We start from the raw sequence: 112459 nt of genomic DNA, 5'->3' as shown, positions 1-112459 counted from the left end.
TCTCGTTAAAAGCCCATACAGGCGTTACGCCATGCGGCTTTGCACGAGATGGCAAGGTTTCTGCTTTAGCGGCTATGACAGATGCACCAAACACTATCGATGCGGAAGCGAAGCGGTGAGCGCTTCGTAGGGCAGGCAAGGGTGGCGGCGAACCGTTTTAGAGCGGTGCGACGTTACAAAGCCACAGACTGCGCTTAGACTTGAGACGGGGTTCGTTCCTGGGGCAAGTCCATTTTTCGGGAGAAGTTTATGAAACTAGTCACCGCCATCATCAAGCCGTTCAAGCTCGACGACGTTCGCGAGTCGTTGTCCGAGATCGGCGTTCAGGGCATCACCGTCACCGAGGTCAAGGGTTTCGGTCGCCAGAAGGGGCATACGGAGCTGTATCGCGGGGCCGAGTATGTGGTCGATTTTCTGCCAAAGGTGAAGATCGATGTTGCCATTGCCGATGACCAGCTCGACCGTGTCATTGAGGCCATCACCAAGGCAGCCAACACCGGCAAGATCGGTGACGGCAAGATTTTCGTTGTGAATCTGGAACAAGCCATTCGTATCAGGACCGGCGAAACCGATACCGACGCTATTTAAAAACACCGTACTCCATACCCCCCCAAAGCCCCAGGAGAACATCATGACTCTGCGCAAGTACGCAGGGCTAGGAGCCCTTTTGTCCCTCGCTATGCCGGGCCTTGCCATGGCTCAGGAAGCAGCGGCGGAGCCGACGTTAAATAGCGGCGATACGGCGTGGATGCTGGTGTCTACAGCACTCGTGCTTTTCATGACTATTCCGGGCCTAGCGCTGTTTTATGGCGGCATGGTTCGCGCCAAGAATATCCTGTCGGTCATGATGCAATGCTTCGCCATTACCGGGCTGATCAGCATTCTCTGGATGATCTACGGTTACAGCCTTGCCTTTGATACGACTGGCATGGAGAAGGGTGTAACCAACCTTAATTCCTTTATTGGCGGCTTCGGCAAGGCTTTCCTGAGTTCCATCACCCATGATGGACTGACAGGTCCGGCCGCGCTGTTCCCTGAAAGCATTTTCGTCACCTTCCAGATGACCTTTGCGATCATCACCCCGGCTCTGATTGTGGGTGCATTCGCCGAACGCATGAAGTTCTCTGCCATGCTGGTCTTTACCGGCGCCTGGTTTACGCTGGTCTATGCGCCGATCGCACATATGGTCTGGAGCGGTGACGGTGGCCTGATGTGGGACTGGGGCGTACTGGATTTCGCAGGCGGCACCGTGGTTCACATCAACGCCGGTATTGCCGGTCTCGTGGCTGCTCTGGTACTGGGCAAGCGTAAAGGCTATCCAACGACGCCAATGGCTCCCCATAACCTGGGCTATACCCTGATGGGCGCTGCCATGCTGTGGATCGGCTGGTTTGGTTTCAACGCAGGCTCCGCTTTAGCCGCCAATGGTACGGCAGGTATGGCCATGCTGGTTACGCAGATTGCCACCGCCTCTGCAGCTCTCGCCTGGATGTTTGCCGAATGGGTCACTCATGGTAAGCCAAGCGCCCTGGGTATTGCCTCGGGTGTGGTAGCCGGTCTGGTCGCTATCACGCCAGCCGCCGGTACGGTTGGCCCGATGGGTGCGCTGATTATTGGTGCAGTCGCTGGCGTGATCTGCTTCTTCTGCGCCACCAGCCTCAAGCGCAAGCTAGGCTATGACGACTCCCTGGACGCCTTTGGCGTGCATGGCGTTGGCGGTATCGTAGGCGCACTGCTGACCGGTATCTTCGCGGCGCCTGCCCTGGGCGGCTTTGGTGCCGTGACCGATATCGGCGGCCAGCTATGGATCCAGCTCAAGGGTGTTCTGTTCACGCTGGTGTACACCGGCATCCTGACCTTTGTCATTTTGAAAGTGATCGATATGGTCATGGGCTTGCGTGTCAGTGATGAGGAAGAAGCTGTCGGTCTGGACCTGACGCTACACAACGAGCGCGGTTACAATATGTAATAGCGAACCAACCACCGTTGGTCGGCAAAAAGAGCGCCCTTGGGCGCTCTTTTCGTGTGTGGCGAATAAAGTCATTTTTCGTGCGCTGCTGCCCGGAACACCCGCGCGCCAGCCCGGTCTGAACGTCAACTTTAAAGAGCCTCTTTGTTTTTTTTGAAGCCGCGCTAGAATGCGCGCCCAGCACGCCTAGGAGTCCACCATGTGGCATCAGCGACAGATCACGCTGCGCGCCCGCAACCGTGGATTTCATCTCATCACGGATGAGGTGGAGTCAGCGTTGCCCGAGCTGGAAAGTTGTCAGATCGGGCTGCTCAACCTGTGGCTGCAGCACACGTCGGCCTCGTTGACGATCAACGAGAATGCCGACAGTGCGGTGCGTCGTGATTTCGAGCGGTTCTTCAACCGTCTCGTGCCGCAGGACGTGCCGGGTTACGAACATGATTATGAAGGGCCGGACGATCTACCGGCGCACTTCAAAAGCAGCCTTCTGGGCTGCAGTCTGACCATTCCTGTGCAAGCCGGAAGGCTGGCGCTAGGGACGTGGCAGGGGATTTACCTGGGTGAGCACCGCGACCATGGTGGCGCTCGTCGGATAGTGGCTACCTTGCAAGGTATGCCAGCATGAATTTTTCTTGAGCAGCCACGTCAAACTCGCGGCTGGTCAGTAACTAACCTGGTTTTCGAGGGTTTTTTATGAGTGATGAAGAGCTGGAACAGGACGACCTGGAGTCCACTGACGATGACGATACCGAGGACTTTGCTGCTTCGGCAGACGAGCCTGACGTAGAAGTCGACGATAGTGCTGAAGCGGAACCTGCTGCAGGCAAAGGGAAGAAGAAAAAAGAAGCTGAGCCCGAGGAGTTGCCCTCCATCGAGGCCAAGCAGAAGGAGCGTGATGCGCTCGCCAGAGCCATGGAGGAATTCCTGGCCCGTGGTGGCAAAGTGCAGGAGATTGACGCAAATGTCGTTGCTGACCCGCCTAAAAAGCCGGACAGCAAATACGGCAGCCGCCCGATATGATTTAAAAACCCGTCTCTATGGCGGGTTTTTTATATCTGGCGAATTTTGGTGTGAGGATTATCCTGTGCGGCCCATCTGCAGGAAGACCCCATACCAATGACCTCGACTCCGACTTCTCAGGCGCGCTGGCAGAGCCTGCTTGACCTTGCTTCCAGCGCCATCATCCAGGAGCGCGCCCTGGAGCCTTGGCTGACCGAATCCATCCTGGAGCAGAAAGCGCTGGGGAGTGCTCTGGCCTTTCGTCTGAGCCGAACGCTTACTGTCGATGCGGTGCAGCGTCAGACGCTTGAAGAGCGCTTTGTGAGTGTGCAGCGTGAACACCCCGAGCTGGTTGAAAGCGCTTGGTCCGACCTTGAGGCTACCGTCACCCGTGACCCCGCCTTCGTTACCCTGCTGGAGGTCTTTCTGTTCTCCAAGGGGTTCTTGGCTATCCAGGCCTACCGTCTCGGGCACCGCCTCTGGCTCGACGGCCACCGTATGCTGCCGCTCTATATCCAGGCTCGCTGTAACGAGACGCTGGGCGTAGATATCCATCCGGCCAGCCGCATTGGGCAGGGCATCATGCTCGACCATGGTACGGGTATCGTGATCGGCGAGACGGCGGTGGTGGAGGACGATGTTTCCATTCTGCAGTCGGTCACGCTGGGCGGGACAGGCAAGGAGTGTGGTGACCGCCATCCAAAAGTACGGCGCGGTGTAATGATTGGCGCTGGGGCGAAGATCCTGGGCAATATCGAAATCGGCGAAGGTGCGAAGGTAGGCGCGGGCAGTATCGTACTCAAGCCGGTCGCCCCGCATACCACAGTGGTTGGCAATCCGGCTCGACCGGTTGGCACTCCACGCCATGAGCAGCCTGCGCTGGTGATGGATCAGTCTTTCGACCAGGACTGATCCATCCCATAGCCTAGCTCCACCGTTCGAGAACGGCTGGCAGCTCGTTGAGGCTACGGATCTCGGCATCGGGTGTATTCTCACCCACCCACGGCTTGCCGGCAGGGTTGAACCAGATGGCTCGTATTCCGGCCTGCTGGGCACCCTGAATGTCGTCGATAGGGTTGTCGCCCACATGGACAGCAGCATCGGCAGTAACCCCAGCCCGGCGTAGCGCTTCGTTGAAGGGGTGCGGGTCGGGTTTGCCAATGCCCAGCTCTTCAGCACACAGGGCAAAGCGAAAGTAGTCGGCCAGGCCAATCTCATGAACATCGGCGTTGCCATTGGTCAACACGCCCAGGTCGTAGCGCAGCGACAACTGCTCCAGCGTCTCGTGCACGTCCTCGTATAGCGTGACCTGCTGGCGAGCCGCCAGATAGACAGCGAAACCGGCTTCGGCCAGCTGGCCGGCCTCCGGCTCTTCGTAGCCCGTATCCTGCAAGGCCCCATGAATAACACGGCGGCGCAGTTCGCTGACGCGGTGCCTGAGTCCGGGATCATGCTCCAGCAAGCGGTCCCTGATTTGCCACAGATGCTCGACCGGAACCGGGCCCAGCCGTGACGCATGGGTCTCCATCCAGGTTCTTAAAGCGGTTTCGGCGCTATGAATAACCGGGGCAATGTCCCATAGGGTGTCGTCGAGATCGAATGTAATCAGGCGGATAGTCATGTGGATTCTGTCTTTCGCTTGGCACGTGGATGGGCATCATCATAGACCTGTGCCAAGTGCTGAAAATCCAGATGGGTATAGATCTGAGTCGTGCCGATATCCGCATGGCCCAGCAATTCCTGCACCGCCCGCAGATCGCGTGAGGTTTCCAGCATGTGACTGGCAAAGCTGTGGCGCAGCATGTGCGGGTGCAGGTGTTGGCCCAGCTCGCGCACACCGGCCTCGCGGACGCGCAGCTGAATCGCCCGTGGCGTAAGCCGACGGCCGCTCTGGCCGATAAAGACAGCATCATCCTGAGCTGCCAGAGCACGTTGCGGCAACCAGCGCTCTATAGCCGCTCGCGCCTTGCTGCCCACCGGGACGATACGGCGCTTGTTACCTTTGCCGCGCACGCTGATCAATCCGTCCTTAAGGTCCAGATCAACGATATCCAATCCGACCAGTTCGGACAGACGCAGGCCGGACGAGTAAAAGAGTTCAAGCATCGCCTGGTCACGCAGGGCGATGAAATCATCCTCTACCGCGCCATCCAGAAGTTGGGTGGTACGGTCTACGTCGAGGTTTTTGGGCAGCTGCTTCTGGCCTTTGGGCGCACTGACGCCATTGGCGGGATCATGCTGGCAGATGCCTTCGCGGATAAGATATTGGTAAAAGCCCCGGATAGCCGAGAGCAGACGGGAAAGGCTGCGGCTGGACTGGCCTTTGCGGTGCAGCTGAACGATGAGCGCACGCAGCCGGCGGGCGTCAAGGTTGTTCCAGTCGGTGAGCTGTTCTTCGCGGCAGAATGCCAGGAGTTTCAGCAGGTCACGACGGTAGCCGTCAAGGGTATGGACCGACACCTGACGCTCGCTGCGTAGGTGTTGGCAGTAAGCGTCGAGGCGTTCTTCCATGTCAGCGTACCGAGCGAAGAGGAGTGGGAAAGCGCAGCAGGGCGCGAGACAACACTTCGGCAACATGGGTTAGAAACACCGTGCCTAGTGAGCTCTTGTAATGCTGTGGGTCGGGGCTGCCAATGGCGAGTACGCCATGCATGCCTTGGTGAATCAAGGGCGCAACCGCGGCCGATCCAACCTCGTCCTGCGCGGCTTCGCCAAATAGGAACTTCAGCTCATGTGAGCGCAACGCCCCGCTGACCGCCTTACCGCCCGATAGCAGTCCGCCAATACACTGATGCGCCTCGGCGCTGGTCACGCTGCGACCTACCGGCAAGGGCGATTCGTGGAACAGAATCAGCCCGACATAAGGCACCTTGAACTCATGGCGCAAGCTGTCTTCGACGGTGCTGATCACATCTTCCAAGGTGTTGGCATCCATGAGGTCAAGCACGAGACGGCGGGTTTTATCAAACAACCGGTCATTATCACGGGCCACATCCATCAGATGTGCCAGCCGATGGCGCATTTCGACGTTGCGATCCCGCAGCAGACCCAGCTGGCGCTCCACGAGGGAGACCGCCGTGCCGCGCTGGTGTGGAATGCGCATCTCGGCGAGCAGGTCTTCGCGGTCCGCAAAGAAGTCCGGATGCTGTTCCAGCCAGGCTGCAACCTGGTCGGCATCAAGCGGTGGCGTTTGGTCAGTCATAAACGTACTTGGCCTTCGTATACACGGACGGCGGGTCCGGTCATGAGTACCGGCTTGCCGGGACCGGCCCATTCGATATCGAGCAGGCCGCCGGGCAACTCGATCTGTACGGGCGAATTTAGCCAACCCTGGCGAATACCTGCAACCACGGCCGCACAGGCGCCCGTCCCGCAGGCTTGGGTTTCTCCGGCACCGCGCTCCCAGACGCGCAGGCGCGCCCGGTGTTCATCGATGATCTGAAGAAAGCCGATATTGGCCCGGTTCGGAAAGCGGGGGTGATGCTCAAGTTTGGGGCCGAGCTCATGCACCGGTGCGGTATCGACATTATCGACCCGCAGCACGCCGTGGGGATTACCCATGGAGACTGCGGCAAGTTCGATGGTCCGACCCTCGACCTGTACCGGGTAGCTGATCGCCTCGCCTTCAGCTTCAAACGGAATCTGTTTCGGCTCAAGGCGCGGTGCGCCCATGTCGACCGTCACCTGATTGTCGTTGCGCAGCCGCAGCTCGATGATGCCGCCCTTGGTCTCGACCTTGATGACCTTCTTGACCGTCAGGCGCTTGTCGAAGACAAAGCGGGCAAAGCAGCGCGCACCATTGCCGCACTGCTCGACTTCCGACCCGTCGGAATTGAAAATCCGATAACGGAAATCGACATCCGGGTTACTTGGCGTTTCGACGATCAAGAGCTGGTCAAAGCCGACACCCGTATGCCGATCGCCCCATTGCCGGGCGTGCTTGGGCTGGATGTGCGCGTGCTGGCTGATCAGGTCAAGGACCATGAAGTCATTGCCAAGACCATGCATCTTGGTAAACCGCAATAGCATGAGAGATCACTCCGGCAGCCGGCTTTCGCCTGCATAGAGTTCCTCAACCGTCTCACGGCGGCGCACCTCGAAGGCCTGCTCGCCATCTACCAGCACCTCAGCCGCACGACCGCGACTGTTGTAATTCGAACTCATGGTAAAGCCATAAGCGCCTGCAGAGCAGATTGCCAGAAGATCACCTTCCGCCAGAACCAGATCGCGCCCCTTGGCCAGGAAATCACCGGTTTCGCAAATCGGGCCCACCAGATCATAGGTGCGGGTCTCACCGTCACGAGGCGTGACCGGTACGACATCCATCCAGGCGTCGTAGAGCGCCGGGCGAATCAGGTCGTTCATGGCTGCATCGATAATGGCGAAATCCTTGTGCTCGGTGTGCTTGAGGTATTCCACGCGGGAGAGCAGCACACCGGCATTGGCAACAATGAAGCGGCCCGGCTCGAAGACAAGTCCAAGGTTACGTCCGGCAATGCGCTCGCGGATGGCCTTGATGTAGTCACTCGCCAGCGGCGGCTGCTCGTCGCGGTAACGCACACCCAATCCGCCGCCCAGGTCCAGATGACGAATTGTGATGCCGCGCCCGGCCAGCCGGTCGACTAGCGCCAACAGACGATCCAGTGCATCAATGAAGGGTTCGAGCGTTGTGAGCTGGGAGCCGATATGGCAGTCCACCCCAACGATCTCAAGGTTTGGCAGCTCCGCCGCACGGGCATAGACAGCCTCGGCTTCGGCGATGTCGATACCAAACTTGTTTTCCTTGAGACCAGTAGAGATATACGGGTGCGTGCCAGCATCTACATCAGGGTTCACACGCAGCGAGACAGGCGCCTTGCAACCCATCTCGGCAGCGACTTCCTGCAGACGCTCAAGCTCGTTACGCGATTCGACGTTAAAGCAGTGCACGCCGACTTCCAGCGCACGGCGCATGTCATCGCGCGTCTTGCCAACGCCGGAAAACACCACCTTGCTGGCTTCGCCGCCGGCAGCCAGTACACGTTCGAGTTCGCCACGAGAGACGATGTCGAACCCTGCGCCCTGGCGGGCCAGAACGTTTAGCACGCCCAGGTTGGAGTTGGCCTTGACGGCAAAGCAGACAAGGTGGGGCAGCCCGGCCAGCGCATCGGTATAGGCACGATACTGGCCTTCGATGTGCGCCCGGGAATATACATAAGTGGGTGTGCCGAAACGCGCTGCAATAGCGCTCAGCGACACACCTTCCGCATGCAGACTACCTGCGCGGGAAGTAAATGACTCCATGAAAGGCTCCCTGATCAGAACGTGTCGTGGCGATGCTCGCGAGCCGCTTTTTGATCGTCTGGAAGATACAGGTCACCTTTTTGGCCGCAGCCTGCCAGCAGGCATGCGAAAGCAATTAGAGCAAGGGAAAGGCGCTTCATGGCGAATCCTTGAAAAGCATGATTGCCCCGGAGTATACCCGGCACCTGCCCCCTTGCCTATGTAACGGCGCGCAAGCTCGACGAGCCTTGCAGTATGGCTATCTTTGCGACTGGACGGGGCGCGGTCGGCGGGGTAACGTCGATGCTCTTTTCAATACCGATTCAAGGAACCCCATGAGCAGTCTGAGCGAAGCCCGCTTCCACGATCTTGTCGATACCACCCAGCAAGCGGTCGAAGACATCCTCGATGACAGCGATCTGGACCTGGATCTGGAAAACAGTGCCGGTGTTCTCACCATTCGCCTGGAAAATGGCAGTCAGGTCATCCTGAGCCGCCAGCCCCCGCTAAAACAGCTGTGGGTGGCCGCGCGTTCGGGCGGCTATCACTTTGACTATAACGAAGCGGGCAACCAGTGGATTTGCGACAGTACAAAGGAGCCGTTGGGCGAGCTGTTGACCCGTGTTATTCGCGAGCAAACAGGCGATGAGCTCGATTTCAGCCAGCTCTAATTCGACTTTGCCGGGTGAGGACGCCGAGTTGGTTGCCTCACCCTGCGTTCGGCGCTGCTGCCTGAGCAGTCAGGATATCTGCCTGGGATGCGGTCGTACGCTGGACGAGATCCTGGCTTGGGGCGAAGCGTCGGCCGAGGAGCGTCGGGCCATCATTCTGGCGGCTCAGGCGCGTAGGGACCACCGATCCGCCACTAGCTGACCGGTGGTTCCGTCTGCCCTGATCCTTGTGTTACGGTCAGATCATCCGCAGCACAGCGCTGCATTCCCACTGCCGCCTGTGCGGCATCCGTTTCGGCATGCGACATGCCAGCTCACCCTTCGAAGCGCCGCCTGTAGCCGCTGCTGCATGCCCGTTTCCGACACCCAGCCGCCAAAGGAGGCATCATGCGCCAGATCGCTCAGCCCATCATCACGCAGACTGACTACCAGCAGCTCGACCGCCTGCTCGATAGCCTTGAAGAGTTCGGCCCAGCCGCTGAAGCGCTCGAGGAGGAATTGGAGCGCGCCAAAGTCGTATCGCCCGACGAGGCAGAGGGCGTCGTGACCATGCATTCCCAGGTACATTGCCGCGAAGAGGGCAGTGGCAAGGAGTACCATTTGCGCTTGGTCTATCCCAGCGAAGCTCGGGAAGAAGGTACGGTATCAGTGCTGACGCCTGTGGGCAGCGCACTGCTGGGTCAAACTGTGGGGCAGCGTGTTGAGTGTGCAGCACCGGGTGGCAAAACGCTGCACCTGTCGCTGCTGGAGCTGGAGCCGACGGCCAAAGCGGTCGGCTCTTGATCAGACCGCTTCGAATGCTTGATTGAGCGCGTCTTCCAGCTCGGCCTTAAGTGTCAGGTACGCCAGAGTATGCGGGCGAGGCTCGCCAGGCAGATGCAGGAGATCCAGGTCCGTCAGGTAGCAGCGGTAACGCTCTCCGGTACGGCGGCGTGCCAGGATATGGCGCGCCACCTCTCGATAGAGCAAGGGGCCGTATTCCAGTTCGGAAAACTCACGATGATCGCAATACAGCGTTACCAGTCGACGGCCTGTTTTAGTGGCCGTGACAATAGCCTGAACGGCGTAGTACGGTACCGTTTCCAGCGGCAGATTGACCTGACGACGCTCTAAGTGCTGCGCTCGCTGAGGGGCTGGTGGCAAGACTTGAAAGTAGTGCATTTCTACCCGGGGAATTCGATCTGCCTCTATTGGCACCTGAGCGCTCTGTCTTCGATGGATGGAGTTCAGAAAGCGCTGTAGCGGCGCCAGCAACGTGTGCTCATCATGGAAGGGCAGGCGCTGTGACCACAGCGTATTGCGCTCATCCAGCACATAGACCCGCGCCGTCTCGCTTTCCTGGCGATAAAACACCTGAATGCTACCCATGCGCCCCAGCGGCAGGATCAGACCAAGCTCATCGCCTTCCAATGCATGAGGATCAAGGCTCAGAGGGGTCCATTCCTGTTGCAGAGCGGACAGATGCATCAGCAGGGAGTCTCGATCCGCCAGGGGGGTATGGTTCAACTTGCCATCGCGCCGATCCAGCATGTGGAAACGCTGCTGGATCTGTAGCAAGTAACGCGTCCTGTGCTCGCGCAGCATGGCTGTGCGGACCTCTTCGAACACCGCTTCTACGCGCTCCACGATCAGTGGTGCCCGGTTTCGACAAAAGCTGCGAATCGTCAGGCGAGGCAGCGGCTCACTTTCGGATGAAGGCAGACTATTGAAATAGGCGCACAGGCAGTCGAGCAGGGCATTGGCCCCTTCGAAGCGATTGACGTGTAGCTCATTCCAGCTGTTGAGCGTGATCTGATCCAGCGTCAGCACAAGGTTTTCACGCATGCCAGCATAGCCCAAGGCGTCAATACGGTCACTCGTGAGATAGACGTTGCGCTGGCTGTGCTGGTAAAGCGGATCGACGCCCACATTGATCAGCAGCAGCACCTCACGAGGTGCCGCCGGGCTTAGCAATACAGCTTCCGGCACGGTATCCGGGCGGTCTGTAAAGCTCTGCTGGAGGCTCTGGATCAGGTTGTTGAGCTCGAAAACGGTAAGGTCGCTTTCACCGCTATGCAGGGTGAGGCGCGTGGCATTGTCAATAATGCCGTTGTGGCGACACCAGGCAAGCAGTTCAGCCAGCTCCCAGGTGCGCTTGAGCGGTGAATGGGAGTGACACTCCTCTGTCGTCAGGTTGCCGCGATGCAGCGACCACGGGCGACGACGCTCGCCAAAGGGGCGCTCCTCCTGCACCAGGGTAACGAACTCCTCAGCCAGGTCTGGCGCAATGCCCGGGTTGATGAAGTCGATCTTGCCGGCCTTGCGCTCGAACGCTGCGTACAGGCGGCGGCCCAGGATATTCAGATCACGCGGGTTGAGATGACTTTCGACCTGTTGCTGCTGGGCAAACTGGGCTAAGAACCGGTAGCTGTGGGTAAGGGCATTGACCAGGATACGCCGCTCAGCGCTGACATCATCTACTTTCCAGCCCTGGCGCTCGTCCAGCTTGCGCAGCATGTGCTCATCCCAGCCCCAGGACTGCGTCAGCTTTTCCATCCGCAGACGCTGCCAGCTTTTGCGGCCCTGCCGGGGTGGGCGACTGAGGGGCTTGCCAACCTTGAGGTACAGGCAGCGGCGGACCAGTTCGAGTCGATCATGGTCGCCGCGCAAGAGCAGGTATTCTTCCAGACGCTGGTACGCCAGCATGTACGGGTCGACCCGATCGAGATCCGTAACGCCTGCATGGACCAGTTGCTTGAGGCGGCGGCTGAGCGTAATGGTGTGCGGATGCTCACACGCATATAGCTCGGTCACCATGAGCTTCAAAACCGATTTGTAGGGCGAGCCGATACCCTTGAACAATTGCCATAGGCCCGCACCGATGTATTCGCCCGCCGGAATATGGTCAATGTGGCCAAGGTCCAGCACCTCACGCGCCTTGATGAAGCGGTGGTTTAGCAGCCGTTGTGTGAAGCCTTCGTAATCGCTTTCCTCCTGTGCGACGGGTACCTGCCACCATAGCGGCGTGCGGCCGCCTAGCCAGATGGCGGTGCGGTAGAACTCGTCAAGCAGCAGGAAGTGCTGCGCCGTACCGCAATCGTCCGAAGTCAGAAGCCCCGGGCGCTGGCCCAGGCGAAATTGGTCAGCATCGATCAGAAAGATATGCAGCTCAGCATTGAGCGAAGCCGCCCAGGTTTCGAGCAACGCACACTTACGTTGCAGCTCGCTGAGCGCTTGTGCGCTCATGCCGGGTGCATGGCAGAGCCACATGTCCAGGTCGCTGCTGTCGGCCTGGGTCAGCGTGCCCAGGCTACCCATGAGGTAGAGGCCATGCAGCGGCTCGTCCCGGTGGGTACGGGCAGGCTTGTAGACAAAGGAGCGGGTCAGGCGGCGGGCCTCTGCCAATTGCTCGTCGGCAGGCTCGAAGCCAGTCAGGCCAGCCGGTGTGTTAGCCGATACATAGCCTGGTAACAGGGGATGATTGACGTGCAACAACAGCGGCAGCAGGGTCAACACAGGCTGCTGGCGGCTGGGCAAGCCTTCCAGGGCGCGAACGAGGCGACCGGTATTGATGGTCAGAAAGCGCGCACGTACCTGCTTAAGGGCTTTGCGATCGATGCCCTCGTCGTCATCCAGTTGAAGATCAGGGAAGCGGGTCATGACAGGTCCATAGCTAAGCCGCAAGCGTACCAGTCGTGCCCATAAAGTACGACTGGTTCACAGTGCGTTCGTCTCGCTGGGCGCTACCGCCTGTCCAAAACCACTGATCAGCAGCCCGCTCTGCGCTATTCGACGTCCGTGCCGGTTTCCGGCAAGTCTGGGAGTGCCCGCAACAATTGCTCGTAGCGGGCCGTGTCGAAGGGGCGATCTTCAATCATCATGGTTTCGATTTCATTGGCCAGCACGATAGCCATCATATGGATAATCTCTTCGCGCTCGTGGCCTACCAGGGTCAATTTGTTAAGGACGGCCTGGGTAAACGGCGGCTCTCCAGCCGCTAGCTGGTTCTCGATCGCCGAGATCAGATGTGATTCAACAAAGGATTCTTCGTTCTCATTATGGTCAGACATGGTATTGGTTCACTCAGGACAGTTAATGCCAGTCACTGGCAGATAATGGAGTTCAAGCAGCAATGATTACCTGCTACACCCTCGTTAACGGTATGTTAACCCCTAAGACCATCACACCCGATGAGCCTCTCCCCCAGGATGCCTTGTGGATCGATCTTTTATCGCCCACCGATGAAGAAGAGCAGTTCCTGGAAAAGAGCTTGGCCGTGAATATTCCGACTCGGGAAGAGATGGCTGAAATCGAGGAATCGTCCCGTCTGTACGAGAGTGAGCGCGCCTTGCACATGACTACGACGGTGGTCAGTGGCTTTAGCGAGCAGCAGCCGACGGGCTCGGTGCTCAACTTTGTCCTGACGCCTGACTGGCTCGTGACCGTGCGCTATGCCGAATTGTCGGCGTTTCATGCCTTTCGTACCAAGCTGAGCCAGCATCCGGGTTTGCATAAACGCAGCGATACGATCTTTATCTCGCTTCTCGACAGTCTCGTCGACCGGATCGCCGATATTCTGGAGTCGGTTCAGGCCCATCATAACCGGCTGGCCAACGCTATTTTCCGGGAGCCCAAGCCTGATGAGGAAGGCCCCAAGGAACCTAAGTCAGACCTGCAATCCATTTTGAAACAATTAGGACGCAGCAGCCTGTTGCTTGCCCGGTTGAGCGATAGCCTCTTGGGCATTAATCGATTGCTCAGCTACCTGCACCGAGCTGCCAGCGAATGGATCTGCCGTGAAGCCAAGGCTTGGATGAAAACGGTCGAGCGGGACTCCCGTTCACTGGGGGACTACCAGAACCGCATGAACAATGAGATCAGCTTTCTGCTGGATGCGACCCTGGGGCTGATCAATATCGAGCAGAACGGCATCATCAAGGTGTTCTCGATTGCTGCCGTTCTGTTTCTACCGCCCACCCTGGTAGGTACGGTGTACGGGATGAACTTTGAAAACATGCCCGAGTTGGGTTGGCACTTCGGCTACCCGCTCGCACTGGTAGGAATGGTGGTATCGGCCATCATTCCGTACGCCTGGTTCAAATTCCGCGGCTGGCTGTAGCGGGTCAGGCTGTCGTGCTCACAACTGATCCAGTGCTGCCGCTGGTAGCCTGGAGCAGCGCCGCATAGGCCTGTTGCAGCGAGGCGGTCACGCTGCTGATTTCCATCTGCGCCGCCTGTATCCGCAGCTGCTTTTCCTGTTCCGACGCATTACTGGCCTGTGCCTGCTGCAATTCTTTCTGCGCGCGTTGCAGCTGCTTTTCCAGATCCTTGATGGTCTTCTTCAGCTTTTCGAGCAGGGTATCAGCGTCACCGCTACTTTGGATCTTGCCACCGCTCGCAATTCCGCCTTCAAGCGTCAGGTCCTCGCTTTTTCCGCTTTTTTCAACGGAGGCGGTAGAGTCATCAGTGCCAGTAGGTTTTGCAGACAGCGAAGCGGTAGGTATAGGTTGAAACGCTACGTTCAGTGCAGAGGAGAGTCGATCGGTTATCGTGGTCATGGCATCCTGTCCGAAGGAAAGTGCGCCATGCCATCGGCCGGTCTTGAGAAAAATTAAATAAGAGTCGACGAGCGGCTGTTAGCCGTTATTCGCCGGTCGTATTGGCCTTATTGGCCAGCGTTTGCAGGTTTTGATTGATCTTGAAGATCACGATCAGCAATTCACACCAGATCCGCGTGCCGATAAGGCCGCCCACCAGCATGATGAGGCCGAGGATAAAACTCTGGGTAAACATGTAGCCCAGGCCGGCCAGGGTGGTCATGATCAGGCCCAGCCAGTACAGCAGGGTGATGATCTTCGGCGTAAGCATCGAGTCGAATGTCAGTAGATCCTTCATGGTAACGCTCCTTGAGTGCAGTCGGTTTCAAGACCGGGCGCGGAGCCTAACAGAGGAAGCTGCTCACGGCTATCCGTACAGGAGATGAAGCGAGACAGCCAGCACACCCAGGAATGCCCACACCACACTGAAAATGAGGGGTGAGCGCAGCGAAAAGAGCAGCGATTTACGATAGCGACTGCCGTTCAGGGGTTCGTTTCCTGCTCCGTAGAGCGGGGTCACACTTGAAACACAGGGCTCGTTCAGGCTGTCCAGTAATTCGCATTGCTTTCGATGCCAATGCTCAATCACCTCAAAGGCAGCTTTGATTCCAGGCCAGGCGTGAATTGAGGTAACCAAGCCTAGAAGCGCCAGCAGGGTAGGCACGCACAGCGTGAACTGATCACCCCATTGGCTATTGGTGTTACTCATCGATGAGGCGAACGCAATCATTAGAAAGGATTGCGAAGACAGGTAAGCGTTGGTCCGGTTGGACAGCATTGACGACTCGAACTGGATCTCCGCGCGGTAGAAATCAAGTTGCTCCCGAAGGTTGCCAAAGAGTGTATCCGCCTTGTCCGTACGGGGATGCGCGGCTCCCGTAGGGCTCATCATGTAAATCGCTCCTGTTCAGGGAAGGCTCCTTCTTTAGGGCTTATCAGGTCTTGCAGAGTTCCGGTTTGAGAGCGAAAGGCAAAGTCTTGTACAAGAAAAGCTTTCCACCGGCGCGTTAGGCGTCTACGGTTATCTGGCTTATCTGTCCAATGCCTTGGAGGCATGTCGAATGCTCAAGCTCTATGGGTTTCCAGTCAGCAACTATTACAACATGGTCAAGTTTGCGTTGCTTGAAAAGGGGCTGGAGTTCGAATCCGTCACGGTTTTCCCCAGCCAGGACGAGCAATTTCTCACCATCAGTCCGTGCGGCAAGGTGCCGGTGCTGGAGACCGAACATGGCTTTATCAGCGAAACCAGCGTAATTCTGGAATACATTGAGGAGACTCAGCCAGGAACGCCGCTGTTGCCCGCCGATCCCTTCGCACGCGCCCGAGTGCGAACACTTATGCGTGAGATCGAGCTGTATATCGAGCTACCGGCCCGTCAGTGTTATCCAGAGGTTTTCTTTGGTGCCAAAGTAAATGAGGCCATCAAGGAAAAGGCACAGCACGAACTCAGGTCGGGAATTGCTACGCTCAAGCGGCAGGGCTCGTTCTCGCCTTATGTGGCAGGCGATACCCTGACCCTGGCCGATATCTACTTTCTCTACAGCATTGACCTTGCCCGTGGTGTCGCCGAACAGTTGTTCAGTCTTGATCTGATGGCGGGTTTTCCTGCCGCTCAGGCACTGCTGGATCGCCTGAAGCAAAATGCGCATGTGCAGCAGCTCTATGAAGAGAAAGCTCAGTCCATGAGTAGCTTCTTGGCAATGGTCCGAAAGCGTCTCGAAAGCGCCTGATCGGGCGTTTTATCGATAAGCAGGGCACAACTCGCCTGGCATGATGGTCAATCCACCACTTAGCCATTGAGCAGCGAGGAGAGTGTCATGCGTATCGGATTTATCGGTTTAGGCGGAATGGGCAAGGGCATGGCCGGCAACCTGATCAAGGCCGGTCATGAGGTTCTGGTCTGGAATCGCTCGCAGGAGCCGGTTCAAGAGTTGGTAGGCCAGGGCGCCAAGGCTGCCAGTGAGCCCGCTGACGCGTTCGACGCGGAGGTAGTGGTTTCCATGCTGGCGGACGATGCCTCTACCCGCGCCGTCATTCTTGAAAGCGGGGCACTGGATAACGCACGGGCCGGTGTAATCCACCTCAGCATGGCCACGTTGTCAGTGGCCTTTGTGTCCGAGCTGATCGAGCATCATGCCAAGGTGGGCGTCGAGTACATCTCTGCGCCGGTCTTTGGACGCACCGATGTGGCGGTCGCTGGTAACCTGAATATTGTGGTAGCAGGTCCGCAGGCTGCGGTAAGCAAGGTACAGCCACTGTTGGATGTAATGGGCCAGACCACATGGCCATTAGGTGAGGACCCGCTACGGGCGAACATCGTCAAGATTGCAGGCAACTTCATGTTGGCAAGTGCTATCGAGACGATGGGAGAGGCGTCTGCCCTGACCAAGAGCTATGGCGTCGAACCGGCCGATCTGCTGAATATCCTGACCAATACCCTGTTTGCGGCACCGGCTTACAAAAACTACGGTGCGATGATTGCCGAACAGCGTTTTGAGCCTGCCGCCTTCAAGCTGACCCTTGGCCTGAAGGATGTAGGGTTGGCACTCAGTGCTGGGCAAGCGAAAAACGTACCGCTGCCGTTTGGCAGTGTACTGCGAGACAACCTGCTGGAAGCCGTAGCCCAGGGGGAGGGGCATCTGGACTGGTCCGCACTGGGCGGTCGTGCGCTCAAGCGCTCAGGGCAGGCGTGAGACTGACAGGGCGCCACAGTGCCTATGGCGCCCTGTATCCATTACCGGCTGGCGAGTAATGCCCGGCCGCGCTGAACGGCGGCGCGTACTTGCTCAGGTGCGGTGCCTCCAATGTGGTTACGGGCGTTGACCGAACCCTCCAGCGTCAGCACTTCGAAGACGTCCTGCTCGATCTGGTCGCTGAAGCGGCGCAGCTCGTCCAGGCTCATCTCGGCCAGATCCTTGCCGGAGTCCACCCCATACTTCACCGCATGGCCCACGATCTCGTGACAGTCGCGGAAGGGCAGGCCTTTACGCACCAGGTAGTCTGCAAGGTCAGTGGCCGTGGAGAAGCCGCGGCGGGCCGCTTCGCGCATGATCTCGCGCTTGGGCTTGATGGCCGGGATCATGTCGGCAAAGGCGCGCAGGGAATCACGCAGCGTGTCAGCTGCATCAAACAGCGGCTCTTTGTCTTCCTGGTTGTCCTTGTTGTAGGCCAGCGGCTGGCCCTTCATTAGCGTCAGCAGGCCCGTCAGAGCACCGAATACGCGGCCTGTTTTGCCACGTACCAGCTCCGGCACATCCGGGTTCTTCTTTTGCGGCATGATCGAGGAGCCGGTGCAGAAGCGGTCGGGCAGGTCGATGAACTGGAACTGAGCACTCGTCCACAGCACGAGCTCTTCGGAGAAGCGTGACAGGTGCATCATGGCCAGCGAGGCGGCTGAACAGAATTCGATGGCGAAGTCGCGATCGGACACGCCATCCAGCGAGTTGCCGCCCACCGCCTCGAAGCCCAGCAGCTCGCAGGTGATTTCACGCTGGATCGGGTAGGTCGTACCGGCCAGCGCAGCGCTACCCAATGGCATGCGATTCACGCGCTTGCGGCAGTCAACCAGGCGCTCAAAGTCGCGCGAAAGCATCTCGAACCAGGCCAGCAAATGATGCCCGAATGTCACAGGCTGTGCGGTCTGCAGGTGGGTGAAGCCGGGCATGATGGTGTCGGCTTCACGCTCGGCCTGCTCCAGCAGCCCCTGCTGCAAGCGGGTGATCTCTGCCAGGATCAGATCGATCTCGTCGCGCAGCCACAACCGAATATCTGTCGCGACTTGATCATTTCGGCTGCGTCCAGTGTGAAGTTTTTTGCCAGTGATGCCGATACGGTCAGTAAGACGGGCTTCAATGTTCATGTGCACGTCTTCGAGATCGACGCGCCATTCGAATTGGCCTGCCTCGATTTCGCGCTGGATCTGGTTCAGTCCGTCTGCAATGGCATCGCGTTCGGCATCCGTCAGTACGCCCACTTTGGCCAACATGGTGGCGTGAGCGATGGAGCCCATGATGTCGTGGCGGTACAGGCGCTTATCGAAGTCGACCGAAGCGGTAAAGCGTGCGACGAAGGCGTCGACGGGTTCGCTGAAGCGACCGCCCCAGGATTGATTGGTTTTTTCGTTGCTCATTAGTGGGCTCGCAAATGGCACTGAACGTGAATGGACGTAACGGGATGATAACAGCCTTGTGCAGGTGCAACGTGCACCACAGTTATCTCGTTAACTTTAAAACAACCTTGCCGTTCGTCGGATAGTAGTAAACACTTTGACCATGCCTATCAAATACCTGACTAAGCGCCGGCCTGCCCCGGTTGACGAGTTTTTTGTGCCGGAGCTATGCGAACCGGAGGCCCTGCTCGTCTTGATTGTGCTGGCAGAATTGCTGGTCCTGGTGCTTGTATTGGCCGACCCGCTGACTGGCTCTTTCAACTGGATACGGCTGGCGCTGGTATCGCTGTTCGTGCAATGGAATGTGCTGCTTTCTGCTGCTGTTCTGTGCCGCCTGCGGCCCTTTCTGGCCCGCCTGAAGCCTGCTTTGGCCGGTGGAATCTGCTGCGCCCTCGTCGTAGGGCTGACCCTTGCCTGCACCGCCGTGGCTGACTGGCTGGAGCTGGCTGGGCCCATGCAGCAGTCTGGCGAGGTCAGGCTTTATGAGCGCCATGCACTGATCGCACTGATCATGTCGGCCCTGATGCTGCGGTATTTCTACCTGCAAAGCCAATGGCGGCGCCAGCAACAGGCCGAACTCAAGGCCCGAATCGAGTCGCTGCAGGCCCGTATCCGCCCGCATTTCCTGTTCAACAGCCTGAACAGCATTGCCAGCCTGATTGCCATTGATGCCGACAAGGCCGAGCGTGCCGTGCTAGACCTGTCCAGCCTCTTTCGAGCCAGCCTGTCCAAGCCGGGAACCCGGGTGCGCTGGTCAGAAGAATTAGAACTGTCACGTCGCTACCTGGAGATCGAGAAGCTACGCTTGGGAGACCGTCTTAAGATCGATTGGCGCATTGATGGTGTACCGGATGATCTGCCGATCCCACAACTAACGCTGCAGCCGCTTCTTGAAAACGCCTTGATTTATGGGATTGCGCCGCGAATCGAGGGAGGATGTGTAGTGGTTGAGGCGACTTATGTCGCAGGAATATTCGAACTGTCGATGAGTAATCCATTCGATGAGCAGGCCGAGCAGCATCCTCGGCCACCAAAAGGTACAAAGCAGGCTTTAACTAATATCGAATCGCGACTAACGGCACTTTTCGGCCCGGGAGCGAGTCTCAAAATCGAACGCCGTGACCAACGGCACATAACCTGTCTTCGCTATCCATGCGAGCGACTCACGCAGGAAGCCTGAGCCTATGAACGTCCTAATCGTCGATGACGAACCGTTGGCGCGCGAGCGTCTGGCCCGTCTGGTTGGGCAACTAGACGGCTATAAAGTCTTGGAGCCCTCCGCCAGTAATGGCGAAGAAGCGTTAGCCCTGGTCGAAAACCTGAAGCCGGATATCGTATTGCTTGATATCCGTATGCCAGGTTTGGACGGGCTACAAGTAGCTGCCCGACTATGCGAGCGAGAAGCACCGCCTGCGGTTATTTTCGTAACCGCCCATGATGAATTTGCAGTCGAGGCCTTCAAGGTCAGCGCCGTGGGGTATCTGGTCAAACCAGTACGCCAGGAAGATCTTGAAGAGGCCTTGAAGAAAGCTGAGCGCCCTAACCGTGTTCAGCTGGCTGCCTTGACCAAGCCGCCGTCCAGCGGTGGTCCAGGGCCGCGCAGCCATATCAGCGCACGGACCCGCAAAGGTATTGAACTGATTCCGTTGGATGACGTGGTGTATTTCATTGCCGATCACAAATACGTGACCTTGCGTCACGGTAACGGTGAGGTCCTGCTGGACGAGCCGTTAAAGGCCTTGGAAGACGAGTTCGGTGATCGATTCGTCCGTATTCACCGTAATGCCCTGGTGGCGCGGGAGCGGATCGAGCGCTTGCAGCGTACGCCGCTGGGCCATTTCCAGCTGTACCTGAAAGGGCTCAATGGCGATGCGTTGACGGTCAGCCGACGACACGTAGCCGGAGTACGGCGCCTGATGCAGAACCTGTGACGCTCAGGGGCAAGACTTGCCGTTCTGTGCGCATGGCGCGTGAACGATTGGTCTTGCCTATCAGGCCGAAAGCGGCTTGCGGCAAGAGAGCCTGTTATCATTCCGGCCGTGTTTCAATCCCGGAATAGGCTCATGAACCGCGAGATTCGCATCGCCACGCGTCAAAGCGCGCTTGCCCTGTGGCAGGCCGAGTATGTAAAGGCCCGTCTGGAGGCAGCCCATCCTGGGTTGCACGTCAGCCTGTTGCCGATGACCAGTCGGGGCGACAAGCTGCTTGATGCGCCGCTGGCGAAGATTGGCGGCAAGGGTTTGTTCGTCAAGGAGTTGGAAACGGCATTGCTGGAAGGTGATGCTGATATTGCTGTGCACTCCATGAAGGATGTGCCAATGGAGTTTCCTGAAGGTCTTGGGCTCTATGCCATCTGCGAGCGTGAAGACGCGCGCGATGCGTTTGTTTCCAATACCTATAGCAGTCTGGCGGCGTTACCGGCTGGCAGTATTGTAGGAACGTCCAGCCTACGTCGACAGGCTCAGCTGCTGGCCCAGCGGCCGGATCTTGAGATCCGTTTCCTGCGGGGTAACGTCAATACGCGTCTCGCCAAGCTGGATGCAGGCGACTATCACGCCATTATTCTTGCAGCCGCTGGCCTGATTCGCCTGGGCTTTCAGGACCGTATCCGCGAATCCATCAGTGTTGAGGACAGCCTTCCGGCTGGCGGCCAAGGGGCGGTAGGCATTGAATGTCGAATGGATGATGCCGAGGTGCACGAGCTGCTCAAGCCACTTCATCACCTTGAAACCGAACAGCGGGTGATTGCCGAGCGTGCCATGAATCGTCATCTCAATGGTGGCTGCCAGGTGCCTATTGCCTGCTACGCCATCCGCGAAGGTGAAGAGCTTTGGCTGCGTGGTCTGGTCGGACAGCCAGACGGCACATTGCTGTTGAGGGCCGAGGCGCGTGGGTCGATTATCGATCCTTCTGCGTTAGGTATCCAAGTGGCCGATGAGCTGCTTGCCCAGGGTGCTGGCGATATCCTGCGTGCCGTTTATGACGAGGCTGGCCAGCCATGACAGCCTGGCGGCTGCTTCTGACTCGCCCTGCCGAAGAATGTGAACCCTTGGCCGCTGCGCTGGCCGAGCGGGGTATACACAGTGCCAGCCTGCCGCTATTGGCCATTGAGCCGCTGCCCGAAACACCGGAGCAGCGCTCCCTCATGCTTGACCTGGATCGTTACAAGGCCGTCATCGTGGTCAGCAAGCCGGCCGCCCGTATTGGTTTGGAGCGGCTGGACCAGTATTGGCCACAACCGCCCATAAACCAGACCTGGTTCGCTGTAGGCGCAGCCACTGCCGATATTCTTGAGGCCTATGGCCTATCGGTCATCACTCCTGTTCAGAGCGAAGATAGCGAGGGGGTTCTGGCCTTGCCGCAACTCGATGAGGCCTTGCAAGAGGCTGATCCTCGGGTGCTTATCCTGCGCGGTGAAGGCGGTAGGGAAACCATGGCCGAGACGCTACGTGAGCGTGGCGTGCAGGTTGATTACCTTGAGCTCTACCGGCGTGTAATGCCGGATTATCCACAAAATACCCTGACTGATTGCCTTGTAGCGGAACGCCTCAATGGCGTCATGGTCAGCAGTGGGCAGAGTTTCGCGCATCTGCGCACCCTGGCCGGCCTCGCGTGGCCAGTCTTGTGTACAGTGCCGCTGCTAGTGCCCAGCGAGCGTGTGGCCGAGCAGGCCCGCGCAGCCGGTATACAGCGTGTCATTACCTGTCATGGCGCCAGTACCGCAGCGGTGTTGGCGGCGCTTGAAGAGCATCATCCTTGAATAACGAATCAAAGGAAGGACTTGTGAGCGAAACAGTCACTCCCACTGACGGTGCCGTATCGGCATCTGGCGAGACGGTCAACGCGACGCCCCCACCTGCTCCGATTTCGGAAAAGCCACGCCGTGGCGGTACCGGACTGGCCCTGCTGGCCTTGTTGGTCGGCGCTGCCGGCCTGGCTGCCGGTGGTTGGAGCCTCTGGCAGACACGTACCCTGCATGAGCAGGATCGCGCCCAGATGACGCAGCTCGAGGACGCTCGCAGCCAGACGCGTCAGGTCGAGCAGCGTGAGCAGGCCCTGGCTGCGCAGCTGGAAAAGCTGCCCAATGCAGAAGACTTTGAAAATCGCCGCCGGTTGATAGGTCAGTTACAGGCCGATCAGCAGCATCTGGCTCAGCAGTTCACCGAAGTGGTTGGGCAAAGCCGACAGGTTTGGCGTCTGGCTGAAGCCGAGCATCTGATGCGTATGGCAACGTTGCGTCTGACAGCGCTGCAAGATGTTCCTAGCGCTCAGAACCTGCTCCAGGCCGTAGATGAGATTCTCAAGGCGCAGAATGATCCAGGCGCCTTTGCCGTGCGCCAGCAGCTGGCAAGCAGCCAACAGGCGCTGCGCCAATTGCCCGATCTGGATCAGACTGGCCTGTTTGTTCGCTTGTCTGCGTTACGCAGTGAGGTACAAACGCTGGAGCCCCTGCCGCCACGCTTTGTTCATCCTGAAGCCGATCAGCCTGGCGTTCAGGCCGACGAAGAAAGCACAAATCGCTTCATGCGAGCCTGGCAGCGCCTGCGCGAGCGCGTTTCCGGCTATTTCCGCATCGACTTTTCAGCAGACAAGCCCATCAAGCCTCTGCTGGCTGAAGAAAGCCTGGCTCAGGTCCGCCTGGCTATGAATCTGGCTCTTGAGCAGGCTCAATGGGGCGCGCTCAACGGCAACCAGGAGGTCTATCAACGTGCACTGACTCAGGCTCAGGGTGTTCTAGAGGCTCATTTCAACAGCCAGAACGCTGAAAGTCGTGCCATTCGTGATGCGTTAAGCGAGTTGGCTCAGAAGCCTGTGACGCTCAACCCGCCGGATCTCAGCCCGACACTGTCGGCTCTTCAGGCGTATATCGCCCGCCGCCAGCAACCTGAATCGAATACCTCTACCCAGCCTGCACCCCCGGCTGCGTCGCCTGCCCAGGAGGAGCAACTGTGAAACGACTGACTCTGCTGTTCCTATTTGCCGTACTGGTTGCCCTTGGGGTTGCCGTCATCATGGCGGATGAGCCCGGCTACGTACTGTTCTCCTATAACAGTTTTCGTTACGAGTCGAGCTTTTGGGGCTTCCTGGCCCTGGTCGTAGCGGCCGTGATCGCGCTGTACCTATTGCGGCTGGCCTTGTCGGCGCTTGGCGTATCAGGACGTGTGATCAATCCCTGGTCCCGTCATAACAAGCAGCGTCGTGTTGCCCAGGCAGCCCATCGGGGTCAGCTGGAGCTGGCTGAAGGTGACTGGCCCTCAGCGCTCAAGCACTTGAAAACCGCTGCAGAGAGCGATGCGCATCCGTTGACTCACTATCTGGGCGCCGCCAGGGCTGCCAACGAGATGGGCCAGTACCAGGAAAGCGATGCGCTTCTGCAAAAGGCCCGTGAACGTGAACCCCATGCTGATGTAGCCATTGGTCTGACCCAGGCTCAACTGCAGATCCATCGGATGCAGTACACCGAGGCGCTGGCAAGCCTTGCGCCTTTGCATGCAAAGCATCCCAAGCATCCTTATGTCCTCTCATTGATGCAGCGTCTGTACGTCACCCTGCGTGACTGGCCGGCATTGATCAGTCTGTTGCCAGAGCTGCGCAAGCAGCGCGTGTTGAGCGAGGCGGAGCTAAGCGACCTGGAGCGGCGTGCATGGCTGGCTTCACTGGACGAAGTTACACCGATAGGTGATGAAGCCCCTACGCAGGCAATAACGCGCCAGTGGCAGCAGGTGCCCAGCGCTCTTAAAAGCGATGTTGAAGTCGCCCAGGCCTATGCCGCCCGTCTGCATGAGCTGAACCGCGAAGACGATGCTGAAGAGGTGTTGCGTGCGGCCATCAAGCGTAACTATGACGATCGGCTGGTCCGCTTGTACGGACATATCAAGAGCCGTGATCCAGGCAAGCAATTGCAACTAGCCGAGGGCTGGTTACGTACCCACCCGAATGATCCTGTCCTGCTGCTGACGTTGGGCCGACTTTGCCAAATCAATCAGCTCTGGGGCAAGGCGCGGGATTATCTTGAGGCCAGCCTGAGCGCCCAACGCACGCCAGAGGCCTGCGGTGAATTGGCGCGCCTGTTGGCCCACCTGGGAGAGACCGATCGCAGCAACCAATTGCTGCTGGAAAGTACCGGTAATCGCCTAGCCACTCCTGCACTGCGGGCCTGAGGAGTATTCATGCAGGGTCTGGTGAGGTCTCCCGCTCCAGACCCTTTATCCTGCCTGCAGCACCTCTCGTCCTCTCAGGGGCGTATAAGCTGCTTTACTTTGCTTGAAAGGCTGCAACGCTTTCACTACCGTAGCGGCCTGTACTTCTTTTGGAGCCGTCCTGCTCGTGACTAGCCCGCGTTTTATTTTTTCGCTGATTGCTATTGCTTGCGCTGTGCTCATGGCTGCTGGCCTGTACCTTGAGCATGTTCTCGGCCTTGAACCGTGCCCACTCTGCATTGTGCAACGGATCTTTTTCATCATTGCAGGCATCCTGGCATTCATCGCTGCCCTGCATAACCCCGCTACACGTGGTCAACGCGTCTATGCGGCCCTGATCTTTCTGGCCTGCGCTCTGGGCGCGGCGACCGCCGGTCGGCAAGTATGGTTACAGACGCTTCCGGCTGACCAGCTGCCCGCCTGCCTGCCAAGCCTGGATTACATGATGCAGGCCTTGCCGTTCCAAGACGTGGTGCGCCTGGTATTACATGGCACTGCTGACTGCGCTGAAGTGAACTGGACACTGTTTGGCATGAGCGTGCCAGAGTGGAGCCTGCTGGCCTTTATCGGCTTTATCCTGCTCTCGATCTATCAATTCTTCCGCCGCTCCCGCGGTATTATTGTTCGCTAGCTGGAAGTGCCGTTTAGCAGGTCATAGGGGTTGCAGTTGATCACTGAACGGCACTACTCTCCAAAGACGGTGTCCGAACAGTCTCTGGTTGGATTAACCGGGTCGAACGCCTTACGACGAAAACCGTCGGGGCTATTGTTTTGCCGCTGAGGAAGAGTTCGTCATGCTTGAACGTTGCCGAAATGCACAAGAACGTTGGGGTGGGGTGCACCAGATGATTGATCGCTGGTTGCAGGAACGTCAAAAACTGGTAACGGCATATCAAGCCCTGCAGCTGGAGCCTCAGTTGGCTCCGATGGTAGACCGCTCAGGCCTTGAGCAGCTATGTGACTTGCTGGTGGACTACGTGTCCGCAGGGCACTTCGAAATCTATGAGCAACTGATGAATGAAGCAAAAGCCTTTGATGATCAGCGTGCCATGGAATTTGCCCACACTGTCTATCCGCGCCTGCAGGCCTTGACCGAGGCTGCCCTGAATTTCAATGACCGTTGCGACAATGGCGATTGCCATGAGCCGGCTCGCCTGTTGGTTGAGCTGCAGCAACTGGGCAAACTGCTGGATGAGCGCTTTGAGCTTGAGGATTGCCTGATCGAGGTATTGCACAACTCGCATCAGCTTCAGCCACTGGCTACCTCTGGCGTAGCCGCGTCTCAGCAGCCGGTATACTGATCGATACGCGCTGATACGTATGGAAAAACCCCGCCAATGCGGGGTTTTTTGTTTTTAAAGACTTAGCCAAACTCTGCTGGGTCCGGACCCAGGCGCTTGCCTTCATCCAGCCCGGCGATCTTTTGCATATCGTCACTGTCGAGGCTGAAATCGAAGATATCAACGTTTTCGCGGATACGTTCGGCGTTGGTGGACTTGGGAAATACGATCGAGCCTAATTCTATATGCCAGCGCAGAATGACTTGAGCAGGTGTTTTACCATGCTTTTTCGCCAGCTCCTGGAATAGCGGATGTTTAAGCAGCTCGCCGCCTTGGGCCAGTGGGCTCCAGGCTTCGGTCAGAATATTCTTCTGGCGGTTCACTTCACGCAGGGCATTCTGCTGCAAGAGCGGGTGAGCTTCGATCTGGTTTACCACTGGCGTAACACCGGTTTCCAGAATGATCTGCTCCAGATCTTCCTGGCGGAAGTTGGATACACCTACGGAGCGCACACGGCCTTCTTCACGCAAGCGCAGAAACGCTTTCCAAGTATCTAGAAACTTGCCGGCCTTGGGGCAGGGCCAGTGGATCAGGTAAAGGTCTACATAGTCCAGCTTGAGCTTGGACAGGCTCTCGTCAAAGGCCTTTAGGGTTTCATCAAATCCCTGACGCTCATTCCACAGCTTGGTTGTCACGAATAACTCGTTACGGTCGATGCCGGACTCAGCGATGCCCTGGCCTACGCCTTCCTCGTTGTTGTAGGCAGCTGCCGTATCGATGTGACGATAGCCCATTTCCAGGGCTGAGCGGATTAGCGTGGGCGCTTCTTCGTTCGGGGTTTTCCAGGTGCCCAGGCCGAACTGGGGGATATGATGGCCGTCGTTAAGTTGAAGGCTCGGAATCGAAGACATGTTTACTCCTGTGATGAGATGAAGGGAGTCGTACGTTGTTGACGCATTAAGAGTTACGACCTGAGGAGTAACCATTTCTATCCCGACGCGTTGTGAGTGGGCTTGGATGCGTTGGGTAAACGGGCCTCCAGTACCTGAGCCAGATAATCAATAAACACCTTGATACGCTGGAATGCGTGACGGGGTAGAGTTAGACCGCATAGGTATTGGCTCGGGCATTTTGTACTCTGATAGCAACGGCCTATCCGCGTTCGAAACCACCTTGGGAAGAGACCGGGCAATGCCCCGTTGATACGGGATACCGGCACTGGAGCGATCGAGGCATGGGCAAGGTCATTGCGGCAAAGAGTTGAAGAGCGCAGTGGCCCGCGTGACGGGTCGACTGTAAGGATAGGGTGGTTAGGGCCGCTCTGTGGCAATACCTGGCGCGTTCTATCCAAATAAAAAGCCCCGCATGGGCGGGGCTTTCAGGTCTGGCGCGATTTACGTTCGCTTGGGCAGTGTAAAGCTGAGCAGGAAAAGCGCTGCCGCCGAGACCACGATAGAGGGGCCAGCAGGCGTGTCCTGATACCACGACAGCGACAGACCCATGCACACCGCGATGATACCTAGCACACTGGCACCAAAGGCCATCTGCTCAGGGCTGCGCGCGTGACGCTGTGCGGCAGCGGCTGGGATGATGAGCAGTGAGGTAATCAACAGGACGCCAACGATCTTCATGGCGACTGCAATCACAATAGCAATGAGCAGCATCAGGGCCATGCGAATCGCCGTGACCGGCAGGCCCTCTACCTGAGCTAGCTCCTCGTGGACAGTAATCGCCAGAAGTGGCCGCCAGAGAATGGCCAGCGAAGCCAGCACGATCACGCTGCCGATCAGAATCCACCACAGGTCACTTTGGCTAACGGCAAGCAAGTCTCCAAAGAGATAGCTCATCAAGTCGATTCGCACGTCTTTCATGAACGACAAGGCCACCAGACCCAATGACAGGGTGCCGTGGGACATGATGCCCAGCAGGGTATCGGCAGCCAGACCCTGACGGCGCTGGAGCAATACCAGCAGCACGGCCAGAACCACGCACCCGACGGTAACCGCCAGCGTCGGGCTGACATCGAGTAGAAAGCCCATTGCTACACCAAGCAGTGCTGCATGGGAAAGGGTGTCGCCAAAATAGGCCATTCGTCGCCAGACCACAAACGAGCCTAGCGGCCCGGCGACAACCGCCAATGCAAGCCCGGCGAGCAAGGCGTAAAGAAGAAAATCAGCCATGCTTGCAATGTTCACCATGGACGTGGGGTTTCATCACGACGCCGCCATGCAGTTCGTGGGCATGGTCGTGGTGATGGTGATAAATCGCGAGGCTACGGGCATCCTGGCCGAACAGCTCGACGAAGGCCGGATCGCCACTGACCTGCTCGGGGTGGCCGGAGCAGCAGATATGATGGTTCAGGCAGACCACCTGATCGGTGGTACTCATGACCAAGTGCAGGTCATGGGAAACCATCAGCACGCCGCAGCCGTAGCGGTTACGCAGTTGAGTAATGAGCCTGTAAAGCTCTGCCTGTCCGCTTACGTCTACGCCCTGAACCGGCTCGTCGAGTACCAGCAGCTCCGGCTTGCGTAGAAGCGCACGGGCCAGCAGCACACGCTGCAGTTCGCCCCCAGAGATGGTTTGCAAGGGGCTATCAAGCAGGTGATCGGCGCCAACTTCTGCCAGGGCCTGGGCGGCACTGGTACGGGTTACGCCGGGAACCAGGCGCAGGAAGCGCACCACCGAGAGGGGCAAGGTAGCGTCCACATGCAGCTTTTGCGGCATATAGCCAACAGTGAGGCGCGGCTGGCGCCAGACACTTCCGGTATCCGGTTTTAGCAGGCCCAGTACGGTACGCACCAACGTAGTCTTACCGGCCCCGTTGGGGCCGATAAGCGTGACGATTTCACCACGCGTGAGGGTCAGGTTTACCTGATCAAGGATGTTCTGCCCGGAAAAGCGCACACCTACGTCGGACAGTTGAATCAGTGCATCGCTCATTGAGCGCCCTGGCAGGCAGAGCAGAGACCAACCACTTCGACCGTCTGGCCTTCAACCTGGAAGCCAACACTGCCAGCACCCGCCTGAATGGCGTCTTGAATACTCGCTTGCTCAAGCTCAATAGCCACATGACAGCCGCGACAGATCAGGAACTGACCCTGATGGGCATGTCCCGGGTGGTTGCAACCCACAAAGGCATTCAGAGAGGCGATGCGGTGAACCAGACCGTTTTCGAGCAGAAAATCCAGCGCGCGATAAACGGTAGGTGGTGCAGCGCGGCGGCCGTCCTGTTCGCTAAGGACCGCCAGGATGTCATAGGCCCCGAGCGGCTTATGGCTCTGCCAGACCAGTTCCAGCACGCGCCGACGCAGGTCGGTCAGGCGGACGCCAGACTGCGTACACAACGATTCAGCCTCACCCAGCGCCTGGGCAACGCAATGGGAATGGTCATGCGGGCGAGAAGCCAGAGGGATACTCGTCATTGAAATGAGCCGTTTATGAATAGGGACGTTATTATATTGCAAACGTACTGCTTTGAGACCCTTCCGTGATCCGATCCCTGATTGCCGGCGTTCTGTTCGGCCTGACTGCTTTTACAGCCTCGGCCCAGGCCGACGTTAACGTACTGACCAGTATAAAACCCCTGCAGTTGATTGCTGCGGCAGTGCAGGAGGGTGTGGGTAGCCCTGATGTATTGCTCCCCCCCGGCGCTTCTCCCCATAACTACGCCCTGCGGCCGTCCGACATACGGCGTATCCGTGATGCGCAACTGTTTTACTGGATAGGTCCGGACATGGAGGTGTTTCTCAAGGATGTCCTGCCTGGGCGGGACAAACCCAGCGTGGCTATACAGGAATTACCCGACCTGCACCTGCGTCGCTTCGTCAATTTCAGTGCCGAAGCGGGCCATGAGCACGATCATGGTCATGATCATGACGAAGCCTTCGAGCACGACCATGCCCATCGTCCAGGCTCCATTGATGCGCATTTATGGCTCTCGTTGAACAATGCACGTGTAATCGCTGCCAGGATGGCTGCCGATCTTTCGGCTCAGGACAGTGCGAATGCCGAACACTACAAGGCGAATCTGGCGGCATTCAACCAGCGGCTTGACCGACTCGATGGGCAGCTCAAGCAGGATTTGACGCCCTTGGCAGGTAAGCCATATTTCGTCTTCCACGAAGCATTCGATTATCTTGAGGAGGCTTATGGCCTTTCACACCGTGGCGTGTTTGCCATCAGCGGAGATGTCCAGCCAGGTGCACGTCATGTGGCCGCCATGCGCACCATGCTCAAGAACGCCGGATCGACTTGTGTCTTCACCGAGCCACCGCTGCGTCCGCGATTGGCTGATACGTTGAGCCAAGGCCTGCCCGTCACGCTGTCCGAGCTGGATCCGTTAGGTGCTGATGCACCCGTTAACGCATCAGGCTATGAAGCGCTGCTGACTAACCTGACCGGCAAGTTGACGGAGTGCCTGGGTAAGATCTAGTTGAATACGACCAGCACTTACCTGAAAACGACGTAAAGCGTCAGCTGGTATTTAAACTGGTATTCAAGTGGTATTAATGTCGGTCATCTGAGTCAGTGGAATGATCACGATGACCGACGCGCTTGCCCATGTCACTCTGGACCAGGAGCTGTCTACGCCGATCTATCTGCAGCTTGCCCAGCAGCTGGAGTCGGCGATTCATGCCGGGCGTTGGCGTGCGGAGGAGGCATTGCCTTCCGAGCGTGCTCTAAGTGATCGCCTCTCTATTTCCCGTGTCACTGCTCGCAAGGCTCTGGATGTCTTGCTTGCTCAAGGCTTGATCAGCCGCTCCCACGGCTCCGGCACGTTTATCACGCCACGGCTTGAGCAGCCATTGTCCCGCCTGTCGAGCTTTAGCGAAATGCTTCGTAGCAAGGGATTCACGCCCAGCTCGCAGTGGTTATCCCGAGAACTTTCTGAGCCGACGCCTGAAGAGGTCTTGCGGCTCGGCCTTTCCCCACGGGATCACGTCGCCCGGCTCAAGCGTCTGCGGCGTGCCGACGGAGTGGTCATGGCCATTGAACACAGCGCGCTCCCGGCGCGCTTCATGCCGGACCCGCAAGCTGTTGGCGATTCTCTCTATGCGTGGCTGGACGCAGAAAATCTATCGGTTGTCCGGGCGCTTCAGCACATCCAGGCGGTAAATGCATCACCTGAGATGGCTCATCTGGCTGGCCTTGAGCCCGGCACTGCGATGCTGCTCATGACCCGAATCAGTTATCTCGCGGATAACACGCCTATCGAGCTGACCGATACCTATTGCCGTAACGACTATTACGATTTTGTCGCCGAGCTTCGGCGTTGAGGAGGGACCATGCTTACGGGAAACATCCTCACCCCTGACGGTTGGCGCTACGGCCAGCTCCAGGTGGAAGACGGGCGCATTAGCTGCCTGGATGCAAGGCCCTGCAACCCTGCCGAGAATGAAGCCCCTTATCTACTGCCGGGCTTTATCGACTTGCATGTTCACGGCGGTGGCGGGGCGGATACCATGGAGGGCGGCACTGCTATCGAGACCATTGCCCGGACTCATCTTCGCTTTGGCACAACCAGCCTCCTGGCTACCACCATGACAGCGCCGCCAAGTGATATCGAGGCGGTATTGCGGGGCCTGGGCGAGCGAATCGAGGATCGTCCAGCAGGTGCAGCACGCGTGTTGGGCGTCCACCTTGAAGGCCCCTACATCAATGCAGGAAAACTGGGTGCACAACCCAACTTTGCCTGTACGGCAACGTTAGCCGAGCTGGATCACTACCTGTCGCTGGCGCCTATCAAGGTTGTCACCCTGGCGCCGGAGATTGCCAGCCATCGTGAAATCATCCAAGCACTGAGCCGGCGCGGCATACGGGTACAGATCGGTCACACGCTCGGTAGCTATGAGGACGGCGTGGCTGCGCTGGAGCATGGTGCGCACGGCTTCACGCATCTGTTCAACGCCATGACCGGTCTGCATCATCGTGAGCCGGGAATGGTAGGGGCTGCATTGGCCCATGCGCAGTATGCTGAATTGATTCCTGACCTGCTTCATGTCCACCCGGGTGCCATTCGCACAGCTCTGCGTGCAATTCCCTGTTTGTATTGCGTCACCGATTCCACCGCTGCCGCAGGTATGCCGGACGGTGAATACAAATTAGGGCGGCAACCCGTTACCAAGTGCCTGGGTGGTGTACGGCTGGCGGACGGAACCCTTGCCGGTAGCACCCTGACCATGGATCAAGCCTTGCGCAACCTTGTGCGGATTGGGCTCCCCCTGGAGGACGCGGCGCAGCGCCTGTCTCGTTATCCTGCCGAGTACCTGGGACTGACCGATCGAGGTCGGTTGTCTCCGGGTAGCTGGGCCGATGTGGTCTGCTTTGATCGCATGCTGAACCTTCAGTCCGTGCACGTCGAGGGAGAAGCCCATGACTTCACTCATGCATGAAGAAGCCCGTACGGCCTGCATTGCCGTGACTAACCAGTTGCGTGAGGCCGAGGAGGCTATCCAGTCCCTGGCCGAATCGTTGCGCCGCCAGCCGCCGCATCTTGCCGTAACCGTAGCACGGGGCAGCTCTGATCATGCCGCCACGTATTTCGCTTACTTGGCCATGCCACGGCTCGGCGTACCGGTTCTGTCACTTCCCATGTCGCTCATGACGTTGCGTCAGGCCTCGCTCAACGTGAGGGGCCAATTGGCCCTGGGCTTTTCGCAGTCGGGTAAAAGCCCTGATCTGGTCGACAGTATGGCGGCGTTAAGGGCTCAGGGCGCACGAACGGTAGCATTGGTAAACGTGGCTGAATCACCGCTCACGGCTGCCTGCGAACAGGTCATCCCCCTTAGCGCAGGCGCGGAGCGCAGCGTGGCGGCAACCAAGAGCTTTATCGCGACATTAAGTGCCGGTGCACGTCTGGTAGCCCACTGGCAGAACGATACGGCGCTGTTGGCGGCTGGACAACAACTGCCAGAGGACTTGCAGCGTGCCTGGGCGCTGGACTGGACACCTGCCATCGAGGTCTTGCAAAACGCACAGCGTTACATGGTCGTTGGGCGCGGGCTGGGCTTTGGAATAGCTCTAGAGGCGGCGCTCAAGTTCAAGGAAACCTCTGTACTGCAAGGCGAAGCTTTTAGCGGTGCCGAGATCAGGCATGGGCCGATGGCGCTCATCGAGAGCGGTTACCCACTGCTTGTTTTTGCCCCGCGCGGCCCTGAGCAGGCTGGCCTCCTGACACTGGCGCATGACATGAGACAGCGGGGGGCAACCGTTCTGCTGGCGGCGCCGGCCAATGTACCTGGGCATGACCTTGTATTGGCCGAAGCTGGGCATCCGGACCTTGACCCGCTTCTGGCTATCCAGACGTTTTACAAAATGGCTGCCGCGCTGGCTGAAGCACGGGGCCTGAATCCTGACGAACCTCGCCATTTGCAGAAAGAGACTTGTACCCGCTGACCCTTTGAGGATGCGCCATGTCCACTCGCGAACTGCTGCTTACTGCTCCCCTGGCCGGCCCGCTGCTGGCTCTCACGGATGTTCCAGACCCAGTATTCAGCGAGGGGCTGATGGGACCGGGCATTGCCATCGATCCGCTCGAAGGCCAGTTATTTGCGCCTTGTGCCGGTGAGGTCATACAGATCGCCCGGAGTGCCCATGCCATTACGCTTCGCCATGACGATGGGTATGAAGTGTTCATGCATGTGGGGCTCGATACGGTCCAGCTCAAAGGCCAGGGATTTCAACTGGACGTACATGAAGGTGACCGAGTCAGCGCCGGGCAACTGCTCCTGCGCTTTGATCTGGATACTGTCGCACAGGCAGCCCGTAGCCTGATTTCAATGATGACGGTCACCAATGCCGAGGGGCTGAGCATGAAAATGCTCACGACCCGGCAAGCGCGCGTAGGTGAGCCATTATTGATCCTGCAAGGTCAGACCCGCCTGGCGACAGACCCTGATTCCTCCCTCTCTGAGCCGCATGCAGAGGGCTCGGCCATGGTGGCGCATTCCGGGGGGTTGCATGCCCGTCCGGCTGCGCTGTTACGCGAGGCTGTGCAACCCTTTTCAGCGACCACGCACATCCTGCATAACCACCTTCGGGCCGATGCGGCAAGTCTGGTTAGCCTCCTGAAGTTGGGTGTAAAAGAGCAGCAGCGGGTCATGATCGAGTGTCGTGGACAGCAGGCCGTCCAGGCACTGGCAGCAGCCATCCAGGCCTTGGAGCATCCGGCCGCCCGCGTCAGAGCCGCGGCATCACTAGCACTGGTGCCAGCCTCCCTGTCGACCCCTCCAAAGCACGGCGAAGGTGTGATTCAAGGCATTTGCGCCTCGCCTGGTCTCGCCATGGGTCCACTCTGGAAACCGGAGGCGTTGACGCTACCGGCCGAGCGCCATAGCCGCCAAGGGGCTGCGGCTGAGCAGGCTGAGCTCGACAAGGCCTTGCAGGCTACAGGCGTATTGATTCAGCAACGTATCGATGAGGCGCAGCGCAGGGGACAAGACGCTGAGGCGGCTATTTTTACAGCGCATCTGGCGCTTTTGGATGATCCCGAACTCTTACAAGACAGCCAGCAGTACCTGAACGATGGTCTGACAGCTGCCCATGCCTGGCACGCTGCGCTTGAAAGGCAGTGTCAGATTCTGGCTGGCCTGGACAACCTCTTATTACGCGAGCGGATCAGCGACCTACGTGATGTACAGCGGCAGGTGTTACGCATCCTTTTGAATGTGCAACTCACGTTTGATCCTCCCCGCGGTGCGCTGGTAGCTGCTGACGACCTGAGCCCCTCTGAACTGACTAATTTGCTGGACGCACAGCCTGCCGGCCTCTGTCTGGCAGGAGGTGGGGCAACCTCGCACGTCTCTATCCTGGCGCGTGCGGCAGGGCTACCGTGCGTGGTGGCGCTGGGCGAATCACTCATGCACTTGGAGGTTAATGTCCCTCTGGTGCTGGACGCCTCAGCAGGACGGCTGGAAACTGCCCCAGATTCTGCACGACTCACAGCTGTCGAGTTGGAACTAAGGACGCAGGCCAAGCAACGGGAAAGGCTTCGACAGGCAGCACAGGATGCAGCCATCACCCGCGACGGCCAAACGATCGAGGTGGCTGCGAACGTCTCGCATCTGGCTGAGGCGAGGCGGGCACAGGCTGAAGGGGCCGATGGCATTGGCCTCTTGCGCACTGAGCTGTTGTTCATGGATCGCACCCAGGCACCGACACAACAGGAGCAGCGCTCCACATACCAGGCCATGCTGGAAGCCTTTCCTGACAGACCCGTTATCATTCGTACCCTGGATATTGGTGGAGACAAACCGGTCGACTATCTGTCCCTGACACCCGAGCCCAACCCTGCACTGGGCCTAAGGGGAATACGCCTGGGCTGGACACATCCGCAGCTCCTGGACGACCAACTCAAGGCGCTGCTACAGGTGCAGCCTGTTCAGCGCTGCCGTGTGCTGCTTCCAATGATCAGTGAAGTAGGCGAGCTCTTGCAGGTACGCCAGCGTATCCGTGATCTCGCTGCCGAGCTGAACGTACCACCGGCACTGGAGGTAGGTGTGATGATTGAGGTGCCTTCGGCTGCGCTACTGGCTGAGCAGCTGGCAGCCCATGCCGACTTTTTCTCTATTGGCACCAATGATCTGACGCAATACACCTTGGCGATGGACCGATGCCATAGCGATCTGGCCGCCCACATCGACGCCTTGCACCCTAGTGTACTGCGGCTGATTGCCCAGGCCTGCGCCGGTGCTCGCCGCCACGGCAAATGGGTTGGCGTTTGCGGTGATCTGGCAAGCGATTCCTTGGCCACGCCGGTACTGATCGGGCTGGGAATCAGTGAGCTCTCCGTGGGAGCGGCCCGAATTGGTGAGATCAAGGCACGGGTGCGTCAGCTTGAGGCTGCCCAGTGTCGGCAGGCCAGCGCCGCCTTATTGGATTTACCCAATGCTCAGGCTGTGCGAGCGCGCTGTGAGGCGCTATGGCCTGTGTTGTAAGCATCCATTTTCTTTTTTGCCCTTTGGCCCGCTCTGCCCCCTATAACAATACCTACGGAGGAGTGCCGCATGACTGTTCATGTATTTGATGGCGTTCAACGCCTGGGCCGTGCCCTGATGCTACCGATTGCAGTTCTGCCAGTAGCGGGGCTGTTATTACGGTTAGGTCAGCCTGACCTATTGGATATTGGCTTTATCGCTGCCGCGGGTAATGCCATCTTCGCCAATCTTGCATTGATTTTCGCCATCGGCGTGGCAGTCGGGTTCGCCCGGGACAGTAATGGGGTGGCGGGTCTGGCGGGGGCCATCGGGTATCTCGTGTTAACCGCCGTGCTCAAGCAGCTCGACGATAAAATCGATATGGGCGTGCTGGCAGGCATCTTGAGCGGACTTGTGGCTGGCGGACTCTACAACCGCTATCACGCAATCAGGCTACCGGAGTACCTCGCCTTTTTTGGCGGACGACGCTTTGTGCCCATCGTTACCGGCGTAGCCGGACTGGTGCTGGGTGGTCTTTTCTGGCTGGTCTGGCCGCCTATTCAGCATGCGATCGACCACGCTGGGCACTGGCTTATTGGCAGCGGGGTGGTAGGGGTGTTCGCCTATGGTGTGCTTAACCGCATCCTGATTATTACTGGGCTCCATCACATCCTTAATAACCTTGTCTGGTTCGTGTTTGGTGATTACACCAACGCACAGGGCATGCTCGTTCATGGCGATTTGAACCGCTATTTTGCAGGTGATCCTTCCGCCGGTATTTTTATGGCCGGTATGTTTCCTGTGATGATGTTCGGCCTTCCGGCTGCGTGCCTGGCCATGTACCGCTGCGCCAACCCTGAGCGGCGCAAACAGGTAGGCGGCATTCTGCTGTCCATGGCACTTACCGCGTTTCTGACCGGAGTAACCGAGCCTATCGAGTTTGCCTTTATGTTTCTGGCACCCCTGCTCTACGGCTTGCATGCGCTCCTGACAGGCGTTGCGATGGCCCTCATGTACCTGCTTAACGTACACCTGGGATTTACCTTTTCCGGTGGCGCGATCGACTATGCCCTGGGCTATGGCGTGTCAACGAATGGCTGGATGTTGATGCCAATTGGACTGGCCTACTTTGCCCTGTATTACGGCGTGTTCAGCTATTGCATCCGCCGTTTCGACCTTAAGACACCGGGCCGCGAGGTTGCTGAAAGCGCGGTATCGCCAGCCGCTGAAAGCGATGCCAGTCGGGCGCAAGCCTTTATCAGGGCCTTGGGCGGCGCTGGTAATCTACAGAGCGTAGATGCCTGCGCTACACGTCTGCGCCTGAATCTGATTGATCGCGGGAAAGCCAATGATGCCGAACTCAAACGGTTAGGGGCCCATGGTGTGATCAGACCAGGGCAGGGCGCTAGCGTGCAGGTAGTATTAGGCCCGCAGGCCGACTTGATTGCCGGGGAAATTCGCAATGCTTTGGAGGGCACCGACCATACGGCTCTTCTGGCGCAAGAGCCGTTGCCTGGGGCGAAGCCTGAAACGGTGTTTAGTGACCAACAGGTTGCTCAGTGGCAACATGCCTTAGGCGGTGCGGACAACCTCCAGCAGGTTGAGGCCGTAGCCTTTACCCGGTTACGCCTGCAATTAGGTGATGCCAGTCGAATCAATCGGGCGGAGCTTGAGCATCTGGGCTGCAGTGGCTTGGTACCGCTGGCTAATGGTGTATGGCACCTGCTGGTCGGCCCGCAAGCAGTGGGGCTGGCGGCCCGATTGAGTCGTTAATTGTCCCGACAGGGGCTTGGGTCTACCGAGCCCCTGGGTCATGAATTGCTAAAGCGACATGGGCAATGCCAGCGCAACCTGCTGGCGTTGGGCGAGTCGATGCTCGAATTCGGCAGGGTCGTGGATCAGTACATCCTGACCGGCAAACGCCTTGGCGGCGATCAGGCGGGACAGCCAGAAGCGTACGCAGGCAATCCGCAACATGATCGGCCAGAGTTCGACTTCAAGCGGCGTAAAGCGGCGCTTGGCGGCATAAGCGCTTAGCAGGGTTCTTGCTCGGTGCTCCTCAAGGGAGCCGTCATCCCGGGAGCACCAGTCGTTCACGGTGATCGCCAGATCGTAGAGCATCCAGCCGGAGCAGGCGTTGTAGAAGTCGATCACACCGGACAGGTGCGGACCGTCGAACATGACATTATCGCGAAACAGATCGGCGTGCAGGTTGGCGCTGGGAAGCCTAGGGTTTCGTTTCACTAGCGCATCGATTTCATCGAGCGCCTTGTGCAGCATGGCATTGGCCGCTTCCGGTAGCTCGGCTGCCAGCTGCGGGCCCTGCTCCAGCATCCAGGCAAGGCCTCGGTCACTTGGGCGCTCTATAATCTGGTCACGCGTTGCCAGGTGAATACCGGCAAGCAGCGAGCCGACCTCCTGGCAATGATGGGCGTTAGGTGAGCGCTCATGTTTGCCTGGCAGACGCGGCTGCAGGAGTGCCGGCTTGCCTTTGAGCATCCGTAGCCCATCACCCGCTTCGGTACGCAGTGCATAGGGCACAGGCAGGTCGGCTTCGTGCAGCACGTCTAAAAGCTGGATGAAGAACGGTAAGTCAGCGGCCGGGCCACGCTCGACCAATGTCAGAACGAACTCGCCACCCTCAAGGCTAACGAAATAATTGGTGTTCTCGGACCCTTCCGCAATACCGCGGAAATCACGTAGGCGGCCGAGGCCGTATGGGGCCAGGAAAGCTTCAAGTGTCGGACGATCAAGCGGCGTAAAGACAGACATGGGGTGAAGCTTTCCTCAAAGCGTCATGGACGGAGAACGGCCAGCAGGCCGAAAAACGGCGGGCAGTTTACCGCCTGCCGCCGTCTAAGGAACAGCCACCCATACTGACAGGGCCGAATAAAATCACCAGCGGAAGATTTCCCACTGGGGAATCAGCATGTCGGGCTGATCTGAGCGGATAAAATTACTGTCGCCATCGGCACGTACTAGAAAATACGGCTTGCCATGCTTGGGCGTAATCTTGATGGCATACAGAAATCCGTTCACCCGGTATTCCTGAATGGTCTTGTCGCCGTCGTGGCGGATCGTCACGTCCGGCTCCGGTGAGGGCGCTTCTTCCTGGGCCAGTGCAGGTGCAAGGGGAGCAGCGAAAAGACTGATCAGTAAAAGTCGTCTGAGCACACGCATGGTAACCTTGTCCTTTTGAATAGGTCAGAGGAAATTCTACCTCTGGACCTCGCGAAAAGGTTGATCTCGCTCATGAGCCAAGCGCCTCTCGTCCTGGTGGACGGTTCCTCCTACCTCTACCGTGCCTTCCATGCCTTGCCGCCCTTGATGACCTCGACCGGCAGGCCGACCGGCGCCGTGAAAGGCGTCCTTAACATGCTGCTGTCCTTACGCAGACAGTACCCGGACAGCCCCTTTGCCGTGGTCTTCGATGCCAAGGGCCCGACATTCCGGGATGAACTCTTCGCCGACTACAAGGCGCATCGGCCATCCATGCCGGACGATCTGCGCAGTCAGGTCGAACCCCTGCATGCCTGCATCCGAGCGCTGGGCCTGCCACTTCTCAATGTAGAAGGGGTGGAGGCAGATGATGTGATCGGCACCCTGGCTCGTAGCTGCGCGGCTGCCTCACGGCCGGTAGTGATTTCGACTGGCGACAAGGACATGGCGCAGCTGGTCTGCGAGCATGTCACGCTGGTCAACACCATGAGTGGAAGCGTGCTGGATATTGAGGGTGTAAAGGAAAAATTCGGTGTTGGCCCTGAGCACATCATCGATTTTCTGGCCCTCATGGGTGACAAGATCGATAACATTCCCGGCGTGCCCGGGATTGGTGAAAAGACGGCCTGTGGCCTGCTCAACGGCATTGGCGGTGGCCTGGATGTGCTCTATAGCAATCTGGACAAGGTAGCCACCCTACCGATTCGTGGTGCCAAGTCACTGGCCGCCAAGCTAGAGCAACACCGTGATCAGGCGTACCTCTCCTATCAACTGGCAACTATCAAGATCGATGTTCCGCTCGATGTAAAGTTTGATGAGCTGATGCCAGAAGAGCCGCACCGCGAGGCGCTGATTGCCCTGTACAAGGAAATGGAGTTCAAGTCCTGGCTGGACGATTTGCTGCGTGAAGCCAAGGACAGCGGAGAGCCGCTGCCCTTGGGCGAAAGTGAGCAGGCTACGCTGGAGCTGAACTACCAGACGGTCCTGACGCAGGAAGAATTCGACGCTTGGCTGGAAAAGCTCAAGGCGGCTGACCTGTTTGCGTTGGACACTGAAACCAACAGCCTGGACGCCCATCAGGCGGATCTGGCGGGTATCTCGTTTGCGGTAACGGCAGGCGAGGCGGCCTATGTGCCCGTTGCACACAATTACATGGGCGCTCCGACCCAGCTCGATCGTGATGCCGTACTGGCTGCGCTAAAACCGCTGCTGGAAGACGAGACCAAGTGCAAGGTTATGCAGCATGGCAAGTACGACAAGAATGTCTTTGCCCGCTATGGCATCACCCTGCGCGGCATTGCCTTCGACACCATGCTCGAATCCTATGTGCTGGATGCCACCGCCACCCGCCACGACATGGACAGCCTGGCACTCAAGTACCTTGGCCACAGCACTATTCGCTTCGAGGATATCGCTGGCAAAGGCGCCAAGCAGCTGACCTTTGATCAGATCGCCCTGGAACAGGCAGGCCCCTATGCCGCTGAGGACGCCGACGTTACCCTGCGTCTGCATCAGGCCCTGTGGCCCAAGCTTGAAGCCGTTCCGGCGTTGGCAGGTGTGTTGAAAGAGATCGAGATGCCACTGGTTCCGGTGCTGGCGCGTATCGAGCAGAACGGTGCATTTGTCGACCGTGAGCTACTAGGCATACAGAGCCGTGAGCTGGGCGAAAAAATGATCGCCTTGGAAAAAGAAGCCTATGAATTGGCTGGCCAGGAGTTCAACCTGGGCTCACCCAAGCAACTTGGCGAAATCCTGTTCGTGAAGCTGGGTCTGCCGGTTGTATCCAAGACCGCTTCCGGTCAACCCTCCACTGCAGAAGCGGTGCTTCAGGAACTGGCTGATCAGGACTACCCACTGCCCAAGGTCATCATGCAGCACCGCTCGATGAGCAAGCTCAAGAGCACCTACACCGACAAGCTTCCCCAGCAGATCAATCCGCACACCGGGCGTATCCATACCTCTTATCATCAGGCGGTAACGGCGACGGGGCGCTTGTCTTCATCCGACCCGAACCTGCAAAACATCCCGATTCGTACCGCCGAGGGGCGTCGTATTCGGCAGGCCTTCATCGCGCCCAAGGGCTACAAACTGATGGCGGCGGACTATTCCCAAATCGAGCTGCGCATCATGGCGCATCTGGCGCAGGACGAAGGTTTGTTGCATGCCTTCCAGAATGATCTGGATGTACACCGTGCCACAGCTGCCGAGGTCATGGGAGTAAACCTGGACGATGTAACCCATGAGCAACGCCGCCGCGCCAAGGCAATTAACTTTGGCCTGATCTACGGCATGAGCTCGTTTGGCCTGGCTAAACAGATTGGTGTAGATCGTAAGGAAGCACAGGCCTACATCGACCGTTATTTCCTGCGCTATCCGGGTGTACTGGCCTACATGGAGCGCACCCGTGCCCAGGTAGTGGACCAAGGCTATGTAGAGACATTATTTGGCCGCCGTCTGTACCTGCCGGATATTCACTCCAAGAACCAGAACATCCGCCGCGGTGCCGAACGTGCCGCGATCAATGCGCCGATGCAGGGAACTGCTGCAGATATCATGAAGCGCGCCATGGTGCGTGTGGATGACTGGCTGCAAAGCAGCGGTATAGACGCCCGCGTAATTCTTCAGGTACACGATGAACTGGTACTCGAAGTGCGGGAAGATCTGGTTGAAACCGTACGTGAACAGCTTTGCCCGCTTATGAGCGGCGCTGCTGATCTGGACGTGCCGCTGTTGGTGGAGGCCGGGGTCGGCTGCAACTGGGACGAGGCGCACTAACTAAGGCAGATGCAATGGGCCTCAATAGGGGCCTTTTTGCAGGATTTTATGGCGAAATGCTTTTAAAATGCTATGAATTGGCCGGTATCGTAAAAATGAGAACGTGTGCTCTGCCAAAATAACAAGGACTTATGACATTTTTGCGATGAACGGAGAACTTTTGTGAGGCCGTTCTGTCTTATTTTGTGAATGGCTTAGAAAAGCCCTTCGATGCTCCTTTGCTGTTTTAGTGTTGGCAGATTAACGGACCCCGCCCTAGCGGTCCGAACTTAAACCCCGATCTTTTCCCCTCCCCAATGAAGATCGGGTTTTTTTTTGCTTACAGAAAAGGGGGAACACGGGCAGCGTCCTGCCAGGGTGTACTCTGGCAACCCTGGCAATCAAACAAGAGGCTTGAAGCGTTATTCAGCCGCTTCGCTCTCACCTGTGTCGTCTTCCATCAGGCCCAGCCAGCTGGCCAAGACTTTGTGCGCATCTTCGATACCCTGGCGTTTGGGTGCCGAGAACAACTGTATGCTGGCATTGTCCCCCCAGCCTTTCTTGATATCGCGCTGCACCTTGAGCAGTGCATTCTTGGCTGCGCCAAAGGCCAGCTTGTCGGCTTTGGTCAACAGGACATGGATCGGCATACGGCTCGCCTTGCCCCAGTCCAGCATCAGAAGATCGAATTCCGTCAGGGGGTGGCGGATGTCCATGAGCAACACGATGCCCACAAGGCTCTCACGGCTGCCCAAGTAGGCTTCCAGGTGCTGCTGCCAGTGTTGCTTGAGCGGGATTGGGACTTTTGCATAACCGTAGCCTGGCAGGTCGACCAGGCGACGCTCCTCGTCCAATTTGAAAAAGTTGAGCATCTGGGTACGGCCGGGTGTTTTGGACGTACGGGCAAGGCTTGCATGAGTCAGCGTATTAAGCGCACTGGATTTGCCTGCGTTCGAGCGACCGGCAAAGGCCACTTCATAACCCATATCGGGCGGGCACTGGTCCACACGGGTGGCGCTGATCTGGTAAGTCGCTTGTTGGCAAAGGCCAATAATAGGATTTTTAAACGTCATAGTAGGTCTCGATGGCGCCGCGGCGCTGCGACTCCCGCTTTCGCTCAGCGGAGCCGTCTCTATAGAATGATGCAGATTCTGTACGCATAGTATGCCTGGGGTCGAGCAGGCTGGCTTGCGTCCCGTACACAGGCGTAATGGATCGACGGATGAAAACACTGATGGTGAGCCTTATGCTCACCCTGGGAATAAGCATAACGGCCCAGGCCGCAGGCGATGCCACTGCAGGTCAGGCCAAGTCGACTGTATGTGGCGCCTGTCATGGACCTGATGGTAACAGCCCTGTACCTAATTTTCCCAAGATTGCCGGCCAGGGCGAGCGCTATTTGATCAAGCAACTCCACGATATCAAAAAGGACGAGCGCCCCGTCCCTGAAATGATGGCGTTCATGCCAGCCTTGAGCGATCAGGATATTGAAGATTTAGCCGCTTATTTTTCCTCGCAAAAAACCGAAATCGGCGCAGCCGACCCCGCGCTGGTGGCGGCTGGTGAGGCGCTTTATCGAGGGGGGCGTCTTGAGCAGGGGGTTCCTGCCTGTACGGGATGCCATGCGCCGGATGGTGTCGGCAATAGTCCGGCTGGCTTTCCACTGCTGTCTGGTCAGCATACGGTTTATACGATCAAACAGCTGACGGCTTTTCGCGAAGGGCAGCGCACCAATGACGGAGACGCCATGATGATGCGCAGCATTGCCAATAAGCTTTCCGACCAGGATATTTCTGCACTGGCGACCTATATTCAGGGACTGCACTAGAGTTAATTGCAGGCGCTACGTCAGCACGGGTACGCGGAAAAGTTGAATCAAGCCTGAATGCCCCGTTAAAAAGCGCTGCGCTAGCCACCCATTTTGGTTCTGATGACCGCTACAATGGCAGACCCCGTCGCACGCTTCGATTGAAGCATGGCTTTGTTCGGTGCGGCCTGCCTGCTGCGAGCTTCGCAGTACGGCGTTTCAGCCCAGGAGTAGATTAATGCGTAACCTGATTTTTACCGCTGTATTAGCCTTTTCGGGCCTGTTTGGTACGTTTGCCAATGCGCAGGGAATCGAACCTGGCAAACAATACACGGAGATGACTAACCCGGTCCCAGTGGCTACACCGGGCAAGATCGAAGTCGTCGAGCTGTTCTGGTATGGCTGCCCTCACTGCTATGCCTTTGAGCCTACCCTCAATGCCTGGTCCAAGAAACTGCCTGACGACGTAAATTTCCGCCGTGTACCGGCCATGTTTGGTGGTATCTGGAACGTTCATGGCCAGGTATTCATCACCCTGGAAGCCATGGGTGTCGAGCAGAAAGTACATGAAGCGGTGTTTGCGGCTATTCACAAGGGACACCAGAAGCTGGCTACACCTGAGGAAATGGCTGACTTTCTGGTCAGCCAGGGCGTTGACCGAGAGAAATTCCTGAGCACCTACAATTCCTTCGCCGTGAAGGGACAGGTTGAGAAGGACAAGAAGCTGGCTATGGCCTATCAGATCAGTGGTGTGCCGACTATGGTCGTCAATGGCAAATACCGCTTTGATCTAGGCAGCGCAGGAGGCCCTGACCAAGCCCTGCAAGTGGCTGACTTCCTGATCCAGAAAGAACGCTCCGCCAAGTGACCCCTGCCGGGCCTGCCTGTCTGGTAGGCCCCTCCAGGCGGTATTCCCGGCTGGCCTCTCATTATCTCCTCCGGTTGCTTGGCGTCCTTCTGGCGCTGTTTACAACCTGTATCACAGTTTTGCATGACATGCTAAAGGCCGGGTTATTTTGGCCGTTATAGCGGCTATGAACCTTATCGAACCCATATGACCTGTGGCGTCTGCTAAAACATGCATAACGCTTTTGATTTACCAATGCTGCTCTCCCGGGGCCTGACATGAGCCAGGACGATCTCGAACGCTGGAAAAACAAATACCTGGAAGTTGTCGAGCGCCAGGAAGAAGTCGTGGCACGCTGGGAGGCCCGTCTGGATCTGGTGCGCCGTGGTCTGACCCGCACCAGTATCGCAGCCGAAGGCAATGATAAGGCGGTGGACGAGTGCCTGCATGATTTGCGTAATATCCTGCGCCACGAGAACATGGACGATGAACTCTCACGCATGATTCCGCGCCTGGAAAAGACAGTGCTTGAGTCGGAGCGTCGCCGTAGCGAGCGTGCCGAGCAGGCGGCCCAGGCATTTGCGGACCTGTCTCACATGCTGATGGCCTTGCCGCTGCCTCGGGATATCCGCAAGTCGCTAAAGCGCTTTGCCAAGAAGTCTGCCGCTTCAGCCGAACAGCCTGGTGATTTCCCCAAGCTGGTCATTGAGCTTAGCCAGCTGCAACGTCAGGCCCTGGAGGCCCAGGCCAATGCCCAGCCCCATAAGCCTGGATTTCTAGAGCGTCTGCTCGGAAAAGGTAAAGGGGAAACACCTGTTGTCCCCCAGCCCCAGCCTGTACCGGTTCGGCAGGATGAGGACGACGAAGAGGATCTGGAGGATGGGGCGGTTTCAACTGCTGTCGAACTACCGGCGCCCGCCGATCCGGCCAAGCCTGAGAAAACTGCACCGTCTAAGCTAGACAAACCCGAGCCTGAGACAGCATCGATACCCGTACCTGTCGAAGAGCCTAAGCCTACGGTCCAGCAAGAGGTATTAGTCGAGCCGGCTGCTGAGCCTGCATCTGCCTCTTCAGCTATCGCTGAGCCGCTCAAGGAAGTTCCTGCCGACACGGCCATCGCTGATGAAAGCGAAAGTTTTAAGACTGTCGAGCCCGAGAAGGTTTCTACCGCTGAAACAATTGCAGCCAAGACGGATGAATCGGCAGAGGTTGAAGTAGAAACACAGGCAGAGACAGGCGCTGGGGCGGAGACAGAGGATCAGCCTCCAGTATCAAGTACTACCACGGGCGATCCGCTTGAAGCAGGCCCCACCGTAACCACAGCGGAATCGGCGGCGTTTGATCTGCCACCTCCGCCAGAGCCCGGTTATAGTGCTATCGCCCCGCACATTGAGGCGACACTGATTCACCTGCTGGATGAATTGCAGCTGCCTGAAAGCCATAAGCCGCAGGCCGAGGCGTTGCGTCAGCGCATGTTCGGCCGCTTGAACTGGTATGAGTTGGTGCCCTTGCTGGATGATCTTTCGGGTCTTGTGCTATCGCTCAATGATCAGGGCCATCGCGAATTCGAGGGCTATCTCAAGCAGCTCAATCAGCGCCTGGATGGCTTTCAGAATCACCTGCAAAAGGTTAATGAAGGTCACGACGAGGCCCGTGAGCAGGAGCGTTCCTTTAGCGAAGAGCTGCGGGAGCAGGTAAGTGATCTGCAAACCCATGTGCAGGAGGCCGCCGAGCCCGATAACGTGAAGCAGGCGCTGGAAAGTCGTCTTGATGGCATGCTGTCCAATATGGAGCGTTACCAGCAGCAGCGTGAAGCGCGCGAGCAGGCAATGGCCGAGCGGCTAAAAACGCTCTCGGAGCGCGTCGCCAGCATGGAGCAGGAGGCTGATGATTACCGCTCTCATGTTGAGGAGCAGCGTAAGAAAGCACTTACCGATCCGTTGACCGGGCTGCCTAACCGCGCCGCCTGGGCCGAGCGGCTGGATGCTGAAGTATCACTCTGGCAGCGGTATCACAATAGCCTTTTGCTGGCTGTGATCGACGTGGATCACTTCAAGCGGGTCAATGATGACTTTGGCCATCTGGCTGGCGACAAGGTACTCAAGATCATTGGCAGCCAGTTGAGTAAGAAATTGCGGCGAGGCGATTTTATCGCACGTTTCGGTGGAGAAGAGTTTGTTGTCCTGTTGCCTAATACACCCATCGAAGAAGGCGAGCCACTGATTCACGAATTACGTACGGCAATCGAATCCTGCCCGTTCCATTTCAAGGGCGAGCGCGTCACCATAACCTGCTCGGCCGGCCTCACGGCGTTCCAGACAGGCGAGGGCAGCAAGCAGGCTTTCGAACGTGCGGACCAGGCGCTATATCGTGCCAAGCGTGGAGGGCGGAACCGAACCGAGCTGGCCTGACGGCCGCCGTATCTTACAAAGCTGTTTGAGGTCCTTGCGTTATGCGTCTGCTACTGCCCCTGTTAGTGCTTTTTATCACCTTGCTCACCGGTTGTGCCGGTGGGCTCAAGATCAATACAGACTACACCGCCAAGGACCAGGACAGCCGTGTGCAGTATATTGTGCTGCATTACACCGCGGCTGACTCGCAGCGCTCGCTGGCCATGCTGACCAAGGGCGGCGTAAGCGCCCATTACATGATTGACCAGGATGGTACGATCTACCAGTTGGTAGACGAAAACCGCCGTGCCTGGCATGCCGGACAAAGCGAGTGGGAAGGGCGTACCTGGCTTAACGCAACATCGATTGGGATCGAGATGGTAAATCTCGGCTTCCGCGATACACCCACAGGGCGTCAGTGGTTTCCCTTCACGGAAGAGCAAATCAAAGCGCTCATCCCGTTGCTCAAAGATATCCAGCAGCGTCATCACCTAGGGCCGAATGCCGTGATTGGCCACAGCGATATTGCACCGTCCCGCAAGCAGGATCCGGGGCCAATGTTTCCTTGGGCGCGCCTCGCTGCGGCTGGCATCGTCAACTGGCCATCCCCTGCTACCGTGGCACAGCGACAGGCCAGCCTGGGCGGAATACTTCCGCCGCCCGCCTGGTTCCAGCAACAATTGGCCCGTGTCGGCTATACCGTGCCGCAGACTGGCATGCTGGATAAAGCGACTCGCGATGTGATTGCTGCCTTCCAGATGAAATATCGTCCAGGCCGCTTTGATGGAGAGCCGGACCTGCAGACGGCAGCCTTGCTGCTCAGTTTGCCAACAGGTCGTTAATCAACCTTCTGGTTCGTGTTGCGGACCTTGCCCAGCAGGTGCAGCAGTTGTGCCTGCTCATCATCATTGAGTGGTGCGAAGACAGCTTTCAGTGCCTGCTGCCTCGGTGCCTGCGCGAGTGTAAGCGCTTGTCGACCGGCATCAGTCAGATGAACCAATACCGCGCGGCGATCATCCGGGTGAGGCTCACGGCGGACCAGCCCATCACGCTCCAACGCATCGATGGCATCAGTCAGGGTGCGGGGCGCATGCTTCAAGTGTTCAGCGAGTACGCCTGGGCGGCAAGGCCCAAGCTTGTCCAGGAGGCTCATGACCTTGTAGCGAGCAAACGAGAGACCTGAAGCTTGCAGGGCGCTGTCCAGATGCTGGCGCATGCTGCGCTTGATGTCGTGTAGGGCGTCAGAGATTTCAAAAATGATTGACATGACACATACTTGTCCTGAATATAGTGAGGAACCTCAATGAATGGGTCCTCCTTAATGGCTACATCATTTCATAGCAGCACGACGGATTCCAGTACGCGTCATGTTTTTCAGCGTATCCGTCATGAACTCAAGCGTCGCTGGGCCACTGTCATACGCCGGGAAAACCTGGGCGGCGATATGCTCCGCCTGACCTTTGGCGGCCCGGACCTTGCTGATTTCAACAGTCCAGCGTTCGATGACCACATCAAGCTTTTCCTGCCAGCCGACGACACGCCCATTCGCAGCGCTCCCATGGATGCACTCGTAGGTCGTCATTACACCCCCCGTTACTACGACCCTGCTACAGGCGAGCTGGCGATCGATTTCTACCTGCATGAGACCGGCGTGGTAACCACCTGGGCTACGCAGGCCCAGCCGGGCGATGAGATCGTGATTGGCGGTCCCAGAGGCTCGACGCTTCCGCCCAACGACTTTGACTGGTATGTGCTGGCCGGTGACGAAACAGCCCTGCCTGCTATGGCGCGCCGGCTTGAGGAGCTACCGGCAGGCAAGACGGCTATTGCTCTGGTTGAAGTAGCCCGTCCGGGTGCTGAAATTCCATTACCCAGTCAGGCGGCCGTAACAGTGATCTGGGTACACCGTGAGACAGCCAGTGACTCATTGGCGGATTCCTTGGCTCGGCTACAGCTGCCACCCGGTGAAGGCTATGCCTGGATTGCCAGCGAGGCCAGCGCCGCGCGTGCAGCACGGCAGGTGATGATCGAGCAGCATGGATTGCCCCGAGAATGGGTAAGAGCGTCCGGTTACTGGAAGCGCGGCGAAAGCGATCAGCATGTGAAGCTCGAAGATTGAACGCAACTACCGCATCTTCAGCCTCTACAAGCACCGACGGCCTGCCAACGCCGCGACGTTACAAGGCCATTGCGGCCTTGCTAACGGCTGTCAGCATGACGGTTCTGGACGCAGGCATCGCCAACCTGGCGCTACCGACTATTGCCCGGGCCCTTGATGTCTCAGCGGCTCAATCCGTCTGGATCGTCAGTGCCTATCAACTGGCACTGGTGGCTCTGCTGCTGCCTTTGGCGGCGCTGTCCGAGCGGATCAGCCTGCGTCGCGTATTTGGTGCGGGGGTCTGCCTGTTCAGTCTGGCATCGCTCGGGTGTGCATTGGCACCGGATCTCTTCTGGCTGGTGCTGGCACGCGCGCTTCAAGGCATCGGAGCTGCCGCGATCATGTGCGTCAGTGCAGGCATCGTAAAGCTGACCTACCCCAAACACTTACTTGGGCGGGGGATAGGCATCAATGCGCTCTGTGTTGCCTTGGGTTCGGCTCTGGCACCGAGCCTTGGCGCGGGTATTCTTGCCTTGGGCGGATGGCCCTGGCTGTTTGCAATCAACCTACCGATAGGACTGGTTGTTCTAATGCTGCTCAAGGCATTACCGGATAACCCGCAAGCCCAACGCCGCATTGACCCACTCAGTGTCCTCCTTAATATCGGCCTCTTCTGCTGTGGAATCGGTGGGCTTGAACGGATTGCGGTAGAACCCCTGCAAGGCGTCGTGCTGTTAGTGGTAGCCGCTGGCTGTTTATGGGGGCTGCTGCATCATGAGCGTGGACAGGCAGCGCCGCTGTTGCCGGTGGATCTGATTGAGCACCCCCAGTTTCGTCATGCCATCATGGCGTCTATTTGCTCTTTCGCTGCTCAGATGTTGTGCTTTCTGGCTATTCCCTTCTACCTGCAGCATCAGCTGGGGCTGACGCCGGTGCATGTGGCATTGCTGATGCTGTCCTGGCCGCTAACGGTAGCCGTGGCCGCTCAAGTCGCTGGCCGCTTGGCCGATCACTATCGCCCACAGACGCTCTGTATGCTCGGTGGTCTGGGTATCGCCCTGGGTTTGGCTATTACCGCCGTCTGGCCGCTGGCGGAAGGGCAAGGGCCCTTGGTAGCGTTCATGATTATCGGTGGTTTGGGGTTTGGCTTTTTCCAAGTGCCCAATAACCGGATCATGCTGACATCCACGCCTTCTTCCCGTACGGGTGCAACAGGAGGCATGCAGGCTACTGCACGGCAGACCGGCATGGCGCTGGGGGCCACAGCGTTGGCTATCCTGCTCCATCTCTGGCCGGAAAGCGCTCCTCGACTGGGGTTGGTACTGGCTTCGATGATGGGGCTGGCCGCTGCCTGGGCAAGCTGGCGAGCGCCACGTATTCAAGGCTCATGAAAAAGCCGCCCAGTGGGCGGCTTTTTCATTCAGGTTGGCAGGGTCATGAAGAATTGCGTGCCCTGGCCCGGCCGTGAAACAACGCCGATACGTCCGCCATGGAGCTGAATGATCTCCTTGCAAAGCGCAAGGCCAAGGCCGGCACCGCCTTTCTTGGTGCCAATCTGCACGAATGGCTCGAATACCCGACCCTGCTGGGCATAGGCAATCCCTTCGCCATTGTCCTGTACGGCCATAAGCAGACGATCGTTCTGGCGCATGGCCTGAAGCGAGACGCGGCCACCCGCAGGCGTATGGCGTAGCGCATTGCTGATGAGGTTATCCAGTACCCGACCCATCTGCGCCGGGTCAAGCGTGACGCGGGGTAACGGGGTATGCAGCAACTCGACTACCAGTTCGACCGACTTATCCCGAGCGGCATCAGCATGCCGGGCACGGGCCTGATCAAGCAGTTCGCTGACTTCGCTCGGGACTTTTTCAGGGCGCTGCAAGCCGCTCTGGTAGCGCGAGAAGTCCAACAAGTCGTTGATCAGGCGAACCAGCCGATGAGTTTCTTCATCTACCGTCTGTAGCAGATAGGCTTCGCGCGAGTCCTCGGGAAACTTCAGACGCTCCTGCAACAAGGCGAATGCCATATGCATGCCGGTTACCGGCGTGCGTAGCTCATGGGAGGCCCGCAGGACGAATTCATTGCGGACGCGGTCGAAGGCGCGCTGCTCGGTTACATCACGCAAGACCATCAGAGCCCCGACACTTCGGCCGTCGGCATGGTTGACCGGCGTTACTGTCCAGGCAAGCAGGCGGGTTTCGCCAGCAATATCGATCTGCAGATCTTCCGGAACAGCTTCCAGCGTCTTGCCGGATAATACCCGCTGTACGGCTGCGTCGATGTCCGGGCGTTGCAGGGCTTCGCCCAGGAGTTGGCCCTGACGCTCATCATCCCACCCCAGCTGGCGATTGGCCACAGGGTTGGCGTGTTCGATGTGACCGAGGTAGTCAAGGATGATCAGGCCGTAATCAATGCTGTCCAGTACCGCCTGCAAGCGACGCTGTCCGGCAACCAGGGCTTCAATATTAGTCTGGCTCAGTTGGCGCAGGGAGTCAGCCATGGAGCCAAAGCGGCGGCTGAGCAAGGCCAGCTCGGTAACTTTTGATGTGGGCAGGGTAATATCGAAGTGACCCTGGCTGATCTGGTCAGCTGCGTTGGCCAGCGAATCAATGGGCCCACCGAAGCGCCGTGCAATGGTGTTGGCCGTTGCAAAACCGATACCCAGGATGGCCAGCCCAACAAGGCCCAGCAGAACGGCAATCAGCGTAGCCTGGTTATGGGCGCGCTGCTGTGTGCCGTCCATGTCGCTGATAAAGCTCGTCTGTAAGTCATACACCTGGCTGCGCAGGCTATTGACCAGATCCAGAAAGGCTCTGTTTTCCCTGAGCTGTGCGTACCCGTCAGGGGGATTGTCGAGCATTTTGTAGTACTGGTTGTACTTACTCTCCAGCTGGCTCAGCCGATGGGTATCGTCTGGATTACTGACCAGGCTCTGGGTGGTGGCCAGGTAATTACGAAACTCCTGGTTGTAGTTGCGGAGCTGATCGACATCCGGCACTCCATCCATGAGCGCGTATAGCTCGTTGCTAAGTTCCTGACGCATCCCGAGAGAGGCGTTGATGAACAGTAGCGTATGTTTGTTGTAGCTCTCCTGGCTATTGGAGAACTGTAAGACACTGACCAGTCCGATAATGAGCCCGAGCAGCGCTACGGTAATGAGCGCGGAAATACTCAGGAACAGCCGTGTCCGAAGTTTTATCGGAAGCTTCATAGCCCATACTGCTTACGTTTACGGTAGAGCGTCGACGAGTCGATGCCGAGAATTTTGGCAGCCTGATCCAGCGTTTCGCTCGTTGCCATAACCGCAGCAATATGCGCTTTTTCGAGCGCTTCGAGACTCATGGTTTCACCCACGCGCGGTGCGCTGCTGGCTGTGCTGGGCTGCTCGGTCAGGCCAAGGTTGATAACGTCTACCAGATCCTTGCTGCAAATAATGCTGGCGCGCTCGATCACGTTGCGTAGTTCGCGCACGTTACCGGGCCAATCGTATTTACGCAGGGCTTCCTTGGCTTCCTCGCTAAAGCCATGAGCCGGGCGGCCATAGTCCTTGACGAAGCGGGCCAGGAAACGCTCGGCCAGATCGATGATGTCTTCTTTACGCTCGCGAAGCGGCGGCAGGGTCAGCACGATCACATTCAGGCGATAAAGCAGGTCTTCACGGAATTCACCTTCAGCCACCATCTGTTCAAGATTGCGGTTGGTTGCGGCCAGAATACGCACATCGGCCCGGCGCGTAACCGGATCGCCGACCCGCTCGTACTCTTTATCCTGGATAAAGCGCAGCAGCTTGGGCTGCAGGGCCAGGGGGAAATCACCGATCTCATCGAGAAACAGGGTGCCGCCATCTGCCTGGCTGACCCGGCCCAGAGTGCTCTCGCTGGCCCCGGTAAAGGCGCCACGGGTATGGCCAAACATTTCGCTTTCCATCAGGTCAGCAGAGAGTGACGGGCAGTTGATGGTCACAAACGTCTTCTTGGCGCGGCGGCTCCAGGCATGGATGGAGCGAGCCAGCTCGCCCTTGCCGGAGCCCGACTCGCCCAGAATAAGAATATTCGCGTCTGTCGTGGCGACCTGCCGCGCCGTTTCCAGTATCGACATCATCGCCGGGCTGCGCGACTCCAGACCCAAACTGGATTTGCGTACTTCGCCTTCGAGCGCTTCGAGACGAGCGGACAGCTGGCGGAATTCCAACTGCTTGGCTGCAGCCATACGCAGTTGATCAGGACTACAAGGCTTGACCAGATAATCAGCAGCACCGGCTTGCATGGCATCGACCGCCGTATCTACAGCCGAGTGGGCTGTCACGATCACTACCCGCATCCAGGGCGCCTGAATGCGCATCTGTTGCAGCACATCCAGACCATTGTCCTCACCCAGGCGCAGGTCGAGGAAGCACAGGTCATATACCTGTCGCAGTAGCAGGGCTTCGGCTTGGGCTGCCGAGTTGGCCGTAGCAACACTATAGCCAGCATCTTCAAGGCAAAAACGGAAAGTACGCAGGATCGCTGCCTCGTCATCGACGAGAAGAATCCTTCCGTTCGGTTGATCCATGGAATGTTCTCCGTAGGTACATCCCGCGCCTATATAAACAGAGGGGGGCGGGAGGTCTGTCCCTTAGTCAGTTGTAAATCGTGCAAGTTGCAATATGCACGACGAAAGATGCCAGTCTTTTGATGAGATGTCATGACGCGCTGATAAGGGGCAGATAGAGGAGGGGCCATGCAAATTGCAGGGAAGCCTCGAAAAACACCAGCCTTACTACCGATCCAGCTCTGAAAGCGGCACAGACAACGAGGCACTAACGCTGAGGTTTTGCCCTTTCCTGGAAGGAAGGCAACACAAGTAGAGACCGTTTGGCTTGAGAAGTTCGTAGAGAGGGGAGGTTTTTCTTCAAAGGCATCATGCAAAACGCAATGCTCCAGAGACTGCATCTTGCAGTATGCAAGCGGCAATAAGCGGCATCTATTTATAAGCTATTGATTTTTAATGGTTTTTTTTATTCAAAAACTTGGCATGCCGCCTGCAATATCTCTTGCATAGAGCCTGAAACGGCCAATAACAGTTGAAGGAGTAAACCCATGGTCAGCCAGATTGCACGTAACAATATGATCTGTTCGGCATTCTTCGCAGGTGTAGCAGCAGTGCTGTTCACCGTTGACCCTTCTTCCACTCCTGTTGCCGCTCCGCAAGCTGTACCTCACATTGAAGTGAAGGCACCAGCAGCTCAGCCTCTGGCAAGCCATGTAAGCGTTGAGCAGCACAAAGCCATTCCGGCTCAATCTACTGTTGACCGTTTCCCCCGTCAGACTCGCTGGGTTTTCTAAGGAGACGCATGCGATGTCCGGGAGCTACACAACCTTTGCTTTGACTTTCGCCAGCGCGATAGTTCTGTTGGGCTTTGCAGCCAGCATGATTTTGATCGGCCGTGCGTTAAAACAGACGGATAGCCGGAACACACGCGATTTAGAAGTATCCATACCGAGGAGCCTACCTTTCTCGGAAAGCAGTGCCAGAGAGTCTCGGATAAGACAGTTAGCCTGGCCTGAGAAAGCAAATGTGTCTCGACAACCATCTAGAAACCCAAACTAGAAACCAGAGAAAAGTAAGACGAGGAGAATCATCATGCTGAGCTGGGCTATCACGTTTCTAATCATTGCCATTATTGCAGGTGTTCTGGGCTTCGGCGGCATCGCCGGTACAGCAGCAGGTATCGCCAAGATCCTGTTCGTCCTGTTCCTGATCCTGTTCGTAGTGTCCTTCTTCATGGGTCGCCGCCGACCCTGACGCAAGGTTCTCGCTTGTCATCAAATCGTAGCCGTAGGCCGGTTTAATGACTTGACCGAGCAAAACGCCTCGACTTGTCGAGGCGTTATAGGCCAAGGGGCTTGGGTGCTTTGCAGTACAAGGGAGCATCCTCAGGGTACAGGGAGTACCTTCGTAGAGACGAGCCAGGCTGGAAGATATATCCCCCAGACGTTTTAGGCCTTGACCGTAGGTCTTGAGGACTAAAACGCCTGGGGGACATAATTTTGATTACTGCAATCGTGCCGTTAGCTTGGCGACGTGCTCGCCCTGATGACTCGCCAACTGCAATTCTTTCGCACTAGGTAACCGAGAGCCATCCGCTCCGGCCAGTGTGGCCGCTCCGTAGGGCGAACCTCCCCTTACTTCCGTAATATCTGCCAACATGGGATCGGTATAAGGCATGCCGACGATCAGCATGCCGTGGTGCGCCAGTGTGTTCCAGAAGGATGTAATGGTTGTTTCGCTGCCACCACCCGTCCCTGTGGAAACAAAAACACTGCCCAACTTGCCAACCAGTGCTCCTTTGGCCCATAGCCCGCCTGTCTGGTCGAGGAAGTTTCGCATCTGGCCCGCCATGTTGCCAAAGCGGGTTGGGGTACCAAAGATAATGGCGTCGTAGTCGGCCAACTCCTGCGGTGTAGCTACTGGAGCAGCCTGATCAAGTTTGGCGCCTGCATTGCGGGCGATGTCTTCAGGCATTGTTTCCGGGACGCGTTTAATTGTCACTTCAACGCCAGGTACACGACGCGCGCCTTCCGCCATGGCTTCAGCCAGACGTTCAATATGTCCATACATGGAGTAGTACAGGACTAGAACTTTCTTCATGTTGTCTCCTTGGTTGACATACATGGCTGCGTGGCAGCCTTTTGATGGCCTAAGAAAGGACAACAGCTACCCGAAATCGTCGGCAGCCATCTTTGCTAGAAGCATCTTAATTCTGATTGATACTTATCGAAGCGTTCGACTATTTATAGGCGGGGTATCGCCCGCTCTTCGCCATTGAGAGTCAACCCTCGTATTATCCCCGGCTGGTTTCGGGGAGATGCATCATGCTGAACGGTTTATGGCTGGGCTTTTTTATCGTGGCAGCGATTAGTGCGCTGGGACGATGGTTGATTGGAGACGACGCGGGTGTATTTGCGGCCATGGTCGAAAGCCTGTTTGCCATGGCCAAGCTGTCAGTTGAGGTAATGATCCTGCTATTTGGCACGCTGACGCTCTGGCTGGGTATCCTGCGTATTGCTGAAAAAGCCGGTCTGGTTGAAAAGCTGGCCTATATTTTGGGGCCGTTGTTTCGCCGCCTGATGCCAGAAGTCCCGGCGGGCCATCCGGCGCTGGGGCTGATTACCCTCAACTTTGCTGCCAATGGATTGGGGCTCGATAATGCAGCTACGCCAATTGGTCTCAAGGCCATGCGCGCTCTGCAGGAGCTTAACCCCAGGCCCGAGACGGCCAGTAATGCGCAAATCCTGTTTCTGGTGCTGAATGCATCCTCCCTGACATTGCTTCCCGTCACCATCTTCATGTACCGCGCGCAACAAGGCGCTCCCGACCCGACCCTGGTGTTCTTGCCTATTCTGCTCGCCACCAGTGTTTCTTCACTGATTGGCCTGCTATCCGTTTCGTTCATGCAGCGGCTCAAGCTCTGGGACCCCGTGGTTCTGGCCTGGCTTGGGGGCGGTGCGCTGCTTCTGGGCGGCTTTATGAGCATTCTGGTTACCTTGTCGGCAACCGCTCTGGCAGCGTTGTCCTCGCTATTGGGTAATCTGGTGCTGTTCGGCCTGATCCTGATGTTCCTGATCTTTGGCGCGTTCAAGCGGGTGCCTGTTTACGAAACCTTTGTCGAGGGTGCAAAAGAAGGGTTCGAGGTCGCCAAGAACCTGTTGCCCTATCTGGTTGCCATGTTGTGTGCGGTGGGCGTGTTACGGGCATCAGGCGCACTGGAAATCATTCTTGACGGTGTTCGCCACGCGATAGCGTGGCTAGGCTGGGATACCCGGTTTGTCGATGCGCTGCCTACGGCACTGGTCAAGCCATTTTCGGGCAGCGCTGCCCGTGCCATGTTGATCGAGACGATGCAGGCCAAGGGCGTGGACAGTTTCCCGGCGCTGATTGCGGCCACCGTGCAGGGCAGTACCGAGACGACCTTCTATGTGCTGGCTGTCTACTTTGGTTCGGTGGGTATCCAGCGGGCCCGCCATGCTGTTGGATGTGCCCTGCTGGCTGATGGCGCGGGTGTAATAGCCTCCATTCTGGTCTGTTACTGGTTCTTCGGTTAGGGCATCAGTTTTCGAACTCTGTCATCCAGTGCTTGCGGACAATGCGGCGCTGGCGGCGGCTGGTGAACTGCTCTGTCTGACGGCTTTCAGCGATCAGCGAGCAGTAATGGTCCTTGTACTGCCCAAGCCGGAAGCGGCGGCGTACGCCAATGGGATGCTTGTCAGAGCCATAAAACGCAATGACGTGGATTTCTAAACACTCAAAAACCCAGCCTTCCGGTGGATGCATTCCTTTAAGTTCCAACCCATGGGCAACGGCTACACGGGAAATCAGCTTTTGAAACGTGCCGATATGGGTAAAGTCGCCCGTCTTCAATGGTCCTTGGCGGGTAGCCTTGTAGAGTTCTACGTCCTGGTCAAAATCATCCTCACTGCTTTCGCGTACGTCGGTTACATCTGCCTTGATGGTTCCGCGCGAGGTATGCAAGTGAACAATCAGCTGATTGATGAAAATAGGTTCGGCGCTCATGTTGGAGAGCAGACATAGAGCACCAACCCCCTTGCCTGCGCCGCGGTTAATGATGAGCCGTGGCTGACGCTGGCGCTTGAAACCGCTCAGGAGTAGCTGGGCATAAAAGATCCATACCAGCAATGTACAACCGGAAATGAGCAGGGTCAGGACGTCACGGTACTCGCGTAACCAATCCAGCATTGGGCTACCTTTAAGGGAAAATTTGCACCTTATTGGAAGAGCCCTCGGTAGGCTGGTTCCCGCCAGATTGCCTTTCCGTGATGGGGTACTAGAAACTCAAGGTGACTGCCCTAGTCAAAATCAAGAAGGGCATTGCCCGCTCAAGGAGTGAAACCCATGAAAACGTTTGGATTGTTCGTTGCAGCCAGTCTGTTTGCAGCCCCGCTCTGGGCAGCCCCGTTACCGTGCGATCAGCTCAAGTCTGAAATCGAAGTAAAGATTCAGGCCGCTGGAGTCAGCTCATATACGCTGGAAATCGTACCGAACGCAGACGTCACCGATCCCAACATGGTGGTGGGTAGCTGTGAAAACGGCACCAAGAAGATCATTTACCAGCGTAATGATGGTTAGAGCGGGATGCACTGACGCTGACGAACCGTTCCAACCGACAGCCTCTGGCTATCGTGCAGCTCGAGCCGGGGCTGGTCCATGTAGGCTGATGCTTCGATGCGATAGCGCTCGCCTGCCTTGAAGTCATCGTACTGGACGATCATGTAGCAATTGATCTCTACAGGCTCGTAGCCAAAGCCCATCATACCGCCGCCCGGAACCATGCCGCCCAGCTCGAACTGGTAGCGAACCTGTAGCTCATGCGCGCCGGGCGAGACCTGGAAATAACGCCCGTCATTAAGCCGTTTGCCATCCAGACGATCTGCCATGAGGACGTTGCCTACCGAGGCCATCTGCATATGCAGATCCACCCAGGCCATGTCTGGGTTCTTGGGCGGAAGAGGGCTGGCGCAGCCAGCCAGCAGTACGGAGATGAACAACAGGTGCTTTTTCATGGCTTTTAGCCCGAGCGAGTCTGAAGATATCGATTAGACATCGCCGCAGCGGCTTTCTCCACCTCTTGCAACTTCCTGCTGACTGGCATCGTACAGCTTGGCCCAGGCCCGGAATCCGGCCTGCTCAGCTTGCAGCCGATAACGCTCACCGGCAGAGAAATCCTTGTAATGCACATTGAGGAGACACGTGCGGACAAGCGGCGTAGCGCTGGGGCCGATATTGGACGGATCTACCTGGAACTGATAACGCACCTGAAGCTCGTGGCTGCCGGGCTGGACCTGGAAATAACGGTCGTCCTTGAGGTCTTGGCGATCAGCCTGCTGGGCTTGCAGCAGGTCGGGCTTTTCGGTCTTGAGATCGATCCAGGCTTGAGAAGGGTCCGGCTTGGGCAGGGGGATCAGGGAACAGGCAGTCAGTGCCAAGGCAGGGCACAATAGGAGAATACGACGCATGAATGAGCTCCAGACAGTGATAATGCAACGGGGCAGGATTCTCGGCTTCCTTCCTGGGTGCCGGTTTTCACGGAGTAGAGACTCGTACTAGAGTGTCGCCACCTCACACCGGCGCTTCAGGTTATTTACCATGTCCCGTCTCTGGTTAGATCAAGTCGACTTTAAAAGCTTGAGATGGATTCCATTTATCACAACCCTTTGGCTGTGCGGCTGTTCATCTGTCGGATATTACGGGCAGATGGCGAAGGGGCAGGCGGCCCTGTTATGGCAACGCACGCCCATCACCCAGGTCATCCAGAACCCGTCTACCGATCCGGTATTGAAGCGCCGTCTAGAGCTGGCCCTGCGCGCACGTGAGTTCGCAAGTCAGCAATTAGGATTGCCGGATAACCGCAGCTATCGCTTGTTCGTTCAGCTGGACCGGCCCTATGCCGTGTGGAATGTATTTGCAGCACCAGCGTTCTCGCTCTCGCCGTTGACCCATTGCTTTCCTATTGCTGGTTGCGTGGCCTATCGCGGTTACTACCAGGAGCAGGCGGCGCAACAGGCGGCAGAGCCGCTAAAGGCCAAGGGGTGGGATACTTATGTAGCCGGTGTGCCGGCTTATTCAACGCTGGGGTGGTTCGATGATCCGCTGCTCAGCAGTATGCTGCGCTGGGATGACGATCAATTGGTTGCAACGATCTTCCACGAGCTGGCCCATCAGAACCTCTATGTGCAGGACGATACGACCTTCAATGAGTCCTACGCCAACTTTGTCCAGCAGGAAGGGCTTCGCCAGTGGCGTGCGGTTCAAGGGTTACCGCCGCCTGATCCGCTCCGCGAACAACAGTACCGGCAGTTCGTAGGGCTGATACTGGATACGCGTAAACAGCTTGAGTCACTTTATGCGCAGCCGCTGGCAGCCGAGGCGATGCAACAGGCAAAGAGCAAGGTATTCGAGACGATGCGGCGTGACTATGCACAGCTGAGGGATACGCAGTGGCGAGGCGACCGACGCTTTGATGCCTGGATGGCGGGCCCGCTAAATAACGCAAAACTATTGCCGTTCGGCCTGTATGAGCATTGGGTGCCGGCCTTTGCTGCCCTTTATGCCGAACATCCCGGTAACTGGCCAGCCTTTTACGCACGTGTCCGTGCACTGGCAGCACTGCCCGCTGCTGACCGCCAGGCCCGATTGGAGGCACTGGCGGCACGGCAGGTACGGCAGAACGATTAGAGCGGTTCGCTCCAGAGTGTGGCGCTGATCTGACCGGTCTCGCCGGGTGCCAGTACCATCACATCATCCATGACCCGAGCCGTCTCGATGCAGAGCATGCGCTGCCAGGCATCATCGGCGAACGGCGTCAGGCGCTTGGATTTTTCAATCCAGGGGTTCCATAGCACCGCGGACGAGGTGTTCTTGGTCTCGATGAAGATTCGGCGATTCCATTGGGGGTCACGAATCCCCAGGCGGGAGGGCAGGCCCTGATAGACGCGATCCACTTCCTGGTCGATGACCGGCTCACCGTTCTGACGCTTGCGCTCCCAGTTATCGAGGCAATCGTAATAGTCGGCATGGGTAAAGCCTTCGATCCCTACCTGGCGGGAATCGCTTACAGCAAAATAGGTATGCAGGGCCTGGGTCAGGGTTAGCGTCTGGTCGCCAATATTGCGAGTGGTCAGCGTCATGGTGAGGCGATCGCTGACTTCAACCGACAGGGTCACGTCCGCGGCATGGGGCCAGCCGGGCATATGGGCGGCAGAGGTCTGGTAGTGAAAGTCCAGGCGGACACGGTCTACATCTACATCCATGTCACCGGTGGCCCAGCCGGCTTGGCGAACAAGGCCATGCTGCGGAGCGCCATCCACTTCGGTCAGCATGTGCTGAACAGCTGGCGGGTTGCGCTTGATGTCGCCGAACCAGGGCCAGCAGACCGGCACGCCGCCACGAATGGGTTGGCCATGGATGAACTCGGCATCGGGATTATCCCAGATGATCGGTTGCTCGCCATCAAGGCCAAAGCTGAGAATATGGGCGCCCTGGCAGGCGACAACGGCTTCGGCACGGCCGATACGGATACGCCAGCAGGGCAGTTCACCCTTCTGGATCTGTTCAACAAGGGGGGCGGCTTGGGTCATCAATAATTCCTTGGTCGTTATTATCAGTGAGCGCTGGGCCTGATCGGTCTGGCCGCGTCAACCGGATCCAGTAGCACATGACCTGCTGGATTCGGTGAGTAGAGTAGCGCTATCTCGCACAATGGTGTGGCTTTCGAAGGCTACGACTCGTGAAGGTCGGGTGGGGTTTCCATTGAAGCTGCGTGCTCGGTCTCATATCCGGGTTCCGCCTGCTCCAGGACACCATAGGCAATGCTGCAAAACAGCGAGTTGAGACGCTTCATGTCTGACAGCAGGCCAAGGTGCAGCGAACTGGTTTCAATGCTTTGTACGACCTGATGATGCAGCCGTTCCACGTGGGCATGGGCATAGCGGCGCTCCAGCACACGAAAACGCTGTTTGGCGCGCCGCAGGCGGCGGGCCGAGTCAGCATCGCCAGACAGGAAGACCGACAGGCACAGTTTGAGATTAGTGATCAAGTGGCCATGCAGGGCTTCAAGCTCTTCCAGCCCCGGTTCGGAAAACGAGCGGTTGGCCGAAATCTTCTTGTTTTCCAGGTCGCTTGCCATGCGCTCGATAATATCCCGGCCTGCTCAAGGTTGATGGCCAGCTCAATGATCTGTGCCCAGCGACGGCTGTCCCGTTCGCCCAGATCCTCCCGTGGAATCCGGGCCAGATAGAGCTTGATGGCGGTATAAAGCGCATCGACATCGTCATCCAGGCGGCGGACTTCACGCCCCTGAGCCTTGGTGCCACCGCTTATAAGCGCCATCAGTTCTGTGAGCATGCGCTCAACTACATCGCCCATGCGCAGTGCCTCACGGACGGCATTGGCCAGCGCCAGGGCAGGCGTGTCCAGTACTGAGGTATCCAGGTGTCGCGGATTCATGGTGGTTTCTGCCTGCGGCCGGTCTGGCAGAACGAGCGTACAGAAGCGCGCCATTGGACGCGTCAGGGGCAGGAATATCACGCAGCGAACCAGGTTATAGAGCACATGAAAACCAATCACCAGCTCTGCCGCGGCCAGCTCCCAGTTGTCCATCCAGTCAGCCACTGTATCGATCCAGGGCAATACCAGGGCGCAGCCAGCCAGTTTGAATAGCAGGCTGCCCAGCGCTACCCGACGCCCTGCCGGCGTCTGGCGGGACGCACTCAGCATAGCCAGAAGACCACTGCCCAGGTTGGCACCTACGACCAGACAGAGCGCCACTTTCAGCGAAATGACGCCGGAGCCGGCCAGCGTTGCCGTCAGCAGGACAGCCGCAAGGCTTGAGTAGGAAATCATGGCGAACAGGGCGCCGGTCAGGGCATCGAGCATTTCGTCCCCGGTCAGGGAGGAGAACAGGACCTTGACGCCCGCAGCTTGGGTCATCGGTGTTGCAGCGGCTACGATCAGTTCCAGCGCCAGAATGATCAGTCCCAGCCCGATTGCCACTCGGCCCAGTTGTCCTGGGCGTGACTGCTTGTGGCCAATAAACAGGATAACGCCTACCAGGATCAGTAAGGGCGAAAGCCACGACAGGTCGAACGTCAGCACTCGAGCCATTAGCGCCGTACCGACATCGGCGCCCAACATGATTGCAAGGGCAGGCCTGAGGGTCATAAGCCCCTGACCCACGAAGGACGTTGCCAGGAGCGCCGTGGCATTGCTGCTTTGTACGAGTGCTGTCACACCAATGCCAGCGGCAAATGCCAGAGGAGTATGACGTACGCTACGGCTGAGTACACGGCGCAGGTTTGCCCCATAAACCCGCATGATGCCGGTCCGGACAATGTGGGTTCCCCATACGAGCAAGGCCACGGCAGAAAGAAGATTCAGTAATGTCAGCATTCAGGCGCCCTCCCGGCGCAACTGCATCCCGGCTGCCTGGCCAGGCTGTAACAAAAGTTTCATATTCAAATGCCATGCAGGCCTTGGCAACTGCTGGAGCGGCAGGGTGGCAGTCGGGGCTATAGGGAATTAGTCGTTTGTTGAGGGCATATGTTCAGCCCCTCGGAGGAATGCTTTTCGTTTCCAGGATGCCTGGAAACAGCGTGATGGCTCTGGCTCGGTACAGAGTGTTATCTATTCAGGGAGCGTTTTCGCTGAACATGACGTCTGACTAGTAGTGAATCGACACAGGGTAAGGTGTTTACAGCAGGGGTACGTTATAGTCCGCTGCCATGTCCATATGCCATTTTTGTCGCTGCATTTAGAAAACAAATATTAAGAAGATATAAACAGCCGCGGTAAACTGTGCGTTTATGTGGGCGCTTTGCCAGCGTCATATCGATAAATCAGGAGGCACAGCCGCTTATCAGGGCTGACCACGCCTACAGCAATACCCACAAGGTTTCACGTTAAGTGATCGAATTTCAGAACGTTCAAAAGACCTACCTCGTTTCAGGCCGTCAGGTGCCGGCGCTCCAGTCGACCAGTCTGCGCGTCGAGGCGGGCGAAGTCTTCGGCCTCATCGGCCATTCCGGTGCTGGCAAGAGCACCATGCTGCGCCTGATCAACCGGCTGGAAGCACCCAGTGGCGGCCGTATCATGGTGGATGGTGAAGACGTTACCGCACTGGACAGTGCCGGTCTGCGCGCCTTCCGCCGTCGTGTTGGCATGATCTTCCAGCACTTCAATCTGCTGTCATCCAAGACCGTAGCAGCCAATATTGCCATGCCCCTTGAGCTGGCAGGGGGGCATTCCCGCGCCGAAATCAAGGTGCGTGTGGATGAGTTGCTGGCACGGGTCGGCCTGACCGATCATGCACGCAAATACCCTGCGCAACTCTCAGGCGGCCAAAAGCAGCGGGTCGGTATTGCCCGGGCGCTGGCTACACGACCGAAAATCCTGCTGTGCGATGAGGCCACCAGCGCCCTCGACCCGCAGACCACCGGACAGGTCCTGCAACTGCTGGCGGAAATCAACCGCGAGTTGGGCCTGACCATTGTGCTCATCACCCATGAGATGGATGTGATTCGACGTGTCTGTGATCGCGTGGCGGTACTTGATGCCGGTACGGTCGTTGAGCAGGGCACGGTAGCGGATGTCTTCCTGCATCCCAAGCACGCAACCACCCGACGCTTTGTGTTCGAAGCCGAGCACGTGGACGAAGGCGACCTGATGTCGTCTTACAGCCATGTGGAGGGTCGGATATTGCGCTTAACCTTCCGTGGTGAAGCGACTTATGCGCCGCTGTTAGGACGGATCGCCCGGGAAACCGGGGTGGATTACAGCATTCTGGGCGGTCGGATCGACCGCATTCGCGAAGAACCCTACGGCCAGCTGACCATTGCCCTCGTAGGAGGGGATCTGGACGCCGCTCTGGCTCGTTTCGACGCCGCTGATGTAACCGTGGAGGTCATTCGCTAATGGACGCTTTTCTCGCCTTTTTTGCTGATATCGACTGGCCTGAAATCTGGCAAGCCACCCTCGACACCCTGCAAATGCTGGGTTGGTCGATGTTCTTTACCGTATTGCTCGGCCTGCCGCTGGGCGTGCTGCTGTTTCTGACCGGCAAGCGTCAACTGCTGGAGCAACCCATCGTGTATGGCCTGCTTTCGTTTCTGGTAAACGTGTTGCGGTCGATTCCCTTCATCATTCTCCTGATCCTGATGATTCCGGTCACCGTCTGGCTGATTGGTACTTCGCTTGGCGTTGAGGGTGCGATTCCGCCGCTCGTGGTGGGCGCGGCTCCCTTCCTCGCGCGTCTGGTAGAGACCGCCCTGCGAGAAGTGGATCGCGGCATCATCGAAGCGACTCAGGCCATGGGCGCAAGCCTGTGGCAGATCGTGACACGTACCCTGCTGCCTGAGGCCCTGCCTGGCCTGATTGCCGCCGCGACCGTTACGGCGATTGCGCTGGTGTCCTATACCGCCATGGCCGGTGTAATCGGCGGGGGCGGTCTGGGTGATCTGGCAATCCGCTTTGGTTACCAGCGCTTCCAGACTAACGTCATGGTGGTTACTGTCGTACTTCTGCTGATCCTGGTACAGGTACTGCAGATGGTTGGTGATCGCCTGGTTGTAAAGTTCAGCCGCCGCTAACAGGCTGCCCGCCGGGCCTCAAGGTCCGGCGGAAAACACTAGCATTACACGCTGTTCCCTCTTATTTTCGAAAGGAATCCGCTATGTCCCTGAAACGTACCCTGCTTTCCGTTGCGCTCGGCTTTGGTCTGGTGGCGGCGGCTCATGCTGAGACCCTGAAGGTTGCAGCGAGCCCTATTCCCCATGCGGAGATCCTTGAGCTGGTCAAGCCTCAGCTGGCAAAGGAAGGTGTGGACCTGGAGATCAAGGTCTTCAATGACTACATCCAGCCGGACCGTCAGACCGACCAGAAGCAGGTCGATGCCAACTATTTCCAGAGCAAGCCGTATTACGAGACGTATCAAAAGAGCAACAAGGACAGCAACCAAGTTCCGGTCGTAGCCGTACATGTTGAGCCGTTCGGGGCGTACTCCCAGAAGATCAAGTCGATCTCCGAGCTGAAGGATGGCGCGACCATCGCCATCCCTAACGATCCGACCAACTCCGGCCGTGCCCTTTTATTGATTGCCAAGCAAGGTCTGATCACACTGAAGGACCCGGACAACATCTCCGCTACTCAGCGCGATATCGTGGATAACCCCAAGCACTTGAAATTCAAGGAGCTTGAGGCTGCAACGCTACCTCGCGTACTGAACCAGGTAGATCTGGCGCTGATCAACGCCAACTATGCACTTCAGGCCAAGCTGGTACCGACCAAGGATGCCTTGTTTATTGAGAGCGCCGAGTCGCCCTATGCCAATTACCTGTACACCCGTGCGGAAAAGGCTAACGACCCAGCCATTCAAAAGCTGGCCAAGGCCCTGAACACGCCTGAGGTGAAGAAATTCATTCAGGAAAAATATCAGGGCGGCGTTGTTCCTGCGTTCTAATCAATAAGTCCATGGCCAGGCGCCAGGAGAGGGGTTGAGGCTACGTCCCGATACCCCAATCTCCTGCCTGGTCTGCGTATCACTGATGCGCCTTTGCATCTGCCGAGGAGTTTGACTATGAAGAAACTGATTGCCGCTGCTGCCTTACTGGCTGCCGCCGTCACTGCCCACGCGGCAGAAAAACTGAGCGTGGCGGCAACGCCTGTTCCGCATGCTGAGATTCTTGAGTTCGTAAAACCACAGCTGGCAAAAGAAGGTGTGGATCTGGACGTCAAGATTTTCACTGACTACGTTCAGCCCAATCTGCAAGTGGCCCAGAAACGTCTGGATGCCAACTTCTACCAGCACCAGCCTTACCTTGACGAGTTCAACAAGAGCCGCGGGACCAATCTGGTATCGGTGACTCAGGTGCATGTGGAGCCGTTCGGTATCTACTCCCAAAAGGTCAAAAGCCTGGATGAGGTAAAGGAAGGCGCAACCGTTGCCATCCCCAGCGATGCTACCAATGGTGGCCGTGCCCTGCTGCTGCTGGAAAAGGCGGGTCTGATCACGCTCAAGGACAACGCCAATATCCTGGCTACTCCACGTGATATCGCAACCAACACCAAGAAGCTCAAATTCAAGGAGCTTGAGGCTGCCACGCTGCCGCGCGTGCTGAATCAGGTCGATCTGGCCCTGATCAACACCAACTATGCGCTGGAAGCCAAGCTGAATCCGACCAAGGATGCTCTGCTCCTGGAAGGTAAGGAATCGCCTTACGCCAACCTGCTGGTTGCCCGTCCGGACAACAAGGACAGCGATGCGATGCAAAAACTCTCCAAGGCCCTAACCAGCCCTGAAACCCGGAAGTTTATTGAAGACAAGTACAACGGTGCAGTCGTACCTGCGTTCTGAGTGCTTTGAGCATCGAAGCCCGCCTGGCGTAAGCCCGGCGGGCTTTTTTATGGGCGCTGGTCAGCCTGTCTAGGCTGCATGAGCTCGACGACAACCCGGTTGGGCCCTTTGACCGTTGCGACCTGCCAGCCTTCACGGGGGCCCTGGGTAATGGTTCTGGGCGGTGAAGCCTCAAATCCAGATTGGCGGACGTGCCCCAGCCGCGCCTCAAGGTCATTGACCTGAAAGAGAAGGGAAATGGGTGCAGCGTGGTCAGGCTCCGGTAGCTGAAATGCAGACTTAGGCTGCTCGATCAGCAATACGCGATAATTGTTGGCTTCCAGCTCGGCGATAGCCGTAGCCTGGGCGCTTGAAAGCAACTCCTCAGAGGACGGCTTACCCTGACGAGTAAGGGTAAAACCCAAGGCAGCAGCCCAGAAATGCAAGGACTCAGCCAGTGAGGGAACAACCAGTCCGAGAAGATCGGAACGACGCAAAACGCTAATAGGCTCGCTTGAAAACATCAAAAATATCCATAGCTAGTTGCCTAAGGGTATCCCTTTGAGCCTCTTGGACTGAGAGCAAGTGCGTAAAGATTAAGTAAAGTTCATCTCATTTTAACCCTCAAGACCGTTTGTTTCTGTGGCGGGTAACACGCCTCGGGCCTGTACGATCAGGATCATGACCAATGCGCCCAGCGCCAAGAGCAGGGGCATTGCATGACCGGTGAGCCACTGACTCGCAGCGCCTGTGGTGAGGGGACCGAGCAGGCATCCGAAGCCCCACAGTTGAGCGATACGAGCATTGGCCTGGACCAGTTCGGCGTCCCGGTAGCGCTCACCAATCAGAATCAGAGCGAGGGTGAAAATACCACCGGCGCTGGCAAAAATTACCAGTAACGGCCATATGTAGGACGTCTGTAACAGGAGCGGCATGACAAGGCTGGTCAGCAGCAGGGTCGCACCACATGCCTTGAACAGGCCGGTGCGTGAGACCCGGTCAGCCAGCGCGCCTAGCGGTAGTTGCAGCAGGGCATCGCCGGTGACGACCGTACTGGCCATGAGTAGGGCGGTACGTTGGTCAAAGCCCTGGTTCAGGGCATACACAGGCAATAATGTCAGCATCATGGCCTCGAAGGACGCGAATAGCACGACAGCCCAGGCAATAGCGGGTAGTTGCTGGCAGAAGCGCAAAAGACCCCGACCGATGGAACCATGATCGCTGGCCTTGGGTGCACCTGTGCGGCCGACAAGTGCAAGGGAGCCGATGATGAGCAGCGTTGTGCTGATCCAGAAGCCGCCGTTGCCTTCAGTGCCAATCAGGGTCAGCACCAGAGGGCCGGACAGCTGGCTCAGGGCATAAGCACTGCCATACAGCGCAACCAGCTTGCCACGCCATTTTTCGACGATGATCTGATTGATCCAGCTTTCACCCAGCACAAAGATCATGGTCAGGATCACGCCTAGTAGCAGCCGTAGCAGCACCCAGACACCGTAGTAGGGCAAAAGGGATAAGAGCAGCACGGACAGCGCGCCCGCAAGCAGGCAAAGCTGCATCAGCCGCGGCGTACCGAGATAGGCGGCCAGACGCCCGGTTATTCCAGCACCAACGATGATGCCTATAGCCGGAGTGGCGGCCATGAATCCAATGGCAAACGGGCCGTACCCCCAGCTTTCCAGCCTCAGCGATACCAGCGGCATGGTAATGCCAAGTGCCAGGCCCACACTGATAATGGCGCCCAGCACGGCAAAATAGGTCCCCCAGCGCATGAGCGCTCCTTGTAGTGCAGAGGGTAGTAGGACAGTGCGCGCCGGTAAGAGTTACGCCTTGTTCAACCTGCCAAAGTGTTCACAAGCGTTGTCACAGAAGCGCTCCAGGCGGTTGATGATATCCGGTGTAAGACTAACCCAGCGCACTCGGCGGTCCGTATCGCTATGGGTTTCAACGAGACAGCCCTGGTCGATCAGATGCTGGATATATTTTACTGCAGTGCGCCGGCTGATGCTGGGCATGAAGGCATAGAGGTCAGTTTTGCGCAGAAATTGATCCTGCCGCTGCCACATATTGATGAACAGATCGGAGTAGCTGAGATCGCTCAATCCCAAATCACCAAAATGAGCAATCCAGCTGTTATTCATCGCCAGGATGGCGTGTGCAACGGCGCGGCGTTTGGTTTGGCTGAAGCGACGGGTCATGTTCATTACCGGTAAGTCCCAGGCAGGCGATACCTGCTTGTAGGCTCTCTCGTATTGGCGACCCATTAACCACGCAGTGGAAGGCAAATACAGGTTTAGCGGGTCGCCGGTAGAAAACGAGCGAGCGCGCAGTGTAAGGGCTGGGTGGTGTCAGCTGATAGCTTTTGTATACAGGCGCGCCTGGTCTGCGTCGGTGGTTGGACATGACGTGCAGGACAGATGAACTAGAGGAGAAAATGCGTTTCCGATAGGCTGAGAATAACGGGTGGCAAGCGTGACGCCCTTGAGCATCACCTGTTCACCCGCCCTGATGAGTTTTTTGAGGACACGATAACGATGCGTAAGTGGCAATGTATTGTCTGCGGTTACATTTATGACGAGGCAGCAGGCTGGCCGGATGACGGTATTGCACCCGGGACCCGCTGGGAGGATGTGCCGGAAGACTGGATGTGTCCCGATTGCGGTGTTGGCAAATCCGACTTTGAAATGATCGAGATCGCCTGATTCGTACCCTCCGCAGCGGCCAACCGGCAGCTGTCTTCGTCCCGGGTCTGTGCCTGATGACAGGCCCGGTGACACATTCAATAATGCGTGAATCCAATCTGGAGCGGGGCGCCCGGGTGTCGCCACGCCTGAACCAACGCAGAGAGAACGTTATGAGCGAAACTTTACCCCTGGTCATCATCGGCACAGGGTTGGCGGGTTATAACCTGGCCAAGGAATGGCGCAAGCTTGACAGCCAGACGCCTCTTCTCATGATCACGGCCGACGATGGCCGTTCCTACTCCAAGCCGATGCTCTCCAATGGCTATGCCAAAAACAAGCAGCCTGACGAGCTGGTCATGGCGGAGCCGGGCGCAATGGCTGATCAGTTCAATGCCCGGATCTTTACCAATACCCGCGTTACGGCCATCGACCCTGGCCACAAGCGAATCTGGCTGGGTGAGGAAGAGGTTCGCTACGAAAATCTTGTCCTGGCTTGGGGCGCAGAGCCCATTCAGGTGCCCGTTGCAGGAGGGTGCGAAGACGCCTTCTTCCCGATCAATGACCTGCAGGGCTATGCCCACTTCCGCCGTGCGGCTGAGGGCAAGCAGCGCGTGCTGATTCTGGGCGCGGGGTTGATTGGCTGTGAATTTGCCAATGATCTTCGAAACGGCGGTTATGAAGTGGATGTGGTCGCGCCGTGTGAGCAGGTCATGCCCAACCTTGTCCCTGCTGAAGTTGCGGCAGCCGTTCAGGGCGGGTTGGAAAGCATTGGCGCGCGCTTCCACCTGGGGCAGATGGTGACTCGATTGGAGCGCCAGGGGGAGGGGTATCTGGCACACCTTTCCGATGGTGCGGTTGTACCCTGCGATGTGGTGGTGTCGGCCGTAGGGCTCAAACCGCGGATTGACCTGGCGCAAGCGGCAGGGCTTGAGGTTGAGCGCGGCATTGTGGTCAATCGCAAGCTTCGTACTTCCCATGAAAACATCTACGCCTTGGGAGACTGCGCCGAGGTAGAAGGGCAAAGCCTGATGTACGTGATGCCGTTGATGGCTTGCGCACGTGCCCTGGCGCAAACGCTGGCTGGAAAGCCCACGCCGGTGACTTATGGCCCGATGCCTGTAACAGTGAAGACTCCAGCGTGCCCGTTGGTTGTCGCATTGGTCAACAAGGGGGCTAAAGGCGAATGGACGATTGAGGGGAGCGGAGCAGATATTAAAGCGTTGTGTGTCGACGGTGACGGAAAGCTGCTGGGTTATGCCTTGAGCGGGGCGGCTGTCAGCGAAAAGCTGGCTTTAAACAAGCAATTGCCACCTGTTTTGGCGTGATATTGCAATACATCGTTACATTCGAGAGGCGCTAGTCGTATAGAAAAAGCGCTGAATGCGACTGGCGCGCGGGTTTGGGCCATGCCATGCTCATGAGGCCTGCTTAAAAGCAGCTGCTCCACTCCAAACCAGGGCTGGAGAGTATGGATACAACAACAATAAACACCTACAAGAGGCATCTTTATGCGCAAACCGGAACTCGCCAGCGCCATCGCTGAAAAAGTCGGTCTTTCCAAGGAACAGGCCAATACCGTCCTCAATGCTGTGCTCGATGAAATTGCCAACGCATTGCACCGCAAGGACAACGTCACGTTGGTAGGCTTCGGTACCTTCCTTCCCCGTCATCGCGGTGCCCGTACAGGCAAGAACCCGCAAACCGGTGAGCCGGTCAAGATCCGCGCCAGCAATACCGTGGCCTTCAAGCCCGGCAAGGCCCTGCGCGACAGCATCAGCTGATCTCTCCTGCATTTGCCCGGTAACGGTGTGTCAGGTATGGCCTGTCTGGCCCCCTCCCGCCTTCCAGACAGCGTTATCCGGTCCTGACTGTTACAAGGCATCTGCTTCCAACTATCCGGCGGGCACCTCCGTACCCGCCGGACACACAGGCTAGGCGGCCGTCTGCACGGCGCCTGTCGAGGGTGATCCGCCCAGCGAAGCCGCTTTATGGTAGCGACCTTCCAGACGACGCTTGAGCGCGCGAGGCTCAATGATCAGCTTGACGCCATTGGACTCGTTGGTCCGCTCCCAATCCGCCAACAGCTCCATGCAGGCATGGTCGATATAGCTCACACGATCCAGCGGCACGTGCAGGGTTGTACCCGGCTTCACACCCTCCAGCACTTTAGTAATCTTGGGCACCTTTAAAAAGGTTGCCGAGCCGCTCATGCGCAGTTCTGCCTGGGTTTCGTCTTCCTTGTCATAAATCAAAGCCACTTTAAGGCGTGAGGCCTTGAACGCCAGGGTTGCCACTGACAGGGCAAAGCCCAGAACGACACCCGTGAGCAGGTCGGTAAAGACAATGGTCAGCGCCGTCACGGCATAGATCAGGATAGGCGTGCGTCCATACTGCTTAAGGCCTTGCAGCGCCGAGGGACTGGCCAGCTTTACACCGGTGTAGACCAGAACGCCTGCCAGGCTGGCAATCGGGATTTGCTTGAGCACGAAGGGCAACGCTGCTACGAATGCCAGTAGCCACGCGCCATGCATAATGGCCGATGCGCGTGTTTTAGCGCCGGCCTGAACATTGGCCGAGCTACGCACGATCACCCCGGTCATAGGCAGCGCACCGACGATACCGCACAGCAGGTTACCTACCCCTTGGGCCGAGAGTTCACGGTCGAACTGCGAACGGGGCCCCTGGTGCATCCGGTCAACCGCCGCGGCGGAAAGCAGTGTTTCGGCACTGGCGATGAACGCCATGGCGACCGCAGCCATAAACAGTGTCGGGTTGGTCAGCATGCCCAGATCGGCAAAGGTGATCCAGTCAATGGCGTCGCCGAGGTTATCCGGCACGTTGACCCGGTTGACATCCAGATTCATCCACAGGCTTGCCATAGTGGCCGCTGTGACAGCAATCAGCGCGCCTGGCAAAAAACGTAGCGAATGCGGCCGTTTCTTCTCCCAAAGCCACATGATGGCAATGGTTGCGATACCCAGCATAGCGGCATAAGCACCGCTGCCCTGATGCCCGCCCCACTCACCGGCTGCCTGTACGGCGGCTTTGGGGAAGCCAACCAAATTGGAAAGCCCTGAAGCCTGTGGCGAGGCATCGAGCATCACATGGACTTGGGACAAGACGATCAGAATACCGATACCCGCCAGCATGCCATAAACCACGGCAGGCGAGGTGACGCGGAACCAGGCGCCCAGACGGGCAAAGCCAGCCGCGACCTGAATGATGCCCGCCAGCAACAGGACTGGCCCGAGCGCCTTCATGCCATGCTGATTGACCAGCTCAAATACTAATACCGCAAGACCTGCGGCAGGGCCGCTGACTTGTAGAGGGGAGCCGGCGAGAAAGCCGACGATGAGACCACCGATGATGCCGGTCACCAAGCCCTTGGCTGGCGGCATTCCGGAGGCGATGGCGATGCCCATGCACAAGGGCAGGGCAACAAGAAAGACCACCAGCGAGGCCAAGGCATCGCGTGGAAAGGTCTGCTTCAATGACGCTGCAGAATGGTTTCCGAGCATAGTCCTATCCTCCGTAAAAACGTATAGCAACCTGTACCAGAACCCTCCCTAACCGGCTCTGGTAAAGTCGTTTACCCACACGAAGACGGACAGCGCCCATGACTGCAGGGCAGCCATGGGCCTCGTCTGAAAATGACCAGCTATGTTGTTTTTATTGAGGTGCTGGCACCTTCGGCACGCAGGGCGCGCCGAAGGCTTGGATCAGTTTGAGTTCAAACGGGCGCGCGGCGTGGCGACAGGCATCGGACCTTCGCCGTCCAACGGACGGAAGCGGCCTTCAAGCGCATCGTATGCTCTGATCTCGCTGGTCTCGATTGAATATACCCAGCCGTGAATGAACAGTTGTCCACTGGCCAGGCGCGAAGCCACAGAGGGATGCGTCTGCAGGTGGGTCAACTGGGCCACGACGTTTTCCTCAGTGAGGAAGTTAAGCTCTCCATCATGGTTGTGTTCACACGTCTGATGGTCAGCTACAACCGTCTTGGCAATCTCAGCATGGCGTAGCCACGCTTTTACGGTAGGCATTTTTTCCAGCGATGCCGGGTTCAGCACGGCTTTCATAGCGCCGCAGTCGGAATGACCGCAGACAATGATGTGCTGGACACCCAGTGCCGACACGGCGTACTCGATGGCCGTCGAAACACCGCCGTTCATTTGCCCATAGGGCGGAACGACGTTACCAACGTTGCGGGTAACGAACAGGTCGCCCGGAGAGCTCTGGGTGATCAGTTCAGGCACGATGCGCGAGTCTGCACATGTAATAAACATGGCGCGTGGCGATTGTGCATTTGCCAGTTTCTTGAATAGCTCCTCCTGTTCTGGGAATACGTCCTTTCGGAAGCGTTTAAATCCATCAACAATCTGTTGCAAGGCGTCATCCGCAGAAGGGATGTTCATGTTTTTCTCGTTCATGGTCCAACCTCTTTACGTGGACGAAACAACTAACCATTGTCCGATCGGGTGTTGCTTGAAGCAGACGTTGCCCATCAACGTCTAGTTACAGCTTATTCCCGAAACCCTCCGGACCACGTAGCGTTGGGCATATGCCCCAGGCTTGAAACAAGCCTAGAGCGCGAAGCTTAATTCACCCTGAAGAAAAAGTAGTGAAACGAACGTTTTGAAGATATTTCCAAATTTTATTGCGATCAAATAGCCATCATGTAGTGGCTAATTGCTTAAAACAGGTTTTTATCGCTATGGTGTGTTTTTCAGAAGAGCGTTAAAGCGGACTTGGTTCACATTCAGCGTGTTTTTAGGCATCAATAAGACTGTTATCTGTCTAGTACGCCACATCACGTGAATTTAATGGATGGAAAGGTAGGCGGTGGAGTGCACGCCGCAGAGCTGGGTTTAGTCGCGCCGGATAGGCGCACATGCAGCGCCTATCCTTGAAAAATCCGATCAGCGGAGGCCGATTCCGCGCAAAGCAGCATCCAGTGCATTGGCGCTCAGGTACTGATGATCAGCACCCAGACCACTTTGCAGGGCTTCTTCCAGAGCAGGACGCAGGCGATTCCACTTGTGTTCGTCCTCCATCCAGTCGAACAGCTCCTGACCCAGCGGCTTGAGACCTCTGATCTCCGAATCTTTTTCAAAGGGGTAGGGCGCATCGATAAAGCCGTTACGGACCAGCTCATCCGCAGCGTTCAGAATGGCCTCGATGACTTGGGGATCATCGGCTGAGGTGTCCTGGCGACGGGCAACGTCCACAGCAATGGTGCGTACCGAGACGATGTCTTCGCGGGTTCCTGCACGCAGCACGTCACGGGTAGTGTCCCAATCAACGTTTAGTTTTTGCATGGCTTCCTCCTGGGGTTCAGGTAATGGCTATAACCCCTGACCACAGGAGGATGGTTTTGGCTCGCCCTAACGGCCGACTGTCTGCTCGCTATTGGACAGGTGGCACTGGCGTGGGTGAGTGATAGGCCGTAGGGACGGTCGAACGACTTACGAGTCTGTATTGCTGGAGGCCTTATGCCCTTGACTGACGTTCAGCTGATTGAGTCTGCGACCTTGCCGTATCTGCTCTCCGTCCCGGATGGTGAGCCGCCTGCAGACGGGTGGCCGGTGCTGTGCTTCTTGCATGGTTACGATGAGGGCGCGCCTATGCCGATCCGTAAGGCATTAACGATTCATGGTCCGCTCAATCCAGGCAACCCAGAGCAGGTAAGGCAAACCTTTATCGTGCTGGCACCGCAGATGCCCTCCAAGGGTGACCGTTGGTATCGCTTTGCCGAGGCGGTCAGAGACATCGTGGCGCAAGTGCAGAAGCATCATGATGGTGACCGCACACGAACCTACCTGACTGGCTTCAGCTTTGGAGGAAATGGTGTATTCGATCTGGTGCTTTCGCAGACCGATCTTTGGGCGGCCCTGTGGCCAGTAGACCTGACGCGTGTACCCCAGGCTGATCCCCAGCGGCCGATCTGGATCAGCATTGGAGAAGTGACGCGTCGGGCAACGCCGGCTTTCATCAACATGCTGGGTCTGGTGTCAGCCGAAGTCTCGCTTGAAGGAGATCGTCTGTACCTGGACCAGGGGCAGGACCATGTAGGCGCCGCTCGTCTGGCCTATCGGGACATGCGTATTTATGAATGGCTACTGGCCAGGCGGCTATAGCAGGCGAAGCGTAACGGCCTGGCCGACAGGGGAGAGGGTTAACGCTGAACTACGTTGTGCAGAAGGGCGCCTGGGGCTCCTTTCATACCGAATCCTATCCAACGTACGACTACCGCGAGGCAGCCAAGGGTGATTACAAATCACTCAAATAGGCAGGGCGGGAGCCGATCTGGCCCCCGCGATCAGTCATTAGCTGGAGGGTTGCTGTAGGTTTTCTCCACGTTCCTGCGTGGGCAGGCCTAACTCGGTAAACATACCCCGGGCAATCTCGCGTTCGCCCATGATTACGACGTTGGCACCGCTTTCCTGCAGGTGCTGCACCAGCTCATCGTAATGGGCACGAGAGACAATGTTGATAGAGGCATTCAGCTCGCGCGCGCGCCTTGAAACTTCACAGGCTTCGATTCCATTGGGAATGGCAATCAGCAAGGTATGAGCGCTTTCGATATGGGCTTTTTCAAGCACGTTCGGCTGGGCGGCATTACCTAGCACGGCGCTGATATGGTCTGTACGCAGCTCCTCGATATGATCCCGGTCATTCTCGATGACGACAAACGGCATGTGCTCGCGGCTCAGACGAGCGCTGACCAATTTACCAACCCGCCCATGGCCAACCAGGACCACATGGTTGGTCTCTGTAATGGGGGGCGGTTCCACCACCTCAGGCGCATGGGCTGCCTTGGCATTAGGCAACGCCTGTCCCTCGCGTCGCTCAAGCCACGGTTGGAGGCGGTCAATGAGGCTGAACAGGGCGGGGTTCAAGATGATAGAGATGATCGCGCCGCCCAGGATCAGGTCACGGCCCTCTTCAGGCAGCAGCTCAAGGCTGACGCCCAGGCTGGCGAGGATGAACGAGAACTCACCGATCTGCGCAAGGCTGGCTGAAATGGTCAGGGCTACGCTGAGAGGGCGTCGGGCCAGCAACACAATGATCAGTGCAGCCAGGGATTTCCCTACCGTGATAATCAGCACCGTGGCCAGCAGATGCAGCGGGTGTGAGAGCAGCACCTCTGGATTGAACAGCATCCCGACGGAAAAGAAGAATAGAACAGCAAACGCCTCCCGAAGCGGCAGGGAGTTATCTGCCGCCTCGTGACTGAGCTCTGATTCGTTCAGGACCATGCCGGCAAAGAACGCACCCAGCGCAAAGGACACGCCAAACAGGACCGACGAGCCAAAGGCAATGCCCATTGCCAGCGCCAGCACTGCCAGGGTGAACAATTCCCGAGAACCTGTCCGGGCGACGCGCTTGAGCAGCCACGGCACAACCCGGCGGCCCACGATCAGCATTAACGCGACAAACGCACTGACCTTAACCAGGGTCAGCAGAAGCTGCATACTTAGACTGCTATCGCTTCCAACGGCCTTGCCGCCCAGCATGCCGGAGAGGGCTGGCAGCAGAACCAGTGCCAGGACCATCATCAGGTCCTCCACGATGAGCCAGCCGACCGCAATGCGCCCGCGCCGGCTTTCCATCATCTGCCGCTCTTCCATGGCGCGGAGCAGTACAACGGTACTGGCAACCGAGAGTGACAAGCCAAAGACCAGCCCGGCACCTAATCCCCAGCCCAAAAGATGCGCAAGGCCCATACCCATGAGGGTGGCCACGGTGATTTGCCCAATGGCGCCGGGAATGGCGATCTTGCGTACGGACATCAAGTCTTTGATGGAAAAATGCAGGCCCACGCCAAACATCAACAGGATGACGCCGATTTCGGAAAGCTCGTGAGCAATATGGCTGTCGGCGACAAAGCCTGGGGTAAAAGGGCCAGCCACTACGCCAGCCAAGAGATAACCGGCCAAAGGTGGCAAGCGTAGACGGTTGGCCAAGAGGCCAAGAAAAAAGGCCAATACCAGGCCTGCGGCCAGAGTCGTGATCAGGGGCATTTCATGCATGCAGTCGCTCCACATGGGGCACGGGCTAAAAAAAGCCCATAAGGCTGGACTGGCCTCGCGACGACGCTCACATATTCAAGGCATCAGTACGCAACGAACTGTACGTACCCTATTGGAATTATCGCTATGGAACTGCTGGCGCCGAGCCTTGGGAGGCCAGGCTGGTGTATTAGGGACAAATGACAAAAGCGGAAAGTTGCCCCTCTACCCTAAGTGTGTATGGATAGGGGCGGTTCGTGCTTAATCAAGGTGTTTCGTGATATTGCGTGCGCTTTTCACTGCCTCAAAACAGCGGCATTTGCTGCCCGGGCGGGCTGAACTGAGTGCAGTCCAGCGAAATACGCTCCTCACGTCGATTCAGGCCCAGGCGGCGCAAGGTGATGCGAAACCGCTGCTCAAGCAGATCGGCAAATATACCTTCGCCATGCATGCGTGTCTCAAAGCTACTGTTGTAGACCTCTCCGCCTCGGCTCTGGCGGATCAGGCTCATCACATGGGCTGCCCGCTGTGGGTAATAAGTCTCAAGCCATTCCTCAAACAGCGGCGCTACTTCCCTCGGCAGGCGCAGCAGTACATACCCTGCTGAGCGTGCCCCGGCATCATGAGCTGCCTCAAGCAGCTGCTCCAGCTCTCGATCATTGATCATCGGAATAATAGGGGCACACATGACTCCGACCGGAATGTCGGCCTCACGCAGGGCACGGATGACCCTGAGCCGGGCTGCCGGAGCAGCTGCCCTGGGCTCCAGCGTGCGCTTGAGCTCATCATCAAGTGTGGTCAGGCTGATCCCTACCTTGATCAGGCCATGGGCGGCCAGCGCGCTCAACAGATCCAGGTCACGCAGGATCAGCGTACCCTTGGTCACGATCGTGGCCGGGTGTCGGTATCGGAGCAGCACCTCAAGCGCCTGCCGAGTCAGACGATGCTCACGCTCGATAGGCTGATACGGATCGGTATTACCACCAATGGCGATGGGCTTGCAGACATAATTCGGCTTGGACAGCTCCTTTTCCAGTACCTCAGCCAGATTGGTCTTGGCGATCAGCCGAGTTTCAAAATCGAGGCCTGGCGAGAGGTCCCAATAAGCATGGGTTGGGCGGGCATAACAATAAATGCAGCCATGCTCGCAGCCACGATAGGGATTGAGGGATTGTTCGAAAGGGATGTCCGGCGAGGTATTGCGCGAGATCACCGTCTTGGCTGTTTCCAACCTTATCTCGGTGGCCTGAGTAGGAGGGATATCCTGGAACCAGCCATCGTCATAGGCTTCCGACCGGGTAGGGGCATAGCGATTGTGCGGGTTACTACCGGTCCCCCGGCCGCGAGGAGGCTTTTGGCTAGACATAATGCCTTTCTCAAGTGCTGATCTGTATAAATATACAGCTAATTTGAGCGAGTGTTAGCCAGAATGAGCTTTTGCGGCTTTTTACGAGTGTTTTTGCTCGCCAAAGTCCTTTTCACGAGACCTTCACGCAGGCTTGGCAGAGGTGTATTGAAAGGGTTCCTTAAAGACTGTCAACAGTATCTATATTTCAAAATTTTACAGAAAGCTCTGAGTGACGTTTGAAAACAGGTGGGTACTATTTTGCCACTATCCCAACGCGCTCGTTCGAGGCACTTATGGCATCTTGCCTGTTATCTCGTCATGTACTGCTTTCCCTGTTTTTAAGCCTGCCGCTTCCCCTTTTCGCAGCCGACAGCCATTGGTCCTACAGTGGCGATACCGGTCCAGCCCATTGGGCTGAACTAGGTGATTCGCTACAGAACCAACTTTGTAGCAAAGGGACCACTCAATCCCCCATCGATATTGATCTCAAACACGCTGTGCGGCACAAGGAGAATACGCGTAACTTAAGTATTCACTACGCACGCAGCCCACTTACGCTGATCAATAACAGACATACGATTCAGGCTACGCCCACGGGTGAAGACATGCTCACCTACAACGGCGACGAGTACCGTCTGGTGCAGTTCCATTTCCACACGCCCAGCGAGCATCAGTTCAATCACCACGCCTATCCGATGGAAATGCACCTGGTGAATCAGGACAAAGAAGGTCATCTGTTAGTGGTTGGATTGATGATCAAGGAAGGAAAGGAGAACCATGAGCTGGCCAAGCTATGGAAGCATCTACCCCAAGAGCCGGGCAAAGAAGTTCAGATGGACAGTAAGGATGATCCTGACCTGGGTAAGCTCCTACCTAAGCAGGGTACTGGTAAACACATTCGTTACCAGGGTTCGCTCACCACACCGCCTTGCAGTGAATCAGTACAGTGGGTGGTCTTTGAGCAGCCGATTGAACTGTCGCATAGGCAGATCAAGCAGTTCCGCCAGTTATTTCCAGACAACCATCGTCCTACGCAAGCGCTACAGGCGAGGGTAGTCGAGGAAGATTAATGCTGCTGACGTGTCATTTGAAACGTTAACCAAAAGCCCGGGTACCTATACATAGTTACCCGGGCTTTTACTTACACGACCGGCGTGAACTGGATGATTTCTACCCAGTAGCCATCGGGGTCCTTGATGAACGCGATGTCTTTCATGCTGCCTTCAGTCAGGCGCTTCTGGAAGGTAATGCCCAACTCTTCGAAACGTGCGCAGGCGGCGTGAATGTCCGGTACGGCAACGCACAGGTGGCCAAAGCCACGTGGATCGCTGTTGCCGCTGTGATAGGTGAAGTCTGGATCATCTTCAGTGCCGTGGTTATGCGTCAGCTCCAGAAGCCCGGAAAGGGACTTGCGCCAGCGATGACGCTCTTCCGGATCGGTCGGGATCTGGGACTTGTCAGCAATCAGCGCCAGGAAGTACAGGCTGAACTTGCCTGCCGGGAAATCCTTTTTCTCCAACATGGTGAAGCCAAGGATGCGGGTGTAGAAGTCCAGGGTCTTCTCGATGTCTTTCACACGGATCATGGTGTGGTTGTAGACATACTCAGCAGTGGCTGCGTCAGGCTGGGCCGTAACGCCCGGCAGGTTATTCAATTCATTCAAGGTCATCGTAGTTCTCCAGATGATAAATCCAGACGGTATTTAAATAGCCAGCTTATCACTTTTGCGCTTTGTTTAGGCTGAAGTGACCCGGGCTGTGGCAAATGGCCACGAAGGCCGTTGAGGATCAGGACAATTCCAGCAGAGCCTGCTGCTTTGCCTGCCAGACGATCTCATAGGACCGCAGACGCTCCTTAAAGTCATAGGTCTCGGTATGGATCAGGAGTTCATCAGCCTGGGTGCTTTCCAGTAACTTTTGCAAGCCGCTGCGCACCTCTTCAGGGTTACCAACAATGGCTGCGGCATATTGATCCTCTATGGCCAATCGCTCTTGCGGTGTCCAGCCCATGCGCTCGGGAGGCGGCCGCAACCGGTTGGATTGGCCACGACCAAGATCCAGCGCTTTTTGATACAGAGAATGCATCAAGCGCTCGGCTCGTAGCCGGGTGTCTGCCGCCATGACAGGAACCGCAACGATGACCTGTGGGCGCGGGTGGCACGGGGAGGGCTGAAAATGCTCACGATAAGCTGCAACAGCCTCATGCAGGCGGGCCGGTGAAAAATGGGCAGCAAAGGCATAAGGCAATCCTAGCTCTGCGGCCAGGCGGGCGCTGATCAAGCTGGAGCCTAGCATCCAGACGGGAACATTGAGCCTTTCGCCAGGCGCTCGGGTAAAAGGCGCTGCCTTGAAAGCTGAGTCTTTCTCCTCTTCGAGCAGGGCAAGCAGCTCGCGGACACGCTCCGGAAACTCCCGACTTGCCGTGATCATGTTGACCCGCAGGGCTTCCATGGTGGCGTAATCCCCACCGGGTGAACGGCCTACCCCAAGATCGATTCGGCCAGGGTAGAGCGTCTCCAGCGTGCCGAACTGCTCAGCCACGGTTTGAGGGGTATGGTTTGGCAACATGATGCCACCAGCACCTACCCGGATGCGATGAGTTACCGCAGCAATCTGGCCAATCAGTACGGCAGTGGCCGAGGCGGCTACGCCGTCCATGTTGTGATGCTCGGATAACCAGTAGCGATGGTATCCCCATTGGTCTGCCTGTTCAGCCAGGGCCAGGGCATTACGCAAAGCATCGCCTACTGCCTGGCCAGTGGTAACAGGAACTAGGTCGAGAATGGATAAGCGGGTCTTGGCTAGTGTCCGCATGGGTCTCTCCTAGATGATCGGGCGCGTAACAGGTACTTCCAGACAGGATCCAAGAGTCGCGTACCATGCGCCCCTGGAAAGCAGAATCAATGTGCGTAAGACCTGAAGTGCCAGAACGCCGCACACGCTCAGATAACAGGAGGCATGGGTAGACGTAGACACACGAGGGAAGGCTCGGATGATCCGAGCCTTCCCTGTAGTATCAAACCTCATCAAGCTCCGGATAGTGGCGAAAGATGCCATTCTCGCTGAAAGGCAAGCGTCGTTCGGAGGCCAGATATGCCTTGATATTAGGCCGCTCAGCTACGCGCGATACCAAGTCCACGACCTTGGGCATGTCTGCCTCAATCCGCTGCATGGCCTTGGGAAGGGCATAGCGCAACCCGCTTACCGCCTGGAACAGCGATAGGTCGACATAGGAGAGCGAGTCTGCGACCAGATAGCGATCTCCTTTCGGATTATCTTCCAGGACATGTTCGAAATAGTCGAGAAACTTGGGAATACGCTCCTTGATAAAGCCCTCTGCGCGGCGCTTGGCTTCCGCCTTCTGGTCCTCGTAGTACAGAGAGGAGCCTATCGGATGATGGATATCGTGGGCTTCGGTTACAAGGTCGGCAATGGTTAGTTGCAGGCCATGGGCCCACAGGCGTGAGGCTTCATCTTCAGGCACAAGACCAAGGCGAGGCCCCAGAAACTGCAAAATGTTTGCAACATGGGAGACGATAAGATCGTCAGCCTTGAGAAACGGCAGGGCGAACGGCGGGAAAGGTGTTGCTTCACCGCTTAGATAGGATTCCATAGCAGGCATGCCCAGCCCATCCTCTTCGGAGCCATTGCCCACATCCACGTAGTCGGCGCCGGCTTCTTCCAGCGCGAGACGGATAAACTCGCCACGTCCCTGAAGGGTGGGCCAGTAATGCAGTTCGTAGCGCATTGCTCGTCTCCTTTCAATGAGGTCTTCCTGTGGGACAGGCGATCCCTTCAGGAGTTGTTTGACCGTGTACGAACGAGAGACCGTCACCTTCTTTTATTGCCTGCCCGCCACGTCAGAAGCATACGAACAGGCGTTTGATTCTTCTGCGGTGACATCTGCCGCTCAGTCCGGTCTATCCCTACAGGCTATGCCTTCACCTTTACAAACAGTCGAATCCGACTGCTTGTAGATAAAGAAAGATGAGAGGAGATGGGGATGTTGGGATTCACTCTTCGTGGGCTGGGCCCGCTGGATGTGCTCAAGCGGTCAGTCAAGGAATTCAATGATGACGATATGGCGACTTATGCTTCGGCATTGGCCTATCAGATGTTCTTCTCAATGTTTCCCTTCATTTTGTTCCTGATCTCGCTGGTGGGTTTTCTGCATCTTCCGGACTTTTTCAACTGGCTGCGTGAACAGGCCAATTATGTGCTCCCTGCGCAGGCACTGGAGCAGGTTAATCCGGTTATTGACCAGTTACAGCAAAACCAGCAGGGGGGATTACTTTCGGTAGGTATCATCGTAGCGCTGTGGTCGGCTTCTGCCGCGGTTCGCTCGCTGATGACGGCAATGAACACGGCGTACGATGTAGAAGAAGGACGACCTGTCTGGAAGCGTATTCCGCTGTCAGTGTTCTACACCATCGGACTGGCGTTAATGCTGATCTGTGCTGCCGCGCTGATGGTAACGGGGCCGCAATTCATGAACTGGCTGACCAGCTACGTTGGCCTTGAGCAGGCATTTGTCACAATCTGGACCTGGATACGCTGGCCGGTAGCCGTGATTCTGCTGATGTTGGCCGTGGCCATCATCTATTACGCAGCGCCAGATGTTGAGCAGGACTTCCGCTTCATTACCCCCGGCTCGGTGCTGGCGGTGATCGTCTGGATCGCAGCCTCGGTAGGCTTTGCCTACTACGTGCAGAACTTTGGTAATTACAACGCTATGTATGGCGGGATTGGCACGATCATCATCATGCTGCTCTACTTGTACATTTCCTCGGCAGTGCTGCTGTTTGGTGCGGAGATCAATGCAGTGATCGAACACCACTCCCAAGAAGGCAAGGAAAAGGGCGACAAGAAAATAAATGAGTAAGCAGGCTTAAGTGAGCCTGCTTTGCCAGTCCTCGTAGGTGAGCCGGTACAGGCAGTGCCGGCGTACAGGGTGGCCGGCAGGCACTCTGGGATGGTCAAACTCTTCATGAGCATCCTGCATGCCGAGCCGCTCCATTACGGCTCGGGAGCGGTAATTGCTCAGGGCGGTAAACGCCACGATCTCGTCCAGCTTTAGTTGCTCGAAGCCGATACGTAAAGCCTCGCGTGCGGCTTCCGAGGCATAGCCCCTGCCCCAATAAGGTTTGGCCAATCGCCAGCCGATTTCAACGCAGGGTGAGCAAGGCAAACCTTCCGGGGTGTTCAGTCCGGTGAACCCGATGAACTCTCGGGTTTCTTTCAACTCGACCGCCCAGAACCCCCACCCGTGTTGCTCTATCCTGCCCTGAATACGTTCACATTCGGCCTCGCTACTGGCACGATCCAGTAAGGACGGAAAATGCTCGCGCACCTCAGGATCGGCATTGAGCATGGCAAAGGGTTCCTTATCCTCGTTGCGCTACTGACGTAGCCGTAGGCGTTCGGTTTCGTAGGTGGCGGGTTCCAGATACGGGACCATTCGCTTATCTCTGCTGCAAGGCCGCCACGGTCAGGCCGGAGGTGATGAAGGCAAGGCCAGCACCCCAATTGAGGCCGCCCACAATACGGGGTCGATGCTTCAGCCAGTGAGCCAGTCGGGAGGCGCAGGAGCCCATGATAGAAAAGCCGATAAACGTCAGCAGAGCAAACCAGGCACCATACGTCAGCATCTGAAGCGTTACCGAACCACGCGCGGGGCTTACGAACTGCGGTAGAAAGGCTAAGACAAACAGGCCTGGTTTGGGGTTGAGCACGGCTGAGAGCAGCCCGGTAAAAAAGATCGTCTTAAGCGGCTGGTGAGCTGCGGGGGTGAAGTTGATCAGGTTGCGTGAGCGCAGCACCTTGATGCCTAGCCAAAGCAGATAGGCTGCTCCGACCATCTTGACGACCCAGAACGCCACGACTGACGTTTTCATGAGGAGCGTCAGGCCAAAGGTGGCGGCTGTCACGTGAAACAGGACACCAACGCCCGAGGAGAGCCCTGAAACAATGGCTGCCCGGCTACCCTGACTCAGCCCACGGCCAATGGCGAGCAGGTTGTCCGGGCCGGGAGACAGGATCAGTAAGGCACAGGCAGCGGTATAGGCGAGCCAGATATTGAGCGGAAACATGGTCAGTCCTTGAGTCGTCTTCTTGCTGTCAAAGCCAGTAATGATAGAGGCGGATAAAGCCACGCCAGATCATACCCAGCCAATGAGGAAACAGGGTGGGTAAAGCAAAGGCTGCCAATAAAAATATTCCCAGGCAGCCCCAAAAGAAGCCTGATCCGAGAAACCGACCCATAAAGGCCAGCTCCTGATTAACGGCAAGCCACAGCAGGGCTGCCGTTACCAGGGCAAACGGCAGCGCGGCAAGTAGGCTGATGAGGCGGGTTTCGAGCGAGTGTCCGCTGTCCTTGCGGGCCATGATGATTCCTTATCCTTGAAAGGCACTTCTGGATGCCCTCAGAGTATGGCAGTGTTCTGGAGGGGCTGGCGTGCGGCAGCGCTTGAAGCGACGAATCAGGCGCGCCCTTTGTTGGCCTCGATCAGGCTCGTCAGGAGTTCGATCGCCCCTTCAGGATGTTCGACCTCGATGATCAGACGCTTGTACTGCTCATCTTCCAGGTCGATGATGATAGCCCGCTCTGCATGGCTTACATCCCAGAATACCTGCTCGCCCTCAAGGTAAAAGGTTCCGGCCGTCAGGATGTTCGGGATCTTGGTGCCCGGCGCCTTCCAGCCTTTCCAGCCCTGCAGGACCGCATCGTCCTGGTGAACGGCAAGGATATGCTCCTGAGGGATCATCAGCTGACTTTTAAGCGCCCACAGCTTGTGGATGCCTTTAACAGTAAAGACGGCGTTATTGCCTTCGATTTCAATTTCGACCATTCGATGCTCCTTCCACCAGCCTACCTGCAACAAGACAGTCCGATGCGTTTCTTGAATAGATAAGAAACAGCGTAGCTGCGGATCGCCCGCCTGGCTGAAGCGGCATCTACCACGCTGTGATACGTGGAGGGAGGGCTAATTCGCTCAACGCTCCGGCTCAAGCGGTTCCAGCGCTGCTTCAGGCCTGGCGGGCGGTTGATATCTTGAAACAAGAAAGTGGCCGTCCGGCTGCAATACGACACAATGGAGCTCATGGAAGCCTTCCTCGAAGCGCGGCCGCTCCAGTCGTTTGAGCGTACCAAACAGGCCAGCGGGTGGTACCTTTCTCGCCCGGGCCTGATTGCGGGCCTCGCAGCCACGTGGGTCCGGCTCGAAGAAGTAACCGATCACCGTAAAGCCGGCTGCCTGTGCAGGCTCAATGTAGCGCGCCCGCTCGGCAGCAGAGGGATTGGTGTTGTCGATGACTACCTTTTGTTTGCCCTCCAGGCAGGCGGCCAGCAATCGATGCTCACGGTGGCGGGTACGCAGCATGTCCCGATTGATACGGACGTGCGTGTCGAAGAAGCAGCGCTGGTAAAAGGTTGACTTGCCTGCGGCTTGGATACCAATAAAGACGATCAGCTCCATGGGCAGACGGCTCAGGTAGTGCAGGCGTATACACGTGTATTGCGCAACGTACCGTCTGGTGCCTTGCGTTCATGCCGCAGCGTTCCCTCAAGCGTAAAACCGGCTCGCTCGCAGACGCGGCAGGAGGCTATGTTCTCTTCGTCCGTCAGGATCTGGATGCGCTCGGCCTTGAGCTTATCAAAAGCCAGCCGGACCATGGCGCTAACTGCTTCAGTGATATAGCCCTGGCCGCACCGGCTGTCGCGGCACCAGTAGCCAATCTCCATGCTGGGTACGCTCCAGTCGATACGATGAAAGCTGGCGCAGCCGACCAGCGCGCCGGTGGCCTTGTCGAGCAACAGAAACGGCAGGTCCTTGCGCACGATAAAGCTTGAGGCAGCCAGACGGCAGTAGGCTTCGGAGGTATCCACCGACGGCTCGGTCATCACCCAGGGCAACGAGGCCGGAAACCTTCGCAGTGAGGCAAGCGATTCCACTACGGCTTCATAGACTATGGCGCCATCTCCAGCCTGAGGAACCCGCAGCAGGAGACGTTTGGTTTCGAACTGTTCGGGTATGGTGCGCAGCAAGGGTGGAGTCATCGCAGTCCTTAGGGATACGTAATGGTTTAGACATTAGTGGACGGGTTGATCAAGGCATTGAGGACATGATCCTCCCAGACACCATTAATCTTGAGATAGGCTCGCGCATACCCCTCACGCTCGAAACCCAGACGCTTGAGCAGCTGCGCGCTGCGCGCGTTGTGGGGAATGTAATTAGCCATGATGCGATGCAACTTGCGCTGCGTGAACATGTAGTCGATACCAGCCCTGGCCGCCTCGAACATAAAGCCTTTGCCTTGGTGGCTTTCAGCAATCGAGTACCCCAGGTGGCAAGCCAGGAATGAGCCCCGGATGATATTGGAAAAATTACAGCTGCCGATGATCGTGTCGGTTCGCTTGTCGACAATGCTGAAACAGCAGGAAGCGCCCGCCATGAAGTCCTGAAGGTTCAGTCGAATGCGTTGACGAATAGCCTCGGGCGTGTAGAAGCTTTCTTCCCGTAAGGGCTCCCAGATGCTCAGGTGCTCACGGTTCTCAATCTCGAACCGCCGGCGCCGCACCTCATCGCGCTCGGTAGGAATGATCAGTCGGACCCGCTCTGCCTCTAACGTCAGGATGCTCATGGATTTTTATCTCTTATAAGCGCCTAAGCGTTATAACCGGAACCTCACCCGGTTTTATAGCGTTTTGGCAGATAAAGAGTGCAGACCCAGCTCAAGACGCATTCGCTGCAGCTGATCCTCCTGTCGATTAGGCAGGAGATGCCTGGACAGGTCATGGCGCCATTCGAACCCATGCACCTCGTACAGGTGGATGGCACGGCGGTTGGACGTGTAGACGTCCAACTCAAGCGCGGCAAAACCAGCGGCCTGACTGCTATCAATAAGTGTCCTCAACAGACAAGTGCCCAGCCCCTGGTTACGGAAAGCCTTGTGGATCAGCATCCCCAGAACACCCACCGTGTCATCTCGGCCCGGCTCACCGCAGACGCTGGCTGGAAAGACCTCCCCCGAGCCGATGATCTGGCCCTCATGTTCGATGACATGGTTGGGCCAGCCCTGCGTCTGGACCTCTATCAGGCTTTCGCGGATACGCTCCTTGGCAGGCGGTAGCTGGCGATGGGTATACAGTCCTTCCGCACACACCGCAGCAAAGAGGTTATAAAAGCCGTCAAGGTCGGCAAGGGTGATCTGACGGATTCGCATGGGTGCTTCCGCTCAGACGCTACCCTCGCGCTCTACAACCAGGATACGGGCTTCGCCTTGAGGATGCGCAACATGCTCACAGCCGATCCCGGCAAAGAATATGTCCCCGGCTTCCAACCGGACGGACTTTTCTTTACCGGCCTCGCGGTAATGCATTTCAACCACACCATCAAGTACGGCAAAGACTTCTTCGCCATCGTTGATGTGCCACTGATAGGGTTGATCAGTCCAGTGCAGACGCGTCGTGATACCGCCCATGTTGGCAATGTCGAGCGCACCCCAGGCGCGGTTGGCGGTGAAGTTCTTGCTGCGGATGATATTCATGTAGACCTTGTATGCGGCTCAGCGGTGGAATTGGCCCAACGCGGCCATGAGTGACACGGCCAGTGCAGCGATAGCAGTGGCTCGAACGCAGTTAGCTTGCATCGTCTCGTCCAGACATTTCTGGCCATGAGGATAGCGACCCAAGGTCAGAACCTTGACGATGGGCCAGCCGATCCAGAACAGAATGGCCGCGAAAAGGGTGCCGAAAATGAACTCCAGAATGAAGTTGCCAATAGCACTCAGAAATCCATCCATGGTTCGCCTACCTCAATCAATCAGTGGTCCTAGACAAAGACCGTTGCCTTGAACGCGTCTAGTGTTTCCGCCTGCGCTGACAGCTCGCGCAGGTGTGGAAAGCTGTCGGCAATAACGGCGTTGGGCGTCATGTGCTGGGTAAAGCGCCACGCTACAGCCGTGGTGATGCCAGCCTGATTGATGTCGTCGGCGCCTGCCTTGAGCGGGTGGTTCGCCACTTCGGCTTCCAGCGCACCGTAAGCAGCCAGCAGCTGCCCCGTGACGCGGTCGATCCAGGGTTCATGCACCTTGTCAGCCGGGCGTAACTTGCGCTCATAAACGATCTGTACGGTTTTCTCGCAGGCGGTCAGGGCGAGCCCAATAATGCGCAATACATGCTGGCGTTCAGTCAGGTCGCGAGGCATGAGGGTGCGTCCCGATTCGGCCGCCAGCGCTTCTACGTACTCCAGAATCAATGTTGAATCCATCAATACCGTACCGTCATCACAGACCAACGATGGGGCTTTTACAACCGGATTGATCGACCGAAACTCCTCAAAGGCGCTGAAAACCGAGAGAGGCTTGTGCTCGAAGGATTGGCCCAGCGCATTCAGGGAAACGGCTACGCGGCGGACATAGGGTGAGTCAAACATTCCGATCAGTTGCATGGTTTCTCCATTAAGGAACAGGGCACGTTTCTCCCGTTATAACGGCTGCCAAGGCAGACTGCACGCGTTGCAGTCACCTCTTATAAAGAAGCTACAGGTGCTTGGGGCGCAGAAGTCACTCTTTGTGCTGGAATGACCACCCAAACCGCTCATAACCATTCGTCGGCAGTTCTAAACAATCTAGATTACGCCTACCCGCTCTAGCGTGCAGCTTTCTATAGCGATGGGCCACCACTGGTCTTCATTAACCATAACGTGATCAAAAAATGAGCAGCTGACAGCTTTAGTCACCTGCCTGTCTCGCCGATAACCTAAAGGTGAAAAGCCGAGAGGCCTCTGAGCAAGTGGCACCTCGCGCCGTGTTGTTGACCCCTGAATAATGACAAACGTACGGGTTACTGCTATGACCATCCTCCAACGTGTGATTGGTGGTTTTGCGTTGCTATTGGTATTGCTGCTGTCCATCGTGGGCATTAGTTACCAGAGCACGCACTCCATCAGTGACCGGCTTTCCATTATTACCGGGCAATCGGCGCCGCTCAGTCAGGCGGCCAGCGAGCTCAATGTACATATCCTGCGCGCCAACCAAGCCGTATTGGCTGTTTTGATCAGCCGTGACGGCCAGCAGATCGCCGAGGGCAAGAAACCCTTTGATGAGAGCCTGGGGCATTTCAATGAGCTCTTGGGTACTACGTCGCGTTACATCGGCAACCGGCCTGAGCTTAAGGAAGACCTGTCCCAGCAGCGTGAGCTGAGCGTACTCTATGCCGAACAGGCCGCTAAGCTGATGCAGCTGCATGGTCAGCAGGTCGCCTTGAGCATTCAGGCCCGTACGCTACAGGGTTTTGCGACTCAGGAAGGCGCGCGACTGGCCAACGTCCTGCGGGACTATATGGCCAGACAGCGTGCTAACGGGTCCACTGACAGTGCAGCCGCTGCTGAAGCGCTGCTGCTGGAAGTCGGTAAGACCTATGACCATTTCGCCGGGCATGCCGCTGTTAGTGATATCGACAAGCTCAAGCGCGCCTTGACGCTTCAGGATGAAGTCATCCGTGATCGACTCAAGGTGTTTGTCGCACAGGATGCTCGGACTGGCCGGATTGTGACGGTGATGGTGAACCATCTGTTGAGGGATCTGACCGCTAACGATGGCCTTTTCAATGTCTACCAGCAGGACGCAGCGCTGGCAGGGCAGGTTGCAGCCCAGCGTCAGGCGGTGGACGCCAAGTTGCAAGCCGTACTGGGCAAGATCGCTGAGTTTGGCAGTCAGGCCGTTGCCGTAGCCAACAGTGCCAAGGCAGATGCCGACTCGACCATTTCTACCAGCCGTAGCCTGCTGCTGATCGCTTGTGTGCTGGCCGTGCTGGCTGCCGTACTGATCGGAGGTTGGGTATCCCATAGCATTCGGCGCCCGCTGGCGGCATTCCGTGAAGTCCTCAAGCAGGTTACAAGCGGTGACATGCGTGTGCGCTTTGATGTCTCCCGCAAGGACGAATTCGGCGAGCTGGGTGGCTACCTGAACGAGCTGACCACGTCGTTGCAGGACACGCTCCGCGAGCTGACCCGCTCGGCCGATAGTCTGGCGCAAACGGCGGACAGTAACGCTGAGATCAGCGACCGCACCACCCGCGCGGTGGATGAGCAGCGCGACCGCCTCAACTCTGCTGCCTCAGCCATGACCGAGATGGAAAGCACCGTGCATGAGGTGGCCAAACGGGCGAACGATACCCGTGAGGCTGTAGACGATACTCACGAGCTGACCAGCAAGGTGCAGGAGCGTGTAGCCAAGACCATTGCCAGCATTCGCCTGCAGGCCGAACAAATCAATAAGGCCTCGCTGGAAACGGATGAGCTTCAAGGCTTTGGCAAACAGATCGACGGCATCGTGGACGCGATCCGCACTATCGCCGAGCAGACCAACCTGCTGGCGCTCAACGCAGCCATCGAGGCCGCACGGGCTGGCGAACAGGGCCGTGGTTTCGCCGTGGTCGCGGACGAAGTGCGCTCGCTGGCAAGCCGTACACAGTCCTCTACCAGCGAGATCCAGAAAATGATCGAGCAGATGCAGGGCAAGATCCACTCGGTCGTAAAGGTCATGAACGAGAGCCAGACGCAGTCCAACCACTGTGTTCGGCTGGCCTCCGGTGCAGATGAGCTATTGGGCTCCATGAGCAATGCCGTGAACAGCATTCGTGACATGAATATCCAGATTGCGGCAGCCACGGAAGAGCAGAGCGCGACGGTGGAGGAAACCAGCCGCATGGTCACGTACATCAATGACGCTGCCCAACTGGCCGCCGAGGGTGCCGAACGTACCGCACAAAGCAGCCAGGACCTGTCCGAAATGGCTCAGGTGCAGCGTCGACTACTCCATCATTTCAGCGTGTGAGGCGAACATGAAACATTGGATGACCTCTCTACTCGGTGCCGGTCTGCTCCTGAGCAGCCTGGCCCAGGCCGCCACGCCGCTGATCGGTGTGGGCGTCGCCAAGAACAACGATAACTTCCAGGTCCTGCTACGCAATAACGTGCAGCGCCATGCCAACAACCTGGACGCTGATGTCTTTATGGAGGACGCACAGGACAACGGTACGCTGCAGATGCGGCAGATCCGTAACCTGATCGCGTCCAAGGTGGATGCGATCATCGTGACCGCCGTAGACATGAAGACTGCACCGGAAATGACCCGGCTTGCCAACGAAGCGAAGATTCCGCTGGTCTTTATCAACCGCAACCCTGAGCCTGCCAGCTGGACGCCACAAACCGCGTTTGTCGGCTCGAATGAGGTAGAGTCCGGCACCCTTCAGATGGAAGAGCTGGCGCGTCGGGCCAATTACAAGGGCAACGTCGTTATTCTGGTTGGCGATCCAGGCAACAAGGCTTCGAAAATTCGTACCGAAGACGTAGAAAACGTCGTGGCCAAATACCCGAACATGAAGATCGTGCAAAAGACCATCGCTCACTGGCAACGCAGTGAGGCGGCGAGCACTGTCATGGACTGGCTCAAGCAGGGCGTAAGCTTTGACATTATCGCGGCGAACAATGACGAGATGGCCATTGGTGCGGTGATGGGGCTGGAGAAGGCGGGCAAGAACCCAAAAGACTATCTTATCGGCGGCATTGACGGCACACCGGATGCGCTCAAGATGATGGACCAGGGCAAGCTGACCGTTAGCGTGCTTCAGGATGCGGCAGGCCAAGCCAATGGTGCTGTAGAAGTAGCGTTGCGCATGGTCAGAGGGGAGCGGGTAGAGCCGGTAAATTGGGTGCCGTTTAAGCTGATCACGCCTGAAAATCGTAGTCAGTTCCAATAACGCAGCTGTAAAAGCTCGAATCTTGATAAAGGCCTTAACCGCTGGCGCGCCATACTCCTGGATCTTAAAGCCGTGGCGCGCGGGCGGGCCAGCCAGAGGGCCGTGCCAGCATAGGGCTGGTGCCTGGGAGCAAGGTGATCGACAATGCGACGATCACCTCTTCAGAGAGCCGCTCATGTCTATCCGCTGGATTGCTACACCACAAACCGATCTTACCGTTCAGACGCTGTATGCCATCCTCGCGCTGCGCACTGAAGTCTTTGTGGTCGAGCAGAAATGCCCTTATCAAGAAGTGGATGGCCAGGACCTGACGGGTAATACCTACCACCTCATGGGCTGGGAAAATGATGAACTGGTTGTTTATCTGCGTGTGCTTGATCCGGTCCTGCATGACGGCGAGGTGGTCATTGGTCGTGTGGTAACGGCTCCTGCTGTACGGGGGCGCGGCCTTGGACATGAGCTGATGAAGCAGGGCCTGACCTTCTGCGAGGAGCATTGGGCCGGTCTTCCGATTTACCTGTCTGCCCAGGCACACCTGCAGGATTACTACGGTCGCTACGGCTTCGAGCCCGTCACGGAGATCTATCTGGAAGATGACATCCCCCATATCGGGATGCGTCGCGCTGCAAAGGCCTGACATGCTGACTGGGCTGAGTCATCTTACCCTGGCTGTCAGTGATCTTGACCGTAGCGTTACCTTCTACGAAACGCTGTTAGGATGCCGGTTGGCTGCACGGTGGGCGCAAGGCGCCTATCTGGAGGCCGGATCGCTATGGTTATGCCTGTCGCTGGACCCTACCGTGAGTAGGTCACGAGCAGACTACACACACTATGCGTTTTCCGTTGCCGGGTCTGACTTCGAGTCTTTTGTCACGCGGTTAAAAGCGCATGGCGTTAAGGTCTGGAAAGACAATCGCAGCGAGGGCGACTCGTTCTATTTCCTCGACCCGGATGGACATAAGCTTGAAGTGCATGTGGGCGATCTGGCGACACGTCTGGCGCAGTGCCGCACAAGCCCCTATGCGGGCATGCAGTTTTTTGAGTAAGCATCCAATAGCCAGACGAGGGTGCAAGGCCGGGCCGTCGGCATGAGCGGCCCGGAAAGGCGGTACTTATTTGGCTGAAGCGTGTTCTTTATCCAAGGCGAGGAGCTGCTGCTTTCCATCCGCGAGGATTTTATTGAGTTCGGGCGCTATGTTCATGGTACTGGCCTGGATAGCCTGCATGCTGTTTTGCATGGCGATAGGCATCTTGGTCACGACCGAAAGCCCCTCTTCGGACTGGTAAAATTTCAGCATGGCGTCAATTTCGCGCTGGTTGAATGACTTCTTGTAGATATCGGTCATCACCGGCTCCATTTTCTCCCACGACAGCGCTTTCTGGACAACGGCCACGCTTTTGGTCCGCATATCGTCGACGATCTTCTGCTGTTCGGCATTCAGCGTCTTACCCTGCAGGCCCTGCTCGATCGCGGCATTGAAATAGCTGTCCATCTGGCTCATCGACGAGTCGATCAGCTGTGAGGTGTTGGTCACCTTCAGTAGGTTATGGACGGAGCTGTCCGTTGGCGCTGAGTCTGCCGCAAACGCCTGGGCAGCCGAAAAGAGGGTGAGAGCAGCAAGTGTCTTTTTCATTGCAATTCCTTCTGTCGTAGAAATGTCCCTGCAGGGCACTGAGAGCGCGATGCTTCAAGGCAGCGCATTGGACATAACCATAGCGTGCTTAAACAGATTTAAAAATCAAATCGGGTCTGAATCCGGCTTGGCTCGATCTTTTTAAGGGCTCTTCGCTGGGGTGAGGTAACACTACCCTGGGCCTTGGGCGCCTTGAAAACAAAAGTGGTGAGATGGATTAGCCGCGCGGGGTTGCTAGGCGTTTGAAGCGTCACCTGACTACCATTTTCAGGCTGCTCTTCAGGGGCTTCCAGGTAATAGGGGTGGGCGCTGTTTTGTGTACGGATATCATTCAGCGTTCGGGCCAGCCGTTGGCCTCGATGGAAGACTAGCAGGGTAAGTCGGGTCTCTCTGCCTAGCGGATGAGCCAGCAGGTATTCAAGTTGCTCCTGATACGTCTCGGCATTTTTCCAAAACATACAGGCGACCAGAAAAGCGATCCGCTGCCCGCTGCGAAGCCCAAGGGCGCTATAGCCGACAGGCACAAAGGGCTCAGCTGTTTTAGGGCTTTCGAACTGACTATTGAGTGCAATACTCAGGTAGTTTCTAAGCGCTGATTCATTCCATCTGGCCAACAGCGATGGGCTGTACATAAGCAGGGTAATCGCGTTCCCAAGCGTTTCCACAATGTGACCATGCTGGTCAGGGTTCAACACTGGCTCAGGCAGATCGGGTGCGTTGTCCAGTGGTGGAGGCATGGGAGGCAACGCGTGTCTGGGTGTATTTGCGAGCCGATCCAGAGGCGCGTCAGAGCGTTTATGCAATGGAATACCCAGGGCCTGGGTCAATGCCTGGTGAGAGAGTAGCCATTCGCGGCGTGAGTTGATTACGGAGTCAACGGTAGCGAGCAGGCTATCGTTATAAGCAGTGACTTCCTGCCGAATCCAGGCGAGTGCTTTATCGATCTCGTTAACCTCGCGGTCGATCAGCGCGCGTGCAGCTTGCTCACTACCGCGTTTGATCTCGAATGTCAGGATCAGTGACTGCCCACTGATCCGCGTTACGCATGATGTGCCCATCCAGGGGCCGGCCTGCGCACCAAACCATTCCGCGTCGCCATCAAAGGGAATGTCGATATCGAGCCGATGGGTAGCAGTATTGCCGTCGAAATCTCCGGCGTCATCCGTTTCAGCCTGCCATTCGTGGCGGCGCAGCTCAGGGGGCTCAATCCGGTAAGTGGCAACGAAATAGTCGATCAGAGCGTTCGGTGCCGTGTTGAGCAGTCGCTGTTCATCCAGCGCCGCCAGCGCCTCGTCAAGCCGGCTCCGTTGGGCATTGAGCCGCTCCCTGAGGTCAAAGGTAGAAAACAGCTCGTCCTGCAACACACGTGCATTCATTCGCCTGCCCCGATGGCCGTCAATCAACATCGTCTTATATTGGAGCCGAAGAGGGCAGCGGAATATCCCGAACCTTCACCCAATAAAAAGGGGCCTACAGGCCCCTGGTAAAGCGGGCCTCTATCAGGCCTTTTTGAATTCCGCCTCGATGGCTTCCAGCGTTTTGTTCTTGGTCTCGGGCAGGTAGCAGACCACGAACGCAATGGCCAGCAGACCAAATGCGAAGAACATGAAAAACGTAGTGGAAATGCTGAACCATGCGACCAGTTGCAGGAAGAAAAAGCCCACAAGGAAGGTCGTCAGCCAGAGCACGCCTCCGGTAAAGCCCAGAGCCAAACCTCGGATGCGCATGGGGAAAATCTCGGACAGCATCAGCCAGGTGACAGGTGAAATCGCCCCTTGCTGGAAAGCCAGAAAACTCACGGTCAGCGCCAGGATGATGAATGCGCGCTCTGTGCCTGGAGCCATGTTCAGCGAGACCAGGCCAATCAATAGCAGACAGGTAGTCGTGCCGATCAAGCCGGTGATCAGCATTGGCCGGCGGCCGACTCGGCCCAGAAGCCAGATGCCCAGAAAGGTGGCCAGTACAGAAATTACGCCATTAGCGATGTTAGCAGTCAACGCCGCCTGCGTATCAAAGCCGGACTCCTTCAGGATCTGGGTGCCGTAATACATGATCGAGTTGACGCCTGTGATCTGCTGCACAATGGCGATCCCCATGCCGATCAAAAAGATTTTACGGATCCAGGGGGTTTTCAGGTCTTCCCAGCTGCCTTCTTTAGCCTTCGCATCTTCTTGAGCGAGCTGGCGTACCTCCTTGGCTTCCTTATGGGCCTGATGCTCGGCCCGGACCTCCTTGAGTGTACGCAGCATTTCGCCGAAGCGGCCTTTGGACGCCAGCCAGCGTGGGCTCTCCGGCATGACCAGCATGCCCAGCCAGAGCACGACGGCGGGAAGCGTAGCGATGACCAGCATCCAACGCCAGATATGGCTGCCCTCAAAGAAATGAGCAATCGCAGCATTACAGGTAAAGGCCAGTAGCTGGCCCGACACAATCATCAACTCGTTACGCGTCACCATCTGTCCGCGTTTATGCGCAGGTGACATTTCCGCCAGGTACACCGGAACGGTAACTGAGGCACCACCAACAGCAAGACCCAGAATGAAGCGGGCCAGCACCATGATTTCAACGTTGGGTGCAAGGGTACTGCCCAGCGTACCAAGGATGAAAATGATCGACAGCAGCAGGATGATTTTGCGCCGGCCACGGGCATCAGAGAGGCGGCCGCTGATCGCTGCACCGATGGCGCCACCAAACACGAGGGAGGACGCTACCAGGCTTTCGGAAAAGGGTGTAAGGCCGAAGTCTTCCTTGAGAAAGGGAAGGGCGCCATTGATAACCCCGGTGTCATAGCCAAACAGTAAGCCGCCAAAAGTCGAGATCGTGGTGATGATCTGCATTCTGCGTTTAGGGTTGGTGGGGGAGTCTGACGCTGAAGTCTCTGCACTTGCCGGCGAGGCGAGTGGGGATGGGTTTTTTATCATAGAGTTCTCTTTACACGTAAGCCGTGACGCTCATCCAATCCTTGGCTAAACAGAAGGCAGTCCAACGTGCCTTGACAATAGGAGGGCTCGGTAAAAGCACGAGAATGCGGCGGGGAGATCAATTGCCCGCGCGACGTTGCTAATGCCTTATCGAATCCACGTCATCGAGCATAGGGGCTCATGGAAATAGACTGATGTCTCTGGACGTGGTTTCAAAAAAGGCGTCTAGCATGCGGAAGACAAGCGTTTACCCTACGTCGTTTGGGTTAAAGGACTGGTAGGAACGGGCGAGCATCATGATGGGCCATGGCAGTAAGGACGTGGCCTGCAGGCAAAAGCGAGTAGCCAAGAAATCGGTTGGAAAACTTCTTCGAACGGAGGCGAACGCTTGCGGGTGAATCGATAAACGGTCCCTGTTGAAGAGGGCCAGACGGCAAGGCCGTCTGGCTCAGTCTATTCAGCGGTTAAGGTTGACCGTTCCCGCCCGAAGCCCCAAAGACCTGCCCGGTGATATAGCTTGCCTCGGTGGAGGCCAACTGAACGTAAAGCGGCGCGATTTCCACAGGCTGCCCAGGGCGCTTGAGTGGAGTGTCACCCCCAAAGCTCTTGAGTTTTTCCATGGTCTGGCCGCCGCAGACTTGCAGCGGTGTCCAGAATGGGCCAGGGGCGATTGCATTGACACGTATGCCCTTATCCGCCAGTTGCTTCGCCAAGCCTTTGCTGAAATTGGCGATACCCGCCTTGGTCAGCGCGTAATCAACCAGGTTGGCAGAGGGATCATAGGCATTGACTGAAGAGGTGTTGATGATCGAGGCGCCTTCAGGCATATGCGGAATGGCGGCCTTGGTAATCCAGAACATGGCGTACAGATTAGTCTTGATCGTCCAGTCGAATTCCTCATTACTCAAGTCAAGAATCGAGTCATGGCTCTGTTGGCGCGCGGCATTGTTGACCAGAATATCGAGTCCACCCAGCTCCTTCACTGCACGCTCTACCAACTCCCGGCAAAAGGCTTCGTCACGGATGTCGCCGGGAATAGCAACCGCCTTGCGGCCTGCCTGCTGGATCAGCTGGACCACTTCCTTGGCATCAGGCTCCTCATCCGGCAGGTAGTTAATGGCCACATCTGCGCCTTCACGGGCATAGGCGATAGCCGCAGCGCGGCCAATACCCGAGTCGCCCCCGGTAATCAGAGCTTTACGTCCGGCGAGGCGGTTGTTGCCTTTGTAGGTCTCCTCTCCATGGTCAGGTCTGGGGGTCATCTTGCTGGCAAGGCCCGGCCAGGGCTGGCTTTGCTCCTGAAAGGGCGGGCGCGGATAGCCGCTCTTGGGATCACTCAAGGGGGCCGGGGTGGCTGCGACCTTGTCGCTTGTATTCTGAGCAAAGGCGGGTGCGGCCGCTGCGGCTGCAAGTGTGACGGCCGCGCCCTGCATGAGTTTGCGGCGGGACGTGGAGAGATCGTTCGGATTCATGGCTGGCTCCTGGTAATGGGAATAAGCAGTGATCGAAACGGCAAGGCAGCAGCGCCCATTAAGGCATCTGCCGGGTAAGCACCTGATGCGATGCTTGAATCGTTATGACCGTCATAGACGTACAGACTGTGCTTATCGTTCCCCGCTCAGGGTAACCACGGGTGGATAATTGGGCAGATAGAAGGGCCGTACTAGAGCGGTTGGGGGAGCAAGGGCGAGGCCAGACCTCAGCCATATGGGATATGGCCGAGGCTAAATAAGTGATTAAAAAATAGCCAGGCACACCGGCTTACGCCCATAGGCGCAAGCAAGGTATGGGGAGTACTTACAGTGTTGGGTCTACTTCACGCACCAGCACATAATGACGGCCAGTTTCGTTTTCGCAGTAGTCATACACGTAAAACATTTCGACTATCCCAGCTCCTGGCATGGCCGCCACGAGATCACCGGGTTCCGGTGTGAAGAAACCTGGCGTGCCCGGCTCTGCTTCGCTCTCTATGCGAGCGGTGGAGAACAAGCTGGGGTCCATGTCACCAAAGAAATCGTCGCGTGTTTCCTGATCCCAGTCCTCGGGCACCTTGAATTCGCCTGTGAACAGGATCTTGGCATCGCCCAAGTCGTCGGCATCAACTTCCGGGTCCTCATCCGGGCGGTAGACCGTGCAGTCCAGAACGTTGCGGTCGCTCAGGATGGTTTCCCGTACCGCAAGACGCTTGTTCGAGCCGAACGAGCCCTCGGTATAAGGTACGGAATCCGGACCGTTTGATATGCGATCGTTGGGACTCATAGCACTCTCCATGGTCATGGCTCTGCCTTCATAGCAGGTAAGGCGAAAATTGCTGTATTTTCCAGTCATTTTGGCGCTTTGTTGTACCGCAGAACCATCTTTTTTGTGTAAGCGTCTGTCTTATGACTGCCCACCGGCTCTGTTTACGCCTAAGTGCCTTTCATTGACCGTTCAGACACCGAAGCGGCAAGGGAGAAGAGAGGTTGGGATACAAACGCGAATTAGCACAGTCCAAGATACAAATTCACCTTTTCAGGGTCCGATATGACAGCGCCAGATACAGAAGAACATGTAAACGCGCCTGATCCAGAATACGTTCAGTGGCTCGTCAACCAGTCGATGCTCCACCAGGCCCGCCAGCGAGCGAAGGCATATGGTGGTCAGGCCCGGCTCTGGATGCATCCTTATGCTGAAACACGCCCGCGCCGGGCTACGGCTATCGCATCCGTCTGGTTTACGGCCTATCCCAGCTCTGTAATTACCGGGTCTGGTGATTCCGTCATCAAGACGCTTGGTAGCGCGCCGCTGTGGAACGCGTTGTCCTCCATTGGGGTACAGGCGATCCATACCGGACCGACCAAGCTTTCCGGCGGACTCAAGGATCGGGAGATAACGCCCACCATCGACGGTAATTTCGACCGGATCAGCCTCGACATTGACCCGCTCTACGGCACGGAAGAGGAATTCATCGCCCTGAGTCGCATGGCTTCAGCCCACAATGCCGTGGTAGTGGATGACATTATTCCGGCCCATACCGGCAAAGGTGCCGACTTCCGTCTGGCTGAGCTGGGCTATGAGGATTATCCCGGCCTTTACCACATGGTAGAGATCAAGCACGAGGACTGGGAGCTGCTGCCGGAAGTGCCGGAAGGCCGTGATGCGGTCAACCTGCCACCGGACGTTGTCGACGCCCTGAAAGAGCGATGCTATATCGTCGGACAGCTCCAGCGCGTCATCTTTTTTGAGCCAGGTGTGAAGGAGACCGATTGGAGCGCGACTCCTGTGATTGTTGGCGTAGACGGCAAGCCTCGGCGCTGGGTGTACCTGCATTATTTCAAGGAAGGCCAACCTTCCCTGAACTGGCTCGACCCCAGCTTTGCTGCGCAGCAACTGATCATTGGCGATGCGCTGCATTCGTTGGATGTACTTGGTGCACGGGGTCTGCGCCTGGATGCTAACGGCTTCCTGGGAGTGGAGCGTCGTGCCCATGATAAGGCCTGGTCCGAAGGGCATCCATTATCCATCGTCGGTAACCAGATTATTGGTGGTATGGTCCGTAAAGCCGGTGGTTTCAGCTTTCAGGAGCTGAACCTGACCATAGACGATATCGCGGCCATGGGTAAAGGCGGCGCAGACCTGTCTTACGATTTCATTACCCGTCCGGCCTATCACCACGCCGTGCTGACGGGCGACACCGAATTCCTGCGCCTGATGCTGCGCACCATGCATCAATTCAATATTGACCCGGCATCGCTCATCCATGCCCTGCAAAACCATGATGAGCTGACACTGGAGCTGGTGCACTTCTGGACGCTGCATGCCGACACCAACTTCGTTTATCAGGGCCAGACCTGGCGGGGCAGTATCCTGCGCGAGCATATTCGTGAGGTGATGTACGAGCGCCTTAGCGGTGAGCATGCGCCCTACAACCTACGCTTTGTGACTAATGGCGTAGCTTGTACCTCTGCGAGCGTCATTGCAGCTGCGCTGGGTATTCGTGAGCTGGATAGCATGACGGATGAGGACAAGGAGCGTATCAAGCAGGTCCATCTGCTCCTTGCCATGTACAACGCATTGCAGCCCGGCGTATTTGCCTTATCCGGCTGGGATCTGGTCGGTGCCTTGCCCTTGCCGTTCGGTCTGGTAGAAGACCGTATGAAGGAGGGCGACACGCGTTGGATACAGCGCGGTGCTTACGATCTGATAGGGGTCAACGACGAGGCTACTCATTCAGGCGAAGGGTTGCCAAAAGCCGTCAACCTCTATGGCAGTTTAACCGAACAACTGGCTGACCCAGATTCGTTTGCCAACAAGCTCAAGCGCATCTTGTCGGTACGTCAGGCCTACGGTATTGCGTCCAGCCACCAGGTTGCAGTGCCGGATGTCGTCTCGCCAGGGCTGCTGGTTATGGTGCATGAGCTGCCTGCCGGGCGTGGTACTCAGATCACGGCGCTTAATTTTGGGGCTACGTCGATCCAGGAAACCGTTACCCTGACCCATGTGACACCGGGGCCGGTCGTGGACATGATCAACGAGACAGTCGAAGGTGATCTCACCGATAACGGCGAGTTGACGATCAATCTGGAAGGCTATGAAGGGCTCTGCCTGCGAATCGTAGGTGCGTTGCCCAATACGCCGTTTGACGTGTAAGACGCAAGAGCAGGCTGCGGGCAAGGCGTTACTGCCCGCAGCCTTTTTTTACAGGATCAATCGTCCCGCGTCAGGACTTCGAGCAACTCAATCTCAAAGATCAGGTTTGAGTTTGGTTTGATATGCGCGCCAACCTGGCGTTCGCCATAGGCTAGCTGAGCGGGCACGAACAGTTTCCGCTTGCCGCCTACCTTCATGCCCATCAGTCCAATATCCCATCCCTTGATAACGCGACCCGTGCCAATCACACACTGGAACGGTCGCCCTTTGTCGTATGAGGAGTCAAACACCGTCCCGTCTTCCAGTGTTCCACGGTACTGGGTGGTAATCAGGGCGCCTTTGACGGCTTCCTTACCGTCGCCTAGCTGGAGGTCTTCGATCTTGAGTTCATGGGTCATGGCGTGCTCGCGGTATCTGTTGAGTTCTGAGGCTTTGCAGGCGTAGCCAGGGGCTTGGGCGCTGCATCAGGCAGGGGAGCCCCTTTCGGCCAGAGCATCCAGATGCGTCCGTCCTGCTTCATATGGCCAGCCAGCTCACCGGCGTCATCACCCGTCCCCCAGAAGAGGTCTGCGCGAACCTCACCGGTAATGGCGCCGCCGGTATCCTGTGCGGCTACAGGGCGATTGATGGGGCCGCCATCCGGTCGAGTCGTGGATAGCCAGAGCAGGCTGCCCAGGGGAATCACCTTACGGTCGATGGCTACGCTGTAGCCGGGCGTCAATGGTACGTTCAGCGAGCCACGGGGGGCTTCGTTGCTGTCCGGCCGCTGGCTGAAAAACACATAGCTCGGGTTGCTGCCCAGGAGTTCCGGGACACGATCCGGGTTGGCCATAGCCCACTCGCGAATCTTGCTCATGCTGACTTCTTCTTTTTGCAGCAGACCCTGTTCCACCAGCCAACGCCCGATAGGCTTGTAGGGATGCCCATTCTGGTTCGCATAACCGATGCGCAGTTGACGACCATCTTCCAGCTCGACTCGGCCTGAGCCCTGTATTTGCAGGAATTGCAGGTCCATCGGGTCACGCAGCCATGCCAGTACCGGGGCGTCTACCCCCTGCTGCATAATAGTGGCGGCGTCATCGTAGGGTTTGAGCGTCTGACCTTCGAGCCGACCTCGCAGGCGCTTCCCCTTGAGTTCGGGGTAAATGCTGGCTAGATCGACGGTAATCAGATCGGTAGGTGTGCCATAGACCGGTACGGGATGGGCTTCATCCTGCACAAGGCTGCCGTGATAGACCGGCTCGTAATAGCCTGTGATCAGCCCATGCTCGCCCTTGAGCGAGCGCAGGCTATAGACCTGAAACTGAGTTTTGAGAAAGTCGCGAACAGCGCGTGGATCATAAGGAATCTGAGCAGCCGCCTGACAGGGTGCGCTCCAGGCCTCGTTGTTCCTGAGCTTCTCGCAGCCTGACTGCCAGGACTTGAAGCCGGCCATGAGGTCAGCGTCACTGGTTACAGGCAGATCCTCCCAGCGGGCAGGGGTATAGGTGGCGACTTCCGGCGGTTTGGCTGGCGGCTTCTGCTTGAACTTCGAACCATCATCACAACCGGCCAGCAGTGCAAACAGGGAGACGGCGGCGCAGGCCATGAGCCGCCAGGGGTAACGATAGGCAAGCACGTCAACTGTTCTTGTTAGTGAGTGAGCCGGTAGCTTGGTGAAATCAGACCGTGACGTCAAATACCGATCCTGACTTTTCTACCGGCTGAATCATGTTGCAAAACAGTAAGGCATGTTCACTAGCGCTGATTGAACTTAACCGGCTTTATGTTCGGACTACGGTGTCGCCATTATCGGAACGCGTTCCAGTGGCATGCGCTGGTGCTCCTTCCAGACGCCATTTTCCAGGGCGATGCGGCCAGTGACATCCAGGGTTGGACAGCAGGATGCATCGGCCGCCTTGAAGGTCAGGCCCTGATACCAGAGATCATCGTTCTTGATAAAAAGGCTGCTGATGTGCTTGGGAAGCTCTGCTGAAGTCTGCTTGGGCATCGAGTATTCGGCATCGACGAAATAATCACCTCCCGGGCTCTGGCTCAGGATAGCCATGAGTGGTCGAGTCGCGGTAGGCGTTCCGCTGCAGCCGACGTCCAGCTCGTACACCGCCAGGAAAACCGATTTTCCTTCCAGCTGGTAGGGAATGACATTGCGAGGATCCATCGAGAAGGAGCAGCCCAGCGACTTGCCGAATTGCTCAACAATAGGCGGCAACTTAGCCGAAATCTCGGTCCGCTTAGGTTCCGAGGCCTGTGCGATGTAATCGGTCAGGTCAACCTTGATATCTGCCAGGCAGCTCAGGGGCAAAAGTGACAACGCCATCCAAAGGGCCATAAAACGCATTGGGCTTCCTCTCCGTGGAACAGAACGCAAGGGGGATCTTTTCAATCGGTCGATATTGACGCGTACAAAGGACATCGGTTCGCAGTGTGTATAAGTTTTGTTCGATTTCGAGGCGGATGTGTCTTTTCTCAGGATGATGCCGCTTTCATTCAGTCATCATGGCAAGGGCTATCTGAACCATTCGGTGTATATAACAGCTTTACATACACACTTACATATACAAAGTTATGTGTTGATTGGCCAGCTAACCAATAGGCGTCTGGGTCTTTAATCGGCGTTGCGTTCTTCCAGGCAGTCGTCGCCGCCCATCTCGAACTCGCGGCAAATCAGCGGCCGGTTCTCATAGATACTGCAGCGCATCATTTCGCGATCCAGTGCGGCGCACCAGCCATCATCCAGGCGCGCCATGGTCATCGAGCCCCATTGGTCTTCATCGATGAAGCGCATGGGAACGCCGGTATCGGTGATCAGCATGACTTCCAGGCGGCAGCACTTGGCCGCGCAGGTGTCACAGGTGACACTGGGTTCGGGCCGTGAAGAGGCGGGCAGGTTATGGAGTGGAATCACGTGATCACCTGGGTAAAGGCAGGCTGCAAGGTTACCGGCAGTTAAGGCCTGCTCAAAACGAAGAATGATCCCTCAGGAAGAAAACTGACGGACCGCAGGCCTCTCATGTCTGCCTGCGACCCGTCAGAGGCCTATTACCGGGGCGCTGGATTCTGCTCCGGCTGATTGCTATACGCCGTTTGCCCGATGTCATCGCCTGAGGTGGTGCGATTCTCGCTGTTGCGCAGCTTGGCAACGGCATCGGCATCCACCGGGCCGCCCTTGTTGCCCCAGCTGGTTCGGATAAAGGTCACCACATCCGCTACCTGCTGATCGCTCAATCGCCAGCCGAAGGCAGGCATGACGATGGTTGAGGGCGCGCTCTTGAGGCCTGGCAGCTTGCCGCCTTCCAGCACAATGTGGATAAGGGACGTCGGGTCTTCCGTCTGCACCACGGTGTTTCCGGCCAGTGCCGGGAAAGCCCGGGTGTAACCCAGGCCGTCCGAGCGGTGGCAGGCGTTGCAGTTGTCGATGTAGACCGCTGCGCCGCGCTTGCTTTCATCCCCTTTTACCAGCATTTCGGAAACGGCATTGTTGCGCTGATAGGGCGGGGCGTCCGGATGGACCGGCGAGAGCGTCTTCAGGTAGCGGACGATCGCGGTCAGGTCCTCGTCGCTCATGTATTGCAGGCTGTGCTCGACCACCTGTGTCATGCCGCCAAAGACGGCCATGTCATCCGAGCGGCCCGTTTTGAGGAATTCGACCAGTTGCGCCTCGTCCCATCGGGCAATGCCTTCCTTATGGTCATTGCGCAGGCTTTTGGCAACCCAACCCTCCAGCGGGGCGCTACCCGCGAGAAAATCTTTGCCGTCGGCATCGCTGAGGGCTTTTTCCTGCATGGCAATGCCACGGGGGGTGTGGCAGGCGCCACAGTGGCCCAGGCCTTCCACCAGATAGGCACCACGGGCGACCACTGGGTCCATGCCCTGCGCCGGTTTGAAATCGGCAACCTCCGGCGCGAACAGCTTGCGCCAGACAGCCAGGGGCCAGCGCATCGACAGCGGCCAGGGAATGGCCACGTCCTGGTTGGGCTGAGTCACCGGCTGAACGCCGTGCATGAAGTAGGTGTACAGGGCGCGCATGTCTTCTTCAGTGACGCGCGCATAAGAGGGGTACGGCATGGCCGGGTAGAGCGAATATCCTTCCTTGGCGATGCCGTGACGCACCGCCTTGTCGAAGTCCTCGAAACTGTAGTTGCCGATGCCGGTTTCCTTGTCGGGCGTGATGTTGGTCGAGTAAATGGTGCCGATGGGTGTGCCCATCGGCAGGCCGCCAGCGAAGGGCTTGCCACCGGCTGCCGTATGGCAGGCCACACAGTCGCCGGCGCGGGCCAGGTATTCCCCTTTCTTGATCAATTCCTGATCGGGTCCGGCTTCTTGAGCAAAAGCAGGCAGAGCGATGAACCCTAGGGCCAGTGCAGAGATAAGTGCTTTCATGGTCGACTTCCTCATGCCTGCACTAGTGGGCCGGGGTTTTTCAGGTACTGTTCGCGAATGGCGCGTGCCGACCAGTAGGTAAGGGCCGCCACAAGGCCTGTCGGGTTGTAGCCCAGCCCCTGCGGAAAGGCCGAGGCACCCGGAACGAATACGTTGTGCACATCCCAGCTTTGCAGGTAACGGTTGAGGGCGCTGGTCTTGGGGTCGGTGCCCATGATCGCGCCGCCGTTCAGGTGGGTGGTCTGGTAGCTGACCGTATTGAAATGCGTTCCCGGCGCCTTGACCTGCACGTTGATGGCCTTGGGATTCATGGCTTCGGCGATGCGCTTCATCTTGTCGACCATGAAGTGCGTCATCTTGATGTCGTTTTCCTTCCAGTCGAAGGTCATGCGCAGGAGTGGCATTCCATACGCATCCTTGTAGGTCGGATCAAGGTCCAGGTAGTTGTCGCGGTAGGACTGGTGCGCTCCGTGGGCATCCATGGACAGCTGATGGTTGTAGTAATCGGCCGCCGCCGCCTTCCACTGGCTGCCCCAGTTGGGCGTGCCGGGGGGATTGCTTACGCCGGCGATAGGGCGCGTCCCCGCCTGGTTCACCCAGAACGGCGAGCCACCCACGAAGCCGTGAGGGCCGTGGTCGAAGTTGTCGGCATTAAAATCATCCACCGCCACACCATTACCGCCCGCGCCGATGAAGGGGTTGGTGAAGTGCTGGTCCTTGTCAAAGTAGGCCTTGATGGTCGCCATGTTCTGGTAGGCGAAATTTTTGCCGACCACACCTTCGCCGGTTTTTGGGTCATAGGGCTTGCCGATGCCTGAAAGCAGCATCAGCCGCACGTTGTTGAATTGGAAAGCGCCGAGAATGACGATATCGGCTGGCTGCTCAATCTCGTTGCCCTGGGCGTCTACATAGGTCACGCCTGTGGCGAGCTTCTTGTCGTCGGTCAGGTTGACCTTCAACACGTGGGCGTCGGCACGCAGTTCGAACTTGGGTTCCTGGCGCAGCGCCGGCAGGATGTTCAAGTTAGGCGAAGACTTGGAGTACATGTAGCAGACGTACCCGCTGCAATACCCGCAGAAGTTGCACGGCCCCATCTGGCAGCCATAGGGATTGGTATAGGGGCCGGATGTGTTGGCCGAGGGCAAGTCATAGGGGTGGTAGCCCACATCCCAGGCGGCCTTCTGGAACAGCTGCGCCGAGACCGTGTTCTTTTGCGGTGTAAGCGGAAAGTGATCGGAGCGGTCTGGCGCAAAGGGATTGCCGCCCTTGCCTTTGCCGACCAGCTCGCCCTTCACCGTCCAGGCCTGACCAGAGGTGCCGAAGACTTTTTCGGCAAAATCGAAATACGGCTCAAGCTCTTCATAGGTCACGCCAAAGTCCTGGATGGTCATGCCATCCGGGATGAAGTTCTTGCCGTACCGTTCTTCATAGTGACTGCGCAGGCGCAGCTCCACCGGGTCGACCCGTAGATGCACGCCGGACCAGTGCAGCCCCGCACCCCCTACGCCATCGCCGGGTAGAAAGGCACCGAGCTGACGATAGGGCAGTGCCGTCTGGCTCACATTGTGGCGAATGGTGACGGTCTCTTTGGATGTGTCCGCGAACAGCTTGCGGCGAATGCTGTAGGTCAGCTCGTCGATCACCTGTGGATAGGAACCATCCGGGTAGGTGTCGCGCATCGGGCCACGCTCCAGCGCGACCACGGAAAGACCCGCCTCGGTCAGTTCCTTGGCCATGATGGCTCCGGTCCAGCCAAAGCCTACGATCACTACATCGGCTTTCTGCATTACTTTTGCCATGGATCAAGCCCTCTCGCCGCGGATGGAAACCGGCGGGAAGGGGTACGCCACGTCGCGCTCCACCCAATCCATGAAGTCGGCACGGGCGCCGGGAAAGCCCACCAGCTTCCAGCCCACCATGTCCTTGTTGCCGCCGTGGATCGGATCGCAGAAAAAGCCCTCCTTGGTGCTTTGCAATAGAGCGGCAAAGAATGTCTTGGCAGGAAGCGGGTCGAACTCGGCCTTGCCGGCTTCGAACTGCCGAAGTGCAGCATCCTGGGTGGCGGTATCCAGCTCGGCAAACGGCTTGCCGTGTTGCTGACGCGACCAGTCATCCGCAGCCTTGATGCCCAGGCGGAAAACCTGTTGCGGATTGAGCTTGAGCTGGTATCCCATCTCCGAGGGCGCATCGGGTTGGAAAGGCCCCTGCATGTACCAGTTTGCCCCTTGGGCGTAGGGGGTATTCATCTGTCGGTCGATGTATTCCGGTACGCCGGCCTCCACTGCGCCGGGGCCCCGGTCATCAGCCGGAATCAGCCGGGCGACAGCGGCGTGGATAAACGCCCATTCTTCCGGCGTGAAAAAGGTAGGCTGATAGGCGTCTGCGCGGGCGCTCTGGCCCGGCTTGTCCTCGTCACGCTGTCGTTCTTTCGTCTCGGCCAGAGCCAGGCTGGCGCCACCTGTAGTGGCGAGTGTCACCACGGGGATCAGAGTTAGAGACTTGCGTAGAAAGTCGCGGCGGGCGTTAGACGTATCATCAACGGACATGAGGATTCCCATCAGCTATCAGGCTTTAAATGTTAGTAAGCTAAGCATTTAAGTGTAACAATTTGTGCGGATCTGCGACAGATTGCCTCACCATCGACCGGCGCGCCGCGGGCAGGTTCCTGATGACCCTTTAAAATGTATGGATAAAGCTGGATGGCCCGTCAGGTTTGACTATGCTCAAGCGCTTCCAGAAACCGCTGGAGGATCAAGTTGGGGCGGCGGCCCTTGCGCATCGCGGCACAGAGCGGAATAGAGTAGAAGAAGCGCTCCGGCTTGAGGGGGCGCAGGGCACCCTGCATCACCCAGCTGGCGGCGTAATGATCTGGCAGATACCCGATATAGCTGCCGGTATGCAGTAGAAAGGCAATCCCTTCGCGATCCGATGCGGTGGCCGTACAGTTGAGTGTCTGATGCCGCTCCAGCGCCTCGGCCGTCAGCCGATAATTCGGCGCTACAGCATCGGCCATGCGTAGCGCCTCGTCCGGGATCTCTTCATCGGACTGGTGGAACAGAGGATGCTCATGACCACAATACAGCTGCGAGCGCTCCTCATAGAGCGCGGTGTATTCCAGGCCGGATAGCGGGTTGATCAGCGGAACCACGCCAATATGCAGTCGCCCGTCCAGCACCCCACGCTCGATCTCGCCCGGCGTCATCATGCCGATGTTTACCCGCACACCCGGACCTAATGCCTTCAGTTTGCGCAGCGCATGGGTCACGCGCATTTGCGGTAAGGTAACGAGGTTGTTGATGATGCCGATGTTCAGCTCGCCCCGCAGTTGCTGATGCAGGGCATTCACCTCGCTGCGAAAACCTTCCAGCGCAGCCAGCAGGCTCTGGCTGGCCCGCAGCACTTCCCGGCCTTCATCCGTGAGGGCAAACCCGGCGCGACCGCGCTGGCACAGGCGCATTCCCAACCGTTTCTCCAGGTCGCCCATGTGCAGGCTGATAGCCGAGCGGGTGATACCCAAGGCACTTTCTGCGGCTGCAAAGCTGCCGCATTCCGCCACCGTCTTGAACAGACGCAGGAGGCGGATATCGAAATCGCTGACTTGGCCAAGCGGGGCTTTGCGCGAAGTGCTCATGATGGGTATCCCGTACGAAGGCCGACAGGATACCGGGTTGAGGGTTTCAGGCTCCACCCTGATGGATGGAGCCTGTCACTCAGGTAGAACGGCGGCGCAGTAGCCAGAATGCGAGAGCAATCAGCACTATGCCGCCTGCTATCAGACCGTAGCGGGCAAGCTTCAGAAGCGGAGAGGGCGCTCCTCCAGCTCTGAGTTCGGCTACGCGGGCAACTGTAACCTCGCCCTCAGGATTACCCAGCTGGGTTTGCAGGTAATTGCCCAGCGTGGCGATCTGCTGATCGGAGAGCAGGTGCTCGAAGGCCGGCATCTGGATGTTCGGCTGATCCGGCGCACGTTCTACCCCCTTGAGAATCGCCATCACGAGGTTGTCCGTATTGCGATGACCAAGCGCAGTGTTGTGATAAAGCGAAGGTAGCACCTTGTCGGCACTGCCCGAGCCGTCGGCCTGATGGCAGGACGAACAGTACGCATCGTACAGCTGCGGCCCAGTCATCTGGCTGTGGTCGGCTGGCAACGGAGCGCCACGAACCTCGCTCAGGTAGTTAACCGGCTTGCCCCAGCCGTGGGCAGGTTGGGAGTCCGCCTTGTCCCCATCCGATGGCAATTGCTTGAGCCAGACGGCCAGCGCCTTGAGATCATCATCGCTCAGGTGACGCAGGCTATGGTCGACAGCTTCGGCCATCGGACCGGCGGCCTGTGCCTTGCCTTCAACGTGACCGGTCTTGAGATAGCTGACCAGCTCTTCAGTGGACCAGCTACCAATACCGCTGTTGACGTCTGGTGTAATGTCCGGTGCATACCAGGTGCCCAGGCTGCCGCCTGATAGTGCCCGGCTGCTAACTTCGCTCATCAGAAAGTTGCGTGGGGTGTGGCAGGTGCCGCAATGGGCCAGCGCTTCACCCAGGTAAGCGCCCCGATTGACTTCATCGCTTTTGGACGTATCAGGTACGAACTGCCCTTTATCCAAAAAGATCAGGTTCCATGCAGCCATGGACAATCGGATGTTGAAGGGGAAAGGCAGCTGTGTTTCCGGCGCCTTGTGATCATCCGCCTCAACGCCGCTCATGAAGTACGCGTACATGGCAGCTATGTCGTCATCGGTGATCTTGGCATAGGACGTATACGGCATGGCCGGATACAGGTTGGCCCCATCCGCCCGAATGCCTTCGCGTACCGCCCGCGCAAACTGCTCCTCGGTATAGTCACCGATGCCGCTGGTTTTCGACGGCGTGATATTGCTTGAGAAAATCGTTCCCAGCGGCGTCGCCAGTGGCAACCCACCAGCAAACGGTTTGCCGTCATGGGTCGTATGGCAGGCTACGCAATCCGCCGCAGTCGACAGATAGCGGCCCCGCTCGATCTGTGCAGGGTCAGCCGCCTGTGCAACCGTACCTGCCAGGGTCAACATGAGCGCTGCCAGGCCTTTTGTGATCATGGCTGCGTTCATGTCAAACCTGCCTTGATCATGTGGTCTGCCGTGCGTAGCGCCAGGGCTACGGCAGTCAGCGTCGAGTTGACCGTATTCACGGTAGGCATGATGCCGGTGCTGGCAATGAACAGGTTTTCGTGATCATGGGTGCGACCGTAGGCATCGACGATCGAGTCCTTCGGATCATGACCCATGCTCATGGTGCCGGTGATGTGCTGGTTGTTGCTGTACTTGCCCTGCGGGCTGTGCTTGAGGTTGGTGCCGCCCATCAGACGGGCAATGTCCTCATAGATGCGGCTTGACTCCACCATTCCCCGCTCGACGTAATCGTCAATGGAGTACGAAATGCGTGGTGTTGGGATGCCCAGCTTGTCCTTGCGATCACTAAGCGTGACGCGGTTTTCCGGGTTTGGCAGTTGCTCAAGCACATTCTTGATGCTGACCTGATGAGCCGCTTGATGGCGAATCCGGCGCTCCAGCTCCTCACCATAGATGCCTTCCTTGATCAGGCCTGTGGTTACGGCCTGGGTGCGGTTGGAATTACTGATATCCAGGCGGAAGGCAGAGTGCGTCGAGCGGAAGTCACCGTCACGCATACCCTGGATAGACGCAGGGCTCATGGGGCCCCGGCCGGGCCATAGGGGCTCGTCCACTTCAAAAGTCAGCGAATTGCTAGGGTGGTCCATCAGGTTACGACCCACCATGCCCGAACTGTTGGCGATGCCATTTGGGTATTTTTCGCTGGTCGACAGGAGCAGCAGCTTTGGGCTTTCTATGCCGTTGGCAGCGAGAATGAACTGCTTGCCAGTGACTCGGGTGGACTGCTTGTCCGGGTTATAGAAATGCACCGCGGCAATCCGGCCTTTAGCATCATGCTCGATGCGATAGACCACCGCATTGGTAACCATCCTTGCACCGGCTGCTTCGGCCGCTGCAGCAGCCAGGCCGCCGTGGTATTGCGCATCGATCGGGCAGATCGGCATGCAGTTGTT

Annotated in this window: 115 protein-coding genes and 3 pseudogenes (1 of these 118 running past the window's edge); 53 read left to right on the top strand and 65 right to left on the bottom strand. The window is 57.5% G+C overall.

Translation table 11 applies throughout. The annotated features are described in order from the left end of the window. Positions 1 to 249 precede the first annotated feature (249 nt). From glnK to cysE, 5 genes are all read left to right on the top strand, one after another. Complete coding sequence (gene glnK, locus IEX86_RS10555; RefSeq protein ID WP_003096476.1) at positions 250 to 588, top strand: P-II family nitrogen regulator; 339 nt, start codon at positions 250 to 252, stop codon at positions 586 to 588. 43 nt (positions 589 to 631) lie between these two features. After that, positions 632 to 1969 (top strand): ammonium transporter, encoded by a 1338-nt coding sequence (locus tag IEX86_RS10550; protein WP_188866085.1) that lies wholly within the window; start codon positions 632 to 634, stop codon positions 1967 to 1969. A 199-nt stretch (positions 1970 to 2168) separates the two neighbouring features. After that, entirely contained in the window at positions 2169 to 2594 is a 426-nt protein-coding gene (locus IEX86_RS10545) for a secondary thiamine-phosphate synthase enzyme YjbQ (RefSeq protein WP_188866084.1), read from the top strand. Positions 2595 to 2662: 68 nt separating this feature from the next. Beyond that, the gene (gene sutA, locus IEX86_RS10540) at positions 2663 to 2989 is read left to right on the top strand and encodes a dormancy-specific transcriptional regulator SutA (protein WP_188866083.1); all 327 of its coding nucleotides are present in this window, start codon (positions 2663 to 2665) and stop codon (positions 2987 to 2989) included. Between the two features lie 96 nt (positions 2990 to 3085). After that, entirely contained in the window at positions 3086 to 3880 is a 795-nt protein-coding gene (gene cysE / locus IEX86_RS10535) for a serine O-acetyltransferase (RefSeq protein ID WP_188866082.1), read from the top strand. Between the two features lie 13 nt (positions 3881 to 3893). Here cysE and IEX86_RS10530 read toward each other — a convergent pair whose 3' ends face one another. The 6 genes from IEX86_RS10530 to lptM are packed head-to-tail and all read right to left on the bottom strand — an operon-like array spanning position 3894 to position 8391. Next, positions 3894 to 4589 (bottom strand): HAD family hydrolase, encoded by a 696-nt coding sequence (locus tag IEX86_RS10530; RefSeq protein WP_188866081.1) that lies wholly within the window; start codon positions 4587 to 4589, stop codon positions 3894 to 3896. Beyond that, entirely contained in the window at positions 4586 to 5479 is an 894-nt protein-coding gene (xerC, locus tag IEX86_RS10525) for a tyrosine recombinase XerC (RefSeq protein WP_188866080.1), read from the bottom strand. The genes IEX86_RS10530 and xerC overlap by 4 nt, the downstream gene beginning before the upstream one ends. A gap of 1 nt (position 5480) precedes the next feature. After that, a complete protein-coding gene (locus IEX86_RS10520; RefSeq protein WP_074821270.1) occupies positions 5481 to 6170 on the bottom strand; it encodes a DUF484 family protein in 690 nt (229 codons plus the stop codon). Beyond that, positions 6167 to 6997, bottom strand: coding sequence for a diaminopimelate epimerase (dapF, locus tag IEX86_RS10515; RefSeq protein ID WP_188866079.1), 831 nt, complete (start codon positions 6995 to 6997; stop codon positions 6167 to 6169). Before dapF ends, IEX86_RS10520 begins: the two co-directional genes overlap by 4 nt. A gap of 6 nt (positions 6998 to 7003) precedes the next feature. Next, positions 7004 to 8251: a diaminopimelate decarboxylase gene (gene lysA / locus IEX86_RS10510; RefSeq protein ID WP_188866078.1), complete on the bottom strand. Its 1248-nt coding sequence runs from the start codon at positions 8249 to 8251 to the stop codon at positions 7004 to 7006. Positions 8252 to 8265: 14 nt separating this feature from the next. Further along, positions 8266 to 8391, bottom strand: coding sequence for an LPS translocon maturation chaperone LptM (gene lptM, locus IEX86_RS10505; protein ID WP_188866077.1), 126 nt, complete (start codon positions 8389 to 8391; stop codon positions 8266 to 8268). Positions 8392 to 8565: 174 nt separating this feature from the next. Between lptM and cyaY the strand changes: the two genes are divergently transcribed. The 3 genes from cyaY to rnk all read left to right on the top strand — a co-directional run bounded on the left by cyaY (position 8566) and on the right by rnk (position 9684). After that, entirely contained in the window at positions 8566 to 8901 is a 336-nt protein-coding gene (cyaY, locus tag IEX86_RS10500) for an iron donor protein CyaY (RefSeq protein WP_188866076.1), read from the top strand. Further along, entirely contained in the window at positions 8876 to 9103 is a 228-nt protein-coding gene (locus tag IEX86_RS10495; protein WP_188866075.1) for a DUF1289 domain-containing protein, read from the top strand. Before cyaY ends, IEX86_RS10495 begins: the two co-directional genes overlap by 26 nt. Positions 9104 to 9288: 185 nt before the next feature. After that, entirely contained in the window at positions 9289 to 9684 is a 396-nt protein-coding gene (gene rnk, locus IEX86_RS10490; RefSeq protein ID WP_188866074.1) for a nucleoside diphosphate kinase regulator, read from the top strand. On the opposite strand, the gene IEX86_RS10485 is transcribed toward rnk, so the two are convergent. Continuing rightward, the gene (locus IEX86_RS10485) at positions 9685 to 12540 is read right to left on the bottom strand and encodes a class I adenylate cyclase (protein ID WP_188866073.1); all 2856 of its coding nucleotides are present in this window, start codon (positions 12538 to 12540) and stop codon (positions 9685 to 9687) included. A gap of 125 nt (positions 12541 to 12665) precedes the next feature. Further along, the gene (locus IEX86_RS10480; protein WP_188866072.1) at positions 12666 to 12950 is read right to left on the bottom strand and encodes a hypothetical protein; all 285 of its coding nucleotides are present in this window, start codon (positions 12948 to 12950) and stop codon (positions 12666 to 12668) included. Positions 12951 to 13012: 62 nt separating this feature from the next. Between IEX86_RS10480 and IEX86_RS10475 the strand changes: the two genes are divergently transcribed. Further along, on the top strand, positions 13013 to 13999 hold the full coding sequence (locus IEX86_RS10475) for a magnesium transporter CorA family protein (RefSeq protein WP_188866071.1): 987 nt from the start codon (positions 13013 to 13015) through the stop codon (positions 13997 to 13999). Between the two features lie 4 nt (positions 14000 to 14003). Here the strand turns inward: IEX86_RS10475 and IEX86_RS10470 are convergent, their stop codons facing one another. From IEX86_RS10470 to IEX86_RS10460, 3 genes are all read right to left on the bottom strand, one after another. After that, positions 14004 to 14438 (bottom strand): hypothetical protein, encoded by a 435-nt coding sequence (locus IEX86_RS10470; RefSeq protein ID WP_188866070.1) that lies wholly within the window; start codon positions 14436 to 14438, stop codon positions 14004 to 14006. Between the two features lie 85 nt (positions 14439 to 14523). Next, complete coding sequence (locus IEX86_RS10465) at positions 14524 to 14775, bottom strand: DUF4282 domain-containing protein (RefSeq protein WP_188866069.1); 252 nt, start codon at positions 14773 to 14775, stop codon at positions 14524 to 14526. A 69-nt stretch (positions 14776 to 14844) separates the two neighbouring features. Continuing rightward, positions 14845 to 15369 carry a RipA family octameric membrane protein gene (locus IEX86_RS10460; protein WP_188866068.1) on the bottom strand — a complete coding sequence of 175 codons (525 nt, stop codon included), beginning with the start codon at positions 15367 to 15369 and terminating at the stop codon, positions 14845 to 14847. Between the two features lie 169 nt (positions 15370 to 15538). Here IEX86_RS10460 and IEX86_RS10455 point away from each other — a divergent pair, with 169 nt between their 5' ends. Next, a complete protein-coding gene (locus IEX86_RS10455; protein WP_188866067.1) occupies positions 15539 to 16207 on the top strand; it encodes a glutathione S-transferase family protein in 669 nt (222 codons plus the stop codon). Between the two features lie 87 nt (positions 16208 to 16294). After that, positions 16295 to 17170, top strand: coding sequence for an NAD(P)-dependent oxidoreductase (locus IEX86_RS10450; protein ID WP_188866066.1), 876 nt, complete (start codon positions 16295 to 16297; stop codon positions 17168 to 17170). 41 nt (positions 17171 to 17211) lie between these two features. Here IEX86_RS10450 and argH read toward each other — a convergent pair whose 3' ends face one another. Then, positions 17212 to 18606: an argininosuccinate lyase gene (argH, locus tag IEX86_RS10445; protein WP_188866065.1), complete on the bottom strand. Its 1395-nt coding sequence runs from the start codon at positions 18604 to 18606 to the stop codon at positions 17212 to 17214. 142 nt (positions 18607 to 18748) lie between these two features. Between argH and IEX86_RS10440 the strand changes: the two genes are divergently transcribed. From IEX86_RS10440 to rsd, 8 genes are all read left to right on the top strand, one after another. Then, a complete protein-coding gene (locus tag IEX86_RS10440; RefSeq protein ID WP_188866064.1) occupies positions 18749 to 19825 on the top strand; it encodes a sensor histidine kinase in 1077 nt (358 codons plus the stop codon). A 4-nt stretch (positions 19826 to 19829) separates the two neighbouring features. Beyond that, positions 19830 to 20576, top strand: coding sequence for a LytR/AlgR family response regulator transcription factor (locus IEX86_RS10435; RefSeq protein WP_188866063.1), 747 nt, complete (start codon positions 19830 to 19832; stop codon positions 20574 to 20576). Positions 20577 to 20708: 132 nt separating this feature from the next. After that, positions 20709 to 21647, top strand: a complete 939-nt coding sequence (gene hemC, locus IEX86_RS10430) for a hydroxymethylbilane synthase (protein ID WP_188866062.1) — start codon at positions 20709 to 20711, stop codon at positions 21645 to 21647. Next, positions 21644 to 22405 carry a uroporphyrinogen-III synthase gene (locus IEX86_RS10425; protein ID WP_188866061.1) on the top strand — a complete coding sequence of 254 codons (762 nt, stop codon included), beginning with the start codon at positions 21644 to 21646 and terminating at the stop codon, positions 22403 to 22405. The genes hemC and IEX86_RS10425 overlap by 4 nt, the downstream gene beginning before the upstream one ends. A 23-nt stretch (positions 22406 to 22428) precedes the next feature. Next, positions 22429 to 23598: a uroporphyrinogen-III C-methyltransferase gene (locus tag IEX86_RS10420; protein WP_188866060.1), complete on the top strand. Its 1170-nt coding sequence runs from the start codon at positions 22429 to 22431 to the stop codon at positions 23596 to 23598. Continuing rightward, a complete protein-coding gene (locus tag IEX86_RS10415; protein WP_188866059.1) occupies positions 23595 to 24806 on the top strand; it encodes a heme biosynthesis protein HemY in 1212 nt (403 codons plus the stop codon). Before IEX86_RS10420 ends, IEX86_RS10415 begins: the two co-directional genes overlap by 4 nt. 160 nt (positions 24807 to 24966) lie before the next feature. Further along, positions 24967 to 25476 (top strand): disulfide bond formation protein B, encoded by a 510-nt coding sequence (locus IEX86_RS10410; protein WP_188866338.1) that lies wholly within the window; start codon positions 24967 to 24969, stop codon positions 25474 to 25476. A gap of 163 nt (positions 25477 to 25639) precedes the next feature. Next, the gene (rsd, locus tag IEX86_RS10405; protein WP_188866058.1) at positions 25640 to 26146 is read left to right on the top strand and encodes a sigma D regulator; all 507 of its coding nucleotides are present in this window, start codon (positions 25640 to 25642) and stop codon (positions 26144 to 26146) included. Between the two features lie 62 nt (positions 26147 to 26208). Here the strand turns inward: rsd and IEX86_RS10400 are convergent, their stop codons facing one another. The 4 genes from IEX86_RS10400 to zur all read right to left on the bottom strand — a co-directional run bounded on the left by IEX86_RS10400 (position 26209) and on the right by zur (position 29550). Further along, a complete protein-coding gene (locus tag IEX86_RS10400) occupies positions 26209 to 27036 on the bottom strand; it encodes an aldo/keto reductase (RefSeq protein ID WP_188866057.1) in 828 nt (275 codons plus the stop codon). A gap of 483 nt (positions 27037 to 27519) precedes the next feature. Continuing rightward, positions 27520 to 28305, bottom strand: coding sequence for a zinc ABC transporter permease subunit ZnuB (znuB, locus tag IEX86_RS10395; protein ID WP_188866056.1), 786 nt, complete (start codon positions 28303 to 28305; stop codon positions 27520 to 27522). Then, complete coding sequence (gene znuC / locus IEX86_RS10390; RefSeq protein WP_188866055.1) at positions 28298 to 29068, bottom strand: zinc ABC transporter ATP-binding protein ZnuC; 771 nt, start codon at positions 29066 to 29068, stop codon at positions 28298 to 28300. The genes znuB and znuC overlap by 8 nt, the downstream gene beginning before the upstream one ends. Beyond that, complete coding sequence (gene zur, locus IEX86_RS10385) at positions 29065 to 29550, bottom strand: zinc uptake transcriptional repressor Zur (protein ID WP_188866054.1); 486 nt, start codon at positions 29548 to 29550, stop codon at positions 29065 to 29067. Before zur ends, znuC begins: the two co-directional genes overlap by 4 nt. Before the next feature lie 65 nt (positions 29551 to 29615). On the opposite strand from zur, the gene znuA reads away from it, so the two are divergent. The 6 genes from znuA to nagE all read left to right on the top strand — a co-directional run bounded on the left by znuA (position 29616) and on the right by nagE (position 37815). Continuing rightward, positions 29616 to 30560 carry a zinc ABC transporter substrate-binding protein ZnuA gene (znuA, locus tag IEX86_RS10380; RefSeq protein ID WP_373290417.1) on the top strand — a complete coding sequence of 315 codons (945 nt, stop codon included), beginning with the start codon at positions 29616 to 29618 and terminating at the stop codon, positions 30558 to 30560. 100 nt (positions 30561 to 30660) lie between these two features. Continuing rightward, complete coding sequence (locus IEX86_RS10375) at positions 30661 to 31404, top strand: GntR family transcriptional regulator (RefSeq protein WP_373290416.1); 744 nt, start codon at positions 30661 to 30663, stop codon at positions 31402 to 31404. 9 nt (positions 31405 to 31413) lie between these two features. Continuing rightward, positions 31414 to 32520: an N-acetylglucosamine-6-phosphate deacetylase gene (gene nagA, locus IEX86_RS10370; RefSeq protein ID WP_188866052.1), complete on the top strand. Its 1107-nt coding sequence runs from the start codon at positions 31414 to 31416 to the stop codon at positions 32518 to 32520. Then, positions 32501 to 33523 (top strand): SIS domain-containing protein, encoded by a 1023-nt coding sequence (locus IEX86_RS10365; protein WP_188866051.1) that lies wholly within the window; start codon positions 32501 to 32503, stop codon positions 33521 to 33523. The genes nagA and IEX86_RS10365 overlap by 20 nt, the downstream gene beginning before the upstream one ends. A gap of 17 nt (positions 33524 to 33540) precedes the next feature. After that, positions 33541 to 36063, top strand: a complete 2523-nt coding sequence (gene ptsP / locus IEX86_RS10360; RefSeq protein WP_188866050.1) for a phosphoenolpyruvate--protein phosphotransferase — start codon at positions 33541 to 33543, stop codon at positions 36061 to 36063. A 69-nt stretch (positions 36064 to 36132) separates the two neighbouring features. After that, positions 36133 to 37815: an N-acetylglucosamine-specific PTS transporter subunit IIBC gene (gene nagE / locus IEX86_RS10355; RefSeq protein ID WP_188866049.1), complete on the top strand. Its 1683-nt coding sequence runs from the start codon at positions 36133 to 36135 to the stop codon at positions 37813 to 37815. 48 nt (positions 37816 to 37863) lie between these two features. Here the strand turns inward: nagE and IEX86_RS10350 are convergent, their stop codons facing one another. Together IEX86_RS10350 and IEX86_RS10345 are read right to left on the bottom strand one after the other, a co-directional pair. Next, the gene (locus tag IEX86_RS10350; protein WP_188866048.1) at positions 37864 to 38814 is read right to left on the bottom strand and encodes a homoserine kinase; all 951 of its coding nucleotides are present in this window, start codon (positions 38812 to 38814) and stop codon (positions 37864 to 37866) included. 123 nt (positions 38815 to 38937) lie between these two features. Further along, entirely contained in the window at positions 38938 to 39222 is a 285-nt protein-coding gene (locus tag IEX86_RS10345) for a DUF2782 domain-containing protein (protein WP_188866047.1), read from the bottom strand. Positions 39223 to 39294: 72 nt separating this feature from the next. Here IEX86_RS10345 and polA point away from each other — a divergent pair, with 72 nt between their 5' ends. Then, positions 39295 to 42036 carry a DNA polymerase I gene (gene polA, locus IEX86_RS10340; RefSeq protein WP_188866046.1) on the top strand — a complete coding sequence of 914 codons (2742 nt, stop codon included), beginning with the start codon at positions 39295 to 39297 and terminating at the stop codon, positions 42034 to 42036. 401 nt (positions 42037 to 42437) lie between these two features. Here the strand turns inward: polA and yihA are convergent, their stop codons facing one another. Further along, complete coding sequence (yihA, locus tag IEX86_RS10335; protein WP_188866045.1) at positions 42438 to 43088, bottom strand: ribosome biogenesis GTP-binding protein YihA/YsxC; 651 nt, start codon at positions 43086 to 43088, stop codon at positions 42438 to 42440. Positions 43089 to 43237: 149 nt separating this feature from the next. Between yihA and IEX86_RS10330 the strand changes: the two genes are divergently transcribed. The 4 genes from IEX86_RS10330 (at position 43238) to IEX86_RS10315 (ending at position 47901) form a co-directional block, all read left to right on the top strand. Next, the gene (locus IEX86_RS10330; RefSeq protein WP_188866044.1) at positions 43238 to 43843 is read left to right on the top strand and encodes a c-type cytochrome; all 606 of its coding nucleotides are present in this window, start codon (positions 43238 to 43240) and stop codon (positions 43841 to 43843) included. A 217-nt stretch (positions 43844 to 44060) separates the two neighbouring features. Beyond that, entirely contained in the window at positions 44061 to 44690 is a 630-nt protein-coding gene (locus IEX86_RS10325) for a thiol:disulfide interchange protein DsbA/DsbL (protein WP_188866043.1), read from the top strand. Positions 44691 to 44947: 257 nt separating this feature from the next. Next, positions 44948 to 47080 (top strand): GGDEF domain-containing protein, encoded by a 2133-nt coding sequence (locus tag IEX86_RS10320; protein WP_188866042.1) that lies wholly within the window; start codon positions 44948 to 44950, stop codon positions 47078 to 47080. 41 nt (positions 47081 to 47121) lie between these two features. Then, entirely contained in the window at positions 47122 to 47901 is a 780-nt protein-coding gene (locus IEX86_RS10315) for an N-acetylmuramoyl-L-alanine amidase (RefSeq protein WP_188866041.1), read from the top strand. Here IEX86_RS10315 and IEX86_RS10310 read toward each other — a convergent pair. Then, positions 47898 to 48326: a MarR family winged helix-turn-helix transcriptional regulator gene (locus IEX86_RS10310; RefSeq protein ID WP_188866040.1), complete on the bottom strand. Its 429-nt coding sequence runs from the start codon at positions 48324 to 48326 to the stop codon at positions 47898 to 47900. The two genes, IEX86_RS10315 and IEX86_RS10310, sit on opposite strands and share 4 nt — an antisense overlap. A gap of 36 nt (positions 48327 to 48362) precedes the next feature. Between IEX86_RS10310 and IEX86_RS10305 the strand changes: the two genes are divergently transcribed. After that, positions 48363 to 49178: a siderophore-interacting protein gene (locus IEX86_RS10305; RefSeq protein WP_229685302.1), complete on the top strand. Its 816-nt coding sequence runs from the start codon at positions 48363 to 48365 to the stop codon at positions 49176 to 49178. Further along, positions 49175 to 50548 carry an MFS transporter gene (locus tag IEX86_RS10300; RefSeq protein ID WP_188866039.1) on the top strand — a complete coding sequence of 458 codons (1374 nt, stop codon included), beginning with the start codon at positions 49175 to 49177 and terminating at the stop codon, positions 50546 to 50548. The genes IEX86_RS10305 and IEX86_RS10300 overlap by 4 nt, the downstream gene beginning before the upstream one ends. A 29-nt stretch (positions 50549 to 50577) precedes the next feature. Here the strand turns inward: IEX86_RS10300 and IEX86_RS10295 are convergent, their stop codons facing one another. Together IEX86_RS10295 and algB are read right to left on the bottom strand one after the other, a co-directional pair. Continuing rightward, a complete protein-coding gene (locus IEX86_RS10295; protein ID WP_188866038.1) occupies positions 50578 to 52368 on the bottom strand; it encodes an ATP-binding protein in 1791 nt (596 codons plus the stop codon). Then, entirely contained in the window at positions 52365 to 53708 is a 1344-nt protein-coding gene (gene algB / locus IEX86_RS10290; protein ID WP_188866037.1) for a sigma-54-dependent response regulator transcription factor AlgB, read from the bottom strand. Before algB ends, IEX86_RS10295 begins: the two co-directional genes overlap by 4 nt. Positions 53709 to 54235: 527 nt before the next feature. Here algB and IEX86_RS10285 point away from each other — a divergent pair. Together IEX86_RS10285 and IEX86_RS10280 are read left to right on the top strand one after the other, a co-directional pair. After that, entirely contained in the window at positions 54236 to 54481 is a 246-nt protein-coding gene (locus IEX86_RS10285) for a hypothetical protein (RefSeq protein ID WP_188866036.1), read from the top strand. Between the two features lie 298 nt (positions 54482 to 54779). Continuing rightward, positions 54780 to 54941, top strand: coding sequence for a DUF1328 domain-containing protein (locus tag IEX86_RS10280; RefSeq protein ID WP_188866035.1), 162 nt, complete (start codon positions 54780 to 54782; stop codon positions 54939 to 54941). A 249-nt stretch (positions 54942 to 55190) separates the two neighbouring features. Here IEX86_RS10280 and wrbA read toward each other — a convergent pair whose 3' ends face one another. After that, positions 55191 to 55787 carry an NAD(P)H:quinone oxidoreductase gene (wrbA, locus tag IEX86_RS10275; RefSeq protein ID WP_188866034.1) on the bottom strand — a complete coding sequence of 199 codons (597 nt, stop codon included), beginning with the start codon at positions 55785 to 55787 and terminating at the stop codon, positions 55191 to 55193. Positions 55788 to 56011: 224 nt separating this feature from the next. Here wrbA and IEX86_RS10270 point away from each other — a divergent pair, with 224 nt between their 5' ends. After that, positions 56012 to 57241: a spore maturation protein gene (locus IEX86_RS10270; RefSeq protein ID WP_188866033.1), complete on the top strand. Its 1230-nt coding sequence runs from the start codon at positions 56012 to 56014 to the stop codon at positions 57239 to 57241. Positions 57242 to 57245: 4 nt separating this feature from the next. Here IEX86_RS10270 and IEX86_RS10265 read toward each other — a convergent pair whose 3' ends face one another. Beyond that, the gene (locus tag IEX86_RS10265) at positions 57246 to 57893 is read right to left on the bottom strand and encodes a hypothetical protein (RefSeq protein ID WP_188866032.1); all 648 of its coding nucleotides are present in this window, start codon (positions 57891 to 57893) and stop codon (positions 57246 to 57248) included. Positions 57894 to 58049: 156 nt separating this feature from the next. On the opposite strand from IEX86_RS10265, the gene IEX86_RS10260 reads away from it, so the two are divergent. Then, positions 58050 to 58283 (top strand): DUF1161 domain-containing protein, encoded by a 234-nt coding sequence (locus IEX86_RS10260; protein WP_188866031.1) that lies wholly within the window; start codon positions 58050 to 58052, stop codon positions 58281 to 58283. On the opposite strand, the gene IEX86_RS10255 is transcribed toward IEX86_RS10260, so the two are convergent. Together IEX86_RS10255 and IEX86_RS10250 are read right to left on the bottom strand one after the other, a co-directional pair. Further along, a complete protein-coding gene (locus tag IEX86_RS10255) occupies positions 58280 to 58717 on the bottom strand; it encodes a PA0061/PA0062 family lipoprotein (RefSeq protein WP_188866030.1) in 438 nt (145 codons plus the stop codon). The genes IEX86_RS10260 and IEX86_RS10255 overlap by 4 nt on opposite strands. A 33-nt stretch (positions 58718 to 58750) precedes the next feature. Then, positions 58751 to 59170: a PA0061/PA0062 family lipoprotein gene (locus IEX86_RS10250; protein WP_188866029.1), complete on the bottom strand. Its 420-nt coding sequence runs from the start codon at positions 59168 to 59170 to the stop codon at positions 58751 to 58753. A gap of 130 nt (positions 59171 to 59300) precedes the next feature. Here IEX86_RS10250 and IEX86_RS10245 point away from each other — a divergent pair, with 130 nt between their 5' ends. Next, positions 59301 to 60389, top strand: coding sequence for an aminopeptidase (locus IEX86_RS10245; RefSeq protein ID WP_188866028.1), 1089 nt, complete (start codon positions 59301 to 59303; stop codon positions 60387 to 60389). On the opposite strand, the gene IEX86_RS10240 is transcribed toward IEX86_RS10245, so the two are convergent. Together IEX86_RS10240 and IEX86_RS10235 are read right to left on the bottom strand one after the other, a co-directional pair. Beyond that, positions 60386 to 61291 carry a D-hexose-6-phosphate mutarotase gene (locus IEX86_RS10240; protein ID WP_188866027.1) on the bottom strand — a complete coding sequence of 302 codons (906 nt, stop codon included), beginning with the start codon at positions 61289 to 61291 and terminating at the stop codon, positions 60386 to 60388. The genes IEX86_RS10245 and IEX86_RS10240 overlap by 4 nt on opposite strands. A 140-nt stretch (positions 61292 to 61431) precedes the next feature. Next, positions 61432 to 63101: pseudogene (locus IEX86_RS10235) on the bottom strand (Na/Pi cotransporter family protein). A gap of 513 nt (positions 63102 to 63614) precedes the next feature. Between IEX86_RS10235 and IEX86_RS10230 the strand changes: the two are divergent. From IEX86_RS10230 to IEX86_RS10215, 4 genes are all read left to right on the top strand, one after another. Next, positions 63615 to 64622 carry a methionine ABC transporter ATP-binding protein gene (locus tag IEX86_RS10230; protein WP_188866026.1) on the top strand — a complete coding sequence of 336 codons (1008 nt, stop codon included), beginning with the start codon at positions 63615 to 63617 and terminating at the stop codon, positions 64620 to 64622. Further along, positions 64622 to 65296 (top strand): methionine ABC transporter permease, encoded by a 675-nt coding sequence (locus tag IEX86_RS10225; RefSeq protein WP_188866025.1) that lies wholly within the window; start codon positions 64622 to 64624, stop codon positions 65294 to 65296. Before IEX86_RS10230 ends, IEX86_RS10225 begins: the two co-directional genes overlap by 1 nt. 89 nt (positions 65297 to 65385) lie before the next feature. After that, positions 65386 to 66165, top strand: a complete 780-nt coding sequence (locus IEX86_RS10220) for a MetQ/NlpA family ABC transporter substrate-binding protein (protein WP_229685314.1) — start codon at positions 65386 to 65388, stop codon at positions 66163 to 66165. Between the two features lie 117 nt (positions 66166 to 66282). After that, positions 66283 to 67059: a MetQ/NlpA family ABC transporter substrate-binding protein gene (locus IEX86_RS10215; protein WP_188866023.1), complete on the top strand. Its 777-nt coding sequence runs from the start codon at positions 66283 to 66285 to the stop codon at positions 67057 to 67059. A 47-nt stretch (positions 67060 to 67106) separates the two neighbouring features. Here the strand turns inward: IEX86_RS10215 and IEX86_RS10210 are convergent, their stop codons facing one another. The 3 genes from IEX86_RS10210 to IEX86_RS10200 form a co-directional block, all read right to left on the bottom strand. Next, a complete protein-coding gene (locus IEX86_RS10210) occupies positions 67107 to 67562 on the bottom strand; it encodes a VOC family protein (RefSeq protein WP_188866022.1) in 456 nt (151 codons plus the stop codon). A 93-nt stretch (positions 67563 to 67655) separates the two neighbouring features. Beyond that, positions 67656 to 68807 carry an MFS transporter gene (locus IEX86_RS10205; RefSeq protein ID WP_188866021.1) on the bottom strand — a complete coding sequence of 384 codons (1152 nt, stop codon included), beginning with the start codon at positions 68805 to 68807 and terminating at the stop codon, positions 67656 to 67658. 51 nt (positions 68808 to 68858) lie between these two features. Then, a complete protein-coding gene (locus IEX86_RS10200; protein WP_188866020.1) occupies positions 68859 to 69233 on the bottom strand; it encodes an RPC34 RNA polymerase subunit family protein in 375 nt (124 codons plus the stop codon). Positions 69234 to 69569: 336 nt separating this feature from the next. Here IEX86_RS10200 and IEX86_RS10195 point away from each other — a divergent pair, with 336 nt between their 5' ends. The 3 genes from IEX86_RS10195 (at position 69570) to IEX86_RS10185 (ending at position 71500) form a co-directional block, all read left to right on the top strand. Next, positions 69570 to 69737 (top strand): rubredoxin, encoded by a 168-nt coding sequence (locus IEX86_RS10195; RefSeq protein ID WP_010796583.1) that lies wholly within the window; start codon positions 69570 to 69572, stop codon positions 69735 to 69737. Between the two features lie 152 nt (positions 69738 to 69889). Continuing rightward, positions 69890 to 71044, top strand: coding sequence for an NAD(P)/FAD-dependent oxidoreductase (locus IEX86_RS10190; protein ID WP_188866019.1), 1155 nt, complete (start codon positions 69890 to 69892; stop codon positions 71042 to 71044). Between the two features lie 183 nt (positions 71045 to 71227). Further along, positions 71228 to 71500: an HU family DNA-binding protein gene (locus tag IEX86_RS10185; protein ID WP_010796585.1), complete on the top strand. Its 273-nt coding sequence runs from the start codon at positions 71228 to 71230 to the stop codon at positions 71498 to 71500. Positions 71501 to 71650: 150 nt separating this feature from the next. Here the strand turns inward: IEX86_RS10185 and IEX86_RS10180 are convergent, their stop codons facing one another. The 3 genes from IEX86_RS10180 to IEX86_RS10170 form a co-directional block, all read right to left on the bottom strand. Beyond that, entirely contained in the window at positions 71651 to 73237 is a 1587-nt protein-coding gene (locus IEX86_RS10180; RefSeq protein ID WP_188866018.1) for a SulP family inorganic anion transporter, read from the bottom strand. Between the two features lie 201 nt (positions 73238 to 73438). Then, a complete protein-coding gene (locus IEX86_RS10175) occupies positions 73439 to 74149 on the bottom strand; it encodes a carbonic anhydrase (RefSeq protein ID WP_188866017.1) in 711 nt (236 codons plus the stop codon). 489 nt (positions 74150 to 74638) lie between these two features. Then, positions 74639 to 75037, bottom strand: a complete 399-nt coding sequence (locus IEX86_RS10170) for a hypothetical protein (RefSeq protein ID WP_188866016.1) — start codon at positions 75035 to 75037, stop codon at positions 74639 to 74641. A gap of 174 nt (positions 75038 to 75211) precedes the next feature. On the opposite strand from IEX86_RS10170, the gene IEX86_RS10165 reads away from it, so the two are divergent. Next, the gene (locus IEX86_RS10165) at positions 75212 to 75856 is read left to right on the top strand and encodes a hypothetical protein (RefSeq protein ID WP_188866015.1); all 645 of its coding nucleotides are present in this window, start codon (positions 75212 to 75214) and stop codon (positions 75854 to 75856) included. A gap of 189 nt (positions 75857 to 76045) precedes the next feature. On the opposite strand, the gene ybaL is transcribed toward IEX86_RS10165, so the two are convergent. Together ybaL and IEX86_RS10155 are read right to left on the bottom strand one after the other, a co-directional pair. Then, positions 76046 to 77752, bottom strand: coding sequence for a YbaL family putative K(+) efflux transporter (ybaL, locus tag IEX86_RS10160; protein WP_188866014.1), 1707 nt, complete (start codon positions 77750 to 77752; stop codon positions 76046 to 76048). Positions 77753 to 78035: 283 nt separating this feature from the next. Then, positions 78036 to 79097, bottom strand: a complete 1062-nt coding sequence (locus tag IEX86_RS10155) for a PA0069 family radical SAM protein (protein ID WP_188866013.1) — start codon at positions 79095 to 79097, stop codon at positions 78036 to 78038. A gap of 275 nt (positions 79098 to 79372) precedes the next feature. Here IEX86_RS10155 and IEX86_RS10150 point away from each other — a divergent pair, with 275 nt between their 5' ends. Then, positions 79373 to 80149, top strand: a complete 777-nt coding sequence (locus IEX86_RS10150; protein WP_188866012.1) for a carbonic anhydrase — start codon at positions 79373 to 79375, stop codon at positions 80147 to 80149. A 71-nt stretch (positions 80150 to 80220) separates the two neighbouring features. On the opposite strand, the gene gloA is transcribed toward IEX86_RS10150, so the two are convergent. The 3 genes from gloA to IEX86_RS10135 form a co-directional block, all read right to left on the bottom strand. Further along, on the bottom strand, positions 80221 to 80748 hold the full coding sequence (gloA, locus tag IEX86_RS10145; RefSeq protein WP_188866011.1) for a lactoylglutathione lyase: 528 nt from the start codon (positions 80746 to 80748) through the stop codon (positions 80221 to 80223). A 118-nt stretch (positions 80749 to 80866) separates the two neighbouring features. Next, positions 80867 to 81892, bottom strand: coding sequence for an LLM class flavin-dependent oxidoreductase (locus tag IEX86_RS10140; protein WP_188866010.1), 1026 nt, complete (start codon positions 81890 to 81892; stop codon positions 80867 to 80869). 202 nt (positions 81893 to 82094) lie between these two features. Continuing rightward, positions 82095 to 82826, bottom strand: a complete 732-nt coding sequence (locus IEX86_RS10135; protein WP_188866009.1) for a glutathione S-transferase — start codon at positions 82824 to 82826, stop codon at positions 82095 to 82097. 255 nt (positions 82827 to 83081) lie between these two features. Here IEX86_RS10135 and IEX86_RS10130 point away from each other — a divergent pair, with 255 nt between their 5' ends. After that, complete coding sequence (locus IEX86_RS10130; protein ID WP_373290415.1) at positions 83082 to 83960, top strand: YihY/virulence factor BrkB family protein; 879 nt, start codon at positions 83082 to 83084, stop codon at positions 83958 to 83960. Positions 83961 to 83966: 6 nt separating this feature from the next. Here IEX86_RS10130 and IEX86_RS10125 read toward each other — a convergent pair. From IEX86_RS10125 to IEX86_RS10075, 11 genes and pseudogenes are all read right to left on the bottom strand, one after another. Beyond that, a pseudogene (locus IEX86_RS10125) lies at positions 83967 to 84536 on the bottom strand (GNAT family N-acetyltransferase). Positions 84537 to 84540: 4 nt separating this feature from the next. Continuing rightward, entirely contained in the window at positions 84541 to 85167 is a 627-nt protein-coding gene (locus IEX86_RS10120) for a LysE family translocator (RefSeq protein WP_188866007.1), read from the bottom strand. Positions 85168 to 85195: 28 nt separating this feature from the next. Further along, positions 85196 to 85462 (bottom strand): hypothetical protein, encoded by a 267-nt coding sequence (locus IEX86_RS10115; protein WP_188866006.1) that lies wholly within the window; start codon positions 85460 to 85462, stop codon positions 85196 to 85198. Positions 85463 to 85557: 95 nt separating this feature from the next. Further along, a complete protein-coding gene (locus IEX86_RS10110; RefSeq protein WP_188866005.1) occupies positions 85558 to 85926 on the bottom strand; it encodes a hypothetical protein in 369 nt (122 codons plus the stop codon). Between the two features lie 144 nt (positions 85927 to 86070). Beyond that, complete coding sequence (locus IEX86_RS10105; RefSeq protein ID WP_188866004.1) at positions 86071 to 86553, bottom strand: ATP-binding protein; 483 nt, start codon at positions 86551 to 86553, stop codon at positions 86071 to 86073. Between the two features lie 11 nt (positions 86554 to 86564). After that, the gene (locus IEX86_RS10100; RefSeq protein ID WP_188866003.1) at positions 86565 to 87134 is read right to left on the bottom strand and encodes a GNAT family N-acetyltransferase; all 570 of its coding nucleotides are present in this window, start codon (positions 87132 to 87134) and stop codon (positions 86565 to 86567) included. 26 nt (positions 87135 to 87160) lie between these two features. Next, positions 87161 to 87718, bottom strand: coding sequence for a ribosomal protein S5-alanine N-acetyltransferase (gene rimJ / locus IEX86_RS10095; protein ID WP_188866002.1), 558 nt, complete (start codon positions 87716 to 87718; stop codon positions 87161 to 87163). A gap of 54 nt (positions 87719 to 87772) precedes the next feature. Next, entirely contained in the window at positions 87773 to 88300 is a 528-nt protein-coding gene (locus IEX86_RS10090; RefSeq protein WP_188866001.1) for a GNAT family N-acetyltransferase, read from the bottom strand. A 12-nt stretch (positions 88301 to 88312) separates the two neighbouring features. Then, positions 88313 to 88624: a cupin domain-containing protein gene (locus tag IEX86_RS10085; protein ID WP_188866000.1), complete on the bottom strand. Its 312-nt coding sequence runs from the start codon at positions 88622 to 88624 to the stop codon at positions 88313 to 88315. Between the two features lie 18 nt (positions 88625 to 88642). Further along, entirely contained in the window at positions 88643 to 88879 is a 237-nt protein-coding gene (locus IEX86_RS10080; RefSeq protein ID WP_188865999.1) for a hypothetical protein, read from the bottom strand. A gap of 29 nt (positions 88880 to 88908) precedes the next feature. Further along, a complete protein-coding gene (locus tag IEX86_RS10075) occupies positions 88909 to 89526 on the bottom strand; it encodes a glutathione S-transferase (protein ID WP_188865998.1) in 618 nt (205 codons plus the stop codon). A gap of 379 nt (positions 89527 to 89905) precedes the next feature. Here IEX86_RS10075 and IEX86_RS25650 point away from each other — a divergent pair. From IEX86_RS25650 to fos, 5 genes and pseudogenes are all read left to right on the top strand, one after another. Continuing rightward, positions 89906 to 91060 (top strand): annotated as a pseudogene (locus IEX86_RS25650) (HAMP domain-containing protein); the annotation flags it as partial. Between the two features lie 141 nt (positions 91061 to 91201). Further along, the gene (locus IEX86_RS25645; protein ID WP_373290426.1) at positions 91202 to 91915 is read left to right on the top strand and encodes a methyl-accepting chemotaxis protein; all 714 of its coding nucleotides are present in this window, start codon (positions 91202 to 91204) and stop codon (positions 91913 to 91915) included. Positions 91916 to 91922: 7 nt separating this feature from the next. Then, on the top strand, positions 91923 to 92840 hold the full coding sequence (locus tag IEX86_RS10065) for a substrate-binding domain-containing protein (protein ID WP_188865996.1): 918 nt from the start codon (positions 91923 to 91925) through the stop codon (positions 92838 to 92840). 175 nt (positions 92841 to 93015) lie between these two features. Then, a complete protein-coding gene (locus tag IEX86_RS10060; protein ID WP_188865995.1) occupies positions 93016 to 93477 on the top strand; it encodes a GNAT family N-acetyltransferase in 462 nt (153 codons plus the stop codon). Between the two features lies 1 nt (position 93478). Then, positions 93479 to 93886, top strand: a complete 408-nt coding sequence (gene fos / locus IEX86_RS10055) for a fosfomycin resistance glutathione transferase (protein WP_188865994.1) — start codon at positions 93479 to 93481, stop codon at positions 93884 to 93886. A 66-nt stretch (positions 93887 to 93952) separates the two neighbouring features. Here the strand turns inward: fos and IEX86_RS10050 are convergent, their stop codons facing one another. From IEX86_RS10050 to IEX86_RS10030, 5 genes are all read right to left on the bottom strand, one after another. Next, the gene (locus tag IEX86_RS10050; protein WP_188865993.1) at positions 93953 to 94474 is read right to left on the bottom strand and encodes a DUF2059 domain-containing protein; all 522 of its coding nucleotides are present in this window, start codon (positions 94472 to 94474) and stop codon (positions 93953 to 93955) included. 98 nt (positions 94475 to 94572) lie between these two features. After that, complete coding sequence (locus IEX86_RS10045) at positions 94573 to 95850, bottom strand: hypothetical protein (RefSeq protein WP_188865992.1); 1278 nt, start codon at positions 95848 to 95850, stop codon at positions 94573 to 94575. 123 nt (positions 95851 to 95973) lie between these two features. After that, the gene (locus IEX86_RS10040) at positions 95974 to 97395 is read right to left on the bottom strand and encodes a sugar porter family MFS transporter (protein WP_308423883.1); all 1422 of its coding nucleotides are present in this window, start codon (positions 97393 to 97395) and stop codon (positions 95974 to 95976) included. Positions 97396 to 97859: 464 nt separating this feature from the next. Then, positions 97860 to 98867 (bottom strand): SDR family oxidoreductase, encoded by a 1008-nt coding sequence (locus IEX86_RS10035; RefSeq protein WP_188865991.1) that lies wholly within the window; start codon positions 98865 to 98867, stop codon positions 97860 to 97862. A 325-nt stretch (positions 98868 to 99192) separates the two neighbouring features. Continuing rightward, a complete protein-coding gene (locus tag IEX86_RS10030) occupies positions 99193 to 99654 on the bottom strand; it encodes a hypothetical protein (RefSeq protein ID WP_229685301.1) in 462 nt (153 codons plus the stop codon). Positions 99655 to 99918: 264 nt separating this feature from the next. Between IEX86_RS10030 and treS the strand changes: the two genes are divergently transcribed. Then, positions 99919 to 102024, top strand: a complete 2106-nt coding sequence (gene treS, locus IEX86_RS10025) for a maltose alpha-D-glucosyltransferase (protein WP_188865990.1) — start codon at positions 99919 to 99921, stop codon at positions 102022 to 102024. 56 nt (positions 102025 to 102080) lie between these two features. Here treS and IEX86_RS10020 read toward each other — a convergent pair whose 3' ends face one another. The 10 genes from IEX86_RS10020 to IEX86_RS09975 all read right to left on the bottom strand — a co-directional run. Continuing rightward, positions 102081 to 102422, bottom strand: coding sequence for an FKBP-type peptidyl-prolyl cis-trans isomerase (locus tag IEX86_RS10020; RefSeq protein WP_188865989.1), 342 nt, complete (start codon positions 102420 to 102422; stop codon positions 102081 to 102083). Continuing rightward, positions 102419 to 103612 (bottom strand): murein transglycosylase A, encoded by a 1194-nt coding sequence (gene mltA / locus IEX86_RS10015; RefSeq protein ID WP_188866333.1) that lies wholly within the window; start codon positions 103610 to 103612, stop codon positions 102419 to 102421. The genes IEX86_RS10020 and mltA overlap by 4 nt, the downstream gene beginning before the upstream one ends. A 186-nt stretch (positions 103613 to 103798) precedes the next feature. After that, positions 103799 to 104362, bottom strand: a complete 564-nt coding sequence (locus IEX86_RS10010) for a hypothetical protein (RefSeq protein ID WP_188865988.1) — start codon at positions 104360 to 104362, stop codon at positions 103799 to 103801. A gap of 267 nt (positions 104363 to 104629) precedes the next feature. Then, the gene (locus IEX86_RS10005) at positions 104630 to 104929 is read right to left on the bottom strand and encodes a YkgJ family cysteine cluster protein (RefSeq protein ID WP_188865987.1); all 300 of its coding nucleotides are present in this window, start codon (positions 104927 to 104929) and stop codon (positions 104630 to 104632) included. Between the two features lie 134 nt (positions 104930 to 105063). Next, on the bottom strand, positions 105064 to 106404 hold the full coding sequence (locus IEX86_RS10000) for a c-type cytochrome (protein ID WP_188865986.1): 1341 nt from the start codon (positions 106402 to 106404) through the stop codon (positions 105064 to 105066). An 11-nt stretch (positions 106405 to 106415) separates the two neighbouring features. After that, positions 106416 to 108203, bottom strand: a complete 1788-nt coding sequence (locus IEX86_RS09995) for a GMC family oxidoreductase (RefSeq protein ID WP_188865985.1) — start codon at positions 108201 to 108203, stop codon at positions 106416 to 106418. Between the two features lie 3 nt (positions 108204 to 108206). Next, positions 108207 to 108950, bottom strand: a complete 744-nt coding sequence (locus IEX86_RS09990) for a gluconate 2-dehydrogenase subunit 3 family protein (RefSeq protein WP_188865984.1) — start codon at positions 108948 to 108950, stop codon at positions 108207 to 108209. Positions 108951 to 109111: 161 nt separating this feature from the next. Further along, positions 109112 to 110035, bottom strand: coding sequence for a LysR family transcriptional regulator (locus IEX86_RS09985; RefSeq protein WP_188865983.1), 924 nt, complete (start codon positions 110033 to 110035; stop codon positions 109112 to 109114). 79 nt (positions 110036 to 110114) lie between these two features. Continuing rightward, on the bottom strand, positions 110115 to 111473 hold the full coding sequence (locus IEX86_RS09980) for a c-type cytochrome (RefSeq protein ID WP_229685300.1): 1359 nt from the start codon (positions 111471 to 111473) through the stop codon (positions 110115 to 110117). A gap of 8 nt (positions 111474 to 111481) precedes the next feature. Continuing rightward, on the bottom strand, positions 111482 to 112459 hold the 3' portion of the coding sequence (locus IEX86_RS09975; protein ID WP_188865981.1) for a GMC family oxidoreductase. The gene runs 627 nt beyond the window's last position; 978 of the gene's 1605 nt are visible here — the last part of the coding sequence; its start codon lies off the right edge, out of view; its stop codon occupies positions 111482 to 111484.

This window comes from Pseudomonas asuensis (assembly GCF_014646755.1).
GTDB lineage: Bacteria > Pseudomonadota > Gammaproteobacteria > Pseudomonadales > Pseudomonadaceae > Chryseomonas > Chryseomonas asuensis.
The sequence above is the reverse complement of the archived record's forward strand: the minus strand, read 5'-3'. Positions and strand labels throughout refer to the sequence as shown.

Coding starts and splice junctions, on each gene's coding strand:
- IEX86_RS10010 (WP_188865988.1), bottom strand. CDS start 104,362: ATGCGTTTTATGGCCCTTTGGATGGCGTTGTCACTTTTGCCCCTGAGC.
- IEX86_RS10195 (WP_010796583.1), top strand. CDS start 69,570: ATGCGTAAGTGGCAATGTATTGTCTGCGGTTACATTTATGACGAGGCA.
- nagE (WP_188866049.1), top strand. CDS start 36,133: ATGACTGTTCATGTATTTGATGGCGTTCAACGCCTGGGCCGTGCCCTG.
- IEX86_RS10215 (WP_188866023.1), top strand. CDS start 66,283: ATGAAGAAACTGATTGCCGCTGCTGCCTTACTGGCTGCCGCCGTCACT.
- IEX86_RS10120 (WP_188866007.1), bottom strand. CDS start 85,167: ATGTTTCCGCTCAATATCTGGCTCGCCTATACCGCTGCCTGTGCCTTA.
- IEX86_RS10000 (WP_188865986.1), bottom strand. CDS start 106,404: ATGAAAGCACTTATCTCTGCACTGGCCCTAGGGTTCATCGCTCTGCCT.
- IEX86_RS10130 (WP_373290415.1), top strand. CDS start 83,082: ATGTTGGGATTCACTCTTCGTGGGCTGGGCCCGCTGGATGTGCTCAAG.
- IEX86_RS10485 (WP_188866073.1), bottom strand. CDS start 12,540: ATGACCCGCTTCCCTGATCTTCAACTGGATGACGACGAGGGCATCGAT.
- IEX86_RS10465 (WP_188866069.1), bottom strand. CDS start 14,775: ATGAAGGATCTACTGACATTCGACTCGATGCTTACGCCGAAGATCATC.
- rnk (WP_188866074.1), top strand. CDS start 9,289: ATGCGCCAGATCGCTCAGCCCATCATCACGCAGACTGACTACCAGCAG.
- xerC (WP_188866080.1), bottom strand. CDS start 5,479: ATGGAAGAACGCCTCGACGCTTACTGCCAACACCTACGCAGCGAGCGT.
- IEX86_RS10200 (WP_188866020.1), bottom strand. CDS start 69,233: ATGACCCGTCGCTTCAGCCAAACCAAACGCCGCGCCGTTGCACACGCC.
- IEX86_RS10520 (WP_074821270.1), bottom strand. CDS start 6,170: ATGACTGACCAAACGCCACCGCTTGATGCCGACCAGGTTGCAGCCTGG.
- IEX86_RS09990 (WP_188865984.1), bottom strand. CDS start 108,950: ATGTCCGTTGATGATACGTCTAACGCCCGCCGCGACTTTCTACGCAAG.
- IEX86_RS10170 (WP_188866016.1), bottom strand. CDS start 75,037: ATGCAAAAACTAAACGTTGATTGGGACACTACCCGTGACGTGCTGCGT.
- treS (WP_188865990.1), top strand. CDS start 99,919: ATGACAGCGCCAGATACAGAAGAACATGTAAACGCGCCTGATCCAGAA.
- wrbA (WP_188866034.1), bottom strand. CDS start 55,787: ATGAAGAAAGTTCTAGTCCTGTACTACTCCATGTATGGACATATTGAA.
- IEX86_RS10455 (WP_188866067.1), top strand. CDS start 15,539: ATGCTCAAGCTCTATGGGTTTCCAGTCAGCAACTATTACAACATGGTC.
- nagA (WP_188866052.1), top strand. CDS start 31,414: ATGCTTACGGGAAACATCCTCACCCCTGACGGTTGGCGCTACGGCCAG.
- lptM (WP_188866077.1), bottom strand. CDS start 8,391: ATGAAGCGCCTTTCCCTTGCTCTAATTGCTTTCGCATGCCTGCTGGCA.
- IEX86_RS10255 (WP_188866030.1), bottom strand. CDS start 58,717: ATGAAAAAGCACCTGTTGTTCATCTCCGTACTGCTGGCTGGCTGCGCC.
- hemC (WP_188866062.1), top strand. CDS start 20,709: ATGAACCGCGAGATTCGCATCGCCACGCGTCAAAGCGCGCTTGCCCTG.
- IEX86_RS10285 (WP_188866036.1), top strand. CDS start 54,236: ATGGTCAGCCAGATTGCACGTAACAATATGATCTGTTCGGCATTCTTC.
- IEX86_RS10365 (WP_188866051.1), top strand. CDS start 32,501: ATGACTTCACTCATGCATGAAGAAGCCCGTACGGCCTGCATTGCCGTG.
- IEX86_RS10435 (WP_188866063.1), top strand. CDS start 19,830: ATGAACGTCCTAATCGTCGATGACGAACCGTTGGCGCGCGAGCGTCTG.
- IEX86_RS10295 (WP_188866038.1), bottom strand. CDS start 52,368: ATGAAGCTTCCGATAAAACTTCGGACACGGCTGTTCCTGAGTATTTCC.
- yihA (WP_188866045.1), bottom strand. CDS start 43,088: ATGACGTTTAAAAATCCTATTATTGGCCTTTGCCAACAAGCGACTTAC.
- IEX86_RS10045 (WP_188865992.1), bottom strand. CDS start 95,850: ATGAATGCACGTGTGTTGCAGGACGAGCTGTTTTCTACCTTTGACCTC.
- IEX86_RS10330 (WP_188866044.1), top strand. CDS start 43,238: ATGAAAACACTGATGGTGAGCCTTATGCTCACCCTGGGAATAAGCATA.
- IEX86_RS10040 (WP_308423883.1), bottom strand. CDS start 97,395: ATGATAAAAAACCCATCCCCACTCGCCTCGCCGGCAAGTGCAGAGACT.
- IEX86_RS10305 (WP_229685302.1), top strand. CDS start 48,363: ATGAATGGGTCCTCCTTAATGGCTACATCATTTCATAGCAGCACGACG.
- polA (WP_188866046.1), top strand. CDS start 39,295: ATGAGCCAAGCGCCTCTCGTCCTGGTGGACGGTTCCTCCTACCTCTAC.
- cyaY (WP_188866076.1), top strand. CDS start 8,566: ATGAGCAGTCTGAGCGAAGCCCGCTTCCACGATCTTGTCGATACCACC.
- IEX86_RS10245 (WP_188866028.1), top strand. CDS start 59,301: ATGTCCCGTCTCTGGTTAGATCAAGTCGACTTTAAAAGCTTGAGATGG.
- IEX86_RS10250 (WP_188866029.1), bottom strand. CDS start 59,170: ATGCGTCGTATTCTCCTATTGTGCCCTGCCTTGGCACTGACTGCCTGT.
- IEX86_RS10225 (WP_188866025.1), top strand. CDS start 64,622: ATGGACGCTTTTCTCGCCTTTTTTGCTGATATCGACTGGCCTGAAATC.
- IEX86_RS25645 (WP_373290426.1), top strand. CDS start 91,202: ATGACCGAGATGGAAAGCACCGTGCATGAGGTGGCCAAACGGGCGAAC.
- IEX86_RS10470 (WP_188866070.1), bottom strand. CDS start 14,438: ATGACCACGATAACCGATCGACTCTCCTCTGCACTGAACGTAGCGTTT.
- IEX86_RS10350 (WP_188866048.1), bottom strand. CDS start 38,814: ATGTCTGTCTTTACGCCGCTTGATCGTCCGACACTTGAAGCTTTCCTG.
- IEX86_RS10260 (WP_188866031.1), top strand. CDS start 58,050: ATGAAAACGTTTGGATTGTTCGTTGCAGCCAGTCTGTTTGCAGCCCCG.
- IEX86_RS10185 (WP_010796585.1), top strand. CDS start 71,228: ATGCGCAAACCGGAACTCGCCAGCGCCATCGCTGAAAAAGTCGGTCTT.
- zur (WP_188866054.1), bottom strand. CDS start 29,550: ATGACGAGTATCCCTCTGGCTTCTCGCCCGCATGACCATTCCCATTGC.
- IEX86_RS10550 (WP_188866085.1), top strand. CDS start 632: ATGACTCTGCGCAAGTACGCAGGGCTAGGAGCCCTTTTGTCCCTCGCT.
- rimJ (WP_188866002.1), bottom strand. CDS start 87,718: ATGAGCATCCTGACGTTAGAGGCAGAGCGGGTCCGACTGATCATTCCT.
- IEX86_RS10165 (WP_188866015.1), top strand. CDS start 75,212: ATGCCCTTGACTGACGTTCAGCTGATTGAGTCTGCGACCTTGCCGTAT.
- IEX86_RS10060 (WP_188865995.1), top strand. CDS start 93,016: ATGTCTATCCGCTGGATTGCTACACCACAAACCGATCTTACCGTTCAG.
- IEX86_RS10140 (WP_188866010.1), bottom strand. CDS start 81,892: ATGCGGACACTAGCCAAGACCCGCTTATCCATTCTCGACCTAGTTCCT.
- IEX86_RS10155 (WP_188866013.1), bottom strand. CDS start 79,097: ATGTCTAGCCAAAAGCCTCCTCGCGGCCGGGGGACCGGTAGTAACCCG.
- lysA (WP_188866078.1), bottom strand. CDS start 8,251: ATGGAGTCATTTACTTCCCGCGCAGGTAGTCTGCATGCGGAAGGTGTG.
- IEX86_RS10180 (WP_188866018.1), bottom strand. CDS start 73,237: ATGCTCGGAAACCATTCTGCAGCGTCATTGAAGCAGACCTTTCCACGC.
- argH (WP_188866065.1), bottom strand. CDS start 18,606: ATGAGCAACGAAAAAACCAATCAATCCTGGGGCGGTCGCTTCAGCGAA.
- IEX86_RS10110 (WP_188866005.1), bottom strand. CDS start 85,926: ATGGTCGAAATTGAAATCGAAGGCAATAACGCCGTCTTTACTGTTAAA.
- IEX86_RS10265 (WP_188866032.1), bottom strand. CDS start 57,893: ATGCTGGATTGGTTACGCGAGTACCGTGACGTCCTGACCCTGCTCATT.
- IEX86_RS10345 (WP_188866047.1), bottom strand. CDS start 39,222: ATGCGTGTGCTCAGACGACTTTTACTGATCAGTCTTTTCGCTGCTCCC.
- IEX86_RS10065 (WP_188865996.1), top strand. CDS start 91,923: ATGAAACATTGGATGACCTCTCTACTCGGTGCCGGTCTGCTCCTGAGC.
- IEX86_RS10035 (WP_188865991.1), bottom strand. CDS start 98,867: ATGAATCCGAACGATCTCTCCACGTCCCGCCGCAAACTCATGCAGGGC.
- IEX86_RS10440 (WP_188866064.1), top strand. CDS start 18,749: ATGCCTATCAAATACCTGACTAAGCGCCGGCCTGCCCCGGTTGACGAG.
- IEX86_RS10480 (WP_188866072.1), bottom strand. CDS start 12,950: ATGTCTGACCATAATGAGAACGAAGAATCCTTTGTTGAATCACATCTG.
- dapF (WP_188866079.1), bottom strand. CDS start 6,997: ATGCTATTGCGGTTTACCAAGATGCATGGTCTTGGCAATGACTTCATG.
- ptsP (WP_188866050.1), top strand. CDS start 33,541: ATGTCCACTCGCGAACTGCTGCTTACTGCTCCCCTGGCCGGCCCGCTG.
- IEX86_RS10280 (WP_188866035.1), top strand. CDS start 54,780: ATGCTGAGCTGGGCTATCACGTTTCTAATCATTGCCATTATTGCAGGT.
- ybaL (WP_188866014.1), bottom strand. CDS start 77,752: ATGCATGAAATGCCCCTGATCACGACTCTGGCCGCAGGCCTGGTATTG.
- IEX86_RS10495 (WP_188866075.1), top strand. CDS start 8,876: ATGAGCTCGATTTCAGCCAGCTCTAATTCGACTTTGCCGGGTGAGGAC.
- IEX86_RS10190 (WP_188866019.1), top strand. CDS start 69,890: ATGAGCGAAACTTTACCCCTGGTCATCATCGGCACAGGGTTGGCGGGT.
- IEX86_RS10150 (WP_188866012.1), top strand. CDS start 79,373: ATGGCATCTTGCCTGTTATCTCGTCATGTACTGCTTTCCCTGTTTTTA.
- IEX86_RS10100 (WP_188866003.1), bottom strand. CDS start 87,134: ATGACTCCACCCTTGCTGCGCACCATACCCGAACAGTTCGAAACCAAA.
- glnK (WP_003096476.1), top strand. CDS start 250: ATGAAACTAGTCACCGCCATCATCAAGCCGTTCAAGCTCGACGACGTT.
- rsd (WP_188866058.1), top strand. CDS start 25,640: ATGCTTGAACGTTGCCGAAATGCACAAGAACGTTGGGGTGGGGTGCAC.
- IEX86_RS10210 (WP_188866022.1), bottom strand. CDS start 67,562: ATGTTTTCAAGCGAGCCTATTAGCGTTTTGCGTCGTTCCGATCTTCTC.
- IEX86_RS10080 (WP_188865999.1), bottom strand. CDS start 88,879: ATGGATGGATTTCTGAGTGCTATTGGCAACTTCATTCTGGAGTTCATT.
- IEX86_RS10450 (WP_188866066.1), top strand. CDS start 16,295: ATGCGTATCGGATTTATCGGTTTAGGCGGAATGGGCAAGGGCATGGCC.
- IEX86_RS10310 (WP_188866040.1), bottom strand. CDS start 48,326: ATGTCAATCATTTTTGAAATCTCTGACGCCCTACACGACATCAAGCGC.
- IEX86_RS09985 (WP_188865983.1), bottom strand. CDS start 110,035: ATGAGCACTTCGCGCAAAGCCCCGCTTGGCCAAGTCAGCGATTTCGAT.
- fos (WP_188865994.1), top strand. CDS start 93,479: ATGCTGACTGGGCTGAGTCATCTTACCCTGGCTGTCAGTGATCTTGAC.
- algB (WP_188866037.1), bottom strand. CDS start 53,708: ATGGATCAACCGAACGGAAGGATTCTTCTCGTCGATGACGAGGCAGCG.
- IEX86_RS09995 (WP_188865985.1), bottom strand. CDS start 108,203: ATGGCAAAAGTAATGCAGAAAGCCGATGTAGTGATCGTAGGCTTTGGC.
- IEX86_RS10085 (WP_188866000.1), bottom strand. CDS start 88,624: ATGAATATCATCCGCAGCAAGAACTTCACCGCCAACCGCGCCTGGGGT.
- IEX86_RS10270 (WP_188866033.1), top strand. CDS start 56,012: ATGCTGAACGGTTTATGGCTGGGCTTTTTTATCGTGGCAGCGATTAGT.
- IEX86_RS10050 (WP_188865993.1), bottom strand. CDS start 94,474: ATGAAAAAGACACTTGCTGCTCTCACCCTCTTTTCGGCTGCCCAGGCG.
- sutA (WP_188866083.1), top strand. CDS start 2,663: ATGAGTGATGAAGAGCTGGAACAGGACGACCTGGAGTCCACTGACGAT.
- IEX86_RS10530 (WP_188866081.1), bottom strand. CDS start 4,589: ATGACTATCCGCCTGATTACATTCGATCTCGACGACACCCTATGGGAC.
- IEX86_RS10205 (WP_188866021.1), bottom strand. CDS start 68,807: ATGCGCTGGGGGACCTATTTTGCCGTGCTGGGCGCCATTATCAGTGTG.
- IEX86_RS10460 (WP_188866068.1), bottom strand. CDS start 15,369: ATGATGAGCCCTACGGGAGCCGCGCATCCCCGTACGGACAAGGCGGAT.
- IEX86_RS10090 (WP_188866001.1), bottom strand. CDS start 88,300: ATGCGAATCCGTCAGATCACCCTTGCCGACCTTGACGGCTTTTATAAC.
- IEX86_RS10400 (WP_188866057.1), bottom strand. CDS start 27,036: ATGTCTTCGATTCCGAGCCTTCAACTTAACGACGGCCATCATATCCCC.
- mltA (WP_188866333.1), bottom strand. CDS start 103,612: ATGGCCTGCGCCGCCGTCTCCCTGTTTGCACTGCTGGCCGGTTGTGAT.
- cysE (WP_188866082.1), top strand. CDS start 3,086: ATGACCTCGACTCCGACTTCTCAGGCGCGCTGGCAGAGCCTGCTTGAC.
- IEX86_RS10475 (WP_188866071.1), top strand. CDS start 13,013: ATGATTACCTGCTACACCCTCGTTAACGGTATGTTAACCCCTAAGACC.
- IEX86_RS10240 (WP_188866027.1), bottom strand. CDS start 61,291: ATGACCCAAGCCGCCCCCCTTGTTGAACAGATCCAGAAGGGTGAACTG.
- IEX86_RS10105 (WP_188866004.1), bottom strand. CDS start 86,553: ATGGAGCTGATCGTCTTTATTGGTATCCAAGCCGCAGGCAAGTCAACC.
- IEX86_RS10115 (WP_188866006.1), bottom strand. CDS start 85,462: ATGGCCCGCAAGGACAGCGGACACTCGCTCGAAACCCGCCTCATCAGC.
- IEX86_RS10020 (WP_188865989.1), bottom strand. CDS start 102,422: ATGACCCATGAACTCAAGATCGAAGACCTCCAGCTAGGCGACGGTAAG.
- IEX86_RS09980 (WP_229685300.1), bottom strand. CDS start 111,473: ATGATCACAAAAGGCCTGGCAGCGCTCATGTTGACCCTGGCAGGTACG.
- znuB (WP_188866056.1), bottom strand. CDS start 28,305: ATGGCTGATTTTCTTCTTTACGCCTTGCTCGCCGGGCTTGCATTGGCG.
- gloA (WP_188866011.1), bottom strand. CDS start 80,748: ATGACCTTGAATGAATTGAATAACCTGCCGGGCGTTACGGCCCAGCCT.
- IEX86_RS10175 (WP_188866017.1), bottom strand. CDS start 74,149: ATGAACGAGAAAAACATGAACATCCCTTCTGCGGATGACGCCTTGCAA.
- IEX86_RS10375 (WP_373290416.1), top strand. CDS start 30,661: ATGATCACGATGACCGACGCGCTTGCCCATGTCACTCTGGACCAGGAG.
- IEX86_RS10315 (WP_188866041.1), top strand. CDS start 47,122: ATGCGTCTGCTACTGCCCCTGTTAGTGCTTTTTATCACCTTGCTCACC.
- IEX86_RS10425 (WP_188866061.1), top strand. CDS start 21,644: ATGACAGCCTGGCGGCTGCTTCTGACTCGCCCTGCCGAAGAATGTGAA.
- IEX86_RS10325 (WP_188866043.1), top strand. CDS start 44,061: ATGCGTAACCTGATTTTTACCGCTGTATTAGCCTTTTCGGGCCTGTTT.
- IEX86_RS10030 (WP_229685301.1), bottom strand. CDS start 99,654: ATGAGTCCCAACGATCGCATATCAAACGGTCCGGATTCCGTACCTTAT.
- IEX86_RS10075 (WP_188865998.1), bottom strand. CDS start 89,526: ATGCAACTGATCGGAATGTTTGACTCACCCTATGTCCGCCGCGTAGCC.
- znuC (WP_188866055.1), bottom strand. CDS start 29,068: ATGAGCGATGCACTGATTCAACTGTCCGACGTAGGTGTGCGCTTTTCC.
- IEX86_RS10135 (WP_188866009.1), bottom strand. CDS start 82,826: ATGCGCTACGAACTGCATTACTGGCCCACCCTTCAGGGACGTGGCGAG.
- IEX86_RS10545 (WP_188866084.1), top strand. CDS start 2,169: ATGTGGCATCAGCGACAGATCACGCTGCGCGCCCGCAACCGTGGATTT.
- IEX86_RS10320 (WP_188866042.1), top strand. CDS start 44,948: ATGAGCCAGGACGATCTCGAACGCTGGAAAAACAAATACCTGGAAGTT.